99 protein-coding genes, 1 tRNA gene, 1 other RNA gene and 2 pseudogenes (1 of these 103 running past the window's edge) are annotated in these 94,433 nt (G+C 63.6%); 64 read left to right on the top strand and 39 right to left on the bottom strand.

Going from position 1 to position 94,433, the window contains the following annotated elements; all coding sequences use genetic code 11:
- Positions 1–361 precede the first annotated feature (361 nt).
- The 4 genes from RA21_RS11825 (at position 362) to RA21_RS11810 (ending at position 5,569) form a co-directional block, all read left to right on the top strand.
- Positions 362–435: transfer RNA gene (locus RA21_RS11825), tRNA-Gly, on the top strand.
- Between the two features lie 165 nt (positions 436–600).
- The gene (locus tag RA21_RS11820) at positions 601–2,400 is read left to right on the top strand and encodes an ABC transporter transmembrane domain-containing protein (RefSeq protein ID WP_039149150.1); all 1,800 of its coding nucleotides are present in this window, start codon (positions 601–603) and stop codon (positions 2,398–2,400) included.
- A gap of 233 nt (positions 2,401–2,633) precedes the next feature.
- Entirely contained in the window at positions 2,634–4,523 is a 1,890-nt protein-coding gene (locus RA21_RS11815; protein WP_019295757.1) for an acyl-CoA synthetase, read from the top strand.
- Positions 4,524–4,642: 119 nt separating this feature from the next.
- Positions 4,643–5,569, top strand: a complete 927-nt coding sequence (locus tag RA21_RS11810; RefSeq protein ID WP_019295756.1) for an alpha/beta hydrolase — start codon at positions 4,643–4,645, stop codon at positions 5,567–5,569.
- A gap of 6 nt (positions 5,570–5,575) precedes the next feature.
- Here the strand turns inward: RA21_RS11810 and RA21_RS11805 are convergent, their stop codons facing one another.
- The 9 genes from RA21_RS11805 to dtd all read right to left on the bottom strand — a co-directional run bounded on the left by RA21_RS11805 (position 5,576) and on the right by dtd (position 14,729).
- Positions 5,576–6,133: a DUF4453 domain-containing protein gene (locus RA21_RS11805; RefSeq protein WP_039149087.1), complete on the bottom strand. Its 558-nt coding sequence runs from the start codon at positions 6,131–6,133 to the stop codon at positions 5,576–5,578.
- Between the two features lie 65 nt (positions 6,134–6,198).
- Positions 6,199–7,035 carry an alkaline phosphatase family protein gene (locus tag RA21_RS11800; RefSeq protein WP_039149084.1) on the bottom strand — a complete coding sequence of 279 codons (837 nt, stop codon included), beginning with the start codon at positions 7,033–7,035 and terminating at the stop codon, positions 6,199–6,201.
- A 144-nt stretch (positions 7,036–7,179) separates the two neighbouring features.
- The gene (locus RA21_RS11795; protein WP_039149081.1) at positions 7,180–8,004 is read right to left on the bottom strand and encodes a DUF2182 domain-containing protein; all 825 of its coding nucleotides are present in this window, start codon (positions 8,002–8,004) and stop codon (positions 7,180–7,182) included.
- 6 nt (positions 8,005–8,010) lie between these two features.
- Complete coding sequence (locus RA21_RS11790; RefSeq protein ID WP_019295752.1) at positions 8,011–8,652, bottom strand: DUF1326 domain-containing protein; 642 nt, start codon at positions 8,650–8,652, stop codon at positions 8,011–8,013.
- Between the two features lie 215 nt (positions 8,653–8,867).
- A complete protein-coding gene (locus tag RA21_RS11785) occupies positions 8,868–10,505 on the bottom strand; it encodes an ABC transporter ATP-binding protein (RefSeq protein ID WP_039149078.1) in 1,638 nt (545 codons plus the stop codon).
- On the bottom strand, positions 10,502–11,317 hold the full coding sequence (locus RA21_RS11780; protein WP_019295750.1) for an ABC transporter permease: 816 nt from the start codon (positions 11,315–11,317) through the stop codon (positions 10,502–10,504). Before RA21_RS11780 ends, RA21_RS11785 begins: the two co-directional genes overlap by 4 nt.
- Positions 11,314–12,270, bottom strand: coding sequence for an ABC transporter permease (locus tag RA21_RS11775; protein WP_019295749.1), 957 nt, complete (start codon positions 12,268–12,270; stop codon positions 11,314–11,316). Before RA21_RS11775 ends, RA21_RS11780 begins: the two co-directional genes overlap by 4 nt.
- A gap of 1 nt (position 12,271) precedes the next feature.
- A complete protein-coding gene (locus tag RA21_RS11770; RefSeq protein ID WP_039149075.1) occupies positions 12,272–13,855 on the bottom strand; it encodes an ABC transporter substrate-binding protein in 1,584 nt (527 codons plus the stop codon).
- Positions 13,856–14,282: 427 nt separating this feature from the next.
- A complete protein-coding gene (gene dtd / locus RA21_RS11765) occupies positions 14,283–14,729 on the bottom strand; it encodes a D-aminoacyl-tRNA deacylase (RefSeq protein ID WP_039149073.1) in 447 nt (148 codons plus the stop codon).
- 195 nt (positions 14,730–14,924) lie between these two features.
- Here dtd and RA21_RS11760 point away from each other — a divergent pair, with 195 nt between their 5' ends.
- A complete protein-coding gene (locus tag RA21_RS11760; protein WP_039149070.1) occupies positions 14,925–15,344 on the top strand; it encodes an Hsp20/alpha crystallin family protein in 420 nt (139 codons plus the stop codon).
- 96 nt (positions 15,345–15,440) lie between these two features.
- On the opposite strand, the gene RA21_RS11755 is transcribed toward RA21_RS11760, so the two are convergent.
- The 6 genes from RA21_RS11755 to RA21_RS11730 all read right to left on the bottom strand — a co-directional run bounded on the left by RA21_RS11755 (position 15,441) and on the right by RA21_RS11730 (position 22,075).
- Entirely contained in the window at positions 15,441–16,562 is a 1,122-nt protein-coding gene (locus tag RA21_RS11755) for a TFIIB-type zinc finger domain-containing protein (RefSeq protein ID WP_052257644.1), read from the bottom strand.
- A 72-nt stretch (positions 16,563–16,634) separates the two neighbouring features.
- Positions 16,635–17,816: an SPFH domain-containing protein gene (locus RA21_RS11750; RefSeq protein ID WP_039149067.1), complete on the bottom strand. Its 1,182-nt coding sequence runs from the start codon at positions 17,814–17,816 to the stop codon at positions 16,635–16,637.
- 26 nt (positions 17,817–17,842) lie between these two features.
- Positions 17,843–18,730: a DUF2927 domain-containing protein gene (locus RA21_RS11745; protein ID WP_082008937.1), complete on the bottom strand. Its 888-nt coding sequence runs from the start codon at positions 18,728–18,730 to the stop codon at positions 17,843–17,845.
- 59 nt (positions 18,731–18,789) lie between these two features.
- Complete coding sequence (locus RA21_RS11740; RefSeq protein WP_039149064.1) at positions 18,790–19,980, bottom strand: toxic anion resistance protein; 1,191 nt, start codon at positions 19,978–19,980, stop codon at positions 18,790–18,792.
- Between the two features lie 16 nt (positions 19,981–19,996).
- Positions 19,997–20,890: a 5-bromo-4-chloroindolyl phosphate hydrolysis family protein gene (locus RA21_RS11735; RefSeq protein ID WP_039149061.1), complete on the bottom strand. Its 894-nt coding sequence runs from the start codon at positions 20,888–20,890 to the stop codon at positions 19,997–19,999.
- Positions 20,891–21,064: 174 nt separating this feature from the next.
- On the bottom strand, positions 21,065–22,075 hold the full coding sequence (locus tag RA21_RS11730) for a pseudouridine synthase (protein WP_039149139.1): 1,011 nt from the start codon (positions 22,073–22,075) through the stop codon (positions 21,065–21,067).
- A 198-nt stretch (positions 22,076–22,273) separates the two neighbouring features.
- Here RA21_RS11730 and RA21_RS11725 point away from each other — a divergent pair, with 198 nt between their 5' ends.
- The 4 genes from RA21_RS11725 (at position 22,274) to RA21_RS11710 (ending at position 24,337) form a co-directional block, all read left to right on the top strand.
- The gene (locus RA21_RS11725) at positions 22,274–22,723 is read left to right on the top strand and encodes a nucleoside deaminase (protein ID WP_039149059.1); all 450 of its coding nucleotides are present in this window, start codon (positions 22,274–22,276) and stop codon (positions 22,721–22,723) included.
- Positions 22,724–22,820: 97 nt separating this feature from the next.
- Positions 22,821–23,402, top strand: a complete 582-nt coding sequence (locus RA21_RS11720) for a TetR/AcrR family transcriptional regulator (RefSeq protein ID WP_039149056.1) — start codon at positions 22,821–22,823, stop codon at positions 23,400–23,402.
- 21 nt (positions 23,403–23,423) lie between these two features.
- Entirely contained in the window at positions 23,424–23,717 is a 294-nt protein-coding gene (locus RA21_RS11715) for a YciI family protein (protein ID WP_019295737.1), read from the top strand.
- Entirely contained in the window at positions 23,714–24,337 is a 624-nt protein-coding gene (locus RA21_RS11710) for a DNA-3-methyladenine glycosylase I (protein WP_039149053.1), read from the top strand. The genes RA21_RS11715 and RA21_RS11710 overlap by 4 nt, the downstream gene beginning before the upstream one ends.
- 103 nt (positions 24,338–24,440) lie before the next feature.
- On the opposite strand, the gene RA21_RS11705 is transcribed toward RA21_RS11710, so the two are convergent.
- Positions 24,441–25,133, bottom strand: coding sequence for a metal-dependent hydrolase (locus RA21_RS11705; RefSeq protein WP_039149050.1), 693 nt, complete (start codon positions 25,131–25,133; stop codon positions 24,441–24,443).
- Between the two features lie 186 nt (positions 25,134–25,319).
- Between RA21_RS11705 and gatC the strand changes: the two genes are divergently transcribed.
- From gatC to rnpB, 5 genes are all read left to right on the top strand, one after another.
- Positions 25,320–25,607: an Asp-tRNA(Asn)/Glu-tRNA(Gln) amidotransferase subunit GatC gene (gene gatC / locus RA21_RS11700; protein WP_039149048.1), complete on the top strand. Its 288-nt coding sequence runs from the start codon at positions 25,320–25,322 to the stop codon at positions 25,605–25,607.
- 87 nt (positions 25,608–25,694) lie between these two features.
- Complete coding sequence (gatA, locus tag RA21_RS11695; protein WP_039149045.1) at positions 25,695–27,182, top strand: Asp-tRNA(Asn)/Glu-tRNA(Gln) amidotransferase subunit GatA; 1,488 nt, start codon at positions 25,695–25,697, stop codon at positions 27,180–27,182.
- Between the two features lie 40 nt (positions 27,183–27,222).
- The gene (locus RA21_RS11690) at positions 27,223–28,008 is read left to right on the top strand and encodes a hypothetical protein (RefSeq protein WP_039149042.1); all 786 of its coding nucleotides are present in this window, start codon (positions 27,223–27,225) and stop codon (positions 28,006–28,008) included.
- Positions 28,008–28,685, top strand: coding sequence for an N-acetylmuramoyl-L-alanine amidase (locus RA21_RS11685; RefSeq protein ID WP_039149038.1), 678 nt, complete (start codon positions 28,008–28,010; stop codon positions 28,683–28,685). Before RA21_RS11690 ends, RA21_RS11685 begins: the two co-directional genes overlap by 1 nt.
- A 131-nt stretch (positions 28,686–28,816) precedes the next feature.
- Positions 28,817–29,222: RNase P RNA component class A (gene rnpB / locus RA21_RS21995), an RNA gene on the top strand.
- A gap of 86 nt (positions 29,223–29,308) precedes the next feature.
- Here the strand turns inward: rnpB and RA21_RS23510 are convergent.
- Positions 29,309–29,701: pseudogene (locus RA21_RS23510) on the bottom strand (adenylate/guanylate cyclase domain-containing protein); the annotation flags it as partial.
- Between RA21_RS23510 and RA21_RS23165 the strand changes: the two are divergent.
- Positions 29,660–30,010 (top strand): hypothetical protein, encoded by a 351-nt coding sequence (locus RA21_RS23165; protein ID WP_082008936.1) that lies wholly within the window; start codon positions 29,660–29,662, stop codon positions 30,008–30,010. The pseudogene RA21_RS23510 and the gene RA21_RS23165 overlap by 42 nt on opposite strands.
- Here the strand turns inward: RA21_RS23165 and RA21_RS23505 are convergent.
- Positions 30,011–30,208: pseudogene (locus RA21_RS23505) on the bottom strand (hypothetical protein); the annotation flags it as partial. It lies immediately after the preceding gene.
- A 39-nt stretch (positions 30,209–30,247) separates the two neighbouring features.
- Between RA21_RS23505 and RA21_RS23160 the strand changes: the two are divergent.
- The 3 genes from RA21_RS23160 (at position 30,248) to RA21_RS11670 (ending at position 31,826) form a co-directional block, all read left to right on the top strand.
- Entirely contained in the window at positions 30,248–30,709 is a 462-nt protein-coding gene (locus RA21_RS23160; protein WP_152610537.1) for a hypothetical protein, read from the top strand.
- 339 nt (positions 30,710–31,048) lie between these two features.
- Positions 31,049–31,216 (top strand): 50S ribosomal protein L33, encoded by a 168-nt coding sequence (rpmG, locus tag RA21_RS11675; RefSeq protein ID WP_008554190.1) that lies wholly within the window; start codon positions 31,049–31,051, stop codon positions 31,214–31,216.
- A 223-nt stretch (positions 31,217–31,439) separates the two neighbouring features.
- Positions 31,440–31,826: a hypothetical protein gene (locus tag RA21_RS11670; RefSeq protein WP_019295729.1), complete on the top strand. Its 387-nt coding sequence runs from the start codon at positions 31,440–31,442 to the stop codon at positions 31,824–31,826.
- A 2-nt stretch (positions 31,827–31,828) separates the two neighbouring features.
- Here the strand turns inward: RA21_RS11670 and RA21_RS11665 are convergent, their stop codons facing one another.
- From RA21_RS11665 to RA21_RS11655, 3 genes are all read right to left on the bottom strand, one after another.
- A complete protein-coding gene (locus tag RA21_RS11665; protein ID WP_039149035.1) occupies positions 31,829–32,302 on the bottom strand; it encodes a GNAT family N-acetyltransferase in 474 nt (157 codons plus the stop codon).
- An 85-nt stretch (positions 32,303–32,387) separates the two neighbouring features.
- Positions 32,388–33,164 carry a Bax inhibitor-1/YccA family protein gene (locus RA21_RS11660; protein ID WP_019295727.1) on the bottom strand — a complete coding sequence of 259 codons (777 nt, stop codon included), beginning with the start codon at positions 33,162–33,164 and terminating at the stop codon, positions 32,388–32,390.
- A 197-nt stretch (positions 33,165–33,361) separates the two neighbouring features.
- A complete protein-coding gene (locus RA21_RS11655; RefSeq protein ID WP_019295726.1) occupies positions 33,362–33,583 on the bottom strand; it encodes a DUF1127 domain-containing protein in 222 nt (73 codons plus the stop codon).
- A 125-nt stretch (positions 33,584–33,708) separates the two neighbouring features.
- On the opposite strand from RA21_RS11655, the gene RA21_RS11650 reads away from it, so the two are divergent.
- Positions 33,709–34,590: a LysR family transcriptional regulator gene (locus RA21_RS11650; RefSeq protein WP_039149032.1), complete on the top strand. Its 882-nt coding sequence runs from the start codon at positions 33,709–33,711 to the stop codon at positions 34,588–34,590.
- A gap of 178 nt (positions 34,591–34,768) precedes the next feature.
- Here RA21_RS11650 and RA21_RS11645 read toward each other — a convergent pair whose 3' ends face one another.
- The gene (locus RA21_RS11645) at positions 34,769–35,734 is read right to left on the bottom strand and encodes an NADPH:quinone oxidoreductase family protein (RefSeq protein WP_039149029.1); all 966 of its coding nucleotides are present in this window, start codon (positions 35,732–35,734) and stop codon (positions 34,769–34,771) included.
- A gap of 348 nt (positions 35,735–36,082) precedes the next feature.
- On the opposite strand from RA21_RS11645, the gene RA21_RS11640 reads away from it, so the two are divergent.
- From RA21_RS11640 to RA21_RS11630, 3 genes are all read left to right on the top strand, one after another.
- The gene (locus RA21_RS11640) at positions 36,083–36,454 is read left to right on the top strand and encodes a helix-turn-helix domain-containing protein (protein WP_019295723.1); all 372 of its coding nucleotides are present in this window, start codon (positions 36,083–36,085) and stop codon (positions 36,452–36,454) included.
- A 114-nt stretch (positions 36,455–36,568) separates the two neighbouring features.
- Positions 36,569–37,369: a histidinol-phosphatase gene (gene hisN, locus RA21_RS11635; protein ID WP_039149026.1), complete on the top strand. Its 801-nt coding sequence runs from the start codon at positions 36,569–36,571 to the stop codon at positions 37,367–37,369.
- Between the two features lie 108 nt (positions 37,370–37,477).
- Positions 37,478–38,812, top strand: a complete 1,335-nt coding sequence (locus tag RA21_RS11630; RefSeq protein WP_039149022.1) for an 8-oxoguanine deaminase — start codon at positions 37,478–37,480, stop codon at positions 38,810–38,812.
- A 64-nt stretch (positions 38,813–38,876) separates the two neighbouring features.
- On the opposite strand, the gene guaD is transcribed toward RA21_RS11630, so the two are convergent.
- Positions 38,877–40,163 (bottom strand): guanine deaminase, encoded by a 1,287-nt coding sequence (gene guaD / locus RA21_RS11625; protein WP_039149018.1) that lies wholly within the window; start codon positions 40,161–40,163, stop codon positions 38,877–38,879.
- A gap of 142 nt (positions 40,164–40,305) precedes the next feature.
- Here guaD and mgtE point away from each other — a divergent pair, with 142 nt between their 5' ends.
- Positions 40,306–41,694 carry a magnesium transporter gene (gene mgtE / locus RA21_RS11620; protein ID WP_039149015.1) on the top strand — a complete coding sequence of 463 codons (1,389 nt, stop codon included), beginning with the start codon at positions 40,306–40,308 and terminating at the stop codon, positions 41,692–41,694.
- A 9-nt stretch (positions 41,695–41,703) separates the two neighbouring features.
- Positions 41,704–42,261 carry a 5-formyltetrahydrofolate cyclo-ligase gene (locus RA21_RS11615; protein WP_039149012.1) on the top strand — a complete coding sequence of 186 codons (558 nt, stop codon included), beginning with the start codon at positions 41,704–41,706 and terminating at the stop codon, positions 42,259–42,261.
- On the opposite strand, the gene RA21_RS11610 is transcribed toward RA21_RS11615, so the two are convergent.
- Positions 42,258–43,145 (bottom strand): LysR family transcriptional regulator, encoded by an 888-nt coding sequence (locus RA21_RS11610; protein ID WP_039149009.1) that lies wholly within the window; start codon positions 43,143–43,145, stop codon positions 42,258–42,260. The two genes, RA21_RS11615 and RA21_RS11610, sit on opposite strands and share 4 nt — an antisense overlap.
- 109 nt (positions 43,146–43,254) lie before the next feature.
- Here RA21_RS11610 and RA21_RS11605 point away from each other — a divergent pair, with 109 nt between their 5' ends.
- The 4 genes from RA21_RS11605 (at position 43,255) to RA21_RS23440 (ending at position 46,859) form a co-directional block, all read left to right on the top strand.
- Complete coding sequence (locus RA21_RS11605; RefSeq protein ID WP_039149133.1) at positions 43,255–43,752, top strand: lactoylglutathione lyase family protein; 498 nt, start codon at positions 43,255–43,257, stop codon at positions 43,750–43,752.
- A 74-nt stretch (positions 43,753–43,826) separates the two neighbouring features.
- Positions 43,827–44,639 carry a TIGR00282 family metallophosphoesterase gene (locus tag RA21_RS11600; RefSeq protein WP_019295715.1) on the top strand — a complete coding sequence of 271 codons (813 nt, stop codon included), beginning with the start codon at positions 43,827–43,829 and terminating at the stop codon, positions 44,637–44,639.
- Between the two features lie 199 nt (positions 44,640–44,838).
- Positions 44,839–46,617, top strand: coding sequence for an SLC13 family permease (locus RA21_RS11595; RefSeq protein WP_019295714.1), 1,779 nt, complete (start codon positions 44,839–44,841; stop codon positions 46,615–46,617).
- A 116-nt stretch (positions 46,618–46,733) separates the two neighbouring features.
- Positions 46,734–46,859 (top strand): hypothetical protein, encoded by a 126-nt coding sequence (locus RA21_RS23440; protein WP_275041412.1) that lies wholly within the window; start codon positions 46,734–46,736, stop codon positions 46,857–46,859.
- 21 nt (positions 46,860–46,880) lie between these two features.
- Here RA21_RS23440 and RA21_RS11590 read toward each other — a convergent pair whose 3' ends face one another.
- Positions 46,881–48,656, bottom strand: a complete 1,776-nt coding sequence (locus RA21_RS11590; RefSeq protein WP_039149006.1) for an SLC13 family permease — start codon at positions 48,654–48,656, stop codon at positions 46,881–46,883.
- Between the two features lie 122 nt (positions 48,657–48,778).
- Between RA21_RS11590 and RA21_RS11585 the strand changes: the two genes are divergently transcribed.
- A complete protein-coding gene (locus tag RA21_RS11585) occupies positions 48,779–49,519 on the top strand; it encodes a YebC/PmpR family DNA-binding transcriptional regulator (RefSeq protein WP_039149004.1) in 741 nt (246 codons plus the stop codon).
- 158 nt (positions 49,520–49,677) lie between these two features.
- On the opposite strand, the gene RA21_RS11580 is transcribed toward RA21_RS11585, so the two are convergent.
- The 3 genes from RA21_RS11580 to RA21_RS11570 are packed head-to-tail and all read right to left on the bottom strand — an operon-like array spanning position 49,678 to position 52,133.
- Positions 49,678–50,526 carry a COG3904 family protein gene (locus RA21_RS11580; protein WP_039149002.1) on the bottom strand — a complete coding sequence of 283 codons (849 nt, stop codon included), beginning with the start codon at positions 50,524–50,526 and terminating at the stop codon, positions 49,678–49,680.
- Positions 50,527–50,539: 13 nt separating this feature from the next.
- On the bottom strand, positions 50,540–51,232 hold the full coding sequence (locus RA21_RS11575; protein WP_039148999.1) for a nitroreductase family protein: 693 nt from the start codon (positions 51,230–51,232) through the stop codon (positions 50,540–50,542).
- 16 nt (positions 51,233–51,248) lie between these two features.
- Positions 51,249–52,133 carry a LysR family transcriptional regulator ArgP gene (locus RA21_RS11570; protein WP_039148994.1) on the bottom strand — a complete coding sequence of 295 codons (885 nt, stop codon included), beginning with the start codon at positions 52,131–52,133 and terminating at the stop codon, positions 51,249–51,251.
- 89 nt (positions 52,134–52,222) lie between these two features.
- Here RA21_RS11570 and RA21_RS11565 point away from each other — a divergent pair, with 89 nt between their 5' ends.
- The 4 genes from RA21_RS11565 (at position 52,223) to RA21_RS11550 (ending at position 55,897) form a co-directional block, all read left to right on the top strand.
- Positions 52,223–52,825: a LysE/ArgO family amino acid transporter gene (locus RA21_RS11565; RefSeq protein WP_039148991.1), complete on the top strand. Its 603-nt coding sequence runs from the start codon at positions 52,223–52,225 to the stop codon at positions 52,823–52,825.
- Between the two features lie 84 nt (positions 52,826–52,909).
- Positions 52,910–53,854, top strand: coding sequence for a pirin family protein (locus tag RA21_RS11560; protein ID WP_039148988.1), 945 nt, complete (start codon positions 52,910–52,912; stop codon positions 53,852–53,854).
- Positions 53,855–53,904: 50 nt separating this feature from the next.
- A complete protein-coding gene (locus RA21_RS11555; RefSeq protein WP_039148984.1) occupies positions 53,905–54,825 on the top strand; it encodes a DMT family transporter in 921 nt (306 codons plus the stop codon).
- Positions 54,826–54,895: 70 nt separating this feature from the next.
- Positions 54,896–55,897, top strand: coding sequence for a DUF1036 domain-containing protein (locus RA21_RS11550; protein ID WP_039148980.1), 1,002 nt, complete (start codon positions 54,896–54,898; stop codon positions 55,895–55,897).
- A 30-nt stretch (positions 55,898–55,927) separates the two neighbouring features.
- On the opposite strand, the gene betI is transcribed toward RA21_RS11550, so the two are convergent.
- A complete protein-coding gene (gene betI / locus RA21_RS11545; protein WP_019295703.1) occupies positions 55,928–56,503 on the bottom strand; it encodes a choline-binding transcriptional repressor BetI in 576 nt (191 codons plus the stop codon).
- A 159-nt stretch (positions 56,504–56,662) separates the two neighbouring features.
- Here betI and RA21_RS11540 point away from each other — a divergent pair, with 159 nt between their 5' ends.
- From RA21_RS11540 to RA21_RS11520, 5 genes are all read left to right on the top strand, one after another.
- Positions 56,663–57,871 carry a choline transporter gene (locus RA21_RS11540; protein ID WP_019295702.1) on the top strand — a complete coding sequence of 403 codons (1,209 nt, stop codon included), beginning with the start codon at positions 56,663–56,665 and terminating at the stop codon, positions 57,869–57,871.
- Between the two features lie 126 nt (positions 57,872–57,997).
- Positions 57,998–59,506 (top strand): choline-sulfatase, encoded by a 1,509-nt coding sequence (betC, locus tag RA21_RS11535; protein WP_039148978.1) that lies wholly within the window; start codon positions 57,998–58,000, stop codon positions 59,504–59,506.
- Between the two features lie 57 nt (positions 59,507–59,563).
- Positions 59,564–61,021, top strand: coding sequence for a betaine-aldehyde dehydrogenase (gene betB, locus RA21_RS11530; RefSeq protein ID WP_039148972.1), 1,458 nt, complete (start codon positions 59,564–59,566; stop codon positions 61,019–61,021).
- Positions 61,022–61,128: 107 nt separating this feature from the next.
- Positions 61,129–62,784 (top strand): choline dehydrogenase, encoded by a 1,656-nt coding sequence (gene betA, locus RA21_RS11525; protein ID WP_039149130.1) that lies wholly within the window; start codon positions 61,129–61,131, stop codon positions 62,782–62,784.
- A gap of 173 nt (positions 62,785–62,957) precedes the next feature.
- Positions 62,958–63,197: a YdcH family protein gene (locus RA21_RS11520; protein ID WP_039148969.1), complete on the top strand. Its 240-nt coding sequence runs from the start codon at positions 62,958–62,960 to the stop codon at positions 63,195–63,197.
- 102 nt (positions 63,198–63,299) lie between these two features.
- Here the strand turns inward: RA21_RS11520 and RA21_RS11515 are convergent, their stop codons facing one another.
- Positions 63,300–63,779, bottom strand: a complete 480-nt coding sequence (locus RA21_RS11515; protein WP_019295697.1) for a hypothetical protein — start codon at positions 63,777–63,779, stop codon at positions 63,300–63,302.
- Between the two features lie 243 nt (positions 63,780–64,022).
- Between RA21_RS11515 and RA21_RS11510 the strand changes: the two genes are divergently transcribed.
- Both RA21_RS11510 and RA21_RS11505 read left to right on the top strand, forming a co-directional pair.
- Positions 64,023–64,679 (top strand): pyridoxamine 5'-phosphate oxidase family protein, encoded by a 657-nt coding sequence (locus tag RA21_RS11510; protein WP_039148966.1) that lies wholly within the window; start codon positions 64,023–64,025, stop codon positions 64,677–64,679.
- 236 nt (positions 64,680–64,915) lie between these two features.
- Positions 64,916–65,176, top strand: coding sequence for a hypothetical protein (locus tag RA21_RS11505; protein ID WP_039148963.1), 261 nt, complete (start codon positions 64,916–64,918; stop codon positions 65,174–65,176).
- A gap of 90 nt (positions 65,177–65,266) precedes the next feature.
- Here the strand turns inward: RA21_RS11505 and RA21_RS11500 are convergent, their stop codons facing one another.
- Both RA21_RS11500 and RA21_RS11495 read right to left on the bottom strand, forming a co-directional pair.
- Complete coding sequence (locus RA21_RS11500; protein WP_039148959.1) at positions 65,267–66,655, bottom strand: helix-turn-helix domain-containing protein; 1,389 nt, start codon at positions 66,653–66,655, stop codon at positions 65,267–65,269.
- Positions 66,656–66,730: 75 nt separating this feature from the next.
- Positions 66,731–67,942, bottom strand: a complete 1,212-nt coding sequence (locus tag RA21_RS11495; protein WP_019295693.1) for a multidrug effflux MFS transporter — start codon at positions 67,940–67,942, stop codon at positions 66,731–66,733.
- Positions 67,943–68,157: 215 nt separating this feature from the next.
- On the opposite strand from RA21_RS11495, the gene RA21_RS11490 reads away from it, so the two are divergent.
- The 9 genes from RA21_RS11490 (at position 68,158) to RA21_RS11460 (ending at position 75,576) form a co-directional block, all read left to right on the top strand.
- On the top strand, positions 68,158–69,690 hold the full coding sequence (locus RA21_RS11490) for an acyl-CoA carboxylase subunit beta (RefSeq protein WP_039148956.1): 1,533 nt from the start codon (positions 68,158–68,160) through the stop codon (positions 69,688–69,690).
- Between the two features lie 82 nt (positions 69,691–69,772).
- Positions 69,773–70,423 (top strand): hypothetical protein, encoded by a 651-nt coding sequence (locus RA21_RS22615; RefSeq protein ID WP_152610536.1) that lies wholly within the window; start codon positions 69,773–69,775, stop codon positions 70,421–70,423.
- On the top strand, positions 70,420–70,848 hold the full coding sequence (locus tag RA21_RS11485; protein WP_039148954.1) for a hypothetical protein: 429 nt from the start codon (positions 70,420–70,422) through the stop codon (positions 70,846–70,848). Before RA21_RS22615 ends, RA21_RS11485 begins: the two co-directional genes overlap by 4 nt.
- Positions 70,849–70,946: 98 nt before the next feature.
- A complete protein-coding gene (locus RA21_RS23155) occupies positions 70,947–71,339 on the top strand; it encodes a DUF6497 family protein (protein ID WP_342586522.1) in 393 nt (130 codons plus the stop codon).
- Between the two features lie 214 nt (positions 71,340–71,553).
- Positions 71,554–71,688, top strand: coding sequence for a hypothetical protein (locus RA21_RS23435; RefSeq protein ID WP_019295689.1), 135 nt, complete (start codon positions 71,554–71,556; stop codon positions 71,686–71,688).
- Positions 71,689–71,757: 69 nt separating this feature from the next.
- Positions 71,758–72,102, top strand: a complete 345-nt coding sequence (locus RA21_RS11475; RefSeq protein ID WP_039148948.1) for a hypothetical protein — start codon at positions 71,758–71,760, stop codon at positions 72,100–72,102.
- 445 nt (positions 72,103–72,547) lie between these two features.
- Positions 72,548–72,751 (top strand): hypothetical protein, encoded by a 204-nt coding sequence (locus RA21_RS11470; protein WP_029204763.1) that lies wholly within the window; start codon positions 72,548–72,550, stop codon positions 72,749–72,751.
- Positions 72,752–72,879: 128 nt separating this feature from the next.
- Positions 72,880–74,925, top strand: a complete 2,046-nt coding sequence (locus RA21_RS11465) for an acetyl-CoA carboxylase biotin carboxylase subunit (protein ID WP_039148945.1) — start codon at positions 72,880–72,882, stop codon at positions 74,923–74,925.
- A gap of 147 nt (positions 74,926–75,072) precedes the next feature.
- The gene (locus RA21_RS11460) at positions 75,073–75,576 is read left to right on the top strand and encodes a hypothetical protein (protein ID WP_039148943.1); all 504 of its coding nucleotides are present in this window, start codon (positions 75,073–75,075) and stop codon (positions 75,574–75,576) included.
- Between the two features lie 19 nt (positions 75,577–75,595).
- On the opposite strand, the gene RA21_RS11455 is transcribed toward RA21_RS11460, so the two are convergent.
- Entirely contained in the window at positions 75,596–76,030 is a 435-nt protein-coding gene (locus RA21_RS11455; RefSeq protein ID WP_039148939.1) for a DUF4174 domain-containing protein, read from the bottom strand.
- Positions 76,031–76,207: 177 nt separating this feature from the next.
- Here RA21_RS11455 and RA21_RS11450 point away from each other — a divergent pair, with 177 nt between their 5' ends.
- The 3 genes from RA21_RS11450 to RA21_RS11440 all read left to right on the top strand — a co-directional run bounded on the left by RA21_RS11450 (position 76,208) and on the right by RA21_RS11440 (position 80,019).
- The gene (locus RA21_RS11450; protein ID WP_039148936.1) at positions 76,208–77,140 is read left to right on the top strand and encodes a hypothetical protein; all 933 of its coding nucleotides are present in this window, start codon (positions 76,208–76,210) and stop codon (positions 77,138–77,140) included.
- Positions 77,106–79,235 (top strand): methylmalonyl-CoA mutase, encoded by a 2,130-nt coding sequence (gene scpA / locus RA21_RS11445; RefSeq protein WP_039148934.1) that lies wholly within the window; start codon positions 77,106–77,108, stop codon positions 79,233–79,235. Before RA21_RS11450 ends, scpA begins: the two co-directional genes overlap by 35 nt.
- Before the next feature lie 295 nt (positions 79,236–79,530).
- Positions 79,531–80,019 carry an MAPEG family protein gene (locus RA21_RS11440; protein ID WP_039148930.1) on the top strand — a complete coding sequence of 163 codons (489 nt, stop codon included), beginning with the start codon at positions 79,531–79,533 and terminating at the stop codon, positions 80,017–80,019.
- A 27-nt stretch (positions 80,020–80,046) separates the two neighbouring features.
- Here RA21_RS11440 and RA21_RS11435 read toward each other — a convergent pair whose 3' ends face one another.
- Entirely contained in the window at positions 80,047–80,865 is an 819-nt protein-coding gene (locus RA21_RS11435; RefSeq protein ID WP_039148927.1) for an alpha/beta fold hydrolase, read from the bottom strand.
- 48 nt (positions 80,866–80,913) lie between these two features.
- On the opposite strand from RA21_RS11435, the gene RA21_RS11430 reads away from it, so the two are divergent.
- From RA21_RS11430 to RA21_RS11380, 11 genes are all read left to right on the top strand, one after another.
- A complete protein-coding gene (locus RA21_RS11430) occupies positions 80,914–81,228 on the top strand; it encodes an ArsR/SmtB family transcription factor (RefSeq protein WP_029204761.1) in 315 nt (104 codons plus the stop codon).
- 84 nt (positions 81,229–81,312) lie between these two features.
- Positions 81,313–81,921, top strand: a complete 609-nt coding sequence (locus RA21_RS11425) for a VOC family protein (RefSeq protein WP_039148925.1) — start codon at positions 81,313–81,315, stop codon at positions 81,919–81,921.
- On the top strand, positions 81,918–82,439 hold the full coding sequence (locus RA21_RS11420; RefSeq protein WP_019295677.1) for a GNAT family N-acetyltransferase: 522 nt from the start codon (positions 81,918–81,920) through the stop codon (positions 82,437–82,439). Before RA21_RS11425 ends, RA21_RS11420 begins: the two co-directional genes overlap by 4 nt.
- 9 nt (positions 82,440–82,448) lie before the next feature.
- The gene (locus tag RA21_RS11415; RefSeq protein ID WP_039148923.1) at positions 82,449–83,147 is read left to right on the top strand and encodes a molecular chaperone DjiA; all 699 of its coding nucleotides are present in this window, start codon (positions 82,449–82,451) and stop codon (positions 83,145–83,147) included.
- The gene (locus tag RA21_RS11410; RefSeq protein WP_029204760.1) at positions 83,128–84,123 is read left to right on the top strand and encodes an endonuclease/exonuclease/phosphatase family protein; all 996 of its coding nucleotides are present in this window, start codon (positions 83,128–83,130) and stop codon (positions 84,121–84,123) included. Before RA21_RS11415 ends, RA21_RS11410 begins: the two co-directional genes overlap by 20 nt.
- Positions 84,124–84,356: 233 nt before the next feature.
- Entirely contained in the window at positions 84,357–84,614 is a 258-nt protein-coding gene (locus tag RA21_RS11405; RefSeq protein WP_039148920.1) for a YjhX family toxin, read from the top strand.
- An 11-nt stretch (positions 84,615–84,625) separates the two neighbouring features.
- Complete coding sequence (locus RA21_RS11400; protein ID WP_039148917.1) at positions 84,626–85,072, top strand: GNAT family N-acetyltransferase; 447 nt, start codon at positions 84,626–84,628, stop codon at positions 85,070–85,072.
- Positions 85,073–85,136: 64 nt separating this feature from the next.
- A complete protein-coding gene (locus RA21_RS11395; RefSeq protein ID WP_052257640.1) occupies positions 85,137–85,658 on the top strand; it encodes a GNAT family N-acetyltransferase in 522 nt (173 codons plus the stop codon).
- A 233-nt stretch (positions 85,659–85,891) separates the two neighbouring features.
- Entirely contained in the window at positions 85,892–86,086 is a 195-nt protein-coding gene (locus tag RA21_RS11390; RefSeq protein ID WP_039148915.1) for a hypothetical protein, read from the top strand.
- Between the two features lie 8 nt (positions 86,087–86,094).
- The gene (locus RA21_RS11385) at positions 86,095–87,243 is read left to right on the top strand and encodes a Hint domain-containing protein (RefSeq protein WP_082008934.1); all 1,149 of its coding nucleotides are present in this window, start codon (positions 86,095–86,097) and stop codon (positions 87,241–87,243) included.
- An 81-nt stretch (positions 87,244–87,324) separates the two neighbouring features.
- On the top strand, positions 87,325–87,705 hold the full coding sequence (locus tag RA21_RS11380; protein ID WP_039148912.1) for a hypothetical protein: 381 nt from the start codon (positions 87,325–87,327) through the stop codon (positions 87,703–87,705).
- A 12-nt stretch (positions 87,706–87,717) separates the two neighbouring features.
- On the opposite strand, the gene RA21_RS11375 is transcribed toward RA21_RS11380, so the two are convergent.
- The 5 genes from RA21_RS11375 to RA21_RS11355 form a co-directional block, all read right to left on the bottom strand.
- Positions 87,718–89,316, bottom strand: coding sequence for a Ppx/GppA family phosphatase (locus tag RA21_RS11375; protein WP_039148909.1), 1,599 nt, complete (start codon positions 89,314–89,316; stop codon positions 87,718–87,720).
- Positions 89,317–89,368: 52 nt separating this feature from the next.
- On the bottom strand, positions 89,369–90,076 hold the full coding sequence (locus tag RA21_RS11370) for an HdaA/DnaA family protein (protein WP_039148906.1): 708 nt from the start codon (positions 90,074–90,076) through the stop codon (positions 89,369–89,371).
- 4 nt (positions 90,077–90,080) lie between these two features.
- Positions 90,081–91,169, bottom strand: a complete 1,089-nt coding sequence (locus RA21_RS11365) for an AI-2E family transporter (protein WP_019295667.1) — start codon at positions 91,167–91,169, stop codon at positions 90,081–90,083.
- 229 nt (positions 91,170–91,398) lie between these two features.
- Positions 91,399–92,376, bottom strand: coding sequence for an isopenicillin N synthase family dioxygenase (locus tag RA21_RS11360; RefSeq protein ID WP_039148903.1), 978 nt, complete (start codon positions 92,374–92,376; stop codon positions 91,399–91,401).
- Complete coding sequence (locus RA21_RS11355) at positions 92,373–93,737, bottom strand: FAD-dependent oxidoreductase (protein ID WP_039148900.1); 1,365 nt, start codon at positions 93,735–93,737, stop codon at positions 92,373–92,375. Before RA21_RS11355 ends, RA21_RS11360 begins: the two co-directional genes overlap by 4 nt.
- A gap of 222 nt (positions 93,738–93,959) precedes the next feature.
- On the opposite strand from RA21_RS11355, the gene RA21_RS11350 reads away from it, so the two are divergent.
- Positions 93,960–94,433 carry the 5' portion of a BCCT family transporter gene (locus RA21_RS11350; RefSeq protein WP_019295664.1) on the top strand. Its footprint extends 1,128 nt past the window's final position, so the window shows 474 of its 1,602 coding nt (coding positions 1–474); it begins with the start codon at positions 93,960–93,962; the stop codon falls past the right edge of the window.

Below are 94,433 nucleotides of genomic sequence, written 5' to 3'. Positions count from 1 at the left end.
ACTGCGCCGTCCTCTATCACCTGCTCCAGCCGGCCGGGAACTGCGAGGGTGGCAGAGCGGACATCCCAGTCCGGAAGATGCGCGGCAACACCCCTGGCAGTGGCTGCCAGATCCGCCTCTGCCGGGCCCGGGGCAGAGGGCTGACCGTGAGCAGTGAGTACGGCGGTTTGCGGGTCTTGGGTCCCGGCGGGTTTTCGGGGGTTCTTTACCGGGGGGGGGGGTGGCTGGGTTTTGCTTTTATTTGGGGGGCTTGGCGGGGCTTTCGCAAGAGGCACGTTGAAATTTCCGCCACCGCAAAGGTAAACGAAAACAAGGTGGTTGACCTTCCCCGGCGCTTCACCTAAATCAGCAAATGTCCTGAGCGGGTATGGTGAAATGGTATCATAAGAGCCTTCCAAGCTTAAGGTGCGGGTTCGATTCCCGCTACCCGCTCCAGACCTTCCCAATCCGCCTGATTGATACCCCATGACGCAGTGCGCAGCTGTTTTCAGGTGTGTTTTGAAGCTGCTCAACGCTTGACGCGCCGGGCGTGCGGGGCCATGAACCTTGGCGACTATGCGGGTGCAAGACCCGCCAGACCAAAGTGCAGAAGGATCCGGAATGGCGCGGAGACAAGCGGCCCCGAATGCGGAGCAAGAGCGGGAGAAATCCCGGAAGATTGGCGTGCTGTCGGCGCTTTGGCCGTTCATGCGCCCCTACCGCCTGCTCATGCTGGCCGCCACCTGTGCGCTGGTACTGACGGCGGGTCTGTCGCTGACGCTGCCCTTGGCGGTGCGCCGGGTGGTGGACAACTTCCGGGTCTCTGATTCCGAGCTTCTGAACCTCTATTTCAGCGGTGCGCTGGTGATTGCCGCATTGCTGGCGGTGGGCACCGGCGTGCGCTATGCACTGGTGACACGGCTGGGCGAGCGGGTGGTGGCCGACATCCGCAAGGCGGTGTTCGACCGGGTGATCGGCATGAGCCCGGAGTTCTATGAGCGCATCATGACCGGCGAGGTGCTGAGCCGGATCACCACCGACACCACGCTGATCCAGTCGGTGCTGGGATCGTCGGTGTCGATTGCACTGCGCAACCTGCTGATTTTTCTGGGCGGCATGGTATTGATGCTGCTGACCTCGGCGAAGCTCACGATGATGGTGCTGCTGATCGTGCCGGCGGTGATCGTGCCAATCCTGGTGCTGGGCCGCCGCCTGCGCGCCATCAGCAAGGAAAACCAGGACTGGATTGCGGCCTCTTCCGGTAACGCGGGCGAGGCGCTGGGGGCGGTGCAGACGGTACAGGCCTTCACGCATGAGGCTGCCAGCCGCGAGAAGTTTTCCGAGCTCACCGAAACCTCCTATGACGTGTCCCGCCGCCGCATCCAGACGCGGGCCTATCTGACGGTAATTGTGATCTTCCTGGTGTTTTCCGGGATCGTGGGCGTTCTGTGGATGGGCGCCAATGATGTGCGCGCAGGCGTGATGTCTGAGGGCACGCTGATCCAGTTTGTGATCTATGCAGTGCTGGTGGCTGGATCCGTTGCGGCGCTGTCGGAGATTTGGAGCGAGCTGCAGCGCGCCGCCGGGGCAACCGAACGGCTGGTGGAACTGCTGAACGCCGAGGATACCGTGCTGGACCCGGTTGCGGCGCAGGTTCTGCCCGCGCCGGTCAAGGGCGAGATCGCGTTCGACAACGTGTCTTTCCGCTACCCGTCGCGCCCGGATGTGTCGGCGCTGGATGAGGTTTCGCTGACAGTGAACCCGGGGGAGACTGTGGCTTTTGTCGGCCCGTCAGGTGCTGGCAAGACCACCATTATTCAGATGCTGCAGCGCTTCTATGATCCCAATCAGGGCGCGGTGAAGCTGGACGGCGTGGCACTGACCCAGCTGCAGCGGGATGAATTCCGCCGCCACATCGCGCTGGTTCCGCAGGATCCAGTGATCTTTGCCGCCTCGGCCCGCGAAAACATCCGGTTTGGCCGGCCGGAGGCCACCGATGCTGAGGTCGAGGCTGCTGCTGCAGCGGCAGCGGCGCATGACTTCATCTCCAAGCTGCCGGAGGGCTATGACAGTTTTGTCGGTGAGCGCGGCGTGATGCTGTCGGGCGGCCAGAAGCAGCGGATTGCCATTGCCCGCGCCATCCTGCGCGATGCGCCGGTGCTGCTGCTGGATGAGGCGACCTCGGCGCTGGATGCGGAAAGCGAACGCCTGGTGCAGGCGGCGGTGGATGAGCTGAGCCAGGGCCGCACCACGCTTATCGTGGCGCACCGGCTGGCAACGGTGAAGAAGGCCGACCGCATCGTGGTGATGGAGCAGGGGCGGATCGTCGCCACCGGCACCCATGATGAGCTGGTGGCACAGGGCGGGCTTTATGCGCGTCTGGCCAAGCTGCAGTTCACAGAAGGGCTGGCAGCTGAATAAGCGGCGAGCAGATTAACACGGCAAGCGCCCCGGAGCCGATCCGGGGCGTTTTTTGTTGAAAACCGCCCAATGCAGGGAAATGGCGCGACGTCACCGCCAAAGCTGCCTTGGCGTGACCCTGCCGCGGCGCTTGCGCAATCAGGCGATTGCAATAATCTGGGCAAAAAACAGAGACACCTTCCGTGCACCGCCCGTACACCGGCTGTGCACCGGGTGGAACGGGGAGGAGAATTATGGGTTTTTCCGGAATCGCGGACCGCGATGCGCTGCAGAATGAAATGCCGTATGAGGCGCGGGATCTGCCGGCCACTTTGTACGGGCTGCTGTCGCGCACCGCGGACAAGTACCCGAACAGCAAGGCGGTCAGCTATCAGATATTCTCTGGCGCCCAGGACAAGGCGGAGACGCTGACCTGGCGCACGCTGAAGGAGCAGGTGAGCCAGGCCGCCAATATGTTCCGTGCGCTGGGGGTGGGCGAAACGGATGTGGTGGCCTATGTGCTGCCCAACTGCAACGAGACGCTGGTCACCATGCTGGGCGGCGCGGTGGCAGGGATCGTGAACCCGATCAACCCGCTGCTGGAGCCGGAGCAGATCGCCTCCATCCTGCGGGAGACCAAGGCCAAGGTTGTTGTCACCCTGCGGCCCTTCCCGAAGACGGATGTAGCCCAAAAAGTGGCAGAGGCGGTGCGCCATGCGCCGGGCGTGAACACGGTGCTGGAAGTGGACCTGAACCGCTACCTTACGCCACCGAAATCCTGGATCGTGCCGCTGATCCGTCCCAAGATGGACGGCCGGCCCAGCCATGCGGACTACCTGAACTTCTCCAAGGAGATGGCGAAGCAGCCCAAGACGCTGAATTTTGCCGACAGTGCCGGTGACCGGGTGGCGTGCTATTTCCATACCGGCGGCACCACCGGCATGCCCAAGGTGGCGCAGCACAAGTATTCGGGGCTGGTCTACAACGGCTGGCTGGGCAGCACGCTGTTGTTCACCGAGGAAGACAACATCATGTGCCCACTGCCGCTGTTCCATGTCTTTGCGGTGCATGTGATCATGATGGCGGCCATCGCCTCTGGCGCGCATGTGGTGTTCCCGACGCCGCAGGGGTACCGGGGCGAGGGCGTGTTCGACAATTTCTGGAAGCTGATCGAGCGCTGGAAGATCACCTTTATCATCACTGTGCCCACCGCCGTCTCGGCGCTGATGCAGCGGCCGGTGGATGCGGATATCTCATCCGTGAAAACGGCGTTCTCCGGCTCGGCGCCGATGCCGATGGAGCTGTTCAAGCGGTTTGAAAGCGCTTGCGGCGTGGCCATCGTGGAGGGCTACGGGTTGACCGAGGCGACCTGCCTCGTCTCTTGCAACCCGCCGGGCGGCGAGAAGAAGGTGGGATCGGTGGGCATCCCGTTCCCCTATACGGATGTGCGGATCGTTAAGCAGACCAATGATGGGGCGCTGGAATGCGGGCGCGACGAAGTGGGGGAGATCTGTGTGTCGAACCCCGGTGTGTTCGCGGGCAATACCTATACCGAGGCCGACAAGAACGTGGACCTCTACTACCAGGAGAAATACCTGCGCACCGGCGATCTGGGCCGGATCGACGAGGATGGCTATCTCTGGATCACCGGCCGCGCCAAGGATTTGATCATCCGCGGCGGTCACAATATCGACCCGGCAGAGATCGAAGAGGCACTGCTGGGCCATGATGCGGTGGCCTTTGCCGGTGCCATCGGACAGCCGGACGCGCATTCGGGCGAGCTGCCTTGCGCGTTTGTCGAGCTGGTCGACGGCGCCAGTGTCAGCGAGGCAGAGCTGCTGGAATACTGCAAAGTCCATGTGCATGAGCGGGCGGCGATCCCCAAGCATCTGACGGTGCTGGACGAGCTGCCGAAAACCGCGGTGGGCAAGGTGTTCAAGCCCGATCTGCGCAAGATGGCGATCACCCGCGTATACAATGGCGCGCTGGAGCAGGCCGGGGTGGCGGCGCGTGTTGTCAGCGTGACCGACGACAAGAAACGCGGGCTGGTGGCGCAGGTGGCGGCCAACGGCAGCCCGGAGGCTGACATCGACGGCGTGCTGAACAATTTCACCCGGCCATGGGAGCCTGCCGCGGCTGCGTGACCCCGCTGGACAGTGTGGGATAAGGAGCGCCCTTCGGGGCGCTTTTTCTTTCAGGCATTCCATTTGCGGGAAACTGTGCCTAGGCTCTCGGGGACGACGGCGTGCAGGGAGGCTCGCAGATGGATTACGAACGGCTGATCGACGAGGAGACCTGGGACTTCATCCAGAAGACCGGGGAGCTTTATCCTGATGACGCCGTTGACATGAGCATCGAAGAGCAGCGCCGTATCTATAACGCGATGGCGCGGGAATTCCGGGTGCCGCGGCCGGATGTGGTGTCGGTCGAGGCATTGTCCGCCAACGGCGTGCCGGTGCGGGTCTATACCGCTGGTGACCCGACCCGGACGGTGCTGTTCTGCCACGGCGGCGGCTTTGTCGTAGGGGGTCTGGACAGCCACGATGATGTTTGCGCCGAGATCTGCGCCCAGACCGGCTACCGGGTGGTGGCGGTGGACTACCGGCTGGCACCGGAGCACAAGCACCCCGCCGCCTTTGAGGACGCCTGGGTGGTGCTGGGCTGGGTCGAGGCCGGGTATGGCAAGGGCATTGTCCTGATGGGCGACAGCGCCGGAGCCAACATTTGTGCTGCGGTGGCGCATCATGCGCGCGGCCGCTGCGAGTCGATTCTGGGCCAGGTGCTGATCTATGGCGCGTTCGGCGGTGATGTGAACCAGGGCTCTTACCTGGAGCACGCGCAGGCGCCCATGCTGACGCGCGAGGACGTGCTGTATTACATGGATATTCGCACCGAAGGGGAGCCGCCCAAGGATGATCCGCTTTTTGCGCCTCTGTCTGACAGCGATTTCTCGGACTTGCCGCCGACGGTGCTGGTAACGGCGGATTGCGATCCGGTGCGGGACGATTCACGCGACTACCGCGACCGCATTTTGGCGGCTGGTGGCAAGGCGTATTGGATCAATGAGCCGGGACTGATCCACGGCTATTTGCGTGCGCGCCACAGCGTGGGCCGGGCACGTGACAGTTTTGAGCGGATTTCAGTTGCGGTCGAGGCGCTGGGGCAGGGGATCTGGCCCTATGACGAGTAGCCCGGACTACCCGGCATAGTCCTGGCATTGCTCCTGGAACAGCGACGTGTTCAGCCAGCCGCCGCTCGTGACCTGCCAGTCCGGGCCGGAGGTGGTCACATAGGTCCAGCTGCCCACCGGGATATGCGAGTAATTGACGTAGTCGCCGGGGTCTATCTGCCCGACCAGGGGAGCATCCGGCCTGTGGCCCGCCCGCAGCCCCATGACCGGCCCCAGCCAGCCCAGGCAGGCGCTTTCGAACTCATCCCGCACCGGCAGGTCCCATAGCTGGTAGCGCAGGAACAGGTCATCCAAGTCCAGATGGGTCTGCTTGTTGTTGACCCGGCAGCCGAAGCGGGCCTCCATCTGTTTCACTTCAGCAACCAGGCGTTCTGACTGCGGCGGCAGAGAGACAGACTTGCCGGTGCAATCCCCGTTGTTGAACACGGCCTGCCCCAAAGGGGAGCCGAAGCAGTAACCGGCCCGGTCGATCACCGCGTTGCGGGTGAACCACAGGTCGTGGCAGGCATCGCTGGCCAGCGCCGGGGCGGCCAGCAGGGAAAATACGGCGGTAAGGGATTTCATGGCAAAGTCCTGACATCTGAAAACGGCGGCTGAGGACCATCCTAGCACACAGCCGCTGTTTCAGGTCATTTCAGGAACGGCTCTGCCTTCATGGTGTCCGCAATCGGCGCGCCCAGCCGTTTAAGGATGGTGGGGGCCAGCTGGCGCTGGTCGATCACGTCGCCATGATCCGGACCTTCGGCCTCGCCAAAGTAGTAGAGCGCGGTTTCCTGCTGCAGCGGACTGCGACCGCCGTGGTGGCCGCGCTCGTCCTGGCCGTGGTCGGCGGTGACGATCACCTCGTAGCCCAGATCGCGCCAGCGGGTGATAAAGGGGGCCAGCATCTCATCCATCACAAAACAGGCGTGGTCCATTTCCTGGCAGTCATGGAAAAAGCGGTGGCCCATGCTGTCCAGGGTGCAGGCGTGCAGCATGCCGTAGTCCAGCCCGAAGCGCAGGCAGAGATTGGTCAGCGTGGCGAACAGATCGACGTCCGACGGCGTCATCTGGTTGTCCTTGCCATAGCCGGTCATGGTGTGGAACCGGCCGTGGTTGATGGTCTTGCTTTCCGGCTCGTCGTATTCGATATCGCGCACGTAATCGAAGGGGTGGCGGTTGAAGAAAGACGACCAGTAGCTGTGCGCCACGGCGCCGGTGACGCCGCCGGCTTCGCGGACCTGGCTGAACACGTCTTTTTCCTTGAGCCGGAACACATTGGCGTTGCCGGTGCAGCCGTGGATGGCGGGTGCAACGCCGGTGTGGATCGAGGCATAGCAGCTGGCCGAAATCGACGGCAGCACCGCGCGCAGTTTCCAGACGCGGGCATCGCCGCTGTCGACCCAGCCTTCGAGGTTGCCGAACAGGCGGCGGAAATTGCGCCAGGGCACGCCGTCCAGAATGATGAGAAGAAGCTTGTTGTCCATTTGCCGAATCCCTTTGCCTTGCGATGGCTTCGGGAGGGTATCATTGCGTCCGTTTCTTGAATTGCCATTCAAAAAACGGCGGAACGGCCGCAAACGGGCATTTTCGCAGGGACGTTGCAGAATTGCCGGTCAGCGCCTGCGCTTTCAAAGCGCGGTAACGAGAACATAGCTGCCTGCCAGAAGCAGCAGAGCCCCGGCACCCGTGGCAAAGAGCCTTGGGTAAGGCAAGGTCTTTTCGGCCAGCACGAACAGCGCCAGCCCGGCTATCCAGTAAAGGTTCATGATCCCGCCGGCAAACAGCAGCAGCATCAGCGCCCAGCAGCAGCCGAGGCAATAGGTGCCGTGGTGGGCGCCCATCAGTACAGCACCAGCCAAGCCTGTGCGGTTATGCTCGGTCAAAAAATGAACCGGCATACGGCAATGGGAGAGGCAGGCGTGCTTGTAGGGGGTAAACTGATAGGCGCCCGCCGCCAGCAGCAATGCACCGCCAAGGGTGCGGCTGCTGAGCGACATCATCGGGCCGTTTGAGAGGCCCATGGTTTCGAGCCACCATTGCAGCGCGGTGGCAATTGCAGAGAAAAAGGCCCAGGCAAGAAGGTATCCGCTGAGGAACAGCAGCCCCAGCACCGGCGCCCGGCCGGGCAGAGAGCCTGCCTTCTTGATGGCGGTGAACAGCAGCAGAACCGGGGCCGCGCTGGGTGTCATCATGGCGATCATCATCACCCACCACATCAGAAAGATCAGTACGGCATAGCCTGCAGTCCAAACCGGCCCGGTGCCCATCGCCATCGGTTCGCCAATCGGGCGGGCCATCCGGGTCATCTCGGCCGCGGTCATGTTCATGCCGACACCAAACACGGTGTAAAGCCCGCTCAGCAGCACGATGAAGGCCACAGCGCCCAGAACCACGATCCGGTCGTTGCGGGCCAGCCGTTCAGCTGTGCCGGTTATGTGCGGCGCCCGGCCCATGGCGGATCAAGCCGCGCGCTCAACGCCCTTGCCGGTCAGGTGCAGCTCGGCAACATGGGCGTGGGTTCCGCTGTTCTTTTCAAGGCTGATGGCAGATCCAGGGGTCCGTGTCGTGCCCTGGCAGACGGAAGCCTCGGAGTATTCAAACCCGTTCGGCAATTTGATCTGGACCGAATGCGGTGCACCGGACACGATGTGTGCAATCGGTTCGACTTTGGTTTCGCCAATGCCGTCCGCCTTGCCATGGCCAATACCTGTTTCGGCATCAAAACTCAGCGACACGGGTGCGCTGAGTGTCTCATGCCTGGTGGTGCACATAGCGTTGAAGACGAAGAACATGGTGGCAAATTCATCGGTGTCCTGGCCGGTCATGATCGCCTCGAGGGCCGACTTCTGCTCTGCTGTGGCGCTTTCGTCGATGATGATTTGCATCTCGCCGTTGCCCTCGTGAATGGGGCCGGGCCATTTGTAGATGGCCGCGGCGTGCAGCCCGTCCAGCTTTGTGTCCCCGTAGTGGCCTTTATCGATGCGGAAAGTCAGCATTGCTTCGCAGGTGCCGTCATTAGGAAGCTGCGAAAATTGGCAAGGGCAGCCGGGCACGCAGTTGCAATTGGCGATCTCAAATCCGTGAATTGCCCAATCTGTCATGGCAGTTTCTCCCCTTTGCTGCAGTCAAAACGAAACTGCCCGGTAAATCGGGTTGGCTTGCCTCACAGTTCAGCCGCGCTCAGTGCTTTTTCTATTGTTTGCAGCCGGTCCCGCTGCATTCTCCCTGTCTCAATAAAATATCACAAATCCGTGTAAATTTAAAAAGAAAAAGCCCCCGCTGGCAATCAGCGGGGGCTTTGCATCCTTTGGTGGAATCAGTTGCCGGCGCTTTCCATCTTGCGGTGGGCAATCACCTCTTCCAGCCAGCCGAGCTTCATCTCCGGCACCGAACTGAGCAGCAGATCGGTGTAATCGTCGAACGGCGGGCTCAGAACCTTGGACTTGCCGCCGTAGCGCTGCACTTTGCCCTGATACATTACCGCGATGTTGTCCGAGATCGCGCGCACCGTTGCCAGATCGTGGGTGATGAAGAGATAGGCCACATCTTCGATCTTCTGCAGGTCCAGCAGCAGCTTCAGGATGCCGTCTGCCACCAGCGGGTCGAGTGCCGAGGTGACCTCGTCGCAGATGATCATCTTAGGCTTGGCTGCCAGCGAGCGGGCGATGCAGACACGCTGCTTCTGGCCGCCCGAAAGCTCCGCCGGATAGCGGTCCATGAACTTTTCGCCCAGCTCGATCTCGTCCAGCAGTTCGATGATCCGCTTCTTCTTCTCGGCGCCGCGCATGCCGAAGTAGAACTCCAGCGGGCGGCCGATGATGGTGCCGACGGTCTGGCGCGGGTTCATTGCCACGTCTGCCATCTGGTAGATCATCTGCAGCTCGCGCAGGTCCTCGCGGCTGCGGCCCTTGAGGTCCGGTGAGAGCTTGCGGCCGGCAAACTCGATCTCGCCCTCGCGCGGCGGCAACAGGCCTGTGATCACGCGGGCGAGGGTGGATTTGCCGGAGCCGGATTCACCCACCACGGCCAGCGTCTGGCCGGGATACAGATCGACGTTCACATTGTGCAGCACGTCGAATTGGGTGCCCTTGTAGCGCGCGGTGATATTGCGCACGCTCAGCACCGGCTCCTCGGTCGGGGCCTTTTCCTCATGCTCGATGGAGCGGACCGAGACCAGCGCCTTGGTGTACTCCTCCTGCGGATCATTGATGATCTGGTCAACGTTGCCGTATTCGACGGTGTTGCCCATCCGCAGAACCATGATGTCGTCGCTCACCTGTGCCACAACCGCCAGGTCGTGGGTGATGTAGAGCGCGGCAACGCCGGTGTCGCGGATCGCCTCCTTGATCGCCATCAAAACGTCGATCTGGGTGGTCACGTCGAGCGCGGTTGTCGGCTCGTCGAACACCACCAGATCCGGCTCCGGGCACAGCGCCAGCGCGGTCATGCAGCGCTGCAGCTGGCCGCCCGACACTTGGTGCGGGTAGCGTTCGCCGATGTTGTCCGGATCCGGCAGGCCCAGTTTGGCAAACAGAACCCGGGCACGGGCCTCGGCGTCCTTGCGGGAGAACTTCTTCTGTTCCACCGCGGCCTCGACCACCTGGTCCATGATCTTCTTGGCCGGGTTGAAGGAGGCTGCCGCTGATTGCGACACATAGGTCACCTCGGCACCGCGCAGTTTGCGGATGTCCTTGTGGCTGCCCTTCAGGATATCGCGGCCGTTGACCCAGACCTCGCCGCCGGTGATCTTCACGCCGCCGCGGCCATAGGCCATCGACGCAAGACCGATGGTGGATTTGCCGGCACCGGATTCACCGATCAGCCCCAGAACTTTGCCGGGCGCGAGGTCAAAGCTGACCCCGTGCACGATCTCGATGTCGCGGGGACGTTCACCCGGCGGGTAGATGGTCGCGCCGATCTTCAGGTCGCGGACTTTCAACAGGGTATCGCTCATCCGCGGCCTCCTTTCAGCGATGTGGTCCGGTTCAGCACCCAGTCAGCCACCAGATTGACCGAGATCGCCAGGGTGGCGATGGCAAAGGCCGGGATCAGGGCCGCAGGAATGCCGTAGACGATGCCTTCCTTGTTCTCCTTCACAATGCCGCCCCAGTCAGCTTCTGGCGGCTGCACGCCCAGGCCCAGGAAGGACAGGGTGGAGACAAACAGGACCGCAAAGATGAATCGCAGGCCCATCTCCGCGATCAGCGGGGACAGTGCGTTGGGCAGAATCTCGCGGAAGATAATCCAGGCGGTTTTCTCGCCGCGCAGGCGGGCTGCTTCGACGTAGTCCATCACCTCGATATCGACCGCAACGGCACGGGCCAGGCGGTAGACGCGGGTGGCGTCCAGAAGGCCCATCACCAGGATCAGCATCGGAATGGTGACCGGTGCGACCGACAGCACCACCAGGGCGAAGATCAGCGTCGGGATCGACATCACGAGGTCGACGAAGCGCGACAGTGCCTGGTCGATCCAGCCGCCCATCACCGCGGCAAAGAAGCCGAGGACGGAGCCCAGGGTGAAGGACAGGACGGTCGCGGCGGTTGCGATGAAGATAGTGGTGCGGCCGCCATAGATCATCCGGCTGAGAAGGTCGCGGCCGATGTTGTCGGTGCCAAGCAGGTAGTCTGCGCTGGAGGGCTCCCACACATCGCCGACCACTTCGCCGACGCCATAGGGGGCCAGCAGCGGCGCAAAGATGGCACCAAGGAAGTAGAGGGCGGTGAAGAACAGCCCGATGAGTGCGGAAATGGGGATATTCTTCATTTCGGATGCCTCAGGCGCGGGTTGCTCAGGATGGCGACGATATCGGCAATCATGTTGAGACCGATATAGACGGCGGCAAAGATCAGGCCGCAGGCCTGCACAACAGGCACGTCACGCTTGGACACGTGGTCGACCAGATACTGGCCCATGCCGGGGTAGACAAAGACCACCTCGATCACCACGACGCCGACCACCAGATAGGCGAGGTTCAGCATCACAACGTTGACGATCGGTGCAATCGCGTTGGGGAAGGCATGGCGGTAGATCACCTGAAAAGCGTTGAGGCCCTTGAGTTCTGCGGTTTCGATATAGGCCGACTGCATTACGTTCAGGATTGCCGCGCGGGTCATCCGCATCATGTGCGCCAGAACAACCAGCGTCAGAACGGCAATCGGCAGGGCGATGGCGTTCAGCTTCTCGAACAGGCTCATGTTGTCGTTGACCATGGCCACTGACGGGAACCAGCGCAGCTGCACCGCGATGAAATACATCAGCACGTAGCCGATCAGGAACTCGGGGATCGAGATCGAGGCCAGGGTGACGGCGGAGATCATCTTGTCGGGCCAGCGGTCCTTGAAGCGGACGGCCAGCAGTCCGAGGAAGATCGCCAACGGAACCGCAACCACGGCAGCCCAGAAGGCGAGGAACAGGGTATTCCAGAAACGGCTGCTGAGAGCCTGGGCGATGTCCTGGCCGCTGGTCAGCGCGGTGCCAAGATCGCCCTGCATGGCGCCGAAGAGCCAGGCAAAATAGCGTTGTACGGGAGGATCGTTCACACCCAGCTCAGCCCGCAGGTTGGCCAGTGCCTCCGGTGTTGCCGACTGACCCAGGATCGATTGCGCAACGTCGCCCGGCAGAACGATGGTGCCGGCGAAGATCACGATTGAGATGAGCAACAAAAGAAGGAGGCTCAGCGCAATGCGCTGAGCCAGGAGTTTTACGATCGGAGACATATTAGGCTTTGACCCACAGCTTGCTGGCTGCATAGCCGTTCATCAGAACCTGGCCCGGGATGCCTTCGACCCAGCCGTCGACATTGTCGGTGGTCGCTTCGACGAAGTCGTTGAACATCGGGCAGATCAGGCCGCCTTCGTCCCGCAGGATGGTCGACATGTCGGCATACATCTGCGTCCGCTTGGCAACGTCCAGTTCGCCGCGCGCTGCCACCAGCATCTGGTCGAACTGCTCGTTGTTGAAGCGGGTGTCGTTCCAGTCCGCGGTGGACAGATAGGCGGTGGTGAACATCTGGTCCTGGGTCGGACGGCCGCCCCAGTAGCTGGTGCAGAACGGCTTGGCGTTCCAGACTTCCGACCAGTAGCCGTCGTTCGGCTCGCGCTTGACGTCCAGCTGGATGCCGGCGCTGGACAGCGACTGCTGGAACAGCGCGGAGGCATCGGGTGCGCCCGGGAAGGAGTTGTCCGAGGTGCGCAGCAGGATAGAGCCGTCGTGGCCCGCCTTCTTCAGGTGGTGCATCGCCTTGTCCGGGTCGAACTGGCGCTGTTCCAGCTCGGTGTACATCGGATAGGAGGCGTTGATCGGGGTGTCGTTGCCGACAGTGCCGTAGCCGTTCAGGATCTTGTCGACCATTTCCTCGCGGTTGATGCCGTATTTCAGCGCCATGCGCACGTCGTTGTTGTCAAACGGTGCGGTGTTGCAATGCATGATGAACACATAGTGGCCCGCCGCGGAGGTCGAGTGCACGGTGATGTTCGGTGCGCGGTCGACCAGTTTTGCGGTGCGCGGGGGCACCCGGTCGATCACGTCCACCTGGCCGGACTGCAGCGCTGCGACGCGGGCGGTGTCGTCGTTGATGACGATGATTTCCACGGTGTCCGCGTTGCCCAGATCACCCCAGTAGTTCGGGTTCTTCTCGGCCACGAAGCGCACGCCCATGTCGGAGGACTTCATGATGTAGGGGCCGGTGCCGATGGCGGCTGCCGGATCGTCATTGCCGCCGTTCGGCTGGATGATCAGGTGGTAGTCGGCCAGCAGGTAGGGCAGGTCGGCGTTCGGGCTGTCCAGTTCGAAAACAACGCTGTCGCCGTCTGCGCGCACGTCCTTGATGCCGCGCATGATGCCCAGGGCGCCGGACTTGGTGTCTTCACCGCTGTGGCGCTCCATGGTTTTGACCACGTCGTCAACCGTGACGCTCTGGCCGTTGGAGTAGGTCACGCCGGAGCGCAGCTTGAAGGTCCAGGTCTTGGCGTCGGCAGAGGCTTCATAGCTTTCGGCCAGCTTGCCCTCGATGCCGCCGTCGTCGGCCAGCTCGACCAGGGTTTCACCCCACAGACGGGTGACCATCAGGCCAACGGTGTTGGTGACCAGCGCCGGGTCCAGGCTGTCGGTGGTGGAGCCGCCCTGCAGGCCGAGGCGGATGGTGCCGCCCTTCTGCGGGCCGGCCGCCTTGGCGGCGGTGGACAGCAGCAGGTTCGCGGATACGGCGGTAAAGCCCAGTGCGGCGGCTTTGCCCAGGAAATCACGGCGTGACAGTTTGCCTGCCGCGGCCTGGCTGGCCAGATACTGCATATGTCGGTTCATTGAGTTCTCCCGATTGGTTGCGGTGCTGAGGCACCTGTTTTTTTGATTGGCGATTTAAGATTTGCGTATTTACCGCTAACTCGCAAGCGTTATTAGCGCTACGCCGGGGAAGCCATCTGCACGGTTTCGTGCGGCACAAACAGTGGGTGTCGCCTTTCTCAAGTAAGGTGCCGTTTTTGCGGTCTCTGTCCTGTGTAAAGCAAAAAAAGCGCTGGAATACGACAGGAAATATTGATGCGGAGAAATTGCGGATTTTTTGCGAATCTGCCCGGCGGGCAAGGCCGACAGGCCGCCCAAGGGACAGAATCGGTGCTTTCCGGTCTAAAAACGCCCTCTACGCCGCCAACTGACCTGCCCGGTATGGCGGTTGGACCACAACGGGCAGCGGCAATGCGGCGCGCTGGCAGGCTGGGCTCCAAGGGGCGGATCAGGGGTGTTCAGTATCCATCCAGATGGTCACCGGACCGTCATTCAGCAGGCGCACCTTCATGTCGGCGCCGAACCGGCCTTTTGCAGTTTCCAAACCCAGCGCAGACAGCTGGTCCGCAAAATATTCATAGAGCCGTTCGCCCTCAGCCGGGGCCGCAGCGGTGGAAAAGCCGGGCCGGTTGCCGCGCTTTGTGTCGGCCGCCAGGGTAAACTGGCTGACCACCAGCACGCCGCCGCCGGTATCCAGCACCGAACGGTTCATTTTGCCTGCGTCGTCCTTGAAGATTCTCATCTTGGAAATCTTGGCGGCCAGTTGGTCCGCCTGCGCCTCGCTGTCACCGGCCATCGCACAGACCAGCACCAGCAGCCCGGGACCGACCTCGCCGATAACCTCGCCATCGACTGTCACAGAGGCTTCGCTGACCCGTTGGATAAGTGCGCGCATGTCTACTCCTGCCTTTGATTTGTTTTGACCTGCAGGCCATTGCCCGATTGTCCGCAACTGCTCTAGCGCCTTTGCCGGGCACTGGCGAGGCCGCGGCCTGAAAATTTCCGGCACAGGCATTGCCTTTGCGCCGGATCAAGGCGGTGCGGCGGGGCAGGCGGTACAATGGGATGCAACAAGAAAGGAGGCTGAACAATGGTGGAAAAAACCGAACATGGCGGCTTCTGGCCGTCGCTATATGATCCTTTCCGCAGCTTTGGTGCGCGGCTGGCCGACTGGCTCACGCCCGCAACCGAGGCGTCCTCGGGCAAGGAAGCCTATGACATCGCGATGGAGCTTCCGGGTGTTTCGCTGGAGGATGTCGAGCTGACCGTGGACAACGGCGTGCTGACGATCCGCGGCGAGAAGAAGACACAGTCCGAGAAGAAGGGCGACACCTGGTATTTCAGCGAGCGCCAGTATGGCGCCTTCCGCCGGTCCTTCCGCCTGCCGGAGGATGCAGACGGGCAGGGGGCCTCGGCCCGGATGGAGGACGGCGTGCTGCATATCGCAGTGCCGAGGAAGGCGCTGGAACAGCCGGAGACCGCCCGCAGGATCGAAATCAGCAAAGGCTGACAGGGAGGCCGGCCAAGGGTTCCGGCTCAGAACCCGGGGAAAGGAACCGGCCGGTTCAGGAAGGGGGCGGCAGCGTCCCCTTCCGTTTTTGCAGGGTTACTGCTGGCTGGCGACCAGGGCGATCCCGGCACCGATCAGCAAGGCCAGCAGCACGGCAAAGGCAATTTTCCAGGCTGAATAAGGCCGCTCGCCCTGCACCCGGCCGGATTGGCCGTTGACCACAAAGCGATAGGTCTTGCCGCGGTATTTGTAAGCGGCGAGCCAGACCGGCAGCAGGATGTGCTTGAAGGTTACCTCAGACACTTTGGTGTCGATATGGGCAATCCGCTGGCGGTCGCCGCCGATGTCAAAGCGCACGTCACGCTCGATCACCCGGTCCATCTTCTGCCCGGCCTCGGCAAAACCAGCCTCCAGATCCACGGTGTAGGCTTCAGCCCGGAAGCCTGCCAGATACTGCGGCTGGTAAGGTTCCAGCTGCGCCAGGTCCCAGGGCTCCAGCCCCTCAGTGTATTTTTTGGGCAGGCTTTTTGAGGCCAGCACCAGCACATCATCGAAAAACCGCTGCACCCGGCCCGAGGCGGGCGTCCAGCGTACCTTGGCGACCTGCCGGGAGCGGGTCTTGCCTTCGTGCTGGAAGGTTTCGGTCACATAATAAACGGTGCCGCGCTGGCCGGTGTAGCTGCTGTGGGTCTGGGCGTCATAGGTCCAGTAAGGCACATAGATGCCCTGCATCCGCCGTCCCTTTCGGGCGTATTCTCTGAGGCCGTTCGGGGCAAACCACAGGCCGCCCAGCCAATCCGTCATCGCCTTGTGCGCGGCGCGTTCTTCAACCGCAAAGGGCAGCACGCCTTTGGGTTTGATGTGCCGGTTCTCACCGGTGCCGGTCACCACAGGCGTTGCGCAGAACGGGCATTCCTTGGCGTGGGTGTCCGGATCGAATTCCACCTGCGCGGCGCAGTTGGGGCAGGTGGAGACCCTCGTCACTTCGATCTCTGCCTCGGGCAGCTGATCGGCCACGGCAGCGCGGAAATCCAACTCCTGCAGGGCGGATCCCTTCCAGGGTCCGCTGCGGATGCTTTCGGTGTGGCCGCAATGGCCGCAGGTCAGCGTGCCTTTGGCCGGGTCATAGGTGTAATCGGCACCGCACTGCTCGCACGGGAAGCGGTGGGTCTCATCGTCGGGGGCAGGCACGGTTTCGGCGGGCGGCGGCGGGGGCATCGTCACGGGGGGCAACCTGTCGGCAGTGTCAGTCAAGCGGGCTGGGCAGCGGCTGGCTGCCCTGCGGCGGTGTCACCCGGCTGGCGGCGCCGGCGGCGGGGGAGGCGGCGGCAGGATGGTGAACAGCTGTGCAAGCTCCATCACTTCGCCTGCGCGTTTCCAGCCGTCCTGGCCCGGGGTCCAGACGTGGGTCTCGCGTGTCAGGGTGCCGTCCTGCGCCATCCGCCCCATCCGCGCCTTGGAGAACGGACCAGAGGTCTGCCCGTCCACCGCAATGTGCCAGACGTGCTCCACCGGCGGCGGGGGCGGCGCCACGGGCGCTGCCGGCTGCGGCGCAGCGGGTTCGGGCCGCGCTCCCCATGGCCCGGACGGCTGACCCGCTGCCTGAGAGGCGGCGCCTCCCTGCAGAGCCTGGCCCATCTGCTGCGCCATCGCCATACCCATGCCCATTCCCATTCCGGCACCCATGCCGCTGTTCGGGGTCTTGGCGGCGGCGGTCATCGCCTCAGCTGCCGAAAACTGAGTGTAGCGGCCCAGATCGCCCAGCACGCCCATCTGGGTGCGCTTGTCCATGGCTTCCTCCACCGCAGGCGGCAGCGAGATATTCTCAATGTACAGCTCCGGCATCATCAGGCCGTAGTCGGCCAGGGTGCCGGAAATCTCTGCCGCCACCAGTTTGCCCAGGTCGGCAGTATTGGCGGCCATGTCCAGAACCGGAATGCCGGAGCCGGCAATCACGCGGGAAAACTCCTGCACGATGATATTGCGGATCTGATAGGAGATCTCGTCCATGGTGAATTCACCATCGGTGCCGACGATCTCGCTCAGGAAGCGGGCCGGGTCGGCGACCTTGATCGTATAGGTGCCATAGGCGCGCAGCCGGACGGGCCCGAATTCCGGGTCGCGGCAGATGATCGGGTTCTTGGTGCCCCATTTCAGGTCGCTGAAACGGGTGGTGTCGACAAAGTAGACCTCAGACTTGAACGGCGACTGGAAGCCGTGGTCCCAGTGCTGCAGCGTGGTCATGACCGGCATGTTGTTGGTCTCGAGCATGTAGAGACCGGGGGTGAACACATCCGCCAGCTGACCCTCGTGCACGAACACTGCCGCCTGGCCCTCGCGCACCGTCAGCTTGGCGCCGTATTTGATTTCATGGCCTTCGCGTTCGAACCGCCAGACCATGGTGTCATGGGTGTCATCCACCCAATGAATGACATCAATGAATTCGCCTTTGAGAAAATCGAAAATACCCATGTTTCAGGTCCTCTTCCTGTGGCGGCCTAAAGTTCCTGGCCCATCGCCTCGCGGGCGAGAATGCGGATCAGGGGGCGGGCCTCTTCCAGGCTCATCCCCACCTTCAGTCTTGGATCATACAGCATCTGCAGCAGCTTTTCGTCAAAGCTGGTCAGCAGCGCAAATTCGTCGTCATCGTTGAAGATCGAGGGGCGCGCACGCGGGCTGTCGTTCCTGAGGCCCAGCCCTTGTGCCACTTCCTCGTGCACGCAGCTCTTGCGCACCAGGTCGGGATGCTCTGCCCGGATCAGTGCAACCCCGCGGGTATAGGACAGCGGATCTCCCTGCGGCCCGCCTGCCACCACCAGGCAATAGTAGCTGCGCGGCGGCGCAGCCAGCAGCGACAGGTCGCGGGCACTGATCGCGGGCAGCAGTTCGCGCACCCGTTCAGCGACATACGCGCTGTCGTCGAGGCTGGCAAAGATCACGTGGAAATTGGCCCTGCCGCTGACGGTGCTGATGGAATGGCCGGTGATCCGCGCCAGCCGCGCGGCGTATTCGGCCAGTGTTTCCCGGTCCTGCACCCGCTGGCCCGCTTGCACCGAGGGACCGAACTCCGCTGCGATCCGGACCGGGCCGGACCAGCGGCCGAGCCCCCCGGAAATGCCGGACCCGCCGTATTCATCATAGAAAGCCAGTTGCTCGAAGCTTGCCGCCAGATCCTCGGCGTCAAACGGTGTGTCCGGCCCGCCGCCGTCAGTGCGCAAAAGGCCGCGGGTCAGCAGGTCCCGCTCCAATGCGTTGTAGTAGTAGGCCAGCTGGGCGCTGTCGGCAGAGGGTTTGTAGACCGCAGGCTGGGGCACTGCAGGCCGGGCCTGCGGCACTAGAGATTCTGCCTGGTCAAAGGGCAGGCATGCGCTTAAAGCGGCCAGCACGGCAAAGGCCGCTGCGCTCTTCCAAAGTGTATGGATTGCCTGCACTCCCGCTGCCTTTCTTAACCCGGCACAGCGGTGCCGGCGTTGTCGCCAACCCCGTCGCGCCGCGCCTTGGCAGCGGCCAGCGTATCGCGCAACTCCGCTTCCATTTTCTGCAGATCTTCCTCGGCGGCAGCGCGTTTGGCCTTGCCCTCGTCGGCGATCTTGAGACTGTCCTGAATGGTGCCGATCAGATCCGCATTGGCCTGTTTCACCGCTTCGATATCAAACACTCCGCGCTCCATTTCCTTGCGGATCATCTCGTTCGATTGGCGCAGGTTGGCGGCGTTGGAGGTCAGGAGTTCATTGGTCAGGTCATTGGCATCGCGCACTGCCGCCGCGGCCTGGGCCGAACGCTGGATGGTCAGGGCCTGCGCCAGCTGAGTTTCCCACAGCGGCACGGTGTTCACCAGGGTGGAGTTGATCTTGGTCACCAGCGACTTGTCGTTTTCCTGCACCAGCCGGATCGAGGGCAGCGACTGCATGGTGACCTGGCGGGTCAGCTTCAGGTCATGCACCCGCCGCTCCAAGTCATCGCGGGCGGCACGCAGGTCGCGCAGCTCCTGCGCCTTCATCACCTGATCGCCTTCGGGGGCTGCCTGCACCTCGGCTTCCTTGGCCGGGATGGCGGTGCCGTCCAGTTCTGCCAGCTTGGCTTCGCCTGCGGCAATATAGAGTGCCAGCTCATCATAGAATTGCAGCGTCTTTTCATAGAGAAGATCGAGCGATTTGATGTCTTTCAGCAGGGTGTGCTCGTGGCCCAGGAGGTCGTCGGTGATCCGGTCGATCTGCCCCTGCACGGTTTCATAGCGCGCGGTGAATTTCACGAAGGGCGTCGCCTTGCCCAGAAGCCGCTCCCAGAAGGTCGCCTTGCGGCGCACGTCCAGTTCGGAGACCGAAAAGCCGCGGATCGTGGCCACGATATTGCGTAAGGAGTCCCCCGCAGGCCCCACGTCCTTGTTGCGGACGTCAGACAGCATTGCCTGGCTGATGGTCTGCAGTTCAGCCTGTGCGGCAGAGCCGAAATGGATGATCGAGTTGGTGTCGTCCATGTCGATCTGGTCCATCCGCTGCCGGATCGCCTCACTGGTCGGTTCATCGGCCTGTTCCAGGGGCTGAACCTCTGCCACGGGTTCGGGCAGTTCGATGGCGGTGACTTCGGTGACCAAGGCTTCGGCCTGGGCGGCCTTTTGTTGAACGGCTTCAGACATGAATGGCTCCCCTTAATCAGTTCTGGTCCAGATGGACCCCTTCACGCTGCAACCGGTCGCGCAGCACATCAATTTCAATGGTCAGGTCCGTGCGGTCCTCCACCAGCATTTTGCGGGTGCGCGCGGCAAAGTTTTGTTCCAGATCGTCCAGCAGTGCCAGGTAATCGGCGCGGGCCTGGGCGTCCTGGCTGCGGGCATAGATATCGGCGAATTTCACCGTCGCATCGCGGGCGCCCTGCAAATAGACGGTCAGGTACTTGCGGGCGGCGGTCAGGTCGCGCGGGTCTTCCTCCACCGTGCGGAACAGCTCGCGGGCGACGGACTGGAACTGCTCCACCCGCGCCTCGACCTTGCGGTCCCGGGCGCGCAGAGCGGCGTTCGTCATCGCGGCAAGGCTCTGCTCCGCCTCATCCACCGCGCGGGCGACCCGGGACTGCTGGAAATCGTCGACGCCCTCGACGCCCTTGTCCTGCAGCGGGTCGATGCCAAAGGCGGTGATATGCAGGCCCGCTGCAGCGGCGCCGTAAACGGCGGCATTCAGGATGCCCGGTTCGGCCTTCCAGGCCGCCAGCGCCGCGCCGCCGCCGGTCAGAAGTGCTGCCAGGATCTTGCGGGGCAGGGCGGGCTTGCGTGCCACCTTGCGGGCGCCGTAGGCGGCTTCGGCCTTCAGCCCCTCGCGCAGCAGGAAGGCGCCGCCGGTCCAAAGCCCCGCGCCGATCAGCCCCAGCGCAAGTCCGGTGGCGCCGTCGTTCAGGGAAAGCAATGTCAGGATGGCGGGCGGCAGGAACATCAGGTTGGCGCGCATGCCAACCGGGTCCACCTGGGCGTTGCGGAAGGATTGCTGCGCGGGCTTGTCCTGCGGCGAGGGTTTCCCATCCGGGCTGAACTTGCCGCCGTAACGCTGTGCCATGCGGTCAGCCCCCCACGATCCAGCCGGTGCTTAGGCCGAACATCAGGATCAACAGGGCAGCATAGGCAAGTTTCTGCACGCGAAAGGCCCCCCAGACCGCCAGCGAAGACTAACTGATTGGAAATCTAGGGGATAGCGGGCGTTGTTGCTAGGGGGAAGTCTGCGGGAATTGGCTCAGCGGCGGGGATTCTTGCCGATCGGACGCTTGCCGCCGCCGCGCTGGGTGGGGCGGTCGCTGCGCGGTGCTGCGGGCTTGCCGCCCGGTTTGCCGGTTTTCGCCGGTGCCTTGCCAGCCGGTTTGCCGCCTGGCTTACCCATAGGCCGGCCAGCAGGCTTGCCGCCGCGGGACCGGGTGGGGCGGCCGACCGGCTTTTCCTCTTCCGGTTCAAGCCCCAGCTGATCGCGCACCACACGCGGACGCAGTTCTTCCACGTCGCCCGGTTTCAAGTCGCCCAACTGGAACGGCCCGTAGGACACCCGCAGCAGCCGGTTCACGCTATAGCCGATATCCTCCATCGCGCGGCGGATTTCACGGTTCTTGCCCTCGCGCAGGCCCACGGTCAGCCAGGCATTTGCGCCCTGCTGGCGGTCCAGCGACACGGTCATCGGCTGGAACTTCTCCCCCTCGATCACCAGGCCCTTGCGCAACGGGGCAAAATCCTCGTCTTTGGGGCGGCCGTTGATCCGCACCCGGTAGCGGCGCAGCCAGCCGGTGGCGGGCAGCTCCAGCTTGCGCTTGATGCCGCCGTCATTGGTCAGCAGCAAGAGACCTTCGGAGTTGAGGTCGAGCCGTCCCACCGTCATCACCCGCGGCATTTCCTCTGGCAGCTCGTCAAAGATCGTCTTGCGGCCTTTTTCGTCGCTGTTCGACGTCACCAGGCCGGTGGGCTTGTAATACAGCCACATCCGCGGCGCCTCGGCCTCCGGAAGCGGCTGGCCGTCGACACTGATCCGGTCTGCCGCGGTCACGTTCAGCGCCGGGCTGTCGATCTTCTTGCCGTTCACCGAAACGCGGCCCTCCGCAATCATGCGCTCGGCTTCGCGGCGCGAGGCAACGCCGGCGCGCGACAGGACCTTGGCGATGCGGTCGCCCTCAGGCGCGGCGCCTTCGGGTTTGGAAGGCGCTTTGCGGGGCTGGGATTTCGGGGCCGGTTTGCCCTTGGGGGATGCGGGTATTTTGCTCATGCCCGTGCCATAGAGCATTCCGCCGCCTTGCGAAAGCGGGCAATCGAGGGCGGGCAAAGTGTGGTGAGGGCAGAGCCCGGCCGCGGGCGGGAAACGAAGCGCCCGCCCATGGGGGCGGACGGGCGCTGCCCGGCGTTGCCGCCGGGCCGAAACTTTTCTAAGTGTATAGCCTTGCTGCATTCAAGCTGAGCGGAGCGTATGGCATTCAAATCGCATATGGATAAGGCGCTGGCTGAGGCGCGGGCGGCGGCAGAACGCGGCGAGGTTCCCGTGGGTGCCGCGCTGATCGCGCCGGACGGGCAGGTGGCGGCGCTGGCAGGCAACCGCACCCGCGAACTGAACGATCCCACCGCCCACGCCGAGATTCTGACAATCCGCGCGGCCTGTGCCGCCTTGGGCAGCGAGCGGCTCACGGGCTACGACCTCTATGTGACGCTGGAGCCCTGCGCGATGTGCGCCGCGGCCATCGCCGCCGCACGCATCCGCCGGGTGTACTACGGCGCCGCTGATCCCAAGTCCGGCGGCGTGGCGCATGGCGCCTGTGTGTTCTCCCATCCGCAGGCGCATCACGCGCCTGAGGTCTATGACGGGATAGCGGAAGGCGAGGCCAGCGCGCTGCTCAAGGAGTTCTTTGCCGGCAAACGCTGATCATGGAGCATGTGACGTGCCGTTGCTTCGCTGGCCGGTTGTACCTGTAGGTCAAATGTCCTAGGTTCCATTTAGGTTAAACGTCCTAGGGGTGGAGATGCCACAGCCAGCAACCAAAGACAGGATCGCTGAGGCCGCGGACCAGCTGTTCTATGAACGCGGGTTCGAGGCGACGTCGTTTGCGGATATCGCCGCGGCGGTCGGCATCTCGCGCGGCAATTTCTATTATCATTTCAAAGCCAAGGACGAGATCCTTGAAGCGGTGATCGCGCGCCGCTTGGCTTCGACCCGCACCATGTTGAACACCTGGCAGGCGGAAGGCGCCGGCCCGGAGCAGCGGATCATCTGCTTCATTCGCATCCTGATCGCCAACCAGGCCAAGATCACCCTGTACGGCTGTCCGGTCGGCACGCTGGTTGCGGAGCTTGGCAAGCTGAACCATGCGGCGCAGGATCAGGCAAATGCGGTTTTTACCCTGTTCCGGACGTGGCTCTGCCGCCAGTTCGAAGAGCTGGGCTGCGGCACGGAATCGGATGCCCTGGCCATGCACCTGCTGGCACGCAGTCAGGGGGCTGCAACGCTGGCTCAGGCTTTTGGCGATGTGGATTTCATCAACCGCGAAGTGGCGCTGATGCAGGACTGGCTACGCGGTCAGCTGCCACAGGATCATCCCCGTTAATACGCATCACAGGAGACAAACATGTATTTCATTTTGCTGACATTTGCAGAGCAGAAGGGCCGCCTGGCCGAGTTTCTGGATGGCCACAAAGCCTGGCTGCAGCAGGGGTTCGAGGACGGGGTTTTTCTTGCTGCCGGCTCCATGACCGATGGCGAGGGTGGCGCGATCCTCGCCGTGGGCGAAAGCGAGGAGGACCTGTTCGCCCGTGTCGCGCAGGATCCTTTTGTGACCGGCGGCGTGGTGGAGCCGGAGATCATCGGCGTGGCGCCGACCATGATGGATCCCCGGCTGGATTTCCTGCGGGGCGGCGAATGAGCCGCATTTTCACCGCAGCCGATGGTCATAGCCGCTGTGCCTGGGCTGGCTCGGCGCCGGATTTCCTGCGGTACCACGACGAGGAATGGGGCTATCCGGTGGGCGAGGATATCCGCCTGTTCGAGAAGGTGTGCCTCGAAAGTTTCCAGTCCGGTCTCAGCTGGCGGACCATTCTCGACAAGCGCGAGAACTTCCGCGCCGCCTTTGCCGGGTTTGATTTCAACAAAATGGCGGAATTCGGCGTAGCGGATGTGGAACGGCTGCTGCAGGACAAGGGCATCATCCGCCACCGCGGCAAGATCGAAGCGGTGATCAACAATGCTGCGCGCGCCCAGGAACTGGTGGCGGAGGCGGGCTCGCTGGCAGCGTTTTTCTGGAGTTTCGAGCCGAAGGCGGAAGACCTGCCGGAGCCGCAGACCGTCTCCACCAGTCCTGAATCCGTGGCGCTGTCCAAGGCGCTCAAGAAACGCGGCTGGAAATTTGTCGGCCCCACTACCGCCTTTGCCTTCATGCAGGCGATGGGGCTGATCAACGACCACGCCCGCGGCTGCATCTGCCGCGAGAAGGCGGCTGCAGCCCGTGCGGCGTTCACCGTGCCGCAGACGAAACCGGCGGCTTGAAACGCGTCCGCGCCGGGCCGCAGGCCCGGAGCCACGCCCAACGGGAGCGGAACTGCCTGACAGATCCGGCGACGGGCGGGAGAGAGCCTTTACACCGCGCGGCTCAGACTTCGATTGCCTTCATCACTTCCGGCTCAATGACATCGACGCCGGGCAGCCCTTCGGTCAGGTCCTTGGCGTCCTGCTCCAGGACCGGGAAGCTCTTGTAGTGGCAGGGAATCACCGTTTTGAAATTGAAATAACGCTTCGCCGCATAGGCGGCTTGTTTCATGTCCATGGTGAAATGGCCGCCCGCCGACAGGATGCCAACGTCCGGCTTGTAGTAATCGCCCATCCACTCCATGTCGGCCATGATCGCGGTGTCGCCGGACAGGTAGACCGTCTTGCCCTCCGCCATCAGCATGTAGCCCACTTCCGAACCGCCGGTGCGCAGCCCGTCCTGGGTGTTGAAGGTGGAGCTGTGGGAGGCCGGAACCATCGCAACCTTGACGCCGCCGAGGTCCACCGTGCCGCCCTTGTTGAACCCGGTAGTCTGCACCCCTTCGGTCTCGCCCCAGAGGCCCATCAGGTCGTATTGCCCCACCACCGGCACCTCAAGCCGCTTCGCCAAGGGCAGTACGTCCACCACATGGTCGAAATGCACGTGGGTCAGCAGGATATGAGTGGCACCTGCAACCGCCGCCTCGTGGCTTTCTTCGGGCAAGACCGGGTTGCCGCTCAGCCAGGGGTCCACCAGCAGCACCAGGCCGCTTGTTTCGATACGGAATGAGCCGTGGCCCAGCCAAATGATCTTCATCGGTTTTTCCTCCCGTTGGCCTTGCTGTTGTCGTTGGCGGCAGCCTAACAGGCTGCGGGCGAAAAGGAATGCGGACGTGCCGGAAATTATGCCTGCGGGTCTGATTGCCGCCCGGCCACCCGTTGCAGGCTTGCAGCGCAGGCGGCACGGCGGTAAATGCCTACCCAACACCAGATGAGGGTTTCCATGTCGATTGACCAAAGCACCGCCGCCAAGGTGGCCAAACTGGCCCGGATCAAGGTCGAGGACGACGCTCTGCCGGCGCTGGCAGACGAGTTCAACAACATCCTGGGCTTCATCGAGCAGCTGAACGAGGTGGATGTCGAGGGCGTCGAGCCGATGACCTCCGTCACCCCGCAGCGCCTGAAGCGCCGGGTGGATGAAGTCACCGACGGCAGCCAGCAGGACAAGGTGCTGGCCAATGCGCCGGACGCCCGCGAAGGCTTCTTCGCAGTGCCCAAAGTCGTGGAGTAGTGAGCAGCGTCTTGGAAACCGTCCGGGGGACGGTTTCAGCTGTGAACGGGCGGAGCCCAATGACATTTGCCTAAGAGAGGCGATAAAATGACCGAACTCAATAAATTGACCCTGGCAGAGGCCCGCGATGCGCTGCGCAAGGGCGATACCACCTCCGTTGAACTGACCGAGGCCTGCCTCAAGGCAATCGACGCGGCTGATGCGCTCAATGCCTTCGTGCACAAGACGCCTGAGCTGGCAATGGAACGCGCCAAGGCTGCGGACGAGCGCATCAAGGCGGGCAATGCCCCCTCAATGTGCGGCCTGCCAATCGGCATCAAGGATCTGTTCTGCACCAAGGGTGTGCCCTCGCAGGCGGCCTCCAAGATCCTCGAAGGCTTCAAGCCGGAGTATGAATCCACCGTCAGCCAGAAGCTGGCCGATGCCGGCTCCGTCATGCTGGGCAAGCTGAACATGGATGAGTTCGCCATGGGCTCCTCCAACGAAACTTCCGTCTACGGCAACGCCGTCAGCCCCTGGCGCCGCGGCAATGACGATGCCCAGCTGACCCCGGGCGGCTCCTCCGGCGGTTCCGCCTCTGCCGTGGCAGCAGACCTCTGCCTCGCGGCCACCGGCACCGACACCGGCGGCTCGATCCGCCAGCCCGCTGCCTTCACCGGCACCGTTGGCATCAAGCCGACCTACGGCCGCTGCTCGCGCTGGGGCATCGTTGCCTTTGCCTCCTCGCTGGATCAGGCCGGCCCGATGACCAAGTCGGTGCGCGACGCCGCCATCATGCTGGAAGCCATGTGCGGCCACGACCCGAAGGATTCGACCTCTGCCGAACTGGCGGTTCCGGATTTCGAGGCGATGCTGACCGGCGACATCCGCGGCAAGAAGATCGGTATCCCCAAGGAATATCGCATGGACGGCATGCCGGGTGAAATCGAGAAACTGTGGTCCGATGGTGCCGAGATGCTGAAGGCCGCCGGTGCCGAGATCGTCGATATCTCGCTGCCCCACACCAAATACGCACTTCCGGCCTACTACGTGATTGCCCCGGCTGAGGCCTCCTCGAACCTGGCGCGCTATGATGGCGTCCGCTACGGCCGCCGCGCCACGCTGGAGGCTGGTGACGGCATCACCGAGATGTACGAGAAGACCCGCGCCGAGGGCTTCGGCCACGAAGTGCAGCGCCGCGTCATGGTCGGCACCTACGTGCTGTCGGCCGGCTTCTACGACGCCTATTACAACCGCGCCCGCCGCGTCCGCACCCTGATCAAGAAGGACTTCGAGGACGCTTTTGCTGCCGGTGTCGACGCAATCCTGACCCCGGCCACCCCGTCCGCTGCCTTTGGCCTTGGTGAGATGACAGAGGCAGATCCGGTGCAGATGTACCTGAACGACGTGTTCACCGTCACCGTGAACCTGGCGGGCCTGCCGGGTGTCGCGGTGCCTGCAGGGCTGGACAGCCAGGGCCTGCCGCTGGGGCTGCAACTGATCGGCAAGCCCTGGGAAGAGGGTGATCTGCTGAACACTGCCTATGCGCTGGAGAATGCGGCCGGCTTTGTAGCCAAACCGCAGCAATGGTGGTAAACCTCTGCGCAAGCAATTGAGCAGAGCTGACAGGTACCCCATGCGCGCATTCGCATCTTACGCCGCCGCAGGCAGCCTTCTGGTTATGGCTGCCTGTTCCCCCCAGGTTCCGGACAGCGCCGCGGGCGTTGGCATCGACGGCGACCCGTTTGCGCCGCCGCCGGCCGCAGGCACCACCATCAATGGCGATCCGCTGGTGCCGCCGGCGCGGGTATCCACCGAGTCGGTGCCGTCCCCGTCAGGGGCGGCGCTACGCAGCGCTGCCGCCACCACTTCGGCCGGTACCTTCAGCACCGCTGCGGCGGCGTCCAGCGATGCCGATATCGCCCGCCAGACAGAGGCAGCCCTGGCCGCCTCGCGCAGCAGTTCCAGCACCGGCACTGCACCGCTGGATGCAAGCCCCTCCAACCCGGCGCCGGCGCTGATCGGCAACGCCAGTATTTCGGACGAGAATGACTTTGAGGCGGTTGCCTCCCGCCAGTCGATCGAAAGCGATGCCGCCCGGCTTGAGCGCCAGCGGTCGCAGTACCAGCAGGTGCAGCCCACTGCCGTGCCGCAGCGGGCCGGCGATACCGGGCCGAACATCGTCAAATACGCGCTCAGCACCTCCAACCCCAAGGGGGTGCGCCTCTATACTCGCGCAGGCATCAACCTGAAGGCCCGCAGCGCGCGCAACTGCGCCGAGTTTGCGTCGCCGGATCAGGCCCAGATCGCGTTCCTCGAAAGCGGCGGCCCTCAGCGGGACCGCAAGGTGCTGGATCCGGACGGAGACGGCTTTGCTTGCGGCTGGGATCCGGCGCCGTACCGGCTGGCCGTCCAGAACTGATGACGCCTGATACGGGCAGGGCTGATCAGCCAGGCGCCATTTGGCATCCCAGCCCGAACTTCGGGCCGCGCAGGGACGGTCTGACACCGTCCCTGATTGTTTTGCACTACACCGCTATGGACAGTGCGCGTGCGGCGCTGGAGCGGCTTTGCGATCCGGCAGCAGAGGTCTCCGCCCACTACCTGATCGGCGCGGATGGGACCCTCTGGCAGATGGTGGCCGAGGACAGCCGGGCCTGGCACGCGGGGGCAGGCGAGTGGGCCGGGCAGGAGGATATCAACTCCCGTTCTATCGGCATTGAGCTCGACAACCTCGGTACCCATCCTTTCAGCGCGCTGCAGATGGCGGTGCTCGAAGATTTGATGCAGGGCATCATGCAGCGCTGGAATATCCCGCCTGCGGGCGTGATCGGCCATTCCTGCATGGCGCCGGGCCGCAAGTTCGATCCGGGTCCCCGCTTTGACTGGGCGCGCCTGGCCCGGCAGGGGCTGGCTGCGGATGGCGGGGGCGCACCTCTGCCGCAGACAGTGACCTTCTCGCACTTCCGCACCGCCGCCGCCGCCGCCGGTTTCACGGCGCTTTCCGCTGATGAAACGCTGCTGGCCGCCGTACGCCTCCGGTTCCGCCCCTGGGCGCGCGGCCCGCTCTCTGCTGAAGATTTCCTGCCGCTTGCCTAAGAGACCGGCGGGCTTCTTTCTGGTTTGCAATACCCAGGGGTGAATTGGCCCCGGGGCCAAGAGGGGCAACGCCCCTGCCGCCGAACTATCCGCTTGACGCCGCGCGCCGTTGTTCCTACGCCTCACCCCGCGCAGAAGGCTGGATGGCCGCGGGGAGCGTCCGCTCCGCGAGGAAAGTCCGGACTCCATGAAGCAGCGGTGCCGGGTAATGCCCGGGCGGGGAAACCCGACGGAAAGCGCCACAGAAAACAGACCGCCAGCCTCCGGGCTGGTAAGGGTGAAACGGTGGGGTAAGAGCCCACCGCGCCCCTGGCAACAGGGGCGGCACGGCAAGCCCCACCGGGAGCAATGCCAAATAGGGTCCCCGCGCGGGCAGGTTCCGGTCTTCCGGAAAAACGCCGCTAGGTTCGCTTCAGCCGAGAGGGACCGGGTTGGCAGCTTGAGCGGCGCAGCAATGCGCCGCCTAGATGAATGGCCATCGATCCCTGCCTTACGGGGCAGGGGGGACAGGATCCGGCTTACAGGCCTTCTGCGCGTTTAATCGGCTCATAGACGATGGCCGGCCCGGGAATGCCCTTCAAATCGAACTCTCCGGCCTCTTGCAAACCCGCACCTATGGCCTGGGCTGTTGTCTCGCACAGCAGGATCTGCCCGCTGTCTGCCTTGTCGCACAGCCTGGCTGCCAGATTGGGCGCTGCGCCAATGGCGGCATAGTCCAGCCGCCCTTCGAAACCGATTTGCCCCAGTGTTGCCTCGCCAGTGGCAATCCCGATCCCCAAGCCGATCAGGCTGCTGCCGGTTTGGAACGGTTTCACGGCATCCGGAAAGGCTGCCTGCATCTGCTGCGCTAGTGTCAGCGCCCGCTTGGCCGGATCCTCGCAGGGCAATGGCGCGTTGAACAGGACCAGCAGGCCGTCACCCAGAAACCGCTCCAGAGTGCCGCCGGCCTCCTCGATCAGCGGGCCAGAGGCCTGATGGAAGGCGTTGAGCGCGGCGATCACCTGCTCAGGGGGCACCGCACTGGCAAAGGCGGTAAAGCCACGCAGGTCGGCAAACAGAACCGTCACGGTGCGGCGCTGGCTGTTCAGCAGGGTGCTGCCGCCGCCCGCGTTCACGATCATCGCCGCCACTGGCTCCGGCAGGAAGCGGCGCAGCCTGTTGGTCCGTTCCAGTTCTGCGACCTGCTGCGCCACCTTGCGCTCCAGCTGGCTGTTCCAGGATTGCAGTTCTTCCTTTTGCGCATTGACCTCCTCGTAGAGCGCGCCCAGTTCCCGGCTCATGCTGTTCACGTTCCGTGCCAGCCCGCCGAATTCATCCCGGTTTGAAACCCTGGCCCGGGCCGTGAATTTCCCGGAGGCGACCGCACTCAGGGTGCGGCCGATCTGCTCCACCGGCCACAGCACGGAGGAGGAAATTGCATAGCCTGCCAGCAGCGACAAAAGAACGGCTGCCGCGCTGGCCCCGATGACCAGGGCGCGGGCGCGCTCGTAGGCTCTCGCGGTTTCCTGTGCGCGCAGGTTCATCCGCCGTTCGATGTCCTTGGCGATTGTATAAGCATCGCGTTGCAGGCTCAGGGCGATTGGGGTGAACTGTTTATCGACCAGCTCCGCGACCTTGGCCGTCTCACCCGACCTGCGCGCCTGCACGAGGTCCGCCGCAACCCCCGGCAGGCGGCTTGCGGTTTTCTGCAGGTTTGCAAGCCGGGGATCCCTTGGCAGCTTCTGCCGTTCCACTTGCCGTGCGTAACGGGCGATGATCACCGTCAGGTCATTAGCTTCGTTCAGGGCCTGGGCAGAGGGCACCCCCATCCTTCCAGGAGACCCGGTTTTGCTGGACAGGGCAAATACCATGGTGTCGCCTGCACTTTGATAGATGCGGTTGTAAGCTGCGATCTGCTGCTGATCGCGGATCAGCAGGCGGGTTCGCTCATTTGCCTGCTGCAGTGTCTGCAACCCCAGAATGGCAAGCAGGATGACCAGCCCGGTCCCGGTCAGGAAGGCGGCCAGCAGCTTGTACCGCAGTGAAACCGACAGCCCGGCCACCGCCTGCACCAGAAGATTCGGCTGCGGATCTGTCTGGCTGGTCTCCCTGTGCTCAGGCATCGGCAGGGCTTTCGGTATGTGGCGCGACGGGTTATGCCAATAAAATGGGGCAAACAGCCGTTAAGGCCATGTTTCACCGTGTTTCAGCGGGGTTGCGCAGCCGAAAACCCCGGTTCTGCCGTCCGGGGCGGCAGATTTGGCCTTCCGGGGCGGCTTCCGGGCGATTTGGCTGTTGACTTGGGGCACAGGGCGGGTAAAAGCCGGGCTTCAGATAGGAATTTACCGAGAGGCCCCTGCCTTTTCGGACGCAGGAGAAGCACCATGGCGAAGCCGACCACCATCAAGATCCGCCTGAACTCGAGCGCGGGCACCGGCCACTTCTATGTGACCAAGAAAAATGCACGCACCATGACCGAGAAAATGGTTGTGCGTAAGTATGACCCGGTTGTGCGCAAGCACGTCGAGTACAAAGAAGGCAAAATCAAGTAAGCCTTCCTTTCGAGATGATTTCCGGAAACGGGTCGCGCTGCGCGGCCCGTTTTCTTTTGGGGCATGTGGTCCGTATGCCTGCTGCCTTCAATTGTCGGAAAAAGCTGCGCGCATTGTCCTGCGCCCCGGCACCTTCTCGCCCCATTTCACGCCTAGCCTGATGCCCTGGGTGAACAAATGAACGGGTGGATGTGCAGTGCGGGTTTTCTTCTTGGCAGCGGTAATGTCAGTGGCCGGGGCACCGGTTTCCAGTTTCTTTGAGACCAAGGCGGCGGTGCCGCTGCCCCCGGCGGTCAGCGTTGAGCCTTTGCCCGCAGCTGGAACTGCCGGGGAGGGCGGGACAGCCCGTCAGGTGGTTGCCGAGCATAGCGTCGGCATCAACGGACGCAGGCTGGCCCTCAGTGTGATGCGCGAGGGCAGCGCCGGTATTGCGGTGCTGAGCGCAGCCGGAACCAGTGCGGTGCCTGTATTGCCTGAGATTGCCGAGGTGCAATTGCTGAACTTGATCCGCAGCGTCTCAGGCTGCCGCGTGTACGGCGGCCTCAGTGAGCTTGCGGGCCGCCAGGGCATTGTTGCCATCTCCGCCGGCCTCGACTGTTCCGGGGGCTGACCTCAGGCGCGCCACTCTGCCACGGTCAGCACAGGTTCCATCCCCATGCCCTGCATCAGCGCGGCGGAGGCGCTGTTGAACGGCGCATAGGTGGCCGCAACCACGGTCGCGCCTTCCGCCAGCGCCCGCGTCCTCATGGCTTCCACCAGCGCCTTGCCAACACCCATCCGGCGCCTGGCTTCGGTGACGGAGATATGGTGCAGCATGGCGCGTTTCTCCGCCGCCCTGATGGGCAGGGCGGGGCGGTCCTGCAGTTCATAAATCAGGTAGCCCAGCAGCGCCCCCTGCGGGCTCTCAGCAGCTAGTGCATGGACGTTGTCCCCCTGCAGCCAGTCCTGCAGCCAGGCAGCCAGATCGTCGCTGCCAGGGGCCGGTACATGCCTCTCCGGCTGATGTTCCGCGTGCAGTGCGTGCAAGTCCTGCAACAATGGCAGCAAACGGCCTGCCTCGGACGCCGGGATCTCAATGATTTTCATGGGTGTTCCCCTTGTTATTGTTGTTCAAATGAAAAGGGGCGGATCGTTGAGATCCGCCCCTCGCTGTTTGGAATGTGGCCTGCGGTTATTCGCGGTTGCCAAGCAGCTGGAGCAGCATCATGAACATGTTGATGAAGTCCAGATACAGGCTCAGCGCGCCCATGATCGCGGACTTTGCCAGCCACTCCTGGTCGCCGGCATGGGCCATCTGCAGGTAGTCGTTCTTGATGCGCTGGGTGTCATATGCGGTCAGGCCCGCAAAGATCAGCACGCCGATCACCGAGATCGCAAATGCCATGGCGGAGGACGCCAGGAAGATGTTGACGATTGACGCCACGATCAGGCCGATCAGGCCCATGATCAGGAAGGAACCCATGCCGCTAAGGTCCTTCTTGGTGGTGTAGCCCACCAGCGACAGGCCGGCAAAGGCGATGGAGGTGATCAGGAACACCTGCACGATGCTTTCGCCGGTGAAAACCAGGAAGATCGAGCTGATCGACAGGCCCATCACGGTGGCAAAGACATAGAACAGCAGCTGCACGCCGGCCGCGGACATACGGTTGGCGGCGGCACCGATGCCGAAGATGAAGGCCAGCGGGGCAAACATGATCACCCACTTCAGCGGCGAGGCATAAAGCGCATAGCCGATGTTGGTCAGGTATTTGTCAGCGCTCAGCTGGGCCACGGCGTTGGCCGGGTCAGAAGTAACAGCCAGCCCGGCAATCGCCCAGGCGGCCAGGAAGGTGATGAACGTGCCTGCCGACATGGTGGCATAGACTTTGTTCATATGGGCGCGGAGGCCCTCATCAATCTGCTGGGCGCGGGCGCCTGCGGCAGAGCGGATGGTGTCGAATTGTGCCATATTGAATGGTCTCCGTAATCTACTCCCTTGCTGCCGGCACACGAAACGGACCGCGGGCCGCAGCTTTCCCGCCAAATATCGGGTGAAGCAGAGTTCGGTTCAAGTATTTCGGACAAAGAAATACATGAAAAACAACAAAACGGGCCGCGTTGAAGCGGCCCGTCTGCAAAGGTGCGCACGGTAAAGTCGGAGCTTACTCAGAAACTCCAGTGATCCGGCGCCTTCCAGAACCCGCCGCGGGCCTCCGCGTCCGCCTGGGCGCGGGTCACGCCGATGTCCTCCAGCGCGCGGGCGTCCAGCCGGGACAGCTGGCGGCGCTGGCGCCAGGCAGCCAGATGCAGCCGCAGGCGTGCGGTCAGGGAAAGCTGCGGTTTCACGCGGTGGCAAGAGGTGGTGCAGGCAGAGGTTGCGAGGGTCATGGGCTTGGTCCTTCAGTTGAGTTTGTGATGCATCCCTTCTGGGTGATCAATTGTGTTGATGAATATGGGCCTCTGTGGCATATTTTTAAAACGAATGTTTTTGATCCAATGAATCAGGTTTTGTGATGGTAAGAAATCTCGATATCACCACGCTCCGCTCCTTTGTGGCGGTGGCGGAATACGGCGGGGGGACCCGCGCCGCCGGTTTCCTGCATCTGACCCAGTCGGCGGTCTCGATGCAGATGAAGCGGCTGGAGGAACTGCTGGGGCTGGAGTTGCTGGACCGGTCCGGCCGTACCATTGCCTTGACAGCAGAAGGCGAGCAGATGCTGGGTTATGCCCGCAAGATGGTGGCGTTGAACGATGAGGTGATCAGCCGGCTGACCGATCAGGCCTTTGAGGGCGAGGTGCTTTTGGGGGTACCGCATGATGTGGTGCATCCGGTCATTCCCCAGGTACTGAAGCGGTTCAGCCTCAGCTATCCACGGGTTAATGTGAACCTCTGCACCTCCAACACCCGCGATCTGAAGACCGAGTTTGCACGCGGTGCCTTCGACCTGATCCTGACTACTGAGACCGGTGCGGGTGAGGGGGCAGAGAAGATCCACAGCATGCCGCTGCGCTGGGCCGGCGCGCCGGACGGATCGGTCTGGCGGCAGCGGCCCCTGCGGCTTGGCTTCTGCCGCAACTGCAGCTTCCGCCCGGTCGCCACGGCGGCGCTGGATGAGGCAGGCATCGAATGGGAAATGGCGCTGGACAGCGATTCCGACCGCACGGTTGAGGCGACAATCAGCGCCGACCTGGCGGTTGGGGTACTGATGGAAGGCACCCAGCCGTCTTATCAGGAACTGATCGGCCCGGGCTGCGGCTTGCCGGAGCTGCCAATGCAGCATATCAATCTTTACGGGGCAGAACGCGTGCATGCGCCCTATGTCGAGGAACTGGCGGAGTTCATCCGGCAGGGGTTCCAGGGACTATGGTCCACGCCGCTGCGCGCCGCCAGCTGAGCCGCAAGCAAGGGAGAGCTCCCGCGCCCGCAGGCTGCCCTGGCTTCGCCAGTGCATCCTTGGCGGCCTTGGGCCAGGCTCAGCGCCGCAGGCGCTGAGCCTGGCCCAACCGCTGCGGTGCATTTTGCAGAAATGCTCTGTCTGCGGGCGGGAGCCCTGACTGCTGCCGCTGGGCCTGTCAGCTGCCGTCCATGGTGATCACCACCTTGCCGGTGGATTTGCGGCTGCGCAGCAGTTCCAGCCCTTCGGCGGCCTGCGCCAGCGGCAGCGTGTGGCTAATATGCGGCTTGATGCGGCCTTCGCCATGCCAGGCGAACAGTGTCTCAAACGACTTGCGCACCGCATCGGGCCGGAACTTCATGTAGCCGCCCAGATAGAAGCCGATCACCGTCAGGTTCTTCACCAGCAGGTGATTGGCCGGGATCTGCGGCACCTCTCCGCCGGCAAAGCCCACCGGCAGCAGCCGCGCACCGGGGTTGGCGGACCGGAAGGCGGCTTTCCACACATCGCCGCCCACCGCATCATAAACTACATCGGCGCCCCCAAGCGCCTTGACCGCATTGCGCAGGTCCTCGCCGGCGTCGATCAAATGATCGGCGCCGGCAGCAGCGGCCACATCCAGCTTGTCCCGGCCGCGGGCCTGGGCAATCACCGTTGCCCCCATCAGCTTGCCGATTTCCACCGCCGTCAGCCCGACTCCGCCCGCGGCACCGGTTACCAGCAGGGTCTCGCCGGGTTGCAGGCGGGCACAGTGATCCAGCGCCATATGGCTGGTGCCATAGGCAATCTGCATCGCCGCGGCATGTTCGAAACTCATCGCATCCGGAATCCGGATCAGCCGGGCGGCATCAAAGACACCTGCCTCCGCCAGCCCGCCGGCGCCGCTGAACACTGCGACCCGGTCGCCAATTTCAAAGCCTTCCGTGCCATCACCAAGCGCCGTCACCACCCCGGCCGATTCCAGCCCCAGGGTAAAGGGAGGCGCAGGGGTGTCCTGATAGGTGCCCTTCATCATCAGAAGATCGGCAAAGTTCAGCCCGCAGGCACGCAGCGCAACGGCGGCCTCGCCTGGACCGGGTGCCGGGCATTGCGTTTCCGTCAGGGTTGCTGGTCTGTCAAAAGCGGAGACTTGGAAAGCCTGCATGTGTTCTCCTCACCTTTTGCGGGAATCGGCTTGATTCGCCGGGGCACACTGCCGGTGTGCCGCTGCAGCTTACACCTCGCTATTTCTGGGGAGGTACGCGATCCGCAGCCGCTTGGCAATAAAACGTTTGGAAAAATGCTGCGTGAAATCATGATCTTGGGTTGCAAGTCCCCGTCAAGGGCGACGGCAGCCTTGCAATCAACCGCAAGGGTTGTACACTTTTGCTCAGAGGTTGAAGACTGATCGTGCTGATGGGGATCGTGCTTCCGGCAGGCATACGAAGCTGCCAGAGCACTTTATTGGTAGAGCGGTCCGGAATTTGGCCAAATTGACAGTTAGGAGAAACGCATGGCTCATCCCGTAGACGTGCACGTGGGAAAGCGCATTCGCCACCGCCGGTGGCTGATCGGTATGACACAGCAGCAGCTTGCCGAGCAGGTCGGCATCAAGTTCCAGCAGATCCAGAAATATGAAACCGGTGCCAACCGGGTCAGCGCCTCCCGTCTTTGGGATATTTCCGATGCGCTGGAAGTTCCGGTGAGCTTCTTCTTCGAAGGCTTGCAGGAAGAGGGCAAGGCCCCGGCTGAGAAAGCCTCCGTGCCTGAGGACCTGATGGGGGACAAGGAAGCGCTGGACCTGGTGCGTTCCTATTATTCAATCCCGGAAAACCAGCGCCGCCGCCTGTTTGAACTGGCCCGCGTGCTGAGCGACGTTGCCTGAGACGGGGCAGGGTCCGGATCACAACCCGGGCCTGACAGGAATTTGCAGCGCAAAACCGGTGAGTGACAGGGTTTGCGCTTGCAATGACAGCGTCTGGGTGGCACCCGTTCGGGTATGACACAGGCATCACTCACGGACCTCGACGTAGCGAACAGGATGGCAGACGCGGCACGCGCTGCCATCCTGCCGCATTTCAGAACCTCCTCTTTGAATGCTGAGAACAAGCTCGAGGGCGGATTTGATCCGGTGACCGTGGCTGACCGGGCCGCCGAGCAGGCGATGCGGGCGGTCTTGGCAGATCTGCGTCCCGAGGACGGTATCCTGGGTGAAGAGTTCGGTGCCGCGGCCGGCAGTTCAGGCCGCACCTGGGTGCTGGACCCGATCGACGGCACCCGCGGCTTCATCAGTGGAACGCCGACTTGGGGGGTGCTGATTGCGCTGTCGGATGACAACGGCCCCTTCCTCGGCGTGATCGACCAGCCCTACACCGGCGAGCGTTTCTGTGGCGGGGCAGAGATTGCCTCGATGACCGGTCCGCTGGGTGAAATGCCTTTGCGGACCCGCGGCACAGCGGCGCTGTCGGATGCAATCCTGTTCACCACTTTCCCTGAGGTCGGAACCGCGGAAGAGCGTGCAGGCTTTGAACGCGTGGCGGCGCAAGCCAAGCTGACCCGCTATGGCATGGATTGCTACGCCTATGCGCTGGTGGCGGCAGGGCAGGCGGATCTGGTGATCGAGGCGGGCCTCAACGCTTATGACATTCAGGCGCCGATTGCGGTGATCCAGGCGGCGGGCGGCGTTGTCACTGACTGGCAGGGCAACCCGGCCCACAACGGCGGCCGCGCCTTGGCGGCAGCCAATGCGGAAATCCACGCCGCCGCGCTGGAACTGCTGCGCCAGACGCAGACGGGTTGAAACCGGCGGCCCCGGTCTATAGTCTCCCGGCAGGCCGGTTCTTCGCCCGTTTTCCATCGGCCGATCACACATTCCCATGAAGCGGGCTGTCTATTGGAGTGTGTGGATATGACAGAGATCCTGATTCAAAACGCTGATACCGTCCTGACCATGGACGATTCCCGTCGTGTTCTGCACGGTGCTGATGTGCTGATCCGTGGCGGAGTGATTGCCGCAGTGGGGCAGGGGCTTCAGACCCGCGGAGAGGTGGTCTCCGGCCGCGGCTGCGTGGTCACCCCCGGGCTGGTGAACACCCACCACCACCTGTACCAGAACCTGACCCGCGCGGTGCCGGGCGGACAGGACGCGCTGCTGTTCGGCTGGCTGCAAACGCTGTACCCGATCTGGTCGCGCTTTGGCCCGGACGAAATGTTCATCTCCGCTCAGTTGGGCCTTGCCGAACTGGCGCTGTCTGGCTGCACCCTCAGCTCCGACCACCTGTACCTCTATCCCAATGGCGCCCGGCTGGAGGACACCATCCATGCCGCCCGCGACATCGGTGTGCGGTTCCATCCGACTCGCGGCGCCATGAGCATCGGTGAAAGCGACGGCGGACTGCCTCCGGACAGCCTGGTCGAGGAAGAGCGCGCCATCCTCGACGACATGATCCGGGTGGTGGATGCTTTTAATGATCCGTCCGAAGGCGCCATGTGCCGCGTCGGTCTGGCGCCGTGCTCGCCGTTTTCAGTTAGCCGCGAGCTGATGCGCGACGCCGCGCTGCTGGCCCGTGACAAGGGCGTTATGCTGCACACACATCTGGCCGAAAATGACGAGGACATCGCCTATTCCGAGGAGAAATTCGGCTGCCGCCCCGGCCAGTACGCAGAGGAGCTGGGCTGGACCGGCGATGATGTTTGGCATGCCCATTGCGTGAAACTTGACGCGCAAGAGATTGATCTCTTTGCCAGAACCCGCACCGGCGTCGCCCATTGCCCCTGTTCCAATTGCCGCCTTGGCAGCGGCATAGCGCCGGTGCGCGCGATGCGGGATGCAGGCGTGCCGGTGGGGCTGGGCGTGGACGGCTCCGCCAGCAACGACATGGCCAGCCTCTCAGCGGAGGCTCGCCAGGCCATGCTCTTGCAGCGGGTTGCAAACGGGGCTGACGCGATGAGCGCTTATGAAGCGCTGGAGATCGCCACCCGCGGCGGCGCTGACGTGCTGGGCCGCCCTGATTGCGGCCGCTTGGAGCCGGGCAAGCGCGCCGACATCGCCATATGGGACACCAGGTGTGTGGCCTCCAGCGGAAGCTGGGACGCGGCGGCGCTGCTGTTGGCCGGCCCAACCCAGGTCAAGCATCTGTTTGTCGAGGGCAAGCAGATCATCCGCAGCGGCGAGCTGACCACCCTGGACTTGCCGCAGTTGATCGAACGCCACGGCCAGCTGGCGCAACGGCTAATGCAGTGAGAGATCCGGCCTTCATCTGGCTGAAAGTATCCCCGCAGCAGGCAGAGGCGCATCAGCGCCTCTCCTAAACCTGCCGGCCGCCGATCCAGACCTCGGCAATCGCCCGGTCATCGCCCATCATTATGGTCGGGAACACCGCTTCCCAAATGTCATCGGCCCGCGCTGACCGCTGGGCGATGGCCGGAGTGGAGGCGAGGTCCAGCACCACCAGATCCGCTTCCATGCCTGCCGCGATGTTGCCGGTCTTGCCTTCCATCCGCAGCGCTGTGGCCGAGCCTTGCGTCGCCAGCCACAACAGCTGCGCCGCGTGCAGCGGGGTGCCGCGCAACTGGCCAATCTCATAGGCCGCTGCCATCGTGCGCAGCATCGAGAAACTCGACCCGCCGCCGGTGTCGGTGGCAAGGCCGATCCGCTGGCCTTCGGCCATCAGCCCGGCCATGTCAAAAAGGCCGGAGCCGATGAAGGTGTTCGACGTCGGGCAATGGATCAGCGCCGCGCCGTAGTCCCGCAGCCGGTGCCGCTCGCGTTCCTCCAGGTGGATGGCGTGGCCGTAAAGCCCCTTGGCGCCTAAGAGGCCGAACTCCTCATAGGTGTCCAGATAATCGCGGGCCTGCGGGAACAGCGATTTCACCCACTCGATCTCATCGGTCTGCTCGCTCAGATGCGTCTGCATCAGGCATTCCGGGTGCTTGGCCCAGAGCGCGCCCATTGCCTCCAGCTGTTCCGGGGTCGAGGTTGGGGAGAACCGTGGTGTGATGGCGTATTCCAGCCGGTCCACCCCGTGCCAGCGCCCGATCAGCGCGTCACTATCGTCATAGGCCGATTGCGCCGTGTCCCGCAGCCCTTCCGGCGCATTGCGGTCCATGCAGGTCTTGCCCGCAACCACTCGCTGCCCGCGCGCCTGCGCCGCAGCAAAGAATGCATCCACGCTCTCCGGGTGAATGGTGCAGTAGCTGCAGACCGTGGTGGTGCCGTGCGCCGCGGTCAGATTCAAATAGCGGTTTGCGATTTCATCCGCATAGGCGCGGTCGCCGAACCTCATTTCCTCCGGGAAGGTGTAGCTGTTCAGCCAGTCGATCAGCCGCTTGCCCCAGCTGGCGATGATTGCGGTCTGCGGGTAATGCACATGGGCATCGACGAACCCCGCCATGATCAGCTTGCCGGAATGACCCACGGTCTCCGCCTCCGGCAGCAGCGCCTGCATCTCTGCCAGCGTCCCGACACCTGCAATCCGCCCGTCCTGCACTGCCACCGCGTCCAGCAGCCGGGCCGCGTCCTCTGGGCGCTCGCCTGCAAAGGGAGACGCGGAAAAGGCAAGAACCTGCCCCTTCAGGATGTAACCGTTGCCCATGCGCTGAACCCTTTCCTTGCAAAATGGCTCCGCGCAGGATACCCGCCGGAAGGGCGCGGGTAAATTGCAGCATTGCCATTGTTTTCCGGTGGCGGCCTCTTCTATTTTGCACACAAAGACCAATAAATTCGGGGGGCATCAGATGAGCAGCGGCGACAACATCACCGGCGACCAGTCTCAGGAAGATGCCTATGACCTCGACCGCAAGATGGTCTCGCAGGTTCTGGAGGCGGTAGAGCAGGGCGATCAGAAGGCTCTGACGGAACTTCTGGAAGACCTTCACGCAGCCGACATCGCCGACCTTCTGGAACAGATCGATTCCGATGACCGGATCAGCCTGATCCGGCTTTATGACCGGGAATTCGACGGCGAGATCCTGTCGGAGCTGGACGAGAGCATCCGCGAAGAGGTGATCTCGATCCTGAACCCGATGGTTCTGGCGGATGCGGTGCGGGAACTGGACAGCGATGACGTTGTCGACCTGCTGGAAGACCTGGAGGTGCCGCAGCAGGAAGCCATCCTGGATGCGCTGGAAGACGCCGACCGGGTCGCCGTCGAACAGTCGATGAGCTTTCCGGAAAACTCCGCCGGCCGCCTGATGCAGCGCGAGGTGGTGATGGCGCCCGAACATTGGAATGTCGGGCAGGCTATTGATTTCATGCGCAACTCCGACGATTTGCCGGAACAGTTCTATCACGTTGTTCTGGTCGATCCCCGCCTGCATCCGATCGGCAATGTCACCCTGGGCCGGATCATGGGCGCCAAGCGCCATGTGACGCTGACCGATCTGGTCGAGGACACCTTTCAGGTCATTCCCGCCGATCAGGACGAGGAGGACGTGGCCTATGCCTTCAACCAGTACCACCTGATCTCGGCCCCTGTGGTCGATGACGAAGGGCGGCTGGTTGGCGTCATCACCATCGACGATGCGATGATCGTGCTGGACGAGGAACACGAGGAGGACATCCTGCGCCTCGCCGGTGTGGGCGAGGAAAGCTCGCTTGCCGACCGGGTGATCGAGACCACCAAGCGCCGCTTCCCCTGGCTGGCGGTGAACCTGGTGACAGCGGTGCTGGCCTCGCTGGTGATTGCCCAGTTTGAGGCGGCAATTGCCCAGATCGTGGCGCTGGCGGTGCTGATGCCGATTGTTGCCTCGATGGGCGGCAATGCGGGCACCCAGTCGCTGACGGTTGCCGTGCGCGCCATCGCCACCCGCGACCTCACCGGTTCCAACGTCTGGCGGGTGATCCGGCGGGAGGTGCTGGTGGGGCTGGTCAACGGGGTGATCTTTGCCATCGTCATGGGGCTGGTGGGCCTGGCCTGGTTCGGCTCGCCGATGCTGGGCGTGGTGATTGCCGTCGCTATGGTGGTCAATCTGGTCGTGGCGGGGCTGGCAGGAACGGTGATCCCGGTTCTATTGGAGAAAACCGGAATTGACCCGGCGCTGGCCTCTGGCGCTTTTGTGACCACGGTGACCGACGTGGTGGGCTTTTTCGCCTTCCTGGGCCTTGCGGCCGTTCTATTGCTCTAGGAGACCGCCATGACGGATCTGACTGAAATCAAGGCCGCCGCCCGCAAAGCCGCCTTTGCCCGCCGCAAGGAGGCGCACGCCCGCAATATCCCTGGCGCCGCAGGCCACCTGTCGGAGGTGCTGGCGGGCTACCGCGGCGTGCCGTTGTCGGGCTACATGCCGATCCGGACTGAGATCGACCCCGTACCCGCCATGTCTGAAGCCGCAGCCCATGGGCCAGTTGGCGTGCCGGTGATCCTGGGGCAGGGGCAGCCTTTGAAATTCAGCCGCTGGCAGCCCGAAGGTGCGCTGCGCGAGGGACCTTTCGGTGCCATGGTTCCTGAGGTGGATGACTTCTTTGAGCCGGAAATCCTGGTGGTGCCGCTGGTTGCCTTCGATTCCAAGGGCGGGCGGCTCGGCTATGGCGGCGGTTTCTACGACCGCACGCTGGAACTGCTGCGCGGCAAGCGGGGCACCTTGGCGATCGGCTTTGCCTTCGATGCGCAGGAGGCCGAAGATCTGCCGCTGGAGCCCACCGACCAGCCGCTCGACATGATCGTAACCGAAAGCCGCATTCTGCAGTTCTAATCCGCTAGCCGGGCGCAGGTTCTGCGGATCGCGGCTTCGAAGAAGGCGAGGCGCGCCGGCGGCGCCTCCTGCTTCTGCCGGACCAGCCACAGGTCATCCTCCAGCGGCGCCTTCAGTGCCGCGGTACGGAAGGTTCCTTGGCCCTGCTGCGCCAGAACAGCGCTTTGCGGCAGGATGGTGTAACCGGCCCCGGCAGATACCGGGCTCAGGATTTGGCCGATCTGGTTGAGGAAGGCGCGCCTGCGCAACCCGGCGGAGCCGCGATAGTCAGGATAGTTTGCCGCCAGCAGCCGGTCTGCCAGGGCGGCGGCGTCAGGGTGGTCAACCAGCCCCAGTTTCTGCAGCGTTTCAAACTCAGGCCTGTCTGCCCCATCTGACGGCAGGATCAGGTTCAGCCGGTCGCGCCCCAGCCGCTCCGCCATCAGCCGCGGCGCATCCAGCTCACGGTGCAGGATGCCCAGATCCAGCTCCCCGGACAGCAGTAGCGCTTCGATGGAGGCTTGCGGTGCCGCCTGCAGCGACAGCGTCAGTTCCGGCCAGCGCGCCAGATGCGCCTCCACCTCGGTGTAGATCAGAACCGCCAGCCCGCCGGGGCAGGCGATGCGCACATGGCCGCGGCCGGGATCATCCTGTCCCAGATCCTGGCGCAGCGCGTCTTCTTCAGCCTGACGCCTGCGGCCGAGCGCGGCCAGCGCAACGCCTGCGTCCGTCAGGCTGAAGCTTTTGCCGTGGCGGACCAGCAGCGGCCTGCCCACCTGCTGCTCCAGCTTCTTGACGTGCTGGGTGACCCCGGGCTGGGTCATGTTCAGCCGCGCTGCGGTGCGTGTGAAACTGTCCAGTCTGCTCAGCACAGTGAAGGTTTCCAGCCAGGTGGCATTCAGCATCTTTGGCTCGCTTCGTTATGGATTGCATAATGAATGATAATTTTTCCTTCTTCTCCTGCAACCCTATCTCCGGGTGGCAACAAGCAAAACACCATCCAAGGAGACTATGATGCTGACCGCCCCGCGCAGTTTTTCCCACATCGGCCTGTCTGTTCCGGACCTGGACGCCGCAATGAAATTCTATGCAGAAGTCATGGGCTTCTACGTCATTATGAACCCAACCGAGGTGGTGGAGGACGACAGTGACATTGGCCGTATGTGCACGGATGTGTTTGGGGCCGGCTGGTCGCGGCTGCGCATCGCCCACCTGTCCACCGCCGACCGCGTCGGCATCGAATTGTTCGAATTCGATGGAAATTACGCGCCGTCCGACAATCTGGACTACCGCCGTCACGGCCTCTTCCATTTCTGTGTGCAGGACCCCGACGTCGAGGGCCTGGCGCAAAGGATCGTCGCGGCCGGCGGCAAGCAGCGGATGCCGGTGCGGGAGTATTATCCGGGCGAAAAGCCCTATCGCATGGTCTATGTCGAAGACCCGTTCGGCAACGTGTTCGAAATTTATTCGCACGGCTACGAACTGACGTATTCGGCGGGCGCCTACAGCTGAGCCGGGCGCCACACCGATGCGAAAACGCACTGCGGGGCCTTGCTCTTTGGCGCCGTGTTGCCTACCAGCCGGGCATGCGTATTCTTTTCCTTGGCGATGTGATGGGCCGCGCCGGGCGCCGTGCCATCACCGAAACCCTGCCGCGTCTGCGGCAGGAGTGGCGGCTCGATTTTGTGGTGGTGAACGGCGAAAACGCCTCCAACGGCATGGGGCTGAGCGGCGAGCACGCCAAGCTGCTGCTAGATGCGGGCGTCGACTGCCTGACGCTGGGCGATCATGCCTTCGACCAGAAAGACATGCTGCAGTTCATCGAGAAAGAGCAGCGCATCATCCGGCCTCTGAACTTTGCCAAGGGCGCGCCGGGCCGCGGCTACAGACTCTTCAACGCGCCGGGCGGACGCAAGGTGCTGGTGGTGCAGGCGCTGGGGCAGGTGTTCATGAAACGCGCCTTCGACGACCCCTTCGGCGCAGTAGAGGCGGTGCTGAAGTCGCACCCGCGCGGCGGGCTGGCGCAGGCGGTCATCGTCGACATGCACTGCGAGGCAACCTCGGAGAAGATGGCGATGGGCCACTTCTGCAACGGCCGCGCCTCGCTGGTGGTGGGCACCCATACCCATGTGCCGACAGCGGATGCGCAGATCCTCTCCGAAGGCACCGGGTATCTGACCGACGCCGGCATGTGCGGCGACTACAATTCCGTCATTGGCATGGACAAGGCCGAACCGATGCGCCGCTTCCTGACCGGCATGCCCAAGGCCCGCTTTACCCCGGCAAATGGCGAGGCGACGCTGTCCGGCGTGTTTGTCGAGACCGACGACCGCACCGGGGCCGCCAAGAAGATTCGCATGGTGCGCAACGGCGGGCTGCTCGAGCCAGCGGCCCCCTGAACGGGACCCGCCGCCGCTGCAAGCACCAGCAGACGGGAGAATTGACGCTAAAGCCGCGGATTTCCGGGCAAAATGCCCTTTCCGCGCCGCTGGGCATCTGCTTTGCCGGAAATTCTTGCTCAGCCCTCTGGTTTCGGGGAAACTGCGCGATGGCGGGGCGTAAACCCCGCCTTTAACAACATGGGCAAAGTCACGGTTTATGCAGTACTTCCAACTTGGTGACACCGGCAGCGCATTTCTGGCGCTTGCAATTGTCCTGGCGATGTTCGTGGCGTTTCTGCGGGAAACCTATCCAACCGAAGTGGTGGCGCTGACCGGCGTTGCTGCGATGCTGGCCACCGGCGTTTTGCCCTATGGCGAGGCGCTGCCGGTTCTGTCCAACCCGGCACCCTGGACCATTGCCGCGATGTTCATCATCATGGGCGCTCTGGTGCGCACTGGTGCACTCGACGCCTTCACCCAGATCGCCAAGAAGCAGGCAGAAGTAAACCCGAAACTGGCCGTCGCTCTGCTGATGGCGTTTGTCGTCACCGCCTCCGCCGTTGTGTCCAACACGCCGGTGGTGGTGGTGATGATCCCGGTCTTCATCCAGATCGCCCGCACCCTCAACGTCTCTGCGTCCAAGATGCTGATCCCGCTCAGCTATGCGGCGATCCTGGGCGGCACCCTGACGCTGATCGGCACCTCGACCAACCTGCTGGTGGACGGTGTGGCGCGGGCGCAGGGGCTGAAGCCCTTCACCATTTTTGAGGTCACCCCGCTGGGCCTGATCCTCGTCGCCTACGGCATGGTCTACCTGCGCTTCATCGCGCCGCGCCTGCTTCCTGCGCGCGACAGCATGGCAGAGCTGCTCAGCGACAAATCGAAGATGAAATTCTTCACCGAGGCGGTGATCCCGCCCGAAAGCAACCTCATTGGCCGCGAAGTCACCGGCGTGCAGCTGTTCAAGCGCCCCGGCGTGCGCCTCATCGACGTGATCCGCGGCGACGCCTCTCTGCGCCGCAATCTTCAGGGGGTGGAGCTGCAGGTCGGCGACCGGGTAGTGCTGCGGACCCGGATGACAGAGCTGCTGAGCCTGCAATCAAACAAGGAACTGAAACGGGTCGATCAGGTGTCCGCCATCGAGACCCAGACCGTCGAAGTGCTGATTACCCCGGGCTGCCGGATGGTGGGCCGCAGCCTGGGCGCCCTGCGCCTGCGCCGGCGCTATGGCGTCTATACGCTGGCGGTGCACCGGCGGAACCAGAACATCGGCGTGCAGCTGGACGATCTGGTCGTGCGGATCGGCGATACCCTTCTGCTGGAGGGCGCGCCTGCCGATATCCAGCGCTTGGCGGCTGACATGGACCTGGCCGATGTCTCGCAGCCGACCCAGCGGGCCTACCGCCGCAGCCACGCGCCAATCGCTGTTGTTGCGCTCCTGGGCATCGTGCTGCTGGCCGCCTTTGGCGTCGCACCGATCCTGATGCTGTCGCTGCTGATGGTCTCGCTGGTCTTTATCACCCGCTGCATCGACGCGGATGAGGCATTTTCTTTTGTCGACGGGCGTCTGCTAGCGCTGATCTTCTCGATGCTGGCCATCGGTGCCGCGCTGGAAAGCTCCGGCGCGGTGGCCCTGATTGTCAACGCCATTGCGCCAGCCTTGTCGATGCTGCCGCCGTTCCTGCTGGTTTGGGCCGTCTATCTTCTGACCTCAGTGCTGACGGAGCTGGTGTCCAACAATGCAGTTGCCGTGGTCGTCACCCCGATTGCAATTGGGCTGGCACAGGCCATGGGCGTCGATCCGCGCCCTCTGGTGGTGGCGGTGATGGTGGCGGCCTCGGCCTCTTTCGCAACCCCGATCGGCTATCAGACCAACACGCTGGTCTACGGCCCGGGCGGATACAAGTTCACCGATTTCCTGCGCGTCGGTATCCCGCTGAACCTGACCGTCGGCATGGTGGCCTCGCTGCTCATCCCGTTCTTCTGGCCGCTCTGAGCCCTCCGAGTACAGAAAAAGGCGGCGAAAAGCCGCCTTCTGTGACCCCGGTTACATGAAACTGTTAAACTATTGCCCATATGGAGAGGAGCAGTGTCTTCATAAGGTCCAAGACCATGAGTTTCAGAAAAGTGTTTTTGTTTGTCGTCCTCGCCGGCTCCACCGCAATTGCGCTGGTGTCGCAAGCCCAGACCAGCGGCGCCGCCCGCGCGCATCCGGTTCAGCTGGAGCAACCGCAATAAGCGGCAGCCGGTGCGTGGTCCTCAAAGGGGCCAGAACACCAGAATGGCGGGAATTGACACCGCGATGACCAGCGCCTCCAGCGGCAGTCCCATCCGCCAGTAATCCCCGAAATGGTAACCGCCAGGCCCCAGCACCAGCGTGTTGTTCTTGTGCCCGATCGGGGTCAGGAAGGCGGCAGACGCGGCAACTGCCACAGCCATCAGAAACGGATCGGGCGAAACACCCAGCGTTTCCGCCATCTGGATGCCAACAGGCGCTGCTACAATCGCCGTGGCAGTGTTGTTCAGCACATCCGACAGGGTCATGGTGACCACCATCAGCACCGTCAGCACTGCCCAGGCGGGCAGGCCCGCGGTCAGCCCGGTCAGCGCATTGGCAATCAGCGCCGTGCCGCCGGAGGTGTCCAGCGCCGCCCCCAGCGGGATCATCGACCCCAAGAGCACCACCACCGGCCATTCCACATGGTCATAGATCTCTGCCACCGGCAGGATCTTCAGCAGAACATAGCCGATGGCCACCAGCCCCAGCGCCACAGGCAGGTACAACAGCCCGACAGAGGCTGCGAGCACCGCTGCGGCAAACAGCCCGATGGCGGCCCAGGTCTTGTCGTTCGCTGTGACCGACAGGCCGCGCGCCGCCAATGGCAGGCAGCCCAGCCAGTCGGCCACATCGGCGCTGCGCCCCCGCGGGGACAGCAGCAGCAGAATATCGCCGGCCTGAACCTCTGTCTGACGGATATGGCGGGTGATCCGCGTGCCCTGGCGGGAAATCCCCAGCAGCACTGCGCTCTGCCGCCAGGCCAGCCCGACGGACTGCGCCGTTCGCCCCCGGATGCGGGCGGTCTCCGGCACCACCAGTTCCGTCAGCTCCAGCCCTTCACCCGCCGCCGTCAGCTTTTCGGACCGTGCGGCATCAGCAAACTCCAGCTTCAGCGCGCTGCGGAACTCGTCCAGCGCCTCCGGCTCCGCCTCGATCACCAGCGTGTCGCCTTCGCGCAGCGTCGCCGCGGCGGAGCGCCCATAGCGCCGCTTGCCGTCCCGGATCAGGCCCAGGATCGCTACATCGGCCTTCTCGGCCTCTTCGTCCAGTTCCCCCAGCCGCTTGCCAATCAGCTCAGATCCGCCGCCCACCGTCAGCTCGGCGATATAGGGCGCCAGCTGCGCTTCGGACGCGCCGGCCGCATTCTCCCGCGCTGGGATCAGCCGCCAGCCGATCAGCGCGACAAAGGCAAGCCCCGCCAGCGCGGCAATGCCGCCGACCGGGGCGAAATCGAACATCTTGAACGGCTCCCCCAGCGTCTCGCCGCGGATCGCGGCAATGATGATGTTGGGGGGCGTGCCGATCAGCGTGACCATGCCGCCCAGGATGGTGGCAAAGGACAGTGGCATCAGGCTCAGTCCCGGCGCACGGCCCGCCTTGCGTGCGGTCTGAATGTCGACCGGCATCAGCAGCGCCAGCGCCGCCACATTGTTCATGAAGGCCGACAGCACGGCGCCAACCCCGCCCATCAGCGCGATGTGGCCGCCTAACCCCCGCGCCGAGTCCACCAGCGTCCGGGTGATCAGGAACACCGCGCCGGAGCGCACCAGCCCGGCAGAGACGATCAGCACCAGCGCCACTACCAGCGTCGCAGGGTGCCCAAAGCCGGCAAATGCGTCGTTTGCAGGCACAACTCCCAGCACCACACCTGCCATCAGCGCGGCAAAGGCCACCAGATCGTACCGGAAACGCCCCCACAACAGGAGGGCAAAGACAGCAGCAAATAACGCAAACAAAACAGCTTGATCATATGTCATGGCGCCAGCTTATCCCCGAAACCCCGCGGAACAAGGGCAAAGCGGGGCAGGGGCGCTTGAAAGCCGGCACATCCCAAGGCTATATGGGCGCCAATTCAGATATACAGCAGCAAGGATGCACCATGGCAGGCCATTCAAAATGGGCTAACATTCAGCACCGCAAGGGCCGTCAGGACGCGGCGCGGTCAAAACTGTTTTCCAAGCTGGCCAAGGAGATCACCGTGGCCGCCAAGATGGGCGACCCCGATCCCGACAAGAACCCGCGCCTGCGCCTGGCCGTCAAGGAAGCCAAGAGCCAATCCGTCCCCAAGGACGTGATCGAACGCGCGATCAAGAAGGCCATCGGCGGCGACGCCGAGAACTACGACGAAATCCGCTACGAGGGCTACGGCCCCAATGGTGTTGCGGTGATCGTCGAGGCGATGACCGACAACAAAAACCGCACTGCCTCCAACGTGCGCTCCACCTTCTCCAAGAACGGCGGCAATCTGGGTGAAACCGGCTCTGTCGGCTTCATGTTCGAACGCAAGGGTGAAGTCACTTACCCGGCCTCCGTGGGCGACGCCGACACCGTGATGATGGCCGCGATCGAAGCCGGTGCAGAAGACGTCGAAAGCTCCGAGGACGGCCACATCATCTATTGCGCCGACAGCGACCTCAACGACGTCTCCAACGCGCTTGAGACCGAACTGGGCGAATCCGAGTCGACCAAGCTGGTTTGGAAGCCGACCACCACCACCGAGCTGGACTTGGAAGGCATGCAGAAGCTGATGAAGCTGGTCGATGCGCTGGAAGACGACGACGACGTTCAGCGCGTCACCACCAATTTTGAGGCCACCGACGAGGTCATGGCGCAGCTCTGAGCCAGCGCCTGGTACGAATTCAAAGGCCCGCCAATCCGGCGGGCCTTTTGTTTTTTCTGATGCAAAGCCCATGCGGGGCCCTCAAAAACTGCCGCGCTTCTTTCTGGGTGCAAGTACCCCGGGGGGAGGTCCAAGGGGCCGAGGGGGCAGCGCCCCCCTCACTGCTGGTCTGGCCCAATCAACCCGGCACTGGTCAGCTCTGCCCTGCTGGGCCGCCACAGCTCCGAGCCCGGCACCGCAAAAATCCTGCCTGCAAATTCTGCGCACACCCCCTGTTCCAGCAGAAAGGCGCGGTCTTTCTCCTGTTCCCTCTGCAAATCAATCTGCGGCAGCCCGCTTTCAAACAGCAGGGTATAGCTGTGAAAGCCAAGCTGCCCGCCGGGTCCAAGGGTGCGCCCGCGGCCCGCAGCAAACACAAGGGTGCAGGCAGAGGCGCACAGCCCGTCCGCACGGGTGTCCCAGCCTTGCTGCCGGATCAGCCGGGCAACGCCGCGCGCCTCCGCAATCAGCCCGCCTGGGCCGCTTAAGGAGACAACACGCAGACCAGGATGCTCAGCGCCCATCTGGCCGATCCGGCGGGTCAGGCCAAAGGTGATCTCCCCGTCAAACACCAGCGTTGTCCCGTCACCGGAAACCGACAGGCTATAGAGCGCTTCACGCTCCAGCCGCCGCTGTTCGGCATAGGCAGGTTCCTCCACCGCCCGGGCAATCAGCAGCGCATCCCACCACTGGGTCAGCGCCGCAAACCCCGCAAACAGCAGCAGCAGATAACCGCCCCAGACCGGAGCCATTGCGCCGGTGCTTCGGACATGGGCATCGGCGCTGCGTAAAAACGCGCGCGCCTGCCAAAGCAAGAATACCCCGTCCGCCGCGATCAGCGCAAAGGCCAGCGGCACCGGCAGCCGGATCACATGGTTGAGCACCAGCCACACCAGCAGCACCACCCCCCGCGGCAGAACCACTTGCAGCAACAGGCTGCGGGGCAGGGAGGCCGGGCTGCCTGTCATCCGGCAGGCGGTTTCATTCAAACACCTGGCAGATTTGCTCCAGAGGTTTTTTCATCTTGGCAACCGACGGCACCATCGCATCGTCTGCCGGGTGGCCCACGGCGATGATCATCGTCGGTTTCTCTGACGCAGGGCGGCCCAAAGCGCCGTTCAGGAATTTCATCGGGTTCGGAGTATGGGTTAGCGTGCACAGACCCGCGGTATGCAGGGCCGTCAGCAGCACGCCGGTGGCGATGTTCACGCTTTCCGGCACGTAGTAGTTCTTGTACCGGGTGCCGTCCGCGAACTCGCCCCAGCGCTGGGCAAATACGACGATCAGCCAGGGCGCGGTGGTCAGATGCGGTTTGTCTGCATTGGTGCCGATCGGCTCCAATGCCTTAATCCATTCATCACCCGCGCCGCCTGCATAGAACCGGCGCTCTTCCTCTTCGGCCTCTTCGCGGATCTGCGCTTTCAGCGCCGGGTTGGAGATCGCGGCAAAGAACCAGGGCTGGTGATTGGCGCCCGAGGGCGCAGTACCGGCGGCACGGATGCAATCCTCAATCACTGCACGCGGCACCGGCTGATCCGTAAAGTCCCGCACCGTGTGCCGCCGCTGCATATGCGCAAGGAACGCGGCTGCCTTTTCCTGCATCTCCGCCTCGGAATACTCCGCCCGGTCGGGCAGGGGCAGCGGTTCATAGCTGAGCTTGTCTTTGGAGAACATGGGCGGTCTTTCCGGATTAGCTTTGCATCAAATACCGTTTCGCCGATTTCTGCACGGCGCGGGTCACCTCGGCAAGGGCCGGGGCCATCACCCGCGCCACTTGCCAGGTCAGGGGAACCGGCAGCGTGGTGTCCGGGATCAGCGGCACCAGGCGGCCCGCGCGGATGTCTTGCTCTACCATTGCCAGCGGGTTCATGCCCCAGCCCAGGCCCGCAGCAGCCGCATCAATGAAAGCCTGGGTTGAGGGCAGGTAATGCGCGGGCGGCGCCAGCCCGGGAGCCACATTGCGTTCCAGCCACTGCCGCTGCAGGTTGTCCTTGGCGTTGAAGATCAGGCAGGGCGCCTTTGCGGCAGCCTCCGGCGTCACCCCGCCGGGAAACCAGCGTTCCATAAAACCCGGGCTTGTGGTTGCCACATACTCCGGCGCGCCCAGCGGGTAGGCGTCAAACCCGGTTACCGGCTTGGAACTGGCAGTGACCGCCGCGGAAACTTCGCCGCGTTTCAGCCACTCCGCGCTGTGGTCCTGATCATCGACCAGCAGGTCGAACAGCACGCCGTCCACCTCCGCCATCGCATCGATGAACCAGCTCGCCAGACTGTCGGCATTGACCGCAATCCGCAGCCGTACCGGGCCGTGATCCGCCTCCAGTGCCAGTTCCCGCGCCAGCTGCGCCTCCAGCAGGCCGATGTCCTCGGCATGTTTGGCAATCCTGAGGCCCGCCGCGGTGCCGGTGCAGGGCGACCCGCGCAAAACCAGCGCAGTGCCAATCCGGTCCTCCAGCGCCTTGATCCGCTGTGAAACGGCTGAGGGCGTCACGTTCAACGCATGTGCCGCCGCCTCGAATGTGCCGAGACGCAGCACAGCGCTTAGTGCTGCCAGCTGGCTGGGATCCATCTGCATTAGCAACTCTAATCTGACTTAAATCTCTTTAACTGGATTAATGGGTGGGCGAGCAGTAGTCAAATCCCAGCACAACGATGGAGACACACATGCCCCCCAGCCTGATTGCCGGATTTGCCCTGGGCCTCAGCCTGATCATGGCGATTGGCGCCCAAAACGCCTTTGTCCTGCGCCAGGGGCTGCGGCGCCAGCATGTGTTCTGGATCTGCCTCACCTGCGCGGGGTCCGACGCTCTGCTGATCACCGCGGGTGTTCTTGGCTTCGGCACCCTGGCAGTGGCCGTGCCCTGGTTCGAGCAGGCGATGCGCTGGGGCGGTGCGGCCTTCTTGATCTGGTACGGCGCCCGTGCCCTGCGCGCCGCCTGGCAGGGCGGCGAAACGCTGGAGGCAGCGCAGGAGGGTGCTGGCGCAACCTTGTTGCCGGTGCTGGCCACCGTGCTGGCACTCACCTGGCTGAATCCGCATGTCTATCTGGACACGGTGGTTCTGCTCGGCTCAATCTCCGCCCAATATCCCGATCCGCTGATCTTTGCCGCTGGGGCCGCCATCGCCAGCTTCACCTTCTTCTTCACGCTGGGTTACGGCGCCAGCTTGCTGGCCCCGGTCTTTGCCCGCCCGCGGGCCTGGCAGGTGCTGGATGCCATTGTCGGCCTCACCATGTGGGCAATTGCAGCCAAGCTCCTTTTGATGTGACGAACAGCACTTGTGCGCAGGCGGGCCTAACGCCTGCGCAGAAATGTCCTACCTTTCCCCCATGACAGCAGACAGGAGGGAAGGATGAGCTGGAATCCGGCACTGGAACCGCAATGCCCCGACGCGGGCAGCCTTGATGCGATTGAGACGGTGATCATCCCGCGTGCCCGCGATATTGGCGGATTTGAGGTCCGCCGCGCGCTGCCCGCACCGCGCCGCCAGATGGTCGGGCCCTTCATCTTCTTCGACCAGGCCGGGCCTGCCGAGTTTTTGACCGGGCAGGGCATCGACGTGCGCCCGCATCCGCATATCGGCCTCGGCACCGTCACCTACCTCTATCAGGGCGAGTTCGAGCACCGGGACTCCCTCGGTACCCACCAGATGATCTATCCGGGCGAAGTGAACTGGATGGTGGCCGGGCAGGGCGTCACCCATTCCGAGCGCACCTCTGCCGCCACCCGCCAGGGAAAAAGCAGCCTGTTTGGCATCCAAACCTGGATTGCGCTGCCCGAAAGCCACGAGGATGTGCCTGCTGCTTTTGAACACCACGGCAAGGAGGCGCTGCCGGTGCTGGAGGGCGAGGGCAAGACCGTGCGCCTGATCCTTGGCAATGCCTGGGGTGAGAAAGCCCCCGCAACCCTCTATTCTGAAACCTTTTATGCCGATGTGGTGCTGCATCCGGGCGCCAAGCTGCCGCTGCCCTCCGACCACGAGGACCGCGGGCTTTATGTCACGCAAGGCTCGGTGCAAATTGCGGGTGACACCTTTGAGGCGGGCCGCATGATGGTGTTCCGCCCCGGCGATGAGATCACCGTGACCGCCGGTGCTGAGGGCGCCCGGCTGATGGCGCTGGGCGGCGAGACGCTGAACGGACCGCGCTACATCTGGTGGAATTTCGTCGCCTCCTCCCGCGACCGGATCGAAGCGGCCAAGGTTTCCTGGGCCGCGGGCGACTGGCAGCATGGCCGCTTCCAGCTGCCGCCCGGAGACGATCAGGAATTCATTCCGCTGCCCGAGAACCGGAAATAATTCACATGTGAAGTCTTGCGCCGCCGCCCGAACGGGTGTTCTGTCAGCCCATGAGCCAATCCGCCGCCTCCGTTCAGCACACACAGAACCCGCTCAAGGGCGTGTTCTGGATGGTTGTGACCGGTCTCTGCTTTGTGGCGGTGACAGCGCTGGTCAAATCGCTTGGCACCCGCATCCCGCCCGCCGAGAGCGCCTTCTTGCGGTATCTTCTGGGGCTGGTGTTTCTGATCCCGATGGCTGGCGCGCTGCGCAGGGCGCATCTGACACCGCGGCTCTGGGCGTTGTTTGCCGGCCGCGGCGTGGTGCATACGGCGGGGGTGATCCTGTGGTTCTACGCCATGACCCAGATCCCGCTGGCAGAGGTCACGGCAATGAACTACCTGTCGCCGGTCTATGTCACCCTTGGTGCGGCGCTGTTCCTGGGCGAGAAACTGGCCTTCCGCCGCATCACCGCCATCGCCGTCGCCTTGATCGGCGCGATGATCATCCTGCGCCCCGGCTTCCGAGAGGTTTCCCCTGGCCATATCGCCATGCTGTTCACCGCGGTCTCCTTCGGTGCCTCCTATCTGATCGCCAAGTTCACCGTTGGCAGCAACAGTCCGGCGGTTGTGGTGGGGATGCTTTCGGTGTTCGTCACCCTTGGCCTTGCCCCCTTTGCTCTCGCGGTCTGGGTGACGCCGACACTGGCAGAGGTTGCAATCCTGTTTGGTGTCGCTTGCTTTGCCACCGCGGGCCACTACACCATGACGATGGCCTTTGCCGCGGCGCCAGTGGCGGTTACCCAGCCGGTCACCTTCCTGCAGCTGGTCTGGGCCACACTGCTGGGTGCGCTGGCCTTCGGTGAGCCCGCTGATGTCTGGGTGCTCTCCGGTGGCGGCTTGATCCTGGGTGCGGTCAGCTTCATCTCCTGGCGTGAAGCCAGGATAAAAAAGAAGAGCCTTTCATCCTCCGGTAATGTTGCTGGCGTTTGATCGTCTTATGGATGTTACATGGCTGGGATAACATCCTGCATTTATGAACATTCGCCGGGGTCCGTGGACGATGAAATGCCTATGGCTGCCAGCCTTGCTACTGGCAGCACTCCTTGATCTGACTGCCGCTCAGGCCGGGACCCGTTTCTGCAACGATACGGATGCCCTGCATCACCTGGCAGTGGTCCTGCGCGACGGCGGCAGTTGGGTGGCCCAGGGCTGGCAGCATCTGCATCCGGGCGATTGCGCGGATCCGGTGCCGCGGGAGTATCCGGGCAAGTTTCTCTACTACCGCGCCGAAAGCCCCGGCCACCGCTTCCATGATGACAGCGTGCAGTTCTGTACCGCACCCGGCCAGTTCCGCATCCCGCGCGGGGGCGATTGCACCGGACAGGGGCAGGCATGGCGGCGGTTTGCCAAGGCGTCCCTGAACCAGCCCGTGCTCCTCAGCACCCGTTCACACAGCGGCGAAGGTGCCGCGGACAGCCTGCAGGATCAGCATCACATAGCAGAAGACGGGCTGCACTATACGGCTGAGGTGGTCTTTCAGGGCTGCAGGCTGAACACCGCGGAGGAAACCGTCACCTGCAAATTTGTCGGCCACGGCATGGAAATCGGGTCCGAAGGCCGCCTGCAGGTCGAAGACCCGGTCTTTACTTACTTGCTTGGGCTGCTGCGCGGAGCCCCCCTGGAAATCGACGGGGAGATGATCTCCAGCTTCGGCTCTTTCGGTGAGCTGGACCTGCACAGTGTGACACCGCGGGTGCCGGACCGCTACGATGGGCTGCTGCAGAAGATGCAAGGCGTGTGGCTGTCAGAGCGCAGCCCGCTGGACAGGTTTTCCATTTCAGGCGCGATGCGCCGGGTAAGCTACGGCGGACGCCGGATGACGCCGGAATTCCTCTCAGTGCAAGACAGCTGCCAGGGGGGCAAGGGGGCGGATTTCCTGCTGGCCTGGGACAGCCTGCGCGGCAGCAGCCTGTGCTACCGGATCGACGCGCTGACACAAGACCGGATGACGCTGACCTATATGCCGCGCGGCATCCGGCTGGACTACCGGCGGGTGCGCTAGGGCCGGCGATCACGAGGCCCGGTGCCCGGGTCAGGGGATCACCAGGTCCACCACCCGGTGCGCGGCGGCGCGGGCCTCATCCGGGTCCAGCGCCTCTTCTGATTGTGCTGCCTGCAGCCAGACCCCATCCATGTAGCACTGCAGCGCTTGACGGGCGGTCTCCACCCGGTCCGCAGGCAGCAGCGCCCGCAACTCGGCCAGGAAATGGCTCCGCACCCGGGCACGGTTGATTCGGTGCAACCGGCTCAGGCGCGGCGAATAGGGGGCATTTGCCCAGAACTGCATCCAGATGCTGCACTGGGGAACGGTGAACAGACCGTCGGCAAAGTTCGCATCCATCACCGCATAGAGCCGCTCGCGCGGGGTGCGCGCAGTTGCATACCCCTCGCTCATCGCACGGCGCAGCTTGCCCAGAAGATGCAGCATGGTGGCTTCCATCAGCCCTTCCTTGGAGCCGAAATAGTAGTTGATCGAGGCCGCCGAAGCCCCGGCCTCGCGCGCGATTTCCGCCATCGTAACAACACCGTAGCCGCGCTTGTGCACGGCAACGATGGTGGCTTCGATCAGCTCTTCGTTGCGGATGTCCCGGATGCGTTTCCTGCTCATGATTAAGTTGTGCGGCAATTGGGCCAGCGTTTCAACTGTTGTTCGCGCGAATTCGAAACTTGAATGACCATTTAAAAAACTGTTTGGCGCTTCAGCCGGCTGTGATATGTACCCGTTCCATGTCTGAGGGCGGAAACCGCCCGGAAATGGGAGGGACATATGACTTCAATCATCTCGTTCGGGATTCTGCTGGCCTTTGCGCTGGTGGCGTTCTGCGTGATCAAGTGGTGGAACGTCCGCAACGTCGGCGTGACCCCCGTTCACCTTTTCACCTTCATCGCCATCCTGTTCACCTCCGGTCTGGACGTGGGCCTGATCATGTTCCCGCTGGCCTGGGACTTCCCGCTTTACGCGGACACCGCGGCGGAACCGGCCTATGGCTTCACCAACCCGCTGGCGCTGGAGTTCGGCTTCTGGGGCTTCCTGATCTGGGGCTTCTACTTCCTGACGACCTTCTATTTCTGCGTGATTGAACCGCGGGTGAAGTTCTTCGAGATCCCGCTGGTGAAATGGATCAACAACATCGTGATCATCGGCACCTGCGCCTTCACCGGCGCGCTGTTCCTGATCTACCTGCCGTATTACGCCACCTTCATGGGTGACGGCGAAACAGTGATCCCGGCCTTCTATGTCATCACCTTCCTGGTGATCCTGTTTGCCGCCTTCTCCTCCACCGACATCAAATACGTGCGTATTCTGTCGGTCGGCTCCACCGGGCTGTTCCTGGCGCTGATCCTGGGCATGTGGGCCTATGCGGGCATGGGCCTGGGCGCCTTTGCCGACACCGCTTCGAACATCGGCGGCTACTTTGCCAACATCCACAAGTTTGTGCTGCCGCTGACCGACTATCATGAGTTCTACCTGTTCTGGTGGTTCGCATGGTCCATCATGATCGGCCAGTTCACTTCCCGCTTTGTCGGCGGCCTGCGTACCTGGCAGGTTCTGGCGGCGCTGCTGATCTTCCCGTCGATCCCGCTGGGGATCTGGTTCTCGGTGCTCTACTACTACCACCTGAACAGCATTGAGACGACGCTGCTGATCAACGTCTCCATGGTCGCTGTTGGCATCATCTTCGTGGTCAACTCCTTTGACTCGCTGATCCGCCTCTACACCGACAACTTGAACCTGTCGGCCAAGCGTTTCGGCACCATTCCTTATGTTGTCGGCAACGCGGTTGTGCTCTTCGGCCTGACCCTGGCCTTCCAGAGCCAGTGGCTGCAGATCCAGTGGATCGGCACCGTGGTCATCGGCATCTATGTGGCCTGCCTGGCTTACATCGTGCTGTTCAAGCGCAGCGAAGTGATGAGCATCGACGCCTCGCCAGAGGAAAACACGCTCGACTTCGAAAAGATCAAGACAGCCCACTAAGGGCGGTCTCCCGGCTGGCCCCCAAGTTTCCCCGAATGAGGGGACCAGCCTCCAACTGCCTGGCAACGCCTTCGGGCCTGCCAGGCGCCTTTCGAAGAAACATCGCCAATACTTGGGAGGTCCGCGATGAGTGCCCCGAATATCCTGATCCTGATGGTTGACCAGTTGAATGGGACGCTTTTCCCGGATGGCCCCGCCGAATGGCTGCATGCGCCGAACCTGAAGAAACTGGCGGAACGCTCCACCCGCTTCAAAAACGCCTATACCGCGTCGCCGCTCTGCGCGCCGGGCCGCGCCTCCTTCATGTCCGGCCAGCTGCCCTCGCGCACTGGCGTCTATGACAACGCGGCGGAATTCCGCAGCGACATCCCGACCTACGCCCACCACCTGCGCCGCGCCGGGTATTACACCTGCCTCTCTGGCAAGATGCACTTTGTTGGCCCCGACCAGCTGCACGGGTTCGAGGACCGCCTGACCACCGACATCTACCCGGCCGACTTCGGCTGGACCCCGGACTACCGCAAACCGGGCGAGCGGATCGACTGGTGGTACCACAACATGGGCTCCGTAACCGGGGCAGGGGTGGCAGAGACCTCCAACCAGATGGAATACGACGACGAGGTCGCCTACAACGCCACCGCCAAGCTCTATGAGCTGTCGCGCGGGCTGGACGACCGCCCCTGGTGCGTGACCGTCTCCTTCACCCACCCGCACGACCCCTATGTGGCACGCCGCAAGTACTGGGATCTTTACGAGGACTGCGAGCACCTGCTGCCCGAAGTCCCCGCCATGGACTACGAGGACCACGACCCCCACGCCAAGCGGATCTTTGACGCCAACGACTGGCGCAGCTTCGACATCACCGAGGAGAACATCAAACGCTCCCGCCGCGCCTATTTCGCCAATATCTCCTACCTGGATGACAAGATCGGCGAGATCCTGAACGTGCTGGAAACCACAAGGCAAGAAGCGATCATCCTGTTTGTCTCCGACCACGGCGACATGCTGGGCGAACGCGGCCTGTGGTTCAAGATGAGCTTCTACGAGGGCTCCTCCCGCGTGCCGCTGATGATCTCGGCGCCGGACCTGCCCGCGGGCCTCATTGAAACCCCGGTTTCAACACTGGACGTAACCCCGACGCTGGGCGCGCTGGCCGGTGTCGATATGGCGGAAATCGAACCCTGGACCGACGGCCAGAACCTGGTGCCGCTGGCCAATGGAACGGAACGCACTGAACCGGTCGCCGTGGAATACGCCGCGGAAGCGTCATATGCGCCGCTGGTGTCGCTCCGTTATGGCAAGTGGAAATACAACCGCTGCGCCCTGGACCCCGATCAGCTGTTCGATCTGGAGGCCGACCCGCACGAGCTCAACAACCTGGCAGACGATCCTGCCCACGCTGGCACGCTGAACAGCTTGCGTGCCAAGTCGGAGGCGCGCTGGAACCTGGAAACCTTCGACGCAGAGGTACGCGCCAGCCAGGCCCGCCGCTGGGTCGTCTACGAGGCGCTGCGCCAGGGCGGCTACTACCCTTGGGATTACCAGCCGCTGCAAAAGGCCTCCGAGCGCTACATGCGCAACCACATGAATCTCGACAACCTCGAGGAAAGCAAACGCTTTCCCCGCGGCGAATAACCATAGCAACCGTTCAGCATCTCCCCCTGCTGAAGACCCCCGCTGGAGACACACAACATGACACATCCCGCACAGCCCAAGGCCAGCCACTTCATCAACGGCGAATACGTCGAAGACACCGCAGGCACCCCGATCCCGGTGATCTACGCCGCCACGGGTGAGCAGATCGCCACTGTCTACGCAGCCACTCCGGCGATCGTCGATCAGGCGCTGTCCACAGCCAAGGAAGCCCAGAAGGCATGGGCCAAGATGACCGGAACCGAGCGCGGCCGCATCCTGCGCCGTGCCGCCGACATCATGCGCGAGCGCAACCACGAACTGTCGGTTCTGGAAACCTACGACACCGGCAAACCGCTGCAGGAAACCCTGGTGGCCGACGCCACCTCCGGTGCCGACGCGCTGGAATACTTCGGCGGCCTGGCAGGCTCCCTGACCGGCGAGCACATCCCGATGGGCGAGGACTGGGTCTACACCGTGCGCGAAGCGCTGGGCTTGTGTGTGGGCATCGGCGCCTGGAACTACCCGACCCAGATCGCCTGCTGGAAAGGCGCACCGGCGCTGGCCTGCGGCAACTCTATGGTGTTCAAACCGTCCGAGACCACGCCGCTCTGCGCCCTGAAAGTGGCCGAGATCCTGCACGAAGCGGGCGCCCCCGCTGGTATCTACAACGTCATCCAGGGCATGGGCGAGGTCGGCGGCGCGCTGGTCACCGACCCGCGCGTGGACAAGGTCTCGCTGACCGGCTCGGTGCCGACCGGCAAGAAAGTCTATGCCGCCGCCGCCGAAGGCATGAAGCACGTCACCATGGAGCTGGGCGGCAAGTCGCCGCTGATCATCTTTGATGACGCCGACATCGACAACGCCGTCGGCGGCGCCATCAACGGCAACTTCTACTCCTCCGGCCAGGTCTGCTCCAACGGCACCCGTGTGTTTGTCCAGAAGGGCATCAAGGAGAAATTCCTGGCCCGCCTGGCGGAGCGCACCGGCAACGCCATCCTGGGCGACCCGATGGATGAGGCCACCAGCTTCGGCCCGATGGTCACTGAAAACCAGATGAACATCGTGCTGGGCTACATTGAAAAGGGCAAAGAAGAAGGCGCCCGCCTGATCTGCGGCGGCGCGCGTGCGGACATGCCGGGCTACTACATCCAGCCCACGGTCTTTGCCGATGTGACCGACGACATGACCATCGCGCGTGAGGAAATCTTCGGGCCCGTCATGTCCGTCCTCGACTTCGACACAGAGGAAGAGGTGATCGCCCGCGCCAATGACACCGAATTCGGTCTGTCCGCCGGCGTTTTCACCAACGACTTCAGCCGCGCCCACCGGGTGATCGGCCAGCTGGAGGCGGGCAGCTGCTTCATCAACTCCTACAACGACGCCCCGGTTGAGGCACCGTTCGGCGGCGTGAAGGCTTCGGGTGTTGGCCGCGAGAACTCGAAAGAGGCGATCAAGCACTTCAGCCAGGTGAAGTCGGTCTACGTTCGCATGGGCGACGTCGAAGCGGCGTTCTGATCGGCGCTGTCTGAAAGCAACGGCCGGGCAGGGCGCCCCGCGCGCCCGCCCAATCTGAAGAAAACGGCAGCAGACCAGAACGTCCCGCTGCCGGATGGAGAATGGAAATGAACGCGGATTATGTGATTGTCGGGGCCGGCTCTGCCGGCTGTGCCATGGCCTACCGGCTCAGCGAGGCCGGCAAGAAGGTTCTGGTGATCGAACACGGCGGCACCGATGCCGGGCCGTTTATCCAGATGCCGGGCGCGCTCAGCTACCCGATGAACATGCCGCTTTATGACTGGGGCTATAAATCCCAGCCCGAACCGCATCTGGGCGGCCGCGAGCTGGTTTGCCCGCGCGGCAAGGTGATCGGCGGCTCCTCCTCGATCAACGGCATGGTGTACGTGCGCGGCCACGCAGGCGACTATAACCACTGGGCCGAAAGCGGAGCGGCGGGCTGGTCCTATGCCGATGTGCTCCCGTACTTCAAACGCATGGAAACCTGGAACGACCGCGGCCACGGCGGCGACCCGGACTGGCGCGGCAAGGACGGCCCGCTGCACGTGACCCGCGGCCCCCGCGACAACCCGCTGCATGACGCCTTCGTCAAGGCGGGCGAGCAGGCGGGATATCCGGTCACCTCCGACTACAACGGCGAACAGCAGGAGGGCTTCGGGCCGATGGAAATGACGGTCTACAAGGGCCGCCGCTGGTCCGCCGCCAACGCCTACCTGAAGCCCGCGCTCAAGCGTGAAAACTGCGACCTTATCCGTGCCTTCGCCCGCAAGGTGGTGATCGAGGACGGCCGCGCCGTCGGTGTCGAGATCGAACGCGGCGGCAAGGTTGAGGTGATCCGCGCAAACGCCGAGGTGATCCTGGCCGCGTCCTCGCTGAACTCCCCCAAGATGCTGATGCTTTCCGGCATCGGCCCGGCCAAGCACCTGGCCGAACACGGCATCGACGTGGTCGCCGACCGCCCCGGCGTCGGCCAGAACCTGCAGGACCACCTGGAATTCTACTTTCAGTTCGCCTGCAAGCAGCCGATCACCCTGTTCAAATACTGGAACCTGCTGGGCAAGGGCCTTGTCGGCGCCCAGTGGATGTTCACCAAGACCGGCCTGGGCGCCTCCAACCAGTTCGAAAGCGCCGCCTTCATCCGCTCGGACAAAGGTGTGGATTACCCGGACATCCAGTACCACTTCCTGCCCATCGCGGTCCGATATGACGGCCAGGCGGCGGCAGAAGGCCACGGCTTCCAGGCCCACGTCGGCCCGATGCGCTCCCCGTCGCGCGGCGAGGTCACGCTGGCGTCAAAAGATCCCAAGGACGCGCCGAACATCCTGTTCAACTACATGTCGACCGAGCAGGACTGGATCGACTTCCGCAAATGCGTGCGCCTGACGCGGGAAATCTTTGCCCAGGACGCGATGAAACCGTTCCTCAAGCACGAAATCCAGCCGGGTGCCGACCTGCAGTCCGACGACGAGATCGACGGCTTCCTGCGCGAGCATGTGGAAAGCGCCTATCACCCCTGCGGCACCTGCAAGATGGGCGCGGCGGATGATCCGATGTCGGTGGTCGACCCGGAATGCCGTGTCATCGGTGTCGATGGCCTGCGCGTTGCCGACAGCTCGATCTTCCCGCGGATCACCAACGGCAACCTCAACGGCCCCTCGATCATGACCGGTGAGAAGGCCTCTGACCACATCCTGGGCCGCCGCCTGCCGTCCTCCAACGCAGAGCCGTGGTTCAACCCGAACTGGCGCGAAGCGCAACGCTGATCCTGTTGCACTGCCAGCAAGCCGCCCGCCACCTCCCCTTTGTGCGGGCGGCTTTTTATTACCGGAATTTTCCCGAAAATCCGCGTGCCGCAGGCATCTTTTGATCCGCGTCAAAGTGAAGGGGCAGGGGAGGAAATAATCTGCAAACGACCCTAGGAAGAAGGAGCGAGCAGGTGTCCAATACTCCCCATGAACTGGCCGAAGAATTCCCGGAAAAAGCGGCCCTGATGAGCCAGCTGAAACAGTCGGATGCGCATTTCGCCAAATTGTCCGATGAATACCACGAAGTGAACCGCGCCGTGCACCGGGCGGAAACCAACGTGGAGCCGGTCAGCGACCAGGCCGAAACCGATCTGCGCAAACAGCGCGCCGCGCTGAAGGACGAGATCTGGGGGATCTTGTCGAAGGCGTAAGACCAGAGCACCGGAAGTCAAAGCAAGGGGCGCCAATGGTGCCCCTTTATTTATGTCGTGCCCCGCTGTGCGGTCTCCCAGGCAACGGAACAGCCGCGCCTGTTATGCGCGCCTGAAATCCATGGTCCAATTTGTTTCCCAGGTCTTGCCGCCGTCGCTGGACATCGCCTGTTCCCAGCGGGGCGTCTCCGTGCCGGTATGCAGCCAGAGAAACCTGACCGACACGGGTTCGCTGCGTAGGGTGTCTTCTGCATAGAATGCTCCGACGCCATCTTCGAAGCTGCCAACCACAGGCACATCCAACTGGTGCGGATCGGTGGCTGCAAGCCACCAAATGGCCCACTTCTGGCTGGCAGGATCAAAAGACCGCAGCGCAATAGCCCGGTAGGCACCGCTTGGGAATTCAAGAAGGTTGTCTTCGACATTGCCATTCCCGCCCAGAACAGGCCGGGTTTCTGATGTGCCTTCGAATTCTTCCCATTCATCACAGCCGGTCAATCGCTCCTTCAGCCTGCGGTGGCGCACAACCCAGCTGCCGAACTCAAAATCGAAATCCCTGGAAATACTGCTTTTACCGTCCATGAAACTATCCTTCTCAAGTCAATACTGTTCTTGTTTTGTTCCAGATCAGCCATCAAGTCAACGGTGAAACCCCGCTACGGGCTGCTTTGGCAAAGAATGGGTGAATGTTGAGTAAGTTCAGCTGGTTATCCTGCGGGGGTATCTCCAGGCCCCCCGTATTTGCACTGGGACCTGCACAGCCGGGACGCAGGATCGAAAGCCGTGTGCTATGCTCTCTCCTGCGGCAATGCGGAGGTGCGACTGATGGCTGATTTCTATTCCGCAGAGCAGCGCCAGCTGCAGGATGCCTTCGGCACGCGGGGGCTGGCGGACGCTCTGCACGGCAACGTCCTGCGGCAGGCGCTGGCCCCGATGGACCGGAAATTCATCGCCGCAAGCGACTTCTTTTTCCTCTCCACTGTGGATCGCTGCGGCTATCCGACGGTGTCTTACAAGGGCGGCTTCCCGGGGTTCGTGCAAATGCCCGACGATCGCACCCTCCGTTTTCCGGTCTATGACGGCAACGGCATGTTCCTGTCGGCAGGCAATGTCGCCGCCACCGGCAAGGCCGGCCTGCTGTTCATTGATTTCACTCAGCCCCGCCGCCTGCGGCTGCAGGGCACCGCCAGCCTTGTGACAGACGAGCCGCAGCTGGCAGACGTCCCGGAGGCCCTGATGCTGGTCCAGGTGGAGCTTGAGGCCATCTTCACCAACTGCCCGCGGTATATTCACAGCTACCATCGTACCGGCCGCTCTGAATATGTGCCTGCTGACGGTGCCGAAACGCCGGTGCCGGAGTGGAAGCGGGTGGATTACCTTCAGGAACAGCTGCCGCCCAAGGACCGCGAGGCCGCGCGGAAGTCAGGAGAGGTGATCACCGAGGCAGAGTACCGCAAGCACTTCTGGAAAGGGCTGGAGTAGGGCGTTGGCCCGCGCCGTGATTGCCAGAAGATTCGTAGCGGCTGGATTGATCCTGTACCGGAAACAGTGCCGCGCTGCCCGTGTTAGTGTTGAGTGTTTTCTTCCCGGTTGAGGGCAATTTAGATGAATTTAAGGCAAATTCGTCAAAATTGTGACCGGCTGCACTATCTTCAGACTGCAGCCGGAATGGGTCCGCGGGCCTGAGGCTGCAGTGTAGTGTGCAAGGGAGTAACCCAATGGGACAGGTCTATCAGCCGGGGGGCTGGCAGGAGATCGAGGGCGTGCCGGAAGAGGCGTCCGATGCGGAGATTCTCGCCAGGGTTCGCAATCTGGTCCAGGCGGAAACCGCGGTCCGTACGCAGCCGCAGGAGCCTGCGCCAAACCGCGTGAGCCAGTGGCAGCCAGCAGAAGCCGTTCAGCCCAAGCAACCGCCGCAAGCAGCCGCCAAGACAGAACGCGCACTGATGGCACGCCTTCTGGACCGCCTGCGGGGCTGACCTCACCGCGCTGCAAGCTGCCGTGCACCCAAGGATTTTCAAAATCCTTGGCAATTTTCTTCGAAGAAAATTGCCGCCGCACGCACCCTCTCAACTTACCTCATAAGGCAGAACACCGCGCTGGTCGGTGTTGATGGTCAGCCGCCGCTCCAGCGGTGGAACGGACCGCTGATGGCAGTCCTTCCTCTCGCAGATCCGGCAGGAGATGCCGATCGGCTCATAGGCGCTGTCCTGGCTCACATCCAGCCCGTCGGCATAGACCAGCGCATCTGCATGGCGCACCTCGCACCCCAGCGCGATTGCATAGCGGCGCACCGGCGCGCCGAACGAGCCGCCCGGTTTCGACACATCCCGGGCCAGCGAGATATAGCGCACCCCATCCGGCGTCTCCGCCAGCTGACGCAGGAACCGGCCCGGGGTTTCAAACGCCCGGTGCACGTTCCACAGGGGGCAAGCGCCGCCAAAGCGGGCAAATTGCAGCCGCGTGGCCGAGTGCCGCTTGGTGATGGTTCCCGCCTGATCCACCCGCACAAAGAAGAACGGCACGCCCTTGGCGCCGGGCCGCTGCATGGTCGAGAGCCGGTGCGCAATCTGCTCAATCGAAGCACCAAAGCGGATCGCCAGCAGCTCCAGGTCATGCCGGCAGGCCTGTGCAGCTTCCAGAAAGCGGCCATAGGGCATCAGCGCCGCGCCGGCGAAATAGTTGGCGAGGCCGATCTTGGCGATGGCGCGGGCCTCCTCGCTTTGAAACTTTGCAAAATCGAGGGTCGCCTCCAGCAGGGTGTTCTGCCGCAGGAGCGCCACCTGCAGCAGCATCTGGAACAGCTGCGTCTGCGGCGCGGAGCGGTTCGACAGATGCAGTACCTGCGCTTCGGCGTCGTAATGGCGCAAGCCCTCCATCTCGGTTTGGCGCACCTTGATGCCGCCGCGCTCCAGCTCGGCAATGGCCGCCGCGCGGATGTCGCTGGTGGCGGCAAACCGCTCCGCCGCGTGGTCCACCGCGTCGATGTAGTTGTCGCAATAGTGGAAGAAATCGCGCACCTCTTCCCATGGGCTGGCCTGAATGCGCGCATCCTCCCGCCCCAGCGCCTCATCCAATGAGGCAAGCCGTTCATGGGTCTGCCGGTAAGCCCGGTGCAGCGCCAGAAAGGCCCGCGCCAGGGCAGGGGCGTTTGAGGCGGTCAGCCGCAGGTCCGCCAGCGGTGGCGCGTCATCGGCAAACACCGGATCCGCCATCGCCTCGCGCATGTCGCTGACCAGCCGTTCGCTGTCCCCAGCTGACAATTCGGTCACATCCATGCCGAATTCCTGCGCCAGTGCCAGCACCACCGTGGTCGACACCGGGCGATTGTTGTTCTCCATCTGGTTCAGATAGGGCAGGGAGACCCCCAGCTTGGCGGCGAAATCCTTCTGCGTCAGCTCCAGCCGCTGCCGCATCTCGCGCAGCTTGGCGCCCGCGTAAAGTTTCTGGGTGGCCATGAGGGGAGCCTTTGCAAATTCAATTCTTGCGAATGGTATAATTGCAAACTCACCCCTGCAAGCCCGTGGCGGCTCTTATGCGCCGATCTGCCGCTCCCGCCAGACCACCAGCAAGATCGCGACCAGGCCCATCATGGCGGTGGCAAACATGATCACCAGGAGCGGCACTGCAGTTGACCCCGGCACCAGCAGCATCCCTGCAAAGGCGCTGAGCGCGGCACCCGCGCCGATCATGATCGCGCCGCTGAGGCCGGAGGCGGTGCCCGCCAGATGCGGCCGCACCGAAATCGCGCCTGCGGTGGCATTGGGGATTGCCATGCCGTTGCCCAGCCCGACAAAGCACATGAGGCCAAAGAAGGTCCACACCGTATCTGCGCCCGCCATCGCAATCAGCAAGGACAGCAGCACCCCGCCGCCATTGATCACGCAGCCCCATAGCACCATGCGGTTGACGCCCAGCCGGGTGGAGAACCGGCCGGAGACAAAATTGCCGGCAAAATACCCGACCGCAGGAGCGGAGAAGAAGACACCCAACTCCGCAGTGCTCAGCCCGTATACCTCGGTGCCGACAAAGGGCGCACCGCCGAGGTAGGCAAAGAACGCGCCCGACGCCAGGCCGGAGGACAGGGAATAGCCCCAGAACCGCGGCGACTGCAGCAGCTCCGGGTACTCGCGGAACTGCGCCACCAGCGTCTTGCCGCTCTTGTGTGCGGTCTCGCCGAAATCGGTGAAGGTGATCAGCAGCGTCGCCGCGCCGACCAGGAACAGCAGCCAGAAATTGGCGGTCCAGCCCATCCACTGGTCCAGAAAACCGCCGATCGCCGGGCCGATCATCGGCACCACCGCCATGCCCATGGTGACATAGCCGATCATGCTGGCGGCCTCATTGGTGTCATACATGTCGCGCACCGCGGCGCGGCTCAGCACCATGGTGGCCGCCACCACTGTCTGCGCCACCCGGAACAACAGGAACAGCTCCGCCGTCGGCGCATAGATGCAGCCCAGTGTGGCCAGCAGGAACAGAACGATGCTGATCAGAATGACCGGACGCCGCCCCATCTGGTCGGAAATCGGCCCGACAAAGATCTGCACCACCGCATTGCCTGCCAGATACAGCGCCACCGACAGCTGCATTACCCGATAATCCACCGCATAATACTCTGCCATTCCCGCCAGCGACGGCAGATGCAGGTTCATGCCAAGCGCCGACAGGCCTGCCAGCAGGATCAGGGTGAAAATGCGCGGGGGCGTCCGCTGGCCAGAGGCCCTGGTATCATATGTGGACATACCATCTGCCTTATAGGGGCTCGCCGCCCTTGTCTATCGCGCATTCCGGGAGACCTTCATGTGCATTGCGGGGCTGCGGTTGCGGCTGGTTGAGTTTGCTGATTTTCAACTTTGCGGCTCGCGTATGCAAACGGTTTGCAAATTTGCGATAATGTCCTTTGGCTTCGCCGCAGCGCAATATATGGTCGCGCTGAAACTGACAGGGGACATGAGCCATGAAAGACATTCTTTCCGAGCTGGAAGACCGCCGCCAGGACGCGCGGCTGGGCGGCGGCCAGCGCCGCATCGACGCACAGCACGGGCGCGGCAAGCTGACAGCCCGTGAACGGATCGAGCTGCTGCTGGACGAGGACAGCTTCGAAGAGTTCGACATGTTCATCGCCCACCGCTGCACCGATTTCGGCATGGAAAACAACAAGCCGGCCGGTGATGGCGTGGTCACGGGCTGGGGCACCATCAACGGCCGCCAGGTCTATGTGTTCTCCCAGGACTTCACCGTGCTGGGCGGCTCTGTCTCTGCCACCCACGCGCAGAAGATCTGCAAGATCATGGATATGGCGGTGCAGAACGGCGCGCCGGTCATTGGCATCAACGACTCAGGCGGTGCCCGTATCCAGGAAGGCGTCGACGCGCTGGCCGGCTACGCCGAGATTTTCCAGCGCAACATCATGGCCTCCGGCGTGATCCCGCAGATCTCCGTCATCATGGGCCCCTGTGCCGGCGGTGCCGTGTACTCCCCGGCGATGACCGACTTCATCTTCATGGTCAAGGACACCTCCTACATGTTCGTGACCGGCCCCGACGTGGTGAAAACCGTGACCAACGAAGTGGTCACGGCTGAGGAACTGGGCGGGGCTTCCACCCACACCCGCAAATCCTCTGTCGCCGACGGCGCCTTTGAAAACGACGTCGAGGCGCTCGCCGAGGTCCGCCGCCTGGTCGACTTCCTGCCGCTGAACAACCGTGAAAAGCCCCCGGTGCGCCCGTTCTTTGACCAGCCGGGCCGGATCGAGGAAAGCTTGGACACCCTGATCCCGGAAAACCCCAACAGCCCCTACGACATGAAGGAGCTGATCACCAAGGTCGCGGATGAGGGCGACTTCTACGAAATCCAGGAGGATTTCGCCAAGAACATCATCACCGGCTTCATCCGCCTTGAGGGCCAGACCGTGGGCGTCGTCGCCAACCAGCCGATGGTGCTGGCGGGCTGCCTCGACATCGACTCCTCCCGCAAGGCCGCCCGTTTCGTGCGCTTCTGCGACTGTTTCGAGATCCCGATCCTGACCTTTGTCGACGTGCCGGGCTTCCTGCCGGGCACCAGCCAGGAATACGGCGGCGTCATCAAGCACGGCGCCAAGCTGCTGTTTGCCTATGGCGAAGCCACCGTGCCGAAGGTCACCGTGATCACCCGCAAGGCCTATGGCGGCGCCTATGACGTGATGGCCTCCAAGCATCTGCGCGGCGACTTCAACTATGCCTGGCCGACCGCCGAGATCGCGGTGATGGGCGCCAAGGGCGCAACCGAGATCATCCACCGCGCCGACCTTGGCGATGCGGACAAGATCGCGGCCCACACGGCAGACTACGAAGACCGCTTTGCCAACCCCTTCGTGGCGGCGGAACGCGGCTTCATCGACGAAGTGATCATGCCCCAGTCCACCCGCAAACGGGTCAGCCGCGCCTTTGCCTCGCTGCGGGGCAAGCAGCTGAAAAACCCGTGGAAAAAGCACGACAACATTCCGCTGTAAGGACACGGCGGGAGTTTTTCAGCAAGGCCTCTCGCTGAGCCTGTTTGCTCTGCGAGAGGTCCGCGAAATCAAGGAGTCAGAATTGTTCGCAATTAAAAAAACACTTTTTGCCTCAGTTGTGGCTGCTGCCTCCATTTTGGGGTGGGTGTCTGAGGCGGATGCAGGGAAAGACGTCAAGATTTCCAAAAAAGACGTCTACCTAATGATGCTGTATAGCCGTCGTCAGGATGCCCCTTTTACCGGAGCCATATTTTGTCCGGTCAAGGAAGGTTCGGTTCAGGACTGCCGTAAGAAAACTGGAGGTTACCTTTTCGGAAATTATCGTTGGGACCTGAAATCCACCTGGTTTCCATTGAACCGGGAAGAGGGACTTCCCTACGCCCTGTTTGACAATGTGAAGCACAAGGCTGGCGGGCAATATGTTCTCACGTCCGGAACTTTTGGAATTGATGCACTGGACCACAATCCAGTTGTCCCTGAAGGCGTCACTTACGCATTAAATTCTGAACCCGGAACAGTTTTTGTGATCCCGGAAAAAGGGCAGTCTCAAAAACAAGCGATACAGACCGCAAGGACGCTCCTAAGGAGCAAATACGGGGACGCTGTAAACCAGCTCCAAATCAAGCTCATCAGTGCGGTCAAATACACCTGCACGGGATTGGGGAGTAGCAGAACGTGTACTCCTGGAAAGGCCGTAAATCCTTCTTCCATCGTTAAAGATTGGGATAGATGACCCGCACCCCCTGGCATATCACCCGCACGGACAGCAGCCTGACGCTGTCGCGCCGCCTGCCTGCCCGCTTCGACGTGGTGGCGGAAACGGTGCTGCCTGCCGCTGATCCCCTGCGGCTGGCGCATCAGATCCGTCAGGACATGTGGCGCAAGCTGCAGTCCCTGCGCGGCTTCTCCCCTGTGGTGGAGATCACCGCCGAAGGGCAGGGGCTGCGGGTGCGTGCAGGCGGCCAGGTGACGGGCCGGGTGCCTGCCAATGCCGCCGCGCTGATAGCAGAGGTTCTGGATAACCCCGCCCGCCGCGCCCGCTGGATCCGCCATGCCAGCAGGGGCCGGGACGCCTCGCTGCCCGATTCCCCGGCAGATGCGAAGGATTCGCATAGATTCGCGGCAAAAATTGACATGGAGGCCGAATCAGCGTCATGATCCGCGCCAGCCGATATCAGACAGCGCGCGCCACTTGCGCAGCGCCTGCAGCTCCGGCCGGAGGAGCCCGGGCAACCGGGGGCCGGGGCTGCGGATATCTGGCGGCAATCCCCTTTGCCTTCTGTGCCCTGACCGCCGCGGCGGCAGATGCCGTCTCCGTGCCCTCGGGCCAGCCTGTGACGCTGGCAGAAGTGCTTCTGGACGAGGCCCCTGGCCAGTCCGGCGAAACCTGGGCGCGGTTCCGCTTCCTCGCACCGCAGATCGCCCGTGAAAGCGGAACAGTCAGCTATGAGGCCGCCGCCCCCGACATGGACCACCTTTGCGGCAGCATCGCGCTGCCCTATCTGGCCGAACATGGCCTGACCGCGGCGCGGGTGGTGATTTCGCTCTCCGACCGGATGGTGCCCTTTGGCGCCCAGGACCCGGACGCGACCCAGTTCTTCGAAGCCTACCGCCCCGACGGCGCCGCCTGCATGTGGGAGGCTTTCTGATGGTTCCACAATATCTTGCGGGTCTTGGGCAGGATCGGCGGAATCTTGCGGCATTGCAGCCACAGCCCCGTCAATTGCCGCGATTTGCATGTGACTTGGCCGCAAACCCGGTTATCCTCGCCGCGGGCAGTCATAAGGCTGCCTTCGCATTGAGGTTGAGGCACGCGGACGGCACAGCCGCCGCAGGTTTCACACATTTTATCAGGAGACAGAAATGTCCAAGAGCATCAAGCTTTTCGCCCTGGCAGGCCTGCTGGCCGCCGTCACCGCCTGCGCCCAGCAGGAAGAAGAATTCGTCGTTGTTGAGCCGGTCACCGAAGAACCGGTTTTCACCGGCAAGTACAACTAAACACTACAGGGGTCCGGCCCTGCGGCCGGCCCCCGCCGCCCCGTGGGGTGCCGGACCGGAGGCACCCAAATGCTGAAACACCGCGGGTTCCCGGGCCGTATGCCCGGCACAGATTTCCAATTCACCATCCGCCGCCCCAACCCCAAAGGGGTCACGCCGCTGACCCGGCGCGAGCGCTTCCGCGACCGCAAGAACGTCGACAAACGCGTCGACCTGATGTTCATGCAGTCCCTGTGGGAGCATTTCGGCGACCAGCCGTTTGAGCGCGGCAACCTCGATGCAGGCCGTCTCAGCTGGCTGTTCGGCCGCGAGGTGATCCCGGCCGAAGATCCCTTTGATCCCGCAAGCTATGAGGCGCTGCTGGTTATCAACGAGGCGGTTGCGCGCGCGTCCTTCCCGGAGGCGTTCGACTGATGGCGCGCACCCGGACGCATATCTCGGGCTTGGCGGCGCGGTCCCTTGCGCGCAGCCTGTCCCGGCGTCCGGGGCGCCGCAATTTCGGCGTGAATTTGCACACGGCCCTTCCAGTTCAGCAGGAATCTGCCAAATTCGGGGGTGTTGAATTTCAGGGGCTTACAGCTGCTGCCGCCCGGTGCATCGTGGGTCAAGCAGCGCAGCCACGCTGCTGTGCCGAGCATCTGTTCCGGCCCCTTCGCCTGAACGGGCAGGTACGCGCCCCCATCCGCGGCCTGCCCGTCTTTTATCCCCTTCAGGCATTGGCGGAAGCTTGCCGCATCTCCCCCCCGGTGCGGCAAGCCTCCGCCCATCAGACACCCCGGATCCGAGCAGCGTTGCGCCCGGCTTGCCAGCCTGCAAATTCCGCAGGGACACTGACGTCCCCGGAAGAAGGAACATGGACATGCGGGCAAAATCTCTCATCGCGGCGCTGTCGCTCTGCGGCCTTGTGGCAGCCTGTGGCGACACCACCGGCGAACGGATCATCTACGGCGGCGGCGCCGGCGCGCTTGGCGCTGCAGTGCTGGATGCCAACCTGGTCACCGGCGCAGCCGTCGGCGTGGCCGCAAACCTCGTTTACTGCGAGCAAAACCCCCGCAAATGCTGAGGGTGCTGCCGCGGCACTGAACAGCTGCCCCTCGCGGGCGGCTACTGAAATCGCGCAAACGCCGCGTCCGGGCTTTCCCCGGGCGCGGCGTTTTGCATTCCGGAATACCAAGGAACAAGGGACTGCCTATGTTTGATAAGATCCTGATCGCCAACCGGGGCGAGATCGCCTGCCGTGTGATCAAAACCGCGCGCAAGATGGGTATCAAAACCGTTGCCATCTACTCCGACGCCGACAAGCAGGCCCTGCATGTGCAAATGGCCGACGAGGCCGTCCACATCGGCCCGCCGCCTGCCAACCAGTCCTATATCGTCATCGACAAGGTGATGGAGGCGATCCGCGCAACCGGCGCGCAGGCGGTGCATCCGGGCTATGGCTTCCTCTCCGAGAACTCCAAGTTCGCCGAGGCGCTCGAGGCCGAAGGCGTTGCCTTTGTCGGCCCCCCCAAGGGCGCGATCGAGGCGATGGGCGACAAGATCACCTCCAAGAAAATCGCCCAGGAGGCAGGCGTCTCCACGGTGCCCGGCTACATGGGCCTGATTGCCGATGCCGACGAGGCGGTTAAGATCTCGAATGAGATCGGCTACCCGGTGATGATCAAGGCCTCCGCCGGCGGCGGCGGCAAGGGCATGCGGATCGCCTGGAACGACGAGGAAGCCCGCGAAGGCTTCCAGTCCTCCAAGAACGAGGCCGCAAACTCCTTCGGCGACGACCGGATCTTCATCGAGAAATTTGTCACCCAGCCGCGCCACATCGAAATCCAGGTGCTCTGCGACAAGCACGGCAACGGCATTTACCTGGGTGAGCGCGAATGCTCGATCCAGCGCCGCAACCAGAAAGTTGTCGAAGAAGCCCCGTCGCCCTTCCTTGATGAGGAAACCCGCAAGGCGATGGGCGAGCAGGCCGTGGCACTGGCCAAGGCCGTTGGTTACTCCTCTGCCGGCACCGTGGAATTCATCGTCGACGGCGACAAGAACTTCTACTTCCTGGAAATGAACACCCGCCTGCAGGTGGAACATCCGGTGACTGAGCTGATCACCGGCGTCGACCTGGTGGAGCAGATGATCCGCGTCGCTGACGGGGCCGAACTGCCGATGCGCCAGGAAGATGTGAAACTCACCGGCTGGGCGATTGAAAACCGTCTTTATGCCGAAGATCCCTACCGCGGCTTCCTGCCCTCCATCGGCCGCCTGACCCGCTACCGCCCGCCGGCGGAAACCGCGGCTGGCCCGATGCTGGTCAACGGCAAATGGCAAGGTGATGCGCCTGCTGGCGAGACCGCCGTGCGCAACGACACCGGCGTCTATGAGGGCGGCGAGATCTCGATGTACTACGACCCGATGATCGCCAAGCTCTGCACCTGGGCGCCGACCCGCGAGGACGCCATCGGCGCCATGCGGACCGCGCTCGACAGCTTCGAGGTGGAGGGCATCGGCCACAACCTGCCGTTCCTCAGCGCGGTGATGGACCACCCGATCTTTATCGACGGTTCCATGACCACCGCCTTCATCGAGGAACAGTACCCCGACGGGTTTGAGGGCGTTGAACTGCACAGCGACGACCTGCGCAAGATCGCGGCCGCCTGCGCCGCCATGCACCGGGTTGCCGAAATCCGCCGCACCCGCGTGTCGGGCCGGATGGACAACCATGAGCGCAAGGTCGGCACCGACTGGGTGGTGAGCCTGCAGGACCAGTCCTTCAACGTGGAGATCGACGCTGACCGCGACGGCGCCACCGTCAATTTCGAGGGCGGCGGCAGCTACCGTGTGACCTCCGACTGGACCCCGGGCGACCAGCTGGCCACCCTGCAGGTGAACGGCGAGACCCTGGTGCTGAAGGTGGGCAAGGTGACCCAGGGCTTCCGCGTCCGCTCCCGCGGCGCTGACCTGGCCGTCAAGGTGCGCACTCCGCGTCAGGCCGAACTGGCCGCGCTGATGCCGGAAAAGGTCGCGCCCGATACCTCCAAGATGCTCCTGTGCCCGATGCCCGGCCTTATCGTGAAGGTCGACGTCGAAGTGGGGCAGGAGGTCCAGGAGGGCCAGGCGCTCTGCACTGTCGAAGCCATGAAGATGGAAAACATCCTGCGCGCCGAGCGTAAGGGGGTGGTGTCCAAGATCAACGCATCCGCTGGCGACAGCCTGGCGGTTGATGATGTGATCATGGAATTCGAATAATGCACCTTGGGGCAGGCACATATGCACGCGGGCAGGCGGGTTTTCCCGCCCCCGCAGCCGTGCCTGCCCCGCAAAATACGGTGCCATGCACCAAATCTTCAGTTTTTTCTGCGACACTGCGGGCGTTTGACCACTCCAAGGTGCCGCATGACCCGTCTCCTGACCTGTCTTTTGACCGTTCTGGCCGTCCTGTCCGCCTGCGCGCTGGACAAGGAGGAGGCGCTGCGCGCCCAGCTCTCCGCCTGGGTGGAACTGGGGGAGACGTTCTTTTTCCAAAGCTCAATGAGCTGCACCGCAGCGGTGTTTCACACCGCGGAGAACCCGCGCATCACCTCGCTGGTGGACCGTGCGCGGTCCCTCAATACTGGCATGAAGATGCTGGAGGCCGGCAAGCCGGTGATGTTTGCGGTCTCGGGCAAATCCCCCAATGCGGTGACAGAGGACATCATGTCCCGCGACCTGCCGCAGGGGCTGGGGGTGCTGAATTCGGGGCTGGCAGGGGTCAGCTGCATGACCGATCTGGTCAAATCCGTCTATTACCAGGCGATCCGCAACCCGGGCTCCAGCCTGGTCTTCGTGCCGGAAACCGGCGCGATGGTGGTGCTGGACAAACAGGCGATGGCGCTGATCTACGTCCGCGGCAACGGCTGACCGGAACCGCCCGGCAGGCTCAGCCGCCGCGCCGTTCTTCCACTTCGCGCAGCCGTTCCGGGAACTTGTCGATGGTGCGGGACAGCTCGCGCACCGTCCAGGGATGCGGCTTCCTCAGCTTGACGCCGCCGTCCTTGCCCACCAGCACCAGCATGAACCCGCGCGGCCGCAGCTTCTTGCGCAGGGCCGACTTGGCAGCCGGATCGGTATCGGTCAGCACCACCACATCGCGCGTCTTCAGCGCCTCGATGCCCTCCATCAGCCGCTCCATCTGCTCATGGAACCGCGGGTCCTCGGGGCTGTCGGCAAACACCACCACCGGGCGGTGCGTCCACTGGAATTCCTCCAGCTCCACATCATACCCGGGCTGTATCAATTCAGGCGCACTGCCATCCGCCGCCGCAGCCGCCAGCGGCAGGAACCCTGCCAAAACAACGCTAAGGATTGCTCTCATAATCTCTCCTGTTGTGTTGAATATATGTGTGCCGGCGGCAAATGCGACTGTGAAATCCGCAGCTTGGCGAAAAAACATAAACGTTAACGGGATAATGAGGGGTTGCCGGCCATGATCGTGCCATTCCCCTTGACCGGGCTGCGGCCTGCGGCCCTTCATCAGAGGCCCCGTAACGCTATGAAAGTGATCCTGCACTCCGGCGCGCACCGCTGCGCAACCACCTCGTTCCAGGAATACATGCGCCACAATGCGCAAGCCCTCGAAAAACAGGGTATCGGTTTCTGGGGGCCTTACCGCACCCGCAACGGGCTGTTCCACGGCATCCAGCCGGGGCCGGCCCCGGTGTCCGGCCGCAACCTGGTGCAGCGCGCCCAGGGCCGTCTGAAAATCCAGATGGCGGACAGCAGCGGCCAGGGCATCCGCCAGCTGCTGGTGAGCGAGGAAAACATGATCGGCTCGGTGCGCCAGAACCTGCGGCTCGGCGATCTCTACGGCGGTGTGGGCGAACGCATGGCACGCTTCTCCCAGGCATTCGGCGGCGCAGTCACCGATGTGGCGCTCTCGATCCGCAGCCTCGACAGCTACTGGACTTCGGCGCTGGCCTACGCAGTGGCCCGCGGCCACAAGCTGCCCTCCGCGGCCACGCTGGACCGGCTGGCGCAGTCGCCGCGCAGCTGGCGCGACGTGATCACCGACATTGCTGCCGCGATGCCGGATGTAAACCTGCATGTGCTGCCGTTTGAAACCTTCGGCACCCGGCCTGAGGCCGCACTGCAAGCGCTCACCGGCATCGAGGCGCCGCGCACCCACGCGCGGGTGCGCCTCAATGCCTCGCTCTGCCTGCAGGACCTGCGCGCCAGCCTGCCGTCCCGGGTGGCGGCCGGCCTGCCTGATGGCGCAGGCCGCTGGCGCCCCTTCGACGACGCGCAGACCGCATATCTGCGCGAGGCTTACGCCGACGACATCATGTGGCTGGCGGGCGGGGCGGACGGCCTCGCATCACTGGCACAGGACCCGGAAAAACAGGCGGCGGGCACGAACCCGCCCCGTATCGCACTGACAAGAGGAAGACCTGATGACAAACAAAGACGAATGGCGGGCTCTGGCTGAGAAAGAGCTGCGCGGACGGGCGGTCGACGACCTCAACTGGCAGACGCTGGAAGGCATCGAGGTCAAGCCGCTCTATACCGAAGACGATACCAGGGATCTGCCCCACATGGGCACGCTTCCCGGTTTCGGCCCCTTCACCCGCGGGGTGAAGGCCACCATGTATGCAGGCCGCCCCTGGACCATCCGCCAGTACGCGGGCTTCTCCACCGCCGAAGAATCCAACGCCTTCTACCGCCGCAACCTGGCCGCGGGCCAGCAGGGCGTCTCGGTCGCCTTCGACCTCGCCACCCACCGCGGCTATGACAGCGACCACCCGCGCGTGGTCGGCGATGTCGGCAAGGCCGGCGTGGCCATCGATTCAGTTGAGGACATGAAAATCCTGTTCGACGGCATCCCGCTCGACAAGGTCTCGGTCTCGATGACCATGAACGGCGCGGTGATCCCGGTTCTGGCGTCTTTCATTGTCGCCGGTGAGGAGCAGGGCCACGACAAGAGCCTGCTGGCGGGCACCATCCAGAACGACATCCTCAAGGAGTTCATGGTCCGCAACACATATATCTATCCGCCGAAACCCTCGATGCGGATCATCTCGGACATTATTGAGTACACCTCGAACGAGATGCCCAAGTTCAACTCCATCTCGATCTCCGGCTACCACATGCAGGAGGCCGGCGCGAACCTGGTGCAGGAGCTGGCCTATACCATCGCCGACGGCCGCGAATACGTGCGCGCCGCACTGGATGCCGGCATGGACGTGGACAAATTCGCAGGCCGCCTGTCGTTCTTCTTTGCGATCGGCATGAACTTCTTCATGGAAATCGCCAAGCTGCGCGCCGCCCGCACCCTGTGGCACAGGGTGATGACCGAGTTCGGCGCCAAGTCCGAACGCTCCAAGATGCTGCGCACCCACTGCCAGACCTCGGGCGTGTCGCTGCAAGAACAGGATCCCTACAACAACGTGATCCGCACGGCGTATGAGGCGATGTCTGCCGTGCTTGGCGGCACTCAGTCGCTGCACACCAATGCGCTGGATGAGGCCATCGCACTGCCCACCGATTTCTCCGCCCGCATCGCCCGCAACACCCAGCTGGTGCTGCAGGAGGAAACCGGCGTCACCAATGTGGTCGATCCGCTGGCCGGCTCCTACTACATCGAAAGCCTCACGGCGGAACTGGTGGAGAAGGCCTGGGCGCTGATGGAAGAGGTCGAGGAGATGGGCGGCATGACCAAGGCCGTCGAAAGCGGCATGCCCAAGCTCCGCATCGAAGAGTCGGCAGCCCGCCGCCAGGCGATGATCGACCGCGGCGACGAGGTTGTGGTTGGCGTCAACAAGTACCGCAAGGACAAGGAAGACCCGATCGACATTCTGGATGTCGACAACCACGCGGTGCGCGACGCCCAGATCGCCCGCCTGCAAAAGATGCGCGAGACCCGCGACGAGGCTGCCTGCCAGGCGGCGCTCGATGAACTGACCCGCCGCGCCGCATCAGGCGAGGGCAACTTGCTGGAAGCCGCAGTCGAAGCCGCCCGCGCGCGGGCCTCAGTCGGAGAGATCTCCATGGCAATGGAAAAGGAATTCGGCCGCCACCGCGCGGAAGTCAAAACCCTGGCCGGCGTCTATGGCGCGGCGTATGAGGGCGACGAGGGCTTTGCCGCGATCCAGAAATCGATCGAGGAGTTCGCCGAGGAAGAAGGCCGCCGCCCGCGTCTGCTGGTGGTCAAGATGGGCCAGGACGGCCACGACCGCGGCGCCAAGGTGATCGCCACCGCCTTTGCCGATATTGGCTTTGACGTCGACGTGGGCCCCTTGTTCCAAACCCCGGAGGAAGCCGCCCAGGACGCCATCGACAACGACGTCCACGTGATCGGCATCTCGTCCCAGGCGGCGGGCCACAAGACGCTGGCGCCGCAGCTGGTCGAGGCGCTGAAGGCCGAAGGCGCGGGCGACATCATCGTGATCTGCGGCGGTGTCATTCCGCAGCAGGACTACGAGTTCCTGTACTCCAAAGGCGTCAAGGCGATCTTCGGCCCCGGCACCAACATCCCCGAGGCCGCCCAGGACATCCTGCGCCTGATCCGCGAAGCGCGCGCCTGACACGCAGGCCGCATCTGCGGGGCAGGGGAGGTCCTCCCGTACCCGCAGGTGCCCGCCCTCCGGGCCGCCCCCTTGGCGGCTTTGGGTCCGGCAGCCCGCCCCGATGGGGTGGGCTGCCTGCATCGCGCACAGGCGCGATGCCGCGCCCAACCGGCGCGGATGGGCCTTTGGCTCAGTCAAGCGCCGGGCGGGAGTGCCCGTTGCTTTAGAAACATGGTGCCGCTTGCCGCAGCTTTCCGCCGGGTCTGATACGCCATGCCTTGGCAAACCGTAGCGGCGGTGATTGAGTGGCGCCATGCAGCGCAGCAAACGCCCCCGGATCCTCACCGGCATGGCCCTCGGCGCCCTCTGGGGCCTGCTGGTTGTTGGCCTGCCGCAATGGCTGGGCCTGCCCTATATCCCGGCCCCCATCGCATTGCCCGGCGCCTTCCTCGCGCCGGGGCTGGTGCTGGCACTGATCATCGGCCGCCTGGCGCAGCGGCGGTTCTTCGATGACGCCATCATCGACGGAGAGCCCTTCGCCCCCGGCTCCCCGGCCGAGATCGACCAGCGCGTGCTGACCAACAGCATCGAGCAGCTGGTGCTGGCACTTGCCATCTGGCCCTTTGCCGCCGTCACCCTGGGCGGCGCCGTAGCCATCGCCCTCGGCCTTTCCTTCGCCGTCATGCGGCTGTTGTTCTGGGGCGGCTACCACCTGTCGCCGCCTTTGCGGGGGCTAGGCTTTGCCGGGACGTTTTACCCGACGGTGATTGCGGGCATCTGGGCGCTGGTGGTTTGGATGTGAAGGCGGGCCGGAACAGTCCGCAGGGCGTTAGCCGGTACCAGCCTGCCCAAGCATCGCCGCCACAATGGCCTCCGGGCAGTCTTCTTGAAGCAGGTGCCCGGCGCGAGGAACCGGCTGGCACGGCGTGCCGGCGATCAAACCGGCCAGCTCATGCCCCTTGGCAATCGGGATCCATTGATCCTCCTCCCCCCACAGCACCTTGACCGGGCAGTCCAGCAACCGGTACTGCGGCTCGATCTCGTCAGTAAACGCCTGATCCATCTGCGCAATCTGCCGGTAAAAGGCCGCCTGACCGGTCTCTCCCGTCCAGGGCGACGCATAGATGTCCAGCGCCTCTTCGCTGAGCGTCTGATGGGCCGCTGTTTGCAGATAGGCGCGCAGAAGGGCCTGATGCATATAGTCCGGCATCCCGGCAAAGGCAGCCTCGTGTTTCTTCACATGCTGCACAAAGGGAGAGCCCCAGGGCTGCAGCGCCACCGCGTCGAAAATCGTCAGCGAGGCATAGCGCAGCCCGTTCAGGAAATGCCCCCGCAGCGCGGTTGCGCCGCCGAAATCATGGGCCAGCACATGCGGCCGCTCCAGCCCCCATTCCTTGAACAAGGCAGCAAGTATCCGGTTCTGCACCCCCAGAGAGACATCTTGCCCGTCGTGCATTTCAGACTGCCCATAACCGGCCATGTCAAAGAAATAGACCGTCCAGCGGTGTTTCAGATGCGGCACGATCCTGCGCCAGACCTGCGAGGAAAACGGGGTGCCATGCAGGGCAACAAGCGCCGGCCCGGTGCCTTCCTTGCCCCAGCGGATGGTGTTCCCCTCAATTTCGCTCGTTTGATTCAATTGCAGCATGGCGATTCTCATATTGTAAATTAGCTAAATGACGATATGAATGGATGCATGGACAGGTCAACACAAATCAAGGCGCTGGCAAGCAGCACCAGAATGGAGGTTCTGCGCCTGCTTGCGGAGCCGGGCAAGCACTTCGGCAGCCAATGGTCCGCTGACCCGGTGGAGTTCGGGGTTTGCATGACGCTGATTGCTGAGGCCTTGGAAGTGTCGCAGCCCACGGCAAGCCGGCATTTGGATATTCTGCGGCAGGCGGGGTTCATCACCGTTCGCAAACACCAGAAATGGTCATACTGCCAGCGGGATGAGGCTGTGATCCGCGACTATCTTCAATGGCTGGGGCAGGAACTGGCAGTGGCCGGATAGCTTGCCAAACCTCGGCAGCACCAGATCCCGCCTTGCACCCCGCCGCAACCCCGTTAGTCTCACGCGCAAAAGGGGAGGGTAGACATGATACTCGATCACCTGGCAGTGGCCGGCGCAACGCTGGAGGAAGCCGCGGCGCATGTAGAGCAGTCGCTCGGCATCGCCCTCGGCCCCGGCGGCTCTCATGCCCGCTATGGCACCCATAACCGGCTGACCGGGCTGGAGGACGGGCTCTATCTGGAGGCCATCGCCATCGACCCGGACGCCCAGCCCGAAGAGCAGCCGCGCTGGTTCAACCTCGACCAATTTGCAGGCCCGGCACGGCTCAGCAACTGGATCCTGCGCAGCGAAGATCTGGAAGCGGAGAAACCCCTGCTGCCGCCCCATGCGCAGCGCCACGTGCAAATGCAGCGCGGGGACTTGCGCTGGCTGATGACGGTGCCCGCGGACGGGCTGCTGCCCTATGACAACCTGTTCCCGGCGGTCCTGCAATGGCAGGCGGAACCGCCTGCAGCAAAATTGCCGCAATCGAACTGCCGCCTGACCCGCCTGATCCTCAGCCACCCGGAGGCCTCTGATTTACAGACCGCGCTTGACCGCATCCTCAACGACCCGCGCCTGAAGGTCGAACAGGGCGCGCCGGCAATGATGGCGGAATTTGACACGCCGCATGGGCCGAGGGTGCTGCGATGATCATCCGTCCCGCAACCGAGGCTGATGCCGGGGCGGTCTGCGCCATCGCCAACTGGGTGATCCGCGACACGCTGGCCACCTTCAACACCCTTGAAAAGACCCCGGAACAGGTGAGGGAGCAGATCACGGCGAGCAACGGCGCCTATCTGGTGGCGGAACAGGACGGGGAAATCCTCGGCCACGCGCATTTCTTCCCGTTTCGCTCCGGCCCCGGCTACCGCTTCACGGCTGAGCACACCATCCACCTGCTGCCCGCGGCGCAAGGCAGGGGGGCCGGCCGCCGCCTCATGCAAGCGCTGGAGAATAAGGCCAAGGAAGCGCAGATCCACGTCCTGATCGCCAGCGTCAGCAGCGCCAACCCTGCTGCCATCGCCTTTCACGCCGCTTTGGGCTACGTGGAAACCGCCCGGATGCCGGAGCTTGGCTGCAAGAACAACCTCTGGCTCGACACTGTTTTCATGCAGAAAATCCTGACACCGGGTATTCCCGCCCCTGACAGTGCCGCCAAAGCCGGATAGGCTCGCCCCATGTCACTCTGGACCCGCATATCCGACGCGCTGGCTGCGCTTGCCGCAGGTGAAAGCCTCACCGACGTCTTTGACAAGCTGCGCGCGCCGCCTGAACGCACCGTGGCCTTTGCCATTGCCGTCATCGCGCTTGGCGCCAAGATGGCCAAGGCCGACGGCCAGGTCACCCGCGATGAGGTCACCGCCTTCCGCGAGGTGTTCCAGATCGCACGGGATGATGAGGCCGGCGCCGCCCGTGTCTTCAACATGGCGCGCACCGATGTGGCCGGTTACCAGGAATACGCCCGCCGCATCCAGCGGATGTTCGGAAACGACCCCACCACGCTGTGTGACTTGATGGAGGGGCTGTTTCACATCGCCATGGCGGATGGCTTCTACCACCCGGGCGAAAACGAGTTCCTGGAGGAGGTGAGCCGCATCTTCGGCCAGACTCCGCAGCAGTTCCAGGCCCTGCGCGCGCGCTTCGTGCCGGATGCGCCCAAGGACCCCTACACCGTGCTGGGCGTCTCGCCTGAGATGACCCGCGAGGAGATCCGCAAGCACTGGCGCCAGCTGGTGCGCGACACCCACCCGGATGCGATGATCGCCCGCGGCGTGCCGGAGGAGGCGGTGCGGCTGGCGGAAAAGCGGATGATCGACATCAACCGCGCCTGGGATGAAATCAGCGGATGCGGCGGCAATGCGGCTGGCCACGTATAACATCGAATGGTTCGCCTATCTGTTCGATAAGGACGACAAGCTGATGCTGGACGCCAAGCCCTCTGGCGTGCATGGCGTCGACCGCTACACCCAAGGCCGCGCCATCGCCCATGTGCTGCAGCGCATCGACGCCGATGCCATCATGGTGGTCGAGGCGCCCAACACCGGCCGCAGCCAGCGCACCACCCGCGCCCTGGAAAACTTCGCCGCTGAGGCCGGTCTCCGGGCGCGCGAGGCGGTCAGCGGCTTTCCGAATGACACCCATCAGGAAATCGCGCTGCTTTATGATCCGGATGTGCTGGACGCGGTGCATGATGCGCGCTCCAGCCCCGCCGCACCGCGGTTTGACGGGGTGTTCGAGATCGACCTCGACGTGGATGAGCGGCTGGACCAGGTGGCGTTCTCCAAACCGCCGCTGGAACTGGCGGTGACTACCAAGGGCAGAACTGTCTTGCGGCTGATCGGCGCCCACCTGAAATCCAAGGCGCCGCATGGGGCCAGAACGCCGGAGGCTATCACTGCCGCCGCCATCGCCAACCGCCGCAAGCAGCTGGCGCAGGCGATCTGGCTGCACCGCCGGGTTAAGGAGCACGCCGCCGCAGGTGAGCATGTGATGGTTCTGGGAGACCTCAACGACGGCCCCGGTCTCGACCAGTACGAGCAACTGTTCGGCCAGTCCTCGGTGGAGATCGTGATGGGCGATCTGCTGCACGACCCTCACGCGCAATGCCTGCTGCAGCCGCGCCCGGACATCCCGCCCAGCACCTCGCGGTTCTACAATGCCGAGACCAAGCGCTTCACCCGGGCGCTCTTGGACTATGTGATGATCTCGCAAAGCCTGATGGGCCTGCGCCCCCAATGGCGCATCTGGCACCCGTTTGAGGACGGCGAATGCTACGCCGACGCAGAGATGCGACAGGCGCTGCTGGATGCCTCGGACCATTTCCCGGTGACGCTGGATATCGAGCTGGGGTGAGGCAGGCATAGAGTATGCCTGCTGTTCATGGCCTTGACAGTTTGCAGACCGCTGCTTAAATGGCCCTTGCACGAGGGGCACGATGCCTCTTGCAATGGAGATTTTATGAAAGAGCCCCGGGCCTAACGCCCGTTCCTGGCGAAACTCACAGGAACACCCGCAAAGATAGGCACACTCACGCGCTGACGCTGAGTGACCCTGTTTCTGTGCTTTCATAAAATCGAGACATCCCCATGAATATCTCAAAGCACGAGCAACGTGTTTTGCATGAACTCGCCCTGGGCGGCGAGATTAAATACGCACGCGGCGACAACGGCAAAGTGCACTCCGTCCAGTGTTATACACGCGACGGCTTTGTCTTCTCAGCCTGCACGATGGACGTGTTCAAGCGCCTCAAGGACAAGCGCTTCATCAAATCGAAGAACGGCAGCCCCTATCGCATCACGCATTTAGGGAACCAATCCGTGCGCGCCCAAATGAACCAGCGATAGGACAGAAGAAGATGACAGATAACACGTTCTCTATCCGCCCCTATCATGCCGATGACACGGATGCGGTGATTGCCGTCTGGCAACAGGCCAACGCGCTCGCGCATCCGTTCCTCAGCCCGGACTTCGTGGCAGAGGTGCAGCAGGCCATGCGCAGCATCTACCTGCCCAATGCGGAAACCTGGGTGCTGGAGGAAGCAGGCACCGTCATCGGTTTCATTGCCCTCATTGGCAATGAAATCGGCGGCCTGTTTCTGGAGCCGTCCAGACACGGCCGGGGATACGGCAGGGCGCTGGTTGATCATGCGGTGGCTCTGAAAGGGCCGCTGAAGGTCGAGGTCTTTCGCGACAACACCATCGGGCGGCCGTTCTACGAACGCTACGGCTTCGAATTTGCCGGGGACGCGCTTCACGAACCCTCCGGACAGGTGAGCCGGAAGATGGCGATGCCCGGTGCCTGACCACCCTTCAACAGGCCGTCCCCCGCGCGGGGCGGCCACACCATTCCTCCAAAGGAGACCAGAAATGGACAACATGGAAAAAGAAAACATCATCGACGTTCACCGCCGTGCTTTCGGCCCGGACGAAGGGCCGGAGATCGCAAAGCTTGCCGAAAGCTTCCTTGATCACCCGGACACCATCTCAATCAGTGTCAGCCGCGATGGCAAGACCGCGGGCAACGTGCTGTTCACGCCCTTCGTTTTTGAGGACCACCCGGGCAAAAAATGCTGCCTGCTCGCACCCTGCGGCGTGTTGCCGGAGTTTCAGGGCCATGGCGTCGGCAAGGAGCTGATGGAAACCAGCATCGCGCACCTAAAGTCCGCGGGCTTTGACGCAGTGTTCGTGCTGGGCGTCCCCGCATTCTATCCCCGCTACGGCTTTGTCCCGACGGACAAGCAGACACCGTACCCGGATCTGCTGACCATGCCGGAATCCTGGATGGCGCTGGAGCTGACCGCCGGAACAGTCGCAAAGCTGAGCGGCAAGACAAAGGCGATCCCTGAGTTCATGCAGCCGGCGATGTGGGACACCTCCGCGTACGGCTAAGCGCAGAAGCCCGGATCTGTGCACCCCGGACGGTTTGACGGGGAAGGCCGGCGCGGAAGTCGCGCCGGCTTTTCAGATAGCCAGCGCCTGAAAGCTGCAGGTCCTGTTCTGGTTTTCATTAAATTTTAGGCAACTAGCGGCAGACTTGCACTTGCGGGCGCGCGTACTGCTCTCCACCTTTGGTTGCGGTGGGTGGCGTTCGCGGTGTGATCCGCATGCGCAGGTGCCGGAGTATGAGCGAGCAAGACAGAAACAGGGCCTTTGCGGCTGAGCTGGAAGCCCGGTTCGGCGCGGAGCTTGACAGCCGAGAGCGCGAAACCGCGGCGCAGGCACTGGGCCGGGATGCGGCCCGCTGCCGACTGCGTCCGGGCGGGTTGCGCGCGCTGTTCAAGGCGCTGGATGAAACCGAATCCGCGGGCCGGGACTGAGCATTGCCATGGCGGAATATACGGCAGAAGCCTTCAAGTGGTCTGGCACCGGCTACAACGCGCAGTACAACACCTCCCACACCGCGGTGTTCAAGGACAATGACGCTGCTTACCAGGGTGACGGCGACAACGGCGAGCGCATCAGCATCGATGGCGGCTCCTTCGGCAAGACAGCCGGCAGCCCCTATGCCATCGACATCGCCTTCACTGACACCGGCGGAGCGCAGCACACCGAAACCTTCTATTTCTTCAATACCGGCGGAGAATGGTATTTCGTGCCGGGGCCGGGCTCTGCCTTCACCACCGGCGCCACGCTGGGCAGCTATCAAAGCCATACCAGCGGCTGGAACTACGCGGATGTGGTCTGTTTCGCCCGCGGCACACGCATCGCCACCGCCGAGGGCCCCTGTCCGGTCGAGATGCTGCGCCCGGGTCAGCAGGTTCTGACCGCCGATGGCGGCTATGCCGTGCTGCAAATGGTGACCTGCCGCGCAGTCAGCGCAGAACAAATCCGCCGCAACCCGAATTTGCGCCCGGTGCTGATCCGCGCCGGTGCGCTGGGTGCAGGTCTGCCGCAGCGCGACTTGCGGGTGTCACGCCAGCACCGGCTGCTGATCAGTTCCCGCATTGCAGGCCGCATGTTCGGCCAGGAACAGGTGCTTGCGGCTGCCCACCAGCTGACGGCGCTGCCCGGTATCCGCATCGACGACGCGGTGGCGGAGGTGGAGTATTTCCACCTGATCTTCGACCGGCACGAGGTTGTGCTGGCCGAAGGTACCCCGGCGGAAAGCCTGCTGATGGGGCCGGAGGCGCTGAAGACCCTGCCACCCGCCGAACATGCCCGGCTCAAGCGCCTGTTTCCGGCGCTGGACGGTGCAGCCCCGCCGCCCGTGCCTGCGCGGCAGATCCCGGAGGGCAAGCAGCAGCGGAAGCTGATCGCCCGCCACAAGAAGAACAGCCAGCCATTGCTGCAGACCTATGAGCCGCAACCGGAGCCTGCCGCCGACAAGGCTCCAGCCGCCGCAGGGCCCAGCCGCACCCCCTGCAGCACCGGCCTTGGCAAGCTGCCGCTGATCCTGTTAGATCCGCTGACCGGGCCGGGCCCGGGTGGCAGGCCTTCGCAGGCCGCGGCGGTGCCGGTCTCCCGGCGTTCCTGATGGCGGCTGCCCCGGCTGGCATTCATCGCCTATGCCGCGTTCCCCCTGTTACACCCCGCATCAGGCCTCTATATTAGCCCCATGAAACACCTCATCCTGCCTGCCGCCCTGATCGCCCTGATGTCCGCGCCGCTTTCTGCCCAGGAAGCGGAAGAGGAGGGGACCGGCCCCTCGCTGATGGAGCGCGGGGCGGAGCTGTTCTGGGAAGGGCTGCGCCAGGAAATGGCGCCGACGCTTGAGGACCTGCAGGGCATGATGGAGGAGATCGGCCCCTCGATGGGTGCCTTCCTGGCAGAGATGGGGCCTGCGCTGGCGGAGATCGCCAAGGAGGTGGAGGACTGGAGCGCTTATGAGCTGCCGGAAATCCTGCCCAACGGCGACATCATCATCCGCAAAAAGCCCAAGGACAACGCGCCCGCCAAGGAAGACAAGGGTGAAGACGAGGGCGTCACCGAAATCTGACGCCCGCGCTGATTATTCTTGCGCCTGTTCCGGCTCGGGTTCCGGTGCGGGTTTGACAAAGCGCAGGTCAATCTCCGCATCCAGCGCCTTGGCCAGCGACTTCAGCCGCGACTCCGCCACCTCGCCGTACAGCGGCCGTGCGGTGTCCGGCAGATCCACATGCAGCACCCGCTTGCGCGGCTGCCAGCGCAAAGACCCGATGTCGCCGTTGCCGGTCACCATCAGCATCGCGCCGAACCGCATCGCCTTGCCCAGCACCTCCGCCTCGTGCTGGCCCTTTTCGTCCAACAGATCATAGAGATACTCGAAAGAGCTGCCGTGCCGCTTGTTGCTGTAGCGATGCAAGAGCGCCAGGCCCAGGAACACCCGTTCGGAATGTTTGAGCCCGCCCAGGTTGGCGCGGGTGGCGTTGTCGAAACAGACCTCGGCGCGGTAGTCGGGATGCGCCCGCCAGCTGACGTCATGCAGCAGGCAGGCCGCCTTGACCAGCCGCCGCTTGCTGTGCCTCGCGCCGCTGAAGATCGGGCTTACGAAATCATAAAGCGTCTTGCCGAAGCCAGGGACGCGCGCGTCCTTCATCTCGGCAAAACGGGAGGCCTCGACCAGCGGGTCGCGGGCGCGCAGCCGCTGCGGCATCTGTTCGTACAGCAGGCCCTCGCGGATGCCATAACTAGAGACTGCAATATCCTTGGGTTTGAAGGTCTTCACGAGCCGGGTCAGCACGTCGATCGCATAGGGCACCAGCGACATCCGGCTGGAGGAAACCCCGCAGGCGCCGCGCAGCTTGTCCAGATCGCTGGTCTCGATATAGCGGGCGGTTTCGCGCACGTCCTTGGCGGACATCCGGTATTCATGCAGCACCTTCAAAGGGTAGCCGCGCCGGTGCATGTCGATGCGGGCAATCGCCCGCCAGCTGCCGCCGACCAGGAACAGACGGTCGCGCTGCGGGCCCATTTCGCCCTTCAGCCGTTCGATCACTTCCTTGATGTGTTCCTTGCGGCCTCTGCGCCCGCCCTTGATGTCGCGCAGCTTCAGCGGCCCAAGGGATGAGGTCACCCGGCGGCCGACGGAGTTTTCCTGGATCTCGGCCAGCTCCATTGACGACCCGCCGATATCGCAGACCAGCCCATAGGCGCCGGGCCAGCCCAGCAATACGCCCTGTGCCGACAGCCGCGCCTCTTCGCGGCCGTCGATGACGTGGATTTTCAGCCCCGTTTCGCGCAGCACCTCTTCGCAGAACTCCGGCCCGTCCTGGGCGTCGCGCACCGCGGCGGTGGCGACGGCAGAGAGGGGCGGCAGCCCCATGCCCTGGGCCAGATGCTGGAACCGGCGCAGCGCCGACAGGGCGCGGGCGCGGCCCTCGGGGTTCAGGCGGCCGCTTTCGGACAGGCCGGCCCCCAGCGCGCACATGATCTTCTCGTTGTAGAAATAGGCCGGGCTGCGGGCGGCGCCGTCAAACACCACCAGGCGGACCGAGTTGGAGCCGACATCGACCACCCCCACCCGAGACAGCGCCCGGGCCTTGGGGTCATCAAAGATCGGACGCCCGAAGGGGCCCCAATCAGTTGCGGCGGCGGTGGCAGCGGCGGCGGGGTCCTGGGACAGGTTCATGAGGGCTCCGTCTTGCGATCCGCGGTCAGGATGGGGCATGGGCGGGCAACGGTCAACCGCTTGCGGATGCGTCATTTTCTGCGGCCTCTTCGCGCACTTCAGACAGCGCCCGCACCGCCAGGGGGCGGGTCAGGCTGCGTTTTTCCGCCAGCGACAGCTGGTCCAGCCGCCGCACGATCTGCGCCGCGGCGGCAAAGGAGCGGTCCATATGCGCCACCAGATAGGGAATCACATCCGGTTTCGGGGTGATCTGGCGGTCGTTGAACAGCTTGGCCAGCACCACCGCCAGCAGCTGGTCGTCGGGCGGCTGCAGTTCGGCATGGGTGGCGGCCTGCACCCGGCTTTGCAGGTCGGGCAGCGTCAGCCCCCAGAGGTTCGGCGCGCCGCGCCCGGTCATCACCAGCGAATGGCCCTGCGCCAGCACCAGATTATGCAGATGGAACAGGGCGTTCTGCTGCTCTGGATCATCCGCGATCTGCGGGACGTCCTCGACCACCACCGGGCCTTGCGCCAGCTCCGGCACCATCTGTTCGCTCAGGCCTGCGGCGGGGAGGATGCGGGCGGCGGTCTGGCTGGCCCAGACATGCGCCAGATGGGTCTTGCCCGCGCCCTTGGGGCCGGTCAGCACCAGCTTGCCGCTGGGCCAGGCAAACTGCGGGTCCAGCAGGGCGACGGCCATCGCGTTGGAAGGCGCGACAAAGAAATCCTCCCGCCCCAGCGCCGGTTTCGCCGGGAGATCAAAGCTCAGCTGCTGTGCCATCGGTTTACTCCGCGCCCGCGTCCCGCTTGACAGCAGTGGGATGGCTCTGGCCCTGATACAGGCGGCTGTCCAGGTACTGTTCGGTCAGGAAGCGGGCGATCACCCCCAGCGCCGCGGCGACAGGCACGGCAACCAGCATGCCGACAAAGCCGAACAGCGCCCCGAACACCGACAATGCCAGCAGCAGCCACACCGGGTGCAGGCCGACAGAGCCGCCCACCAGCTTGGGGGTCAGGAAGTTGCCCTCTGCCACCTGGCCGATGGCAAAGACCGCGGCAACCAGCCCGATCGACACCCAGTCGCCCCAGAACTGGAACAGCGCCAGGCCAATGGCCAGCGCGCCGCCGATCAGGGCGCCGAGATAGGGGATAAAGGTGACCAGCCCGGCGATGAAGCCGACGGCAAGGCCAAAGTTCAGCCCCACCAGCATCAGCGCCACCGCGTAATAGGTGCCAAGGATCAGGCAGACGGTGCCCATGCCGCGGATGAAGGACGCCAGCACCGCGTCAATCTCGCCGGCGATGCGGCGGATCACCGGCTGATGGTCGCGCGGCAAGAGCTCATCAATGCGGGCGACCATGCGGTCCCAGTCCAAGAGCAGATAGACCGCCACTACCGGCACGATCACCAGCAGGATCACGATGTTGAGGAAGGACGCTGCCCCGCCCAGCACCGATTGCAGCACCTCCACCGCGCGTGATTGCAGCGTCTGCGCAAAGGAGGTCACCGCTTGGTGAATGCGGCTGTTCTCCTCGAAGATCGAGGGGAAATGCTCAATCGCAAAGGTGCGTGCGTCGCGCACCAGCTGCGGCAGCACCTGGGCCAGGTCGATCATCTGCGCAATCAGCGTCGGCACCACGACCACCAGCAGCAGCAGGAAGATCAGCAGCGTGCCCACCGTGATCGTGGCGGTGGCGCCAGTGCGGCTCATGCCCCAGGCCTCCAGCCGGTCGGCAACCGGGTCAATCATATAGGCGATGGCGGCGCCGAGGATGAAGGGCATCAGCACATTGCCAAGCGCCCACATCACCACCGCAAAGACGATGGCGGCAATGCCCCAGTATTTCAGCTGCTGTTTTGCCGGTAAGGCCATGGTCCGCGTGCCGCCTCTGGTCCGTTTGCATCAGGTTCCTGGCGCCAGTCTTTCCTGATGGGGCAGGGGCTTGCAAGGGGGCAGGGCGATTCCCCTGTGGGCAAGGCGGGGATAAGGCGGAAAAGGCCGGGGGCAAGTGGGGGAAATGTTGCGCCCGGCCGCAGGCTGGGCAGCGCCCGCCCTCTCAGTGTGGGCGGGCGCTCCGCCCCCTGTGGGGCGGGGCGTTCCTTCAGCTGTGGATCGTGCCCAGCTCAGGCGTGTCTTCGCCCGCGTTCTCATCCGGCCAGTTGGTGCGCCAGATCTCCGCCGACCAATGGCCGCAATGCACCGAAGGCCGGTCGAAGCCTTCAACCGGCGGCAGCAGCGGCTGCACCACCACGTCATGGCGCGGCACCGCGAAATAGGGGAAGGAGTAGCGCTCCCTCCCGCTTTTGTTCACCACCCGGTGCGGGGTGGAGACCAGCCGCCCGCCGGACCACAGCTCCAGCATGTCGCCGATGTTCACCACAAAGCCGCCGGGCGGGCAGTCGGGGGTGATCCAGCCGCCGTCCCTTGTCTGTACCTCCAGACCGCCCACCGGGTCCGGCGCAATGATGGTCAGCGCGTCGGTGTCCTTATGCGGGTGGATGCCGAACCCTTCCTCCTCCGGCGCCTGCGGCGGGTAGTGCAGCAGGGACATGTTGGTCAGCGGCGCATCAAACGGGTCCTGAAACGCCGCCGGGTCCAGCCCCAGCCCCTCTGCCAGCGCGCCCAGCAGCAGGTGAAAGACGCCGTCCAGCTGCGCCCAGTAATCCAGGATCACCTCTTGCGCCTCGGGCACCTCAAGCGGCCAGCGGTTGGGGCCATAGAGCGGACAGGCGGCGCGGATGGGATCACCTGCCGCCACCTCATGGTGCAGTTTATAACCCTCGTATTTGTCCGCCGTGCCGCTGCCATCGTTTGGTGTGAAGAACCCCATCGGGATGTAGCCGCGGTAATTCTCCCGCGTAATTGCCTGACCCCACTTGGATTTCTCATCCACGGCAAAGATCGCCCTCACCGCGCCGCGCACGGCCTCCACACTCTCCTGCGCGACACCGGTGCCGGTGATCGACAGGAACCCGATATCCTCCGCTGCAGTCAGAATCGCGGCAACCGTTTCCTGCCGCCGGGGATGGCCCGCCTCGCGCAGCGGCGTGATGTCGATGGTGGGGATGGCTTGGGTCAATGGATCCGCACCCCCTGGCGCTTCAGCTCTGCCTGCACCGCGGAGATATCCACCGCGTCGAACTCGCAGCCCGATTTGACCGACAGCGCCGCAGCAATGCCTGCGCCTTGTCCCGCCACGGCGCAGCAGGCCATGTTGCGGGTGGCAGCATGGGCGATCCGGTCGCCGCCGATGGCGCGGCCGGTCACCAGAAGGCCCTGAACCCCCTTGGGCAGCATCGACCGGTAGGGGATCTGCATGTAGCGCCCGGTGGTGGGCAGGATCAGCACGCCGTAGCCGTCGATGAACTCCGGGTAGATGCCGATGGTGTCCTCGAACCGGCCCTGATGCCGGGTCTCGTCCTCGGTGATGTTGTGATGCGCGTCGATCTTGCGGGTGTCGCGGATGCCGATGGTCATGCCGAAGTTCCGCAGACGCGCGCCTTCGCAGCCCGGCGTATAGGCGCGCAGGGCCTCAATCGCGTGCATCGCCTGTTTGCGGCCCTCGATCTCGCCGCGGGTCATGCTGTCGGGGTTGGTGCCGTCGATGCCCGCCAGATGCACCAGGTTCATATAGGTCATCTCACCGCTGTCATGCACCGCGCCCCAGGTACCGCCGATGGTGTTCAGATGCGCCGGGATCACTCCGTCGCGGATGGCCTGTGAAAACGGTTTGGCCAGGAAGGGGGAGAACATCTCATCCTCTTTCCCTGAGGTCTCCACCTGCCATTCGCCGGTCGACCAATTGGCATAGGTCTGCGGATCGGCCTTCACACCTTCCATGAACTTCTGCTTGTCGACGCCGGCGATGTTGAACATCACGCTGGCCGCCTGCATCTGCTCCACCGGGGTCTTGATGCAAGGCGCGCCCATCATATGGGCAATGTCCGCATCCCCCGTCGCGTCGATCACCCGTTTTGCCAGCACAGCCTCGCGGCCTGCCTTGCTTTCGACGATCACGCCGGTGATCCGGCTGCCCTCGCGGATCGGGGCCACAAACACCCGGTGCAGCATCGGGTGGATGCCGGCTTCCTCGACCAGCTTATCAGCGACCAGCTTGAAGCCCTCGCTGTCCAGCTCATAGGACAGCGACTGGCTTTCCGGCACCGCCGCGCCCATTGCCTTGGCGCGTTCCTCGAACTCCCAGCCGATGCCATGGGCCTCCACCGTCTCTTCGTGCCGGTACCAGGCAAAGCCCTCGACGCCCACGGTGGTGATGTTGCCGCCGAAACAGCCGAAACGGTCCATGAGCGTGACCTCGACGCCCGCCCGCGCTGCCGCCAGCGCCGCTGCCAGCCCGCCGGGGCCGGAGCCAACCACCAGCACTTCGGTTTCATGGATGACCGGAATTTCCCGTGCCGGCTCAGTAATGGTTTTGGCCACGTCTCTCTCCCTAAGTCGTGCCGCCCTGTTTGGCGTTTCCGCTAACACTTTCGAATCTTGAACGGCGATTCAAGTTCCTTTGCGCCAGAATGCGGCAAAAGCGACATCATGCTGAGAGCAGGGCGCATACCGGCCCCAGGGAGGGTTTGCGGCGCAAATTAGGAGATTTCCGAATTTAATGCGACACTTGCAGGAGAGTTAACGAGTACAAGGGGAGGCGTCATGCCTGAAACAAAGAAAATGCTCGATCCCGACCCGAGGGTCTGGGACTTCGAGACAGAGTATGAGCTGGGACAGGACAACATCCGGCCGTTCGGCCTGGACATCCATAATCCTGTCTTCCTGATTTCCAGTATCCTGATCGCCGCTTTCGTGCTGATTGCGCTTGCCAACCAGGAGGCGGCGGCGGCCTTCTTCGGCTGGCTGCGGCCCTGGCTGACCAGCACCTTCGACTGGTTTCTGGTCCTGTCGGTGGACGCCATCACCCTGTTCTGCCTGGCGCTGATCGTCCTGCCGGTCGGCTCTGTCCGGATCGGCGGCAAGGATGCCAAGCCGGATTATTCCTATGCCGGGTGGATTGCGATGATGTTCGCGGCCGGCATTGGTATCGGCCTCTTGTTCTTCGGCGTGCTTGAGCCGGTCTACTACAACTTCTCAGAAGGCGGCGCGGCGCGGCCGCTGGGGATCGACATCAAC

Source organism: Leisingera sp. ANG-DT (genome assembly GCF_000813785.1).
GTDB lineage: Bacteria > Pseudomonadota > Alphaproteobacteria > Rhodobacterales > Rhodobacteraceae > Leisingera.
The sequence above is the reverse complement of the archived record's forward strand: the minus strand, read 5'-3'. Positions and strand labels throughout refer to the sequence as shown.

Coding starts and splice junctions, on each gene's coding strand:
- RA21_RS11820 (WP_039149150.1), top strand. CDS start 601: ATGGCGCGGAGACAAGCGGCCCCGAATGCGGAGCAAGAGCGGGAGAAA.
- RA21_RS11815 (WP_019295757.1), top strand. CDS start 2,634: ATGGGTTTTTCCGGAATCGCGGACCGCGATGCGCTGCAGAATGAAATG.
- RA21_RS11810 (WP_019295756.1), top strand. CDS start 4,643: ATGGATTACGAACGGCTGATCGACGAGGAGACCTGGGACTTCATCCAG.
- RA21_RS11805 (WP_039149087.1), bottom strand. CDS start 6,133: ATGAAATCCCTTACCGCCGTATTTTCCCTGCTGGCCGCCCCGGCGCTG.
- RA21_RS11800 (WP_039149084.1), bottom strand. CDS start 7,035: ATGGACAACAAGCTTCTTCTCATCATTCTGGACGGCGTGCCCTGGCGC.
- RA21_RS11795 (WP_039149081.1), bottom strand. CDS start 8,004: ATGGGCCGGGCGCCGCACATAACCGGCACAGCTGAACGGCTGGCCCGC.
- RA21_RS11790 (WP_019295752.1), bottom strand. CDS start 8,652: ATGACAGATTGGGCAATTCACGGATTTGAGATCGCCAATTGCAACTGC.
- RA21_RS11785 (WP_039149078.1), bottom strand. CDS start 10,505: ATGAGCGATACCCTGTTGAAAGTCCGCGACCTGAAGATCGGCGCGACC.
- RA21_RS11780 (WP_019295750.1), bottom strand. CDS start 11,317: ATGAAGAATATCCCCATTTCCGCACTCATCGGGCTGTTCTTCACCGCC.
- RA21_RS11775 (WP_019295749.1), bottom strand. CDS start 12,270: ATGTCTCCGATCGTAAAACTCCTGGCTCAGCGCATTGCGCTGAGCCTC.
- RA21_RS11770 (WP_039149075.1), bottom strand. CDS start 13,855: ATGAACCGACATATGCAGTATCTGGCCAGCCAGGCCGCGGCAGGCAAA.
- dtd (WP_039149073.1), bottom strand. CDS start 14,729: ATGCGCGCACTTATCCAACGGGTCAGCGAAGCCTCTGTGACAGTCGAT.
- RA21_RS11760 (WP_039149070.1), top strand. CDS start 14,925: ATGGTGGAAAAAACCGAACATGGCGGCTTCTGGCCGTCGCTATATGAT.
- RA21_RS11755 (WP_052257644.1), bottom strand. CDS start 16,562: ATGCCCCCGCCGCCGCCCGCCGAAACCGTGCCTGCCCCCGACGATGAG.
- RA21_RS11750 (WP_039149067.1), bottom strand. CDS start 17,816: ATGGGTATTTTCGATTTTCTCAAAGGCGAATTCATTGATGTCATTCAT.
- RA21_RS11740 (WP_039149064.1), bottom strand. CDS start 19,980: ATGTCTGAAGCCGTTCAACAAAAGGCCGCCCAGGCCGAAGCCTTGGTC.
- RA21_RS11735 (WP_039149061.1), bottom strand. CDS start 20,890: ATGGCACAGCGTTACGGCGGCAAGTTCAGCCCGGATGGGAAACCCTCG.
- RA21_RS11730 (WP_039149139.1), bottom strand. CDS start 22,075: ATGAGCAAAATACCCGCATCCCCCAAGGGCAAACCGGCCCCGAAATCC.
- RA21_RS11725 (WP_039149059.1), top strand. CDS start 22,274: ATGGCATTCAAATCGCATATGGATAAGGCGCTGGCTGAGGCGCGGGCG.
- RA21_RS11720 (WP_039149056.1), top strand. CDS start 22,821: ATGCCACAGCCAGCAACCAAAGACAGGATCGCTGAGGCCGCGGACCAG.
- RA21_RS11715 (WP_019295737.1), top strand. CDS start 23,424: ATGTATTTCATTTTGCTGACATTTGCAGAGCAGAAGGGCCGCCTGGCC.
- RA21_RS11710 (WP_039149053.1), top strand. CDS start 23,714: ATGAGCCGCATTTTCACCGCAGCCGATGGTCATAGCCGCTGTGCCTGG.
- RA21_RS11705 (WP_039149050.1), bottom strand. CDS start 25,133: ATGAAGATCATTTGGCTGGGCCACGGCTCATTCCGTATCGAAACAAGC.
- gatC (WP_039149048.1), top strand. CDS start 25,320: ATGTCGATTGACCAAAGCACCGCCGCCAAGGTGGCCAAACTGGCCCGG.
- gatA (WP_039149045.1), top strand. CDS start 25,695: ATGACCGAACTCAATAAATTGACCCTGGCAGAGGCCCGCGATGCGCTG.
- RA21_RS11690 (WP_039149042.1), top strand. CDS start 27,223: ATGCGCGCATTCGCATCTTACGCCGCCGCAGGCAGCCTTCTGGTTATG.
- RA21_RS11685 (WP_039149038.1), top strand. CDS start 28,008: ATGACGCCTGATACGGGCAGGGCTGATCAGCCAGGCGCCATTTGGCAT.
- RA21_RS23165 (WP_082008936.1), top strand. CDS start 29,660: ATGGAAGGCGTTGAGCGCGGCGATCACCTGCTCAGGGGGCACCGCACT.
- rpmG (WP_008554190.1), top strand. CDS start 31,049: ATGGCGAAGCCGACCACCATCAAGATCCGCCTGAACTCGAGCGCGGGC.
- RA21_RS11670 (WP_019295729.1), top strand. CDS start 31,440: ATGTCAGTGGCCGGGGCACCGGTTTCCAGTTTCTTTGAGACCAAGGCG.
- RA21_RS11665 (WP_039149035.1), bottom strand. CDS start 32,302: ATGAAAATCATTGAGATCCCGGCGTCCGAGGCAGGCCGTTTGCTGCCA.
- RA21_RS11660 (WP_019295727.1), bottom strand. CDS start 33,164: ATGGCACAATTCGACACCATCCGCTCTGCCGCAGGCGCCCGCGCCCAG.
- RA21_RS11655 (WP_019295726.1), bottom strand. CDS start 33,583: ATGACCCTCGCAACCTCTGCCTGCACCACCTCTTGCCACCGCGTGAAA.
- RA21_RS11650 (WP_039149032.1), top strand. CDS start 33,709: ATGGTAAGAAATCTCGATATCACCACGCTCCGCTCCTTTGTGGCGGTG.
- RA21_RS11645 (WP_039149029.1), bottom strand. CDS start 35,734: ATGCAGGCTTTCCAAGTCTCCGCTTTTGACAGACCAGCAACCCTGACG.
- RA21_RS11640 (WP_019295723.1), top strand. CDS start 36,083: ATGGCTCATCCCGTAGACGTGCACGTGGGAAAGCGCATTCGCCACCGC.
- hisN (WP_039149026.1), top strand. CDS start 36,569: ATGACACAGGCATCACTCACGGACCTCGACGTAGCGAACAGGATGGCA.
- RA21_RS11630 (WP_039149022.1), top strand. CDS start 37,478: ATGACAGAGATCCTGATTCAAAACGCTGATACCGTCCTGACCATGGAC.
- guaD (WP_039149018.1), bottom strand. CDS start 40,163: ATGGGCAACGGTTACATCCTGAAGGGGCAGGTTCTTGCCTTTTCCGCG.
- mgtE (WP_039149015.1), top strand. CDS start 40,306: ATGAGCAGCGGCGACAACATCACCGGCGACCAGTCTCAGGAAGATGCC.
- RA21_RS11615 (WP_039149012.1), top strand. CDS start 41,704: ATGACGGATCTGACTGAAATCAAGGCCGCCGCCCGCAAAGCCGCCTTT.
- RA21_RS11610 (WP_039149009.1), bottom strand. CDS start 43,145: ATGCTGAATGCCACCTGGCTGGAAACCTTCACTGTGCTGAGCAGACTG.
- RA21_RS11605 (WP_039149133.1), top strand. CDS start 43,255: ATGCTGACCGCCCCGCGCAGTTTTTCCCACATCGGCCTGTCTGTTCCG.
- RA21_RS11600 (WP_019295715.1), top strand. CDS start 43,827: ATGCGTATTCTTTTCCTTGGCGATGTGATGGGCCGCGCCGGGCGCCGT.
- RA21_RS11595 (WP_019295714.1), top strand. CDS start 44,839: ATGCAGTACTTCCAACTTGGTGACACCGGCAGCGCATTTCTGGCGCTT.
- RA21_RS23440 (WP_275041412.1), top strand. CDS start 46,734: ATGAGTTTCAGAAAAGTGTTTTTGTTTGTCGTCCTCGCCGGCTCCACC.
- RA21_RS11590 (WP_039149006.1), bottom strand. CDS start 48,656: ATGACATATGATCAAGCTGTTTTGTTTGCGTTATTTGCTGCTGTCTTT.
- RA21_RS11585 (WP_039149004.1), top strand. CDS start 48,779: ATGGCAGGCCATTCAAAATGGGCTAACATTCAGCACCGCAAGGGCCGT.
- RA21_RS11580 (WP_039149002.1), bottom strand. CDS start 50,526: ATGACAGGCAGCCCGGCCTCCCTGCCCCGCAGCCTGTTGCTGCAAGTG.
- RA21_RS11575 (WP_039148999.1), bottom strand. CDS start 51,232: ATGTTCTCCAAAGACAAGCTCAGCTATGAACCGCTGCCCCTGCCCGAC.
- RA21_RS11570 (WP_039148994.1), bottom strand. CDS start 52,133: ATGCAGATGGATCCCAGCCAGCTGGCAGCACTAAGCGCTGTGCTGCGT.
- RA21_RS11565 (WP_039148991.1), top strand. CDS start 52,223: ATGCCCCCCAGCCTGATTGCCGGATTTGCCCTGGGCCTCAGCCTGATC.
- RA21_RS11560 (WP_039148988.1), top strand. CDS start 52,910: ATGAGCTGGAATCCGGCACTGGAACCGCAATGCCCCGACGCGGGCAGC.
- RA21_RS11555 (WP_039148984.1), top strand. CDS start 53,905: ATGAGCCAATCCGCCGCCTCCGTTCAGCACACACAGAACCCGCTCAAG.
- RA21_RS11550 (WP_039148980.1), top strand. CDS start 54,896: ATGAAATGCCTATGGCTGCCAGCCTTGCTACTGGCAGCACTCCTTGAT.
- betI (WP_019295703.1), bottom strand. CDS start 56,503: ATGAGCAGGAAACGCATCCGGGACATCCGCAACGAAGAGCTGATCGAA.
- RA21_RS11540 (WP_019295702.1), top strand. CDS start 56,663: ATGACTTCAATCATCTCGTTCGGGATTCTGCTGGCCTTTGCGCTGGTG.
- betC (WP_039148978.1), top strand. CDS start 57,998: ATGAGTGCCCCGAATATCCTGATCCTGATGGTTGACCAGTTGAATGGG.
- betB (WP_039148972.1), top strand. CDS start 59,564: ATGACACATCCCGCACAGCCCAAGGCCAGCCACTTCATCAACGGCGAA.
- betA (WP_039149130.1), top strand. CDS start 61,129: ATGAACGCGGATTATGTGATTGTCGGGGCCGGCTCTGCCGGCTGTGCC.
- RA21_RS11515 (WP_019295697.1), bottom strand. CDS start 63,779: ATGGACGGTAAAAGCAGTATTTCCAGGGATTTCGATTTTGAGTTCGGC.
- RA21_RS11510 (WP_039148966.1), top strand. CDS start 64,023: ATGGCTGATTTCTATTCCGCAGAGCAGCGCCAGCTGCAGGATGCCTTC.
- RA21_RS11505 (WP_039148963.1), top strand. CDS start 64,916: ATGGGACAGGTCTATCAGCCGGGGGGCTGGCAGGAGATCGAGGGCGTG.
- RA21_RS11500 (WP_039148959.1), bottom strand. CDS start 66,655: ATGGCCACCCAGAAACTTTACGCGGGCGCCAAGCTGCGCGAGATGCGG.
- RA21_RS11495 (WP_019295693.1), bottom strand. CDS start 67,942: ATGTCCACATATGATACCAGGGCCTCTGGCCAGCGGACGCCCCCGCGC.
- RA21_RS11490 (WP_039148956.1), top strand. CDS start 68,158: ATGAAAGACATTCTTTCCGAGCTGGAAGACCGCCGCCAGGACGCGCGG.
- RA21_RS11485 (WP_039148954.1), top strand. CDS start 70,420: ATGACCCGCACCCCCTGGCATATCACCCGCACGGACAGCAGCCTGACG.
- RA21_RS23435 (WP_019295689.1), top strand. CDS start 71,554: ATGTCCAAGAGCATCAAGCTTTTCGCCCTGGCAGGCCTGCTGGCCGCC.
- RA21_RS11475 (WP_039148948.1), top strand. CDS start 71,758: ATGCTGAAACACCGCGGGTTCCCGGGCCGTATGCCCGGCACAGATTTC.
- RA21_RS11470 (WP_029204763.1), top strand. CDS start 72,548: ATGCGGGCAAAATCTCTCATCGCGGCGCTGTCGCTCTGCGGCCTTGTG.
- RA21_RS11465 (WP_039148945.1), top strand. CDS start 72,880: ATGTTTGATAAGATCCTGATCGCCAACCGGGGCGAGATCGCCTGCCGT.
- RA21_RS11460 (WP_039148943.1), top strand. CDS start 75,073: ATGACCCGTCTCCTGACCTGTCTTTTGACCGTTCTGGCCGTCCTGTCC.
- RA21_RS11455 (WP_039148939.1), bottom strand. CDS start 76,030: ATGAGAGCAATCCTTAGCGTTGTTTTGGCAGGGTTCCTGCCGCTGGCG.
- RA21_RS11450 (WP_039148936.1), top strand. CDS start 76,208: ATGAAAGTGATCCTGCACTCCGGCGCGCACCGCTGCGCAACCACCTCG.
- scpA (WP_039148934.1), top strand. CDS start 77,106: ATGACAAACAAAGACGAATGGCGGGCTCTGGCTGAGAAAGAGCTGCGC.
- RA21_RS11440 (WP_039148930.1), top strand. CDS start 79,531: ATGCAGCGCAGCAAACGCCCCCGGATCCTCACCGGCATGGCCCTCGGC.
- RA21_RS11435 (WP_039148927.1), bottom strand. CDS start 80,865: ATGCTGCAATTGAATCAAACGAGCGAAATTGAGGGGAACACCATCCGC.
- RA21_RS11430 (WP_029204761.1), top strand. CDS start 80,914: ATGGACAGGTCAACACAAATCAAGGCGCTGGCAAGCAGCACCAGAATG.
- RA21_RS11425 (WP_039148925.1), top strand. CDS start 81,313: ATGATACTCGATCACCTGGCAGTGGCCGGCGCAACGCTGGAGGAAGCC.
- RA21_RS11420 (WP_019295677.1), top strand. CDS start 81,918: ATGATCATCCGTCCCGCAACCGAGGCTGATGCCGGGGCGGTCTGCGCC.
- RA21_RS11415 (WP_039148923.1), top strand. CDS start 82,449: ATGTCACTCTGGACCCGCATATCCGACGCGCTGGCTGCGCTTGCCGCA.
- RA21_RS11410 (WP_029204760.1), top strand. CDS start 83,128: ATGCGGCTGGCCACGTATAACATCGAATGGTTCGCCTATCTGTTCGAT.
- RA21_RS11405 (WP_039148920.1), top strand. CDS start 84,357: ATGAATATCTCAAAGCACGAGCAACGTGTTTTGCATGAACTCGCCCTG.
- RA21_RS11400 (WP_039148917.1), top strand. CDS start 84,626: ATGACAGATAACACGTTCTCTATCCGCCCCTATCATGCCGATGACACG.
- RA21_RS11395 (WP_052257640.1), top strand. CDS start 85,137: ATGGACAACATGGAAAAAGAAAACATCATCGACGTTCACCGCCGTGCT.
- RA21_RS11390 (WP_039148915.1), top strand. CDS start 85,892: ATGAGCGAGCAAGACAGAAACAGGGCCTTTGCGGCTGAGCTGGAAGCC.
- RA21_RS11385 (WP_082008934.1), top strand. CDS start 86,095: ATGGCGGAATATACGGCAGAAGCCTTCAAGTGGTCTGGCACCGGCTAC.
- RA21_RS11380 (WP_039148912.1), top strand. CDS start 87,325: ATGAAACACCTCATCCTGCCTGCCGCCCTGATCGCCCTGATGTCCGCG.
- RA21_RS11375 (WP_039148909.1), bottom strand. CDS start 89,316: ATGAACCTGTCCCAGGACCCCGCCGCCGCTGCCACCGCCGCCGCAACT.
- RA21_RS11370 (WP_039148906.1), bottom strand. CDS start 90,076: ATGGCACAGCAGCTGAGCTTTGATCTCCCGGCGAAACCGGCGCTGGGG.
- RA21_RS11365 (WP_019295667.1), bottom strand. CDS start 91,169: ATGGCCTTACCGGCAAAACAGCAGCTGAAATACTGGGGCATTGCCGCC.